The following is a 115343-nucleotide window of genomic DNA, read 5'->3' as shown; positions in this document are numbered from 1 at the left end:
ACGGCTTTGCCATAGTTGTTCGTCCACGCAAACGGGAAAATGACATCATTAATTTTAAAATAAAGTGTTTTCCCGACAAAGTTAGGCCGCTGCCGGGTATCCAGTGCCGCAAAATCCTTACGGGATAGACACTCAGCATTATTGTTATTCGGACAAACCATCACCGAGCCTAGACGGATGCTTTTGTTCATGGCAAGAAAGCGTGAAAAGTATTCCTGAATATCGTGTGCCCATGAACGTGTCCAACCATCTACCGTATTAGGCCAAAAAAAGTCACGCCAGTTTTGCTCATCGATAGCGTGAATATCGATGAGATATCGAGTGTTACTTCGAAGCGTCGTTGTGACCTTTGTGAATTCTCTTGCGCCGTCAAACTCGACACTTTCGAGAACATAGGTGGCACTTACCGATGAACTAAACACCGAGATCCATATCAAGACGCCGATTTTTAGAGCTGACCTAACGTTATTCATCCATACACCTCCAATGCACAGTGATTGCTAAAAAAACGCATATTGCGTCGCTTCACCAAGCAACTCTAGTTACCCAAAAGGAAATGCAGTGCGTTGCATTTGCGAAAACACACCTTCAATTTCAAAATGCATCACATCTCATAAGGGATAACTACCTAAATCTCAATTACATACAAAGCATACTCATGTCATCCTTTGACAAATTTTCATCGATTCATTTTCTTTCTGACGCATAAATACTGTACAGATATCAAGACATTTGGAGTTATTTGCCCAAGGAGTAAACAATGACTATCGCGGTAAACGGAAAGAAACGAAAAGTCTGTCTGGTATTACAAGGCGGCGGTGCACTGGGTGCCTATCAGATTGGCGTTTATAAAGCCTACAGGAAGAGATACTTCAGAATGAAGATTTTCACGGTGTTGATTGGTTTGCTGGCATTTCAATTGGTGCGATCAACGCAACGCTGCTCGCCGCTAACAAAGAATCTGATCGCCTGACCACTTTGGAAACGTTTTGGGACAGAATCTCCTACCCGATGACAGACCCTCAGGATAATTTTACAAGCAGTAATTCTAACCTTCAGTGGATGAACTGGGGACAAGGCGTTAACTCAACGTTCGCCAATAACGATACTGATGCTTTGCTGAAATCCATGGAAGCATTCTGGCAGTTTAACCCTTTCATGAAGCAGCTCGTCGAAGCAACAATAAAAAGCACGCCAGCTTACAATCAATCGTTATGGCCGACGCCTTTCACCACCAATGACAAATTGGGTGACATGGGGTATCTGTTCAACTGGATGAATGTAGGCGCATCGCTGATGTTCGGGCAACCTGACTTCTTTACACCGCGGCTGCCATGGGTTGTTGGGCCGCTGACGTCAGCGCCTGGTACGGATGCTGCCACCAGCTTCTATGACACGACGCCTTTGAGAAATACATTGGGCGAGATGTGTGATTTTGATTTGCTGAAAACCAACGAATCAGAACAAGGTAAAGCACGGCTCACTGTCGGCGCAACACGTGTGACTGACGGTGTATTAAAATTCTTCGACAGCGAAGAAGAACTGCTTCCAATGGGACCAGAGCATGCTGTTGCAAGTGGCTCTCTGCCTCCTGCCTTCCCAGCAACGAAAATCGGTGATTACTATTACTGGGATGGTGGTGTCGTCTCTAACACCCCACTTAACGGTATTCTGGATCGTGCAGAGAGAGATGAAGACCTTCTTATTTTTATGGTCGATTTATGGAATCCGAACGGCGAACGCCCGAAGAACTTGTCTGATGTTGAATGGCGACAAAAAGAGATTCAGTATGCCAGTCGTTCTAAAGCCCAAATTGACGCTGTCGTTGCACAACACAATTTCAGGCATTTACAGAGTGTTGTGAAGAGTGGTCAATTAAGTGAAGCCGAGTATGAGAAGGTACATGGTAGAAATATCGACATTGTTCATATTACGTTCGAACCCTTCTCTGACCACACCTGGCTCAGCGACACCGAGTTTTCCCGACGTTCAATCCGAAGAAGAAGCGAGACGGGTTACTCGGATATGAAAGAAGCATTGGCCCACTCTCCGTGGAAAGCGGCACGAAGCAAGAAGCCTCACGAGCACGAGCCAGTTCGCTTCCATACGCGCCTCGATAACGGTGCATGGGGATGTCAGGGTGTTCTGAGCACACCAGAAGAGGCAATCTCTGAAGAACCTGTTTGGCAGCCTGAAGCGGCAACAAAGCCAACAGCTTCAAAGACCAAATCGGCCACCGCATCAAAACCTAAAGCCGCTACAAAAACAGCGACTACAGCAAGAAAGTCTGCAGCAGATAAACCGAAAGCAGCGGCAACCACTAAACCCGCGCAAAAAGCGACATCAACTACCGCGCGTCGCACCACAGCAAAAAAGCCCACCAAGGCTAGCTGATGAAAACAAAAAAACCGCCCGTAGCTGGGCGGTTTTATTTCTTGGCCTTAATTATATCAACAACTTGAGTCATTGGCATCCACCAATTTCGGGCTGGTGCTCTTTGAGCTAACCCCGCCGCATTAACAAAAAACATCGCCCTATTCGGGGGTTAAATCAGCAATATTAGCGCTCCCATCTCTTATGCAGGAGCTCAACACCCATTATGAAAACAACGTTTTCTTTATTGTCCTATATCTTCCGCATGCTCTTTTCAGCTTCGCCAGTTATTGCACTGCTTTTTTTGGTGTTAATGGTTATTCAAGGTTTAATGCCAGCCATCAATATTAAAATCAGTATGATGCTGGGTGACGCCTTTCAGAACGGGGATATACCCCAATGGCTACCCTTGTTATGGGCCGCCACATTTGCTCTACCCATTATTCTTCAACCTCTGATAAACCTCTTTCAACTACTGCTCAATGATAAACTGACACGCAAAGCACAGGTACAAATCATGAAATCTGCTTCGGCAATTCCTGATTTGGCAACACTCGAAAAAACAGAGATCCATGACACTATTGAGGTAATGGCTCGCGAGTCGGCTCATCGACCTTTGGGGATGGTCGTCAATGCGTTTACGCTTCTCCGGGTAGTATTAGTTAGCGTATCCTTGATGGTGGTTCTTGCATCATTGGGGTGGTGGCTGCCAGTGGCACTGATGTTACCGCTATTGCCTCTCAGTTGGTCGACAATTTCCGCTAAACATAAGTTGTTCCTATTCATACTCCGGCACGGTAAGGAGCCTCGTCGCTTCAAGTACTTCCTTCAAACTATTCTGGACCCCAAAAAAGCAGAAGAAACTCGCCTGTTTAAACTTGCACCCTTTTTTATAGAAAAATACCAGCAAAGTTATGACAAATATCTGAAAAGTATTGCCAGTGCCAGAGTTCAAACAGCGATCTCACCACAAAAATGGAGCCTCCTCTATGTCATCAGCCTCGGTATCACCTTCTACTACCTGACCCCAATGATGACCAGTTCAACGTTTAGCGTCGGCGATCTGATGGGTCTGGTACAGTCTCTGGCTTTGTTTTCCGTCAATAGTAGTGTCTTGGCCGTGGTCCTCGGCTCTTTTGGCGACAGCCTGCCGTTTTTCAAAAAAATGAAGGAACTTGAGGATATCGAGCCAGAGATTACGTTCAAATATTACGGTTTACCTTTGCCGGAAGATAAAACTATTCGTTTCCATAACGTCAGTTTTTCTTACCCGGACGGTCGTCCTGCGTTGAAAAATATTTCACTAACGATCAATGACGGTGAGCACATTGCGTTAGTGGGAGAAAATGGCGCTGGGAAAAGTACGCTTATCAAGCTGCTTTGCCGCTTCTACGACCCAACAGAGGGATATATCTCGATTGGCGGTATTGACATTAGAGATCTTGATCTTGACAGCTGGCGCGAATACCTCGGTGCTGTATTCCAGAACTTTGGTCGCTACGACCTGACCATTGAAGAGAACATTGCCCTTGGCAGCACCGCCAGTATGAATAAACCCGAAGTGCTGGCACAGGCGGCACACGATGCAAAATTCCCATTGTCGGATACGCTTTCACTCGATGCACAACTCGGGAAAGAATTTGATGGTACCGATCTCTCCGGCGGGCAGTGGCAGCGTCTTGCATTGGCGCGCTCTTTGGTACGTGAGTGCGGATTGATCATGCTTGATGAGCCGACCAGCGCCATGGACCCAAGGGTGGAAACTGAATTGTTTAAACAATTTGCTGCACTCATGCAGGGAAGAACGGCGCTGATGGTCACACACAGGTTGGGATCAGTGAACATGCTGAACCGGGTTATTGTGCTGAAGCAGGGCGAAATAACGGAAGATGGCAGCCCAGAAGCGCTAAAACAAAGCAACGGAGAATATGCCGAACTTTGGAAACTGCAGGCCGAACAGTACGAAGCCAAAGAATCGTCTGACCAGACCGCACTGGAAGTACCCGCTTAATATCGACTCACTCAATTCATTGGCAGCTCCATGTGGGCTGCCTTTTTATCATCGGCTCAGCCTTTACTTTTCGTCTCGGTATTGCCAGCAACACTCTTGACGCTGTTCAACGCTACCACATCGGCCCGTAAAACAGACTGATCAACCACCAGCCCGTGTATTTGCTCGCGACTTTTCAGGTAATGCGCAGTCTGTTTATGTTCCGCTAGCGCTTCCTGATCGCGATAGACCTCATAGAGATAAAAGGTACTCTCCTCGTCTCTTGCGGCGACAACATCAAACGTCAGACATCCCGGCTCGTCACGAACAGATGCCTCCGCGTTTTCCAACATCGCCTTGAGATAAGCATCTTCTTCACCTGTCACAATCTGGTTTTTCACCACGATGCAGTACATCCCTTTATTCATGACCTGATCCTCACTTTCGTTACATCTTTTCAACAGCCCTCAGGTTAAATTGTATACAATTTTATTTAAATATTGTTCTCAAAAGAGGAAGGTATGGAAAACCCAGTTACTTTACACGGACTCCGGCACCTTGCACTTAAAGTGCAGAACCTGGAGGAATGCGAAGCTTTCTACACCAAAATATTGGGTATGAAGGTATTGAGACGCGCAAGCGACAATCTGGTGTACCTGACACTTGGCAATGACAATCTCTCGCTGGGGAGAGCCCAGAATGAAACCAACAATACGGGTTCAGCGCTCGATCATTTTGGTTTTATTGTCCAGTCTGTCGACGACCTACAAACACTCTACGACTACTTTGTTGCTGAGGACGTACCACTGTTAGATAAACCCCACAAACACACCGATGGCGCTTGGTCATTTCACTGTAAAGACCCTGCTGGCAATGTCATACAACCGATTTATCACCCCGACGTACACTAAGCTGACGTCACTGCCAGCAATAAAAAAGGAGGCCAAAATGGCCTCCCATAGGTTTGTTCTGTTTTGATGTTGTGCGTTTTACGCTCTCGCTTTGCGCTGGAAAAGCTCAACGTCGACAGTACGGCTCAGCCACAAGCTGCTTGCAAGGCCACCTGCTGCCAACACAACGTACAAAACCATATTGTAAGCGGTGAAACCCAGCGGTACAGTTTGGTCACCATAGACATTCCAGAAGATCTGAGTCGACAACATGAACATAGACTCAAGGATCAGACCTCCCACCTCGATGTCGAGAAACAGCATACTCAGTAAGTCAATCACTATGAAGCCAATAACCAACACCAGAACCGGATGACGGAATAGTTGCGACATTGTCATCAGGACGACAGCCGCAGGGAGCAGCAATACACCAGACAGCGCCAGAGAAAACGCATACACAGGGAAGTTAAGCATCATTCCCACAAACGTCAGCTCCTGAGGCCAAAATTCGTCAGGTGTGCCAAGCACCATCGCGAACAACCATAGCCCCAGCGAGATAGCCAACATGATAAGAGAACACATTAACGGTATCCCAATCAATCCAAATACCAGTTTAACTGCATGATCTTTGGTTGAGCTGACTGGCATTCCGGCCCAGAACATCGCACTGCCGTCACTTCGGGCTTTCCTGAACGAGAGGCTGAAGTACTGGATAATCAAAACAACAGCAATGATGGCAGGAACAAATACCGCAAAGCCGAGGCCACAGGTTAAGGCGCCCCCCTTCACATCACCAATGGTACACACTCCTTCGGTCTGAATAAACTCAGACAAAGTCAGGCTTCGTTTTGCCGCCGTTTCTTCGTCTAACATCTCTGGAAACAGTCTGGCGTTGTTGTCAGCATTCCAAACAAGCGCAGCGGTTGAAATAAGTACTAAAGCGAGGAAAAACACCACGACGTTGCTGATAAATTTCTTTTCCAGCCATTCTCTTCTAAACATTTGAATCAGGGCTTGCATCAGGCTTCCTCCCCTTGCAGCGCGAGAAACAGGTTGGCCAACTGAACAGGTTTGTGTGTACCCAGCTCTCTGACCGCATCAATGTGTTTGGCATCCAGCATCCATTCGCAGGTGCCCAGCCCTTTACGGCTGAAGATAGGAGCAAGCGGCGCAACTTTGTCGCCTGCAGTCTGGCTGGCTTCTAACATGAAGTACTTCGACGACATATCTTCCATCGAGCCGTGATACACCGTCTTACCTTTCTTGAGGATCAATACATCTGTCAGCAGATGTTCAATTTCCGCCACTTCATGGCTGGCGATGATCATTGAACGCTGACCATCCTCAAACCACTCAATCAAGTGGCGGTAGAAAACGTCGCGATACATTAAATCGAGACCAAGCGTGGGTTCATCGAGAATCAACACCTTGGTATCGGTAGCCACCACAATAGCCAGATGCACCTGTACCTTCATGCCTTTTGATAAGGTTTTGATCTTTTTATCTTCAGTCACATCCGTGCTGTTAAGAATTGCGCGGGCTTTCTCGAGGTTAAAGCTTGGGTGAACGCCATCGACATATTTCAGCAGATCGCCAACCTTCATCCATCCCGGTAGAACGTTCACATCAGAGATATATGACAAGGACTTCATGACCTCTGTGCGATCAGCAATAGGGTCTGAGCCATTAATCTTGATGGTGCCATCGGCTTTGTGACTGCCAAGAAGGGCTTTAATCAAGGTCGATTTGCCCGCACCATTGTGCCCCAAGAGCCCCATTATTTGCCCCGGATGTAGGGTGAAGCTGACATCAGACAATGCTTCCCCATTCGTTTTTCGCCAACTGCCGTATTGTTTGGAAACCTTCTTCACTTCAACAAGGGGTGCCATTATTTTTCTCCCATGCAAGCTTTAAGCTTTGCGACAAATTCATCCAACGAGATCCCTGTCTGAGTCAGCACAGCCGCTATCGCTGGAATTTGTTGTTCAATGAATTGTTGCTGTTGTTCTTCACGCAATGCACTCATCGCACCCTCTGCGACAAACATACCCTGACCACGCTTTTTCTCAATCAATCCTTCGTCAACCATGAGCTGATATCCTTTCATCACCGTTAGATGGTTAATTTTCATGTCTGCAGCCACTACCCTCACCGACGGAAGTGCCTCCCCTTCCTGCCACATACCTTGCAAAATCTGTTGCCTGATAGTGTCTGCCAGTTGGCGGTAAATTGGCTGGTTTTCATTCCATTCCGACATACGCGTGCCCTTTCTTTATTTTTGAGTCTTGATGTAACACTCAATGATTTCCTCTGTATTGCGAAACGGTATCGTCAGCATGATGTCTACTCTGACTTCACATAATTGATGTTTATATTAATTATTTTAAGAATGCTGATTTTGAACGAGAAGCGAAAAGCCGATAGCGCTTTTCCCGCACTTTGTCGAAATCCACCCTCGCTGCTTACCACATTCTCTACCTCAATAGGTGAAGCCATGATTTTCTCCATACCGATTCATGCACGTTCCATTGCCACGTGTTGCCTGGCCGTAACTTTCTCTACAGATATGCATTGTTCGCTTCAGTGCTATATCTGTGTATAACACTATATCGATATATCAGAGTTGGCGAATGAATAATCAATGGGTTGCGATTTACGGCTCAATTCTATGAAACTGATAAATAACGCTTTTTCTTTAGGACTATTTGTAAGGTACTTTGAAAGATGAAAGAAACATGACCAGATGGCATTAATTGGCCGACATCCCAGCATGGACAGCAAATTCCGTTATCCTGTATAAAGGAGAATTCAAATTTTTTGGTGTTCGTGCTACTCTGCGCGCCCTTTAACCTCACAGTGATCTGAACCATGAGCCAAGGTACGCTTTATATCGTTTCTGCACCGAGCGGTGCGGGTAAGTCGAGTCTTATTTCTGCTCTGCTTAAAGATAACCCTCGCTACGACATGAAAGTGTCCGTTTCTCACACCACCCGCGCGATGCGTCCCGGTGAAGAAAATGGCGTGCACTATCACTTTGTCGCGGTTGATGAGTTCAAAGCACTGATTGAGCAAGAAGCATTTCTCGAGCACGCTGAAGTATTCGGCAATTTTTATGGCACATCACGCCTGTGGATCGAGGAAATGTTGGCAAACGGCGTAGACATCTTTTTGGATATTGACTGGCAAGGTGCTCAACAGATCCGCAAGATGATGCCGCAAGCAAAAAGTATCTTTATTCTGCCACCGAGCCGTGAGGAGCTGGAACGTCGCCTGAACGCTCGGGGGCAAGATTCAGAAGAGGTGATCGCCAAACGTATGGAAGAAGCCTGTTCTGAAATCTCTCATTACAATGAGTATAATTATTTGATTGTTAACGACGATTTTGACGTCGCGTTGATGGATCTTAAAGCTATAATTCGCGCAGAGCGGATGAAAGAAGGAAAGCAGGCTGCCAAATATCACGATATGCTTGAGAGATTACTGGCACAATAACCCTCGCTTTTGTATAATTTTCGGTCATTTTGATTTAATTACTTACTGGAGTTCTTCATGGCACGCGTAACCGTTCAAGACGCCGTTGAAAAAATTGGCAACCGTTTCGATCTCGTACTGGTCGCCGCACGACGCGCACGTCAAATGCAAACAGGTGGTAAAGACGCACTGGTTCAGGAAGAAAACGATAAGACAACCGTTATCGCTCTTCGTGAAATCGAAGAAAGCCTGATCACTAAAGAAGTGCTTGATGCACGTGAGCGTCAGGAGCAGCAGGAGCAAGAAGCAGCTGAGATGGCTGCAGTCAGCACCATTTCTGGACAACTTCGCTAAGTAACAGAGCAACTGTCTTCAGTTGCTCTGACTGTAACTAAAGGAAACAGGCCGTTTGTATCTTTTTGATAGCCTGCAAGAAGTCGCAGTACAATACCTGCCGGAAGACCAACTTGAAGTGCTCCGGCAGGCATATTTAGTTGCCCGCGACGCCCATGAAGGGCAATCCCGCTCCAGTGGCGAACCCTACATTATCCATCCCATTGCTGTCGCCCGTATCCTAGGAGATGCGACTCGATCACGAAACCCTGATGGCAGCCCTGCTGCACGATGTGATTGAAGATACTGAAGTCACCAAAGAAGATTTGGAACAACGCTTCGGTACCACAGTGGCTGATTTGGTTGATGGGGTCTCCAAGCTCGACAAACTCAAGTTTCGCGACCGTGAAGAAGCGCAGGCAGAAAACTTCCGTAAAATGATCATGCCATGGCCAAGGACATTCGGGTTATTCTGATCAAACTGGCTGACCGCACACACAATATGCGAACGCTGGGCTCGTTGCGCCCGGAAAAGAAACGCCGTATTGCCCGCGAAACACTGGAAATCTTCTCGCCACTTGCCCACCGCCTCGGTATTCACAACATCAAAAGTGAACTGGAGGATCTGGGCTTTGAAGCGCTACATCCTATGCGCTATCGGGTACTTCACGCTGTGGTGGCAAAAGCCCTCGGTAATCGCAAAGCGATGATCGACAAAATACACAGTGACATTGAAAACCGCCTGCAAGAATCTGGCATCAATGCACGGGTGTTTGGTCGCGAGAAGCATGTTTACTCCATCTACAAGAAGATGAAGAGTAAAGAGCACCGTTTCCACACCATTATGGATCTCTCGGCGTTCAGGATTGTCGTCGACGACCTCGATACCTGTTATCGGGTACTGGGGCAGATTCATAACCTTTACAAGCCCCGCCCGGGCCGGGTGAAAGACTATATTGCAGTTCCGAAAGCCAACGGCTATCAGTCACTGCATACTTCACTGATTGGCCCGCACGGTGTGTCTGTCGAAATTCAGATCCGTACTGAAGATATGGATCAGATGGCAGACAAAGGCGTTGCCGCCCACTGGGCATATAAAGACAAATCAGACGGTATTGTCGGCACCACAGCGCAGGTTCGTGCGCAGCGTTGGATGCAAAACTTGCTGGAGCTTCAGCAAAGCGCAGGCAGTTCCTTCGAGTTCATCGAAAACGTTAAATCCGACTTCTTCCCGGATGAGCTCTTTGTCTTTTCACCCAAAGGGCGAATTGTCGAACTGCCCGTCGGTGCCACCGCGGTTGATTTCGCCTACGCCGTGCATACTGATGTGGGTAATGCCTGCGTCGGTGCAAGAGTTGACCGTCAGTCCTATCCGCTGAGTCAGCCGCTGACCAATGGCCAGACCGTTGAGATCATTACCTCACCGGGAGCCCGACCGAACGCAGCATGGCTCAACTATGTGGTGACAGCACGTGCACGCTCTAAAATCCGCCAGGTGCTGAAAACCATGCGCCGTGAAGAATCAATTCTTCTTGGCCGTCGCCTGCTGAATCACGCACTCGGCGAAAGCGTCGGCATTGCTGATGTTGATGAAGGCAATATGCAGCATGTGCTGCAAGATCTGAAACTGGAAACAGTCGAAGACATGCTCGCAGGCATTGGTCTTGGTGAGCTGATGAGTGTGGTCGTCGCGAAACGCTTACTCGGCGATGCTGACAGCCTGTACGAGCACACCAATGACATGCCAATACGTGGTGCTGATGGCATCTTGCTGACCTATGCCAACTGCTGTCTGCCTATACCCGGCGACCCAGTGGTAGCTCATTTGAGCCCGGGCAAAGGCCTAGTACTGCACCGCGAAGAGTGTTCAAACATTCGAGGCTATCGTCAGGAGCCTGATAAGTACATGCCGGTTCAGTGGGGTGAAGACTTCAATCAGGAGTTCACAACAGCCCTTAGAATAGACATGCACAACCATCAGGGCGCATTGGCAGACTTGACCAACATCATTGCCTCAACGGGCTCAAACATTCAAAAACTGAGCACGGAAGAGAAGGACGGTCGCCTGTACAGTATCCATGTCAGGCTGACGACCAAAGACCGGATACATCTGGCCAATATTATGCGCCGGATCCGGGTGATGAAAAACGTGGTCAAAGTCAGCAGGATCAGGCGTAACCGCCAAGCTGATATTCAGCAAACCGCCCGCTTTTCTGCGGGCGTTTTTTTTAGCTCAAAGAATACAAACTGCTTCGTTCACACGTAAAACAGAACATGTGACAAGCAGGAAAAAAGAGTAAGAGAAACAACAATGACACCAGAACGTTTTGAACGGATACAGGAAGTGCTCGCCACCCGCCAGCCCGACCTTACCGTGTGCATGGAAGAAGTCCATAAACCCAATAACATCTCCGCGATTATCCGAACGGCCGACGCCGTCGGCGTACACCAGATCCACGCGGTGTGGCCAAAAGACAGTAAAATGCGAGTGCTGGGCGGTACATCAGCAGGCGCACGTAACTGGATAGACGTTGTTACTCACGACAATACTGTTGACGCCTTTGCCGCGATGAAAGCCAAAGGCATGCAAATACTGGTGACCAACCTGTCTGAACGTGCTGTCGATTTTCGAGAAATTGATTACACCGAGCCAACCGCTGTGGTACTAGGTCAGGAAAAGCATGGCATTAGCAACAAGCGCTTGAAATGGCAGATAAAGACATCATTATCCCTATGGTGGGTATGGTACAGTCACTCAATGTCTCCGTTGCCAGCGCGCTCATCTTGTATGAAGCGCAGCGCCAGCGGCAAAACGCGGGCATGTATGACAGGACCCAAACGCTGATACCCGTCGACGAAGTCAGCCGAATCCTCTTCGAGCGCGGCCATCCGGTATTGGCGAAAGTGGCAAGACGTAAAGGCCTGCCCTATCCCACCATCGACGATCAGGGTCAGGTTGTTGCCGATGAGCAATGGTGGGCCACCATGCAGGCAGCCAAATAAAGATATACTCGAAAATAAAAGAACACACGGAGAAAAAAGAACCGCATGCGATCCTCAATGCTAGACGCAGTCCCCGTCAGCTCTCTTAAGGGTGTTGGCGCTAAAATGGCCGAGAAGTGCGAAAAGCTTGGTCTGTTCACTGTGCAGGATCTGCTGTTTCATCTCCCGTATCGTTACGAAGACCGAACCCGTGTATGGCCGATTGCCAGCCTGATGCCCGGACAACACGCCACCGTTGAGGGCGAGATAGTCAATAACGATACCGTGTTCGGCCGCCGTAAGATGTTGACGGTCAAAATCACCGACGGCAACGGCTCCATGACCCTGCGCTTTTTCAATTTCAACGCAGCAATGAAAAACAGCCTTGGACAGGGAAAACGCGTCAAGGCGTTTGGTGAAATCAAGCGCGGCAAAGCCGGGCTTGAAATCATTCACCCGGAATACTCTGTGTTTTCAGAGCAGACCGACATCAAGGTTGAGGAAACCCTGACGCCCGTTTATCACGCAACGGAAGGGTTAAAACAAATCACGCTACGCAACCTGACCGACCAAGCCCTCGCACTGCTTGATGGTGCTGCCGTAAAAGAATTGCTGCCTGAAGGCTTGCTCGACACCCCGTTAACACTGAGTGACGCGATCAAAACCCTGCATAGGCCAACACCCGATATTTCGGTGGAATCACTGGAAAACGGACAACACCCTGCGCAAAGCAGACTGATCATGGAAGAGCTGCTGGCCCACAACCTTTCGATGCTCGCGGTGCGCGCCAAGCTGCAACAAGACCCGACATATACGCTCCCGCCATCATCGATGCTTAAAGAGAAATTACTCGAGGCACTGCCCTTTACCCCTACGGGTGCCCAGCAACGTGTCGTCGCCGATATAGAGCGGGACATGGCAGACAGCAAACCCATGATGCGTCTGGTTCAGGGTGACGTTGGCTCAGGCAAAACACTGGTTGCAGCACTGGCAGCCCTTCAGGCTATCGAACAAGGTCATCAGGTCGCCATGATGGCACCAACCGAACTCTTGGCAGAGCAACATGCGCTGAACTTTGCCGGATGGCTTGAACCACTGGGTATCAGCGTCGGCTGGCTGGCTGGCAAGTTAACGGGTAAGGCGCGTGAAAAAGAGCTGACCGCTATCGCCAGTGGCGAAGCAAAAATGATTGTTGGCACCCATGCGCTATTCCAAAAGCAGGTCGAATTCCACCAGCTTGCATTGGTGATCATTGATGAGCAGCACCGTTTTGGTGTCCACCAGCGCCTTGAACTGCGTGAGAAAGGTCTGAAAGCGGGTATTCATCCTCACCAACTGATCATGACAGCGACACCGATTCCCCGGACGTTGGCGATGACAGCCTATGCCGATCTCGATACATCTATCATTGATGAGCTTCCTCCCGGGCGAACACCAATACAAACCGTTGCAGTACCTGATACCCGACGGATTGATATCGTCAATCGCGTTCGCGCAGCTTGCCTTGAGGAAGGACGACAAGCTTACTGGGTTTGCACCCTGATTGATGAGTCCGAAGTATTGGAAGCGCAGGCTGCCGCAGACACCGCTGATGATTTGTCACGCGCCCTGCCCGACTTGAATATTGGCTTGGTGCATGGACGAATGAAAGCCGCCGAGAAGCAAGCCGTGATGCAAGCTTTCAAAGACGGCGACCTTCATCTTTTGGTGGCCACCACAGTGATTGAAGTCGGCGTGGATGTCCCCAATGCAAGCCTTATGATCATTGAAAACCCAGAGCGGCTTGGTCTTGCGCAGCTTCACCAGCTTCGCGGGCGTGTTGGCCGTGGCTCGGTCGCCAGTCATTGTGTGTTGCTCTATCACGCTCCTCTCTCCAAAACCGCCACCAAGCGTCTCGGTGTATTAAGGGAAAGCAGCGATGGCTTCGTGATTGCACAGCGCGATCTCGAAATTCGTGGACCCGGTGAATTACTGGGCACCAAACAGACGGGCATGGTGGATTTCAAAATAGCCGACTTGGTTCGCGACCAACGCCTGATCCCCGACGTTCAGCACCTTGCACACACCTTGCACCATCAATATCCGGAAAATGCACAAGCGATCATTGAGCGCTGGTTGGGTAACCGAGAAAAATACACCAACGCGTGATTTGCCAGTTGCCATTGAATACTGAATGATAAATCGACGGACTGAGGTGAAGGTTAGTCTTCTTCACCCCAGTTTTGCATGATGAGCATCATCAGTTCAGAGCGACTGTAACCAATCTCGCGGGCGTCAGTGATAAGCGCCCGCAAGGGCGATTCAATCAGGCTGAACCTGTCCATCATTTTCTCTTTGAGGTTAGCTGACGCTGCCACCACCATGCCGACACCACGCTGACGTTCAAGCCAGCCCTCCTGTTCAAGCATCTGATAACAGCGCGAAATGGTCATTGGGTTAATGTCCAGTTCGACAGCCAATTTACGGACAGAAATCAGTCGCTGTCCGGGTCGCAGGTGACCACCCACGATCAGACGCCGCAGTTGGTCAGTAAGCTGACGGAACTTAGGTGTCGGATCATCTGGGTCGAGCACAATTTTCATTGCGTGCGGCACTCTGCTGTATGGAGTTGTTATTACAGTAATAGCAGATGATTCACAATTGAGACGATTGTATCGCCATTATTTGACCCTGATCCTTGTCGCAGGGTGAGGAGAGTTACCTTACCTCACGTCTCTGACAGGAAGTTTAATTTCGGCCCGAAGGCCCCCTTCAGCGCTGCTTGGCAGCAACTGCAGTTCGCCACCATGCTGAGTGACAATACGTTTGACGATAGCCAGGCCGAGCCCTGTGCCTTCACTGCCACGGGCAGTATCACCGCGCGTAAACGGCTCAAGTAGCGACGGTACCTGCGATGGTTCAATACCCGGCCCATTATCATCCACCGCGATAATAAACGCCCGGTTATCCGCCGACAGACATGTTGTCAGGCGAATCAAACCACCGCCATAACGAATCGAGTTGGTGACCAAATTGCTGATCGCTCGCTTTATCGCGACCTCGTTAGCGACGATATCAACATTAATCTCACCAAGACGGGTTTCAATCTCGATGCCAGCGCAGCGATTTGCTGATGCAACGTCATACACCAGTTTATTTAGCTCAAACGGTGCCATATCTTGTTGGCGTACCGAGCGCAGATAATCCATAAACTGATTGATGATCTCGTTACACTCTTCGGTATCTTTGTTGATGCTGTCAGCAAGGTAACTGTCCTCCGGTGACATCATCTCAGTCGCAAGCCGAATACGTGTCAGCGGCGTACGAATATCATGACTGACCCCGGCCATCAGCAAGGCGCGGTCTTCTTCAAGCTTGCGTATGCCATCACTCATTCGGTTAAACGAACGCGTCACCGCGCGAATATCAGACGAGCCTGTTTCGCGAATTGGCCCCGGATAGCGGCCTTTACCCACTTCAAGCGCTGCTTTTTCAAGTATCGCCAGAGGGCGGTTATTGATCTTGATGAATAGCCATCCGCCCCCCATCACCGCAAAGGCAATCAACATGCTGAAATAAAACAGCGGCAGAAAATCCTCGACCTGCAATTCGGTCAAAGGAATGCGCATCAGATACCCTTTAAAGGCATCGCTGCGCAGCCACATCACATAGCTTTCAGAGCCCAGACGAATTCTCACTTCCGTCCACGCGCCTAATTGCGCGCTCATATTCTCACTGAGCAAATCAATAGATGTCGCAGAATCGTAGTCGCGACGGACTCGCGGATCGGTGTCGTCGTAGAGCGTCACACCAAGTTTTTCGAGAAGGCGCACCTTGAACTCTTCATCAAGGTGGTAAGGGTGGCCGTTCAACTCTTCGTCATCATCATCGAGAATAAAACGGATTTCGTAAGCCAGGATCTTATTGAACTGCTGGATGCTTGGCATCAAAGCGTAATGCATCACAGTGACATAAGAGAAGACCTGGCTGGCAATCAAAAGGCCAGCCAGAACGAAAAAGGTACGGGTAACGTGACTGCGCGGCTTAAAGCGCATTACTCTTCCCCGTCAGGAATAAAGACGTAACCAAGCCCCCACACCGTCTGGATATATCTTGGCTTACCCGGATCCACTTCAACCATGCGGCGCAGTCGTGATACCTGAACATCAATCGCACGCTCCATCGCTGAGTATTCACGGCCTCGTGCCATGTTCATCAACTTATCGCGAGACAGGGGTTCACGGGCGTGGGTGACAAGTGCTTTCAGCACAGCAAACTCACCTGACGTCAGAGTCAGTAGCTCGTCGCCTTTGAACATTTCACGGGTACCAAGGTTGAGCCTGAACTCACCGAAGGTCACTATCTTGTCTTCCGCACTCGGTGCGCCCGGCAGTTCTTTGGTCTGACGGCGAAGCACAGCACGCAGGCGAGCCAGCAACTCGCGCGGGTTAAAGGGTTTAGGCAAGTAATCATCCGCGCCCATTTCAAGCCCAATAATGCGGTCAACCTCATCGCCTTTCGCTGTCAGCATCAAAATAGGCATGGTGTTGTTCGCCTGACGCAGACGGCGGCAGACAGACAGGCCATCCTCTCCCGGCAACATCAGGTCGAGAACCATAAGATGGAAGCTCTCGCGAGCCAGCACCCGATCCATTTGATCAGCATTGGCCACACTACGCACCTGAAAGCCCTGCTCAGACAGATACCTGTCCAGTAATGCTCTCAGTCGCATGTCATCATCAACAACCAGAATCTTATACGTCTCTTGCATCATTCACCTACTTCACTGACAAATGAAAATCCTAAATTAACGCCAGCAGTGTACACCGATTGAACGATACACAATAGAAACACTCGACGCACAGCACAGAATTTATGTTTCGAATTATTGCTGAATACATTATGAAATAAATGAAAATTCGCCCCGTCTATGGCTTTTTGATTGGTACCAACAGACGGTACGACCAACGAAAAGACTGAAAAAACATCACAAAACAAATATCAATCGCCTGCAACCACGCTAAAAGGTGAAACCTGACAATAAACATGCGAAATATCCTGCAATTAGACGGCAAAGAATTTGACCAAATATCTAGTCAGGCGAGATATTGACCAAATTAAAGCTGACTCTAATTGGCACTGTCTTGCTCTCACTCTTTGCCAGATGCCTTTGAGTCATTCCTTCACAAAAATATTGTTGGCCATAGATGTTGAAATTTAATACCTCCGTTATTCTCTCGATTTTTCTTGTCCTACTTTTCGGCTGTAACCAAAAACAGTTTGATTTTAGTCCTGAAGAGCTGACTAAGCGGCTTGAACATGACCTTGATTTAAAATCAGGTATGTTGCCAAACGGCCTGAGATACTATTTTGTAGAAACGACAAACACCCACACAACCCTGCAACTTAATGTTAATGTAGGCTCTGCCGATGAAGATGAGGATGAACGCGGTCTTGCACACTTAGTTGAACACATGGCATTTCAGGGAACTGAGCAATTTTCATTTGAAGCCCTCCAAACGCTTTATCGCGATGTGGGCATGTCTCTTGGTCCAGATATCAATGCGACGACCAGCCTCTACAAAACTCAATATGTCGCGACCGTACCCAATAATGAAGGTAATGACGAACACTTTTATCGACTTGCTGACTGGATGGCAGACATCAGTAAGGGGAAGTTTCGATTTGATGAGAGACAACTAGCAACAGAGAAAACGGTTGTTAATAATGAGAGGCTTACCAAAGATAAAGAGAGTTATGCCTATCAAAGTACGTTGGCATTTCTCAAGCAATCAGACCTGTTAAATCGCTTGCCAATAGGGGATAAAGCGACAGTAGCGAATGCGACAGAACAGCAACTGGCGTCTTTTGTGAGTAAGCATTACCACCCAAGTAGCAATTCACTTGTTATTGTAGGAAATATCAGTAAAGAGCGCTTGGCCCATATCAAATCAGTCTTTGGCGGTAATGAAAAACCCAGAAAAATCGTTGAGCGCCAGCCTCTAGTCTCAAGCTTTGATACGTTTATTTATCAAGCAAAAGATGCCAGTTCATTCTCGCATGCGCTAATTATTCACGGTAACCCTCAAATCAGATCTAGGCAGTCAATCATTGAATACTATATGGCCGAAAGCTTTCGAGATATTTTATTTGAGCGGTTGAAACAATCAAACGACCTCCATGAAAACTTCACCTTTGACATTGAGGTAACCCCCTACTTCCTATTCGACTTCAAGGCTACCTCAATTGTTTTCGATCATGACTCAAAATCTTATCCCGCCGCTATTCAGACTCTGACTCAGGAGCTCACTCGTCTTAGGGTGCATGGCCTGACTGAGGCGGAGTACAAAACATTTGTTGATAAATGGCAAGATTATGAGGTAAGCACGAAAAATGAATACACATCATTCTCTACAGCAAACAAAATTAATGCTCGCCTCGATAATGGCGGCGTTTATCGTGATGTGAAATGGGAACAGGAATTAGCAAAAGCGTATCTCAGCGATATTGGTAAAATAGCACTTGAAAAACATCTCACAGACTTGCTATCAAAACCTGTTCGTTGGGGTTTCTCCGGGACGAAGCTGGACAGCCAAGCGATCAATAATCAAATCGCTGTAGCTTCTCGTATTCAAGTTGCTCCACCAACAGAACAATCCCTTCCCTTGGTGCCGGTTCCTGACTTAAAACCTGCGCAAATAATCAAAGAAAGTAAACGAGATAAAATCATAGAGTGGCACCTCTCAAACGGTGTAAAAGTAATACTCGAACCGAGAGACTACAGCGACCGAATTTCCTACTTGATGGTAAAAGACGGCGGATTAAATGGGTTGCAAACCATTGAAGACTACGATGCCGCGTCTATCGCGCCTTCCGTTTTTGCAATGAGCGGCCAAAACTGGATTAAACCCGCTCAAATGGAGGCACTGCTTCGTACTCATAAAATGAGTTTGAACCCCGTACTTAACGACATCTACCATGGCATCGAAATTCAGTCAGAAGCAAAAGACAGTACACTTGCTTTCTCAATTCTTTACAACGCAATGCAGAATGCAGTCATTAATGAGAAGGTTTTTAAGCACGTTAAAAATACTCGTCTGGAAGATCTCAAGTTAACCTCTGCCAGTGAAACGTTTCACGCTCAATTAAACCTGAGCAGAAGCGGTGAAGAAGCCACCAGAGCGAAAATGACTCCAGAACGCATGCAAAAAGTGAGTCTGAAAAATGTTAAGAGGATTTACAATCAGCTGTTCCAGCAAGTCGATGGTTATACATTGGTGATTGTTGGAAAGTTTACGCCAGAAGCTATCCGTGACGATGTATTAACGTTTGTCGGTGGTTTACCGCAAGGGGAGAGCTATACGAATAGAGAGCGACCTCCCTATTCTCTGCCGTCATCAAAAAAGATTGAGGCAAACGGGAATGAAAAAGGTAAGAGTCACTTTCACTTTGGGTACCAGTCACCCGTCACTAGAAAAGCTTCAATCAAAGAGCGCATAGCATTTTTAATTGTGGCAAACACGCTGCAGCAACGCCTATTTGACGTGCTCCGTGAAGAAAAAGGCTGGGTATACAATGTATCTGTTCGCCGATCCTACAATAATGCGTCACAGCCTCTAACCTACTTGATGCAGATGTCATGGTCGACCCCAAGTTTCAAAGCCAAGCAATCAATGAGGTCGCAAAACAATTTGATTTGCTGTTGAAGCAAGGCCTGTCGCAAGAAGAATTAGACAGATTTAAGCCGCTTATTGAAGGAAGCTTTAATGCAGCATTGTCTGACGATCTAACGACTACCCATGTATACGGCAGTAACGAACTTGCAGGCTTAGATATTCAGGATGTAATTCATTTCCAACGAACGTTTGAACAAATCACGCTAGAGTATACAAACAGTTTGCTACCAAGCTGGCTTCCAGAAAGTGGCGTTAGCATTGGGACGTTTACCCAATAAGTTCTTCATCGGGTAACAGGAAACGCGACAAGAAACGTGCCTTCACCAAGGCCAAAAGCAGAAAAGAAGCACCGATAAACGTTTAACGGTGCTTCTTTTTTCCCTCTTCAGAATACGACTCTCCAAAGCCTTCCTTTAATCGACGCACAGCACAGAATTTATGTTTCGAATTATTACTGTATGTAGCGATTCATTGATCGGGCCGACATGTCGGTAAATGTGAGCACGATTAATGTTTCCATCAAGATTTCATCGGTTGGCAGCCCACCAGACTTCTCTATTCTCAATAAAGGCGATATAAAGACAGCAGCCTGCTTCAGTCAGGGGGAAATGTGTCAGCACGACTACAAAGACACCTCATTGCCCCCCTCCTGACAAAAAAGCTGCCAGCAAGAAGGATTGTGATGAAGAAAACCGATTTGGTTACCCGAGAGGGTTACAACAAACTCAAACAAGAACTCGACTATCTTTGGAAAGAGCGCCGTCCCGAGATCACTAAAATTGTCTCATGGGCAGCGAGTCTCGGAGATCGCAGTGAGAACGCAGATTACACTTATAACAAAAGGCTACTTCGAGAAATTGACCGCCGTGTCAGATACTTACGTAAGCGACTCGAAATTCTTAGGGTCATAGATTACAACCCTCAACAGGATGGCAAAGTGTTCTTTGGTGCTTGGGTTGAAGTTGAAAACGAAGACGGCGACACCAAATCATTCCGCATTGTTGGCCCGGATGAGATTTATGGCGAGAAGCAATATATCTCTATCGACAGCCCCATGGCCCGCGCATTAATCAAAAAAGAAGTGGACGAAGAAGCTATCGTCCAGACCCCCGAAGGCCCTAAGACCTGGTACGTGAATTCAATTCGTTACCAGCAGGACTCAGAATAAATCTCCCGTCATACCCCGGGAAGATACTTCGCAAGGACTATCATGACTAATTCTATTACCCGACAAATTGCCAATGAGCTGAGCGTGAATGAAGCGCAGGTCAATGCCGCTGTTACGCTGCTTGATGACGGCAATACTGTCCCTTTTATCGCTCGCTACCGTAAAGAAGTCACACAAGGACTGGACGACACCCAGCTTCGTAACCTTGAATCACGCCTTGGTTATTTACGTGAGCTGGAAGACCGTCGTCAGGTGATCCTGAAATCTATCGATGAGCAGGGCAAATTAGACGGTACACTGAAAAATGCAATTCTTGGTGCCGACAGCAAGACCAGCCTTGAAGATTTATACCTGCCCTACAAGCCGAAACGACGCACCAAAGGTCAAATAGCGATAGAAGCAGGCCTGGAGACTCTTGCAGACTTGTTGTGGGCAGAGCCTGAGCATGATCCGGAAACTGAATCATCGAAGTACATCAGCGCTGAAAAAGGCGTTGCAGATACAAAAGCGGCACTTGATGGCGCCCGTGCTATTTTGATGGAGCGTTTTGCTGAAGATGCAGCACTGTTAGCGAAAGTTCGCCGCCATTTACAACATAATGCGGAGCTGTCTTCTCGTATGGTTGACGGCAAGGAGCAGGAAGGTGCGAAGTTTAAAGACTACTTTGCGCATGATGAAGCACTGAGCAAGGTACCCTCTCACCGTGCACTGGCGATGTTCCGTGGCCGAAATGAGGGCGTATTGCAGTTAACACTCAATGCCGACCCGGGACAGGACGAAAAATCCACGGGCTCTTACTGCGAAAATATTATCATCGACCACTACGGTGTAAATATTGGCAATCAGCCTGCTGACCGCTGGCGCAAGCAGGTGATTAGCTTTGCATGGCGAATAAAAATTTCGATGCACATGGAAACAGAGCTGATGAGCGGCCTGCGTGACATGGCGGAAACAGGTGCGATTCAGGTCTTTGCCGACAACCTAAAAGACTTATTGATGGCCGCTCCTGCTGGCCCGCGTTGCACGCTGGGCATCGACCCGGGGCTGCGCACAGGGTGCAAAGTGGCGGTAATCGACAATACGGGTAAGTTACTTGATACCGCGACCATCTACCCGACCCCGCCACAAAACAAGATTGCCGAGTCGGCCAAAGTGGTGCTTGGTTTCATCAAAAAGCATCAGGTCGATTTAATTGCTATCGGCAACGGCACCGCCTCCCGTGAAACCGATGCCTTTGTCAGCAAGATGCTGAAGGATGCCGAGCTGAAAATTCAGAGCGTGATGGTGAGCGAGGCAGGTGCATCAGTCTATTCGGCAAGTGAGCTTGCTGCATCTGAATTCCCAAGCCTTGATGTCTCGCTGCGCGGTGCGGTTTCTATTGCACGTCGCCTTCAGGACCCCCTTGCCGAGCTGGTGAAAATCGACCCGAAATCGATTGGTGTGGGTCAGTATCAACATGATGTCAGCCAAAGCCAGTTAGCCAAACGTCTCGATACGGTTGTCGAGGACTGTGTAAACGCCGTTGGTGTTGATGTTAATAGTGCATCGCCTGCACTTCTCAACCGTGTTGCGGGCCTGAGCAGTACCATTGCACAGAATATCGTGGCATTTCGCGATGAAAATGGCCGCTTTGCAGATCGAAAAACATTGCTGAAAGTGCCACGCTTGGGCCAAAAGCCTATGAGCAGTGTGCAGGTTTCCTTAGAGTGATGAAAGGAAAGAACCCGCTCGACAGCTCTTCCGTTCACCCTGAGGCTTATCCAGTGGTTCAGCGCATCGCTAAACAAACGGGCAAAGCGGTTGATGCCATGATTGGCAATCACGACTTCCTTCGCAGTGTCAATGCCAATGACTATGTCGACGACACCTTTGGTCTGCCGACGGTGACCGATATTCTCGCTGAGCTGACGAAGCCGGGACGCGACCCTCGCCCTGAATTCAAAACAGCGACGTTTGCAGATGGCGTGAACGAGGTCAAAGACCTGATCCCGGGTATGGTGCTGGAAGGGGTGATCACCAACGTGACTAACTTCGGCGCGTTTGTCGATGTCGGTGTGCATCAAGATGGTCTCGTCCATATCTCGGCGCTTTCAGACAAGTTTGTTTCTGACCCACGAGAAGTGGTCAAAGCCGGTGATGTGGTCAAAGTGAAAGTGATGGAAGTTGACCTTGGCCGCAAGCGCATTGCGCTTTCTATGCGTCTCAATGACCAGCCGGGCGAGAACAACAAGCCGACTCGTCAAAACAGACAGGAAAATCGCAACACGGGTAACCGCTCAGCGCCTCAGCATAACAAACAGCGTGGACAGAACAATGCCAGTGGAAATGCCATGGGCGGTGCGTTTGCCGATGCGTTTGCAAAGGCTAAAAGGAAATAGCATCAGGCTTGAATATCACGCAATACCGCAATCAAACCAAAAACAGCGTCGAAAGACGCTGTTTTTATATCACAATCAATATTTCCGACGGCCGATTGGGAATAGCTGTCTGCTGGTAGCGTACCGCCACCACCGCACGTGTTTTTTCAAATTTTTCCATCTCTTGCAGCTTTTCGGTCAGTGACTCCGGCAAACTGAAGCGCATGGTATAGCCATGGCTGGAGGTGAAAGAGTCCCCGGAAACAAAACTCCCGCCCAGTAAATATTCGGAATAAGGAAACGCATGGCTATAAGGAGACTCGTTGTCAGTGTCTGGTAGCCCATAGTCCTGATGCTCAGCGGGGTCCCAAGACGGCTTTTTACGTTGCTTTTCGGCAAGATTGGCAGGCTTTTCTGCCATGCTCTCGGTGAGCTGGCGAGGGGGTATGATTTTTTCACGCAGCAAGTTATCCCGCGCAACCTGCTCGGTCGGCGGGTTAACTGACGGAACGACAGCAGGTATGCTGACGTTTGCCGGTGAAATGTTCATGCCAATGCCTTCTCCTAAACATTGGCCAAAGACGTTGCGCCGACTCAGTGGGCGCAGCGGCTAACGAATCAAATCAGAATCGACAGCACTGCACCTATAGTACCCAGCGCGGATAACGCCTGTCCTGCACTGTACGCAGAGTCGTCGTTACTTTTCACAGTTTCGGGATGGTCCATCCCCAATGCACCGTAAGCAAACGACTCAACAGAACCAGCATCCTTTTCCTTGCCATTGGCTCTGTTGTTGCTTTCACTCCATTGCCTTGTTGAACACCCGAGACATTTTGCTCCGGTGTCAACGGGGTTTTCTCCGCAGTTTTCGCCTGATGCTGACAGCAGTTGTGTTTTACTGGCTGCTGATAGACCGGAGAATATCCGCCGTTACTAATATTCATTATGGTCTCTCCTTTTCCCTTCGCAAGTGACCCGATTAATTTATCGGCATTTGAGGGGCAAAATTTAGCCAGTACATCAGACCCGTCTCACATTTTTCTAATGCATCGGCAAAAATTGGCCACAAAACGTTTTCAGTGATTCAACAAATGATGCGGGCTCCGATATAAACGGGGCATGGGACGCTTTGGCGAAGACAGTTTGCGTTGAAGTCGGTGCCAGCGCACTGACGTCATCCGCAACCTTTATGGGCACCAATCCATCAAGCCTTCCATACATTCGCAGCATCGGCACCGACAACAAACGCAACTGCGAGCGCAAGTCAGCCTGCCCAAGAATATCCAGCCCTTGAGATAAAGCTGCTTTGTCGGGTAAAGGCCGCGATAGCACAGCGTCTTTCAGCCACTTGATGTCCTGCCTTGCTGTTGGGCTTCCCATGGCTTGCAACGCCATAAAGCGTTCAATGGTGACTTTAAAGTCGTTCTCAAGCTGCGCGGAAAAGGCTTCAAGGACCGCAGGTTTAATGCCTCGCCATCCGTCTTGTTCCGCAAAACAAGGGCTGCTTGCAACAGTCACTAACCCTTTCATTTTATTTGGGTTAATTAAAGCTGCTTGCGTTGCCACCAATCCGCCCAGCGACCAGCCAAGCCATATCGCATCATCTGGTGATTCTCTAAGCAAGAGCTGCGCCATCTCTTCAAGACTGTAAGTGCCTGCCTGATGACTGAGACCAAAGCCCGGCAGGTCAACAGTATGAATGCGAAACTGATCTTTAAGGCGCGGCATCACTTGTTCCCACACCGCGGCGTTCATTCCCCACCCGTGAATGAGAATCAGGTCTAAGCCCTCGCCTTCCGAGTGCCAATGGAGCTTTTTTGTCATTACACTTTCCGTTGTTTGCTTGCATGTTGGTGATTATGATTCGTTCTATCCTACGTGCGTTACCGTCACGTTGTCAGCTCTGTCATCAAAGGCTGGATGAAGATCCGGGTCCTTGGTGTCGCGTTTGCCGCGATTGCTTACCCAATAGTTCGCGATGTGAGTGCTGCGGCCTGACTTGTGGCGCAGATACAGACATCTGTGGTGCATGTTTAAATGACAAGCCCGAATGGGATAAGCTCTTCTGCGCCGCCGACTACGATTTTCCGATGAACACGCTGCTGCATGATTTCAAATATCGAGGCAAATTTTGGCTCGCCGAGCCGCTCACATCGCTACTCAGTGAAAAAATCACCCAGCCCGCTGACTTGTTGCTTCCCGTTCCTATGCACTGGCAACGTCGTTTCTTCCGTGGTTATAACCAAAGCGCGCTGTTAACCCGTTCGTTGGCGAAAATGCTAAAGACCAAATGGTGTCCTGATGTGATTAAGCGAATCAAGGCAACCCCGGCGCAACGTGGACTTAAACGGTCTCAACGTTTATCAAACCTCGCTTCAGCGTTTGAAGTCAGAAATGATGTACTTCCCCCTCATATAGCAATTGTTGATGATGTCGTCACAACAGGCAGCACAGTCAGTATCTTGTGCCAGCTTCTGCGCCAGCAAGGAGCACAACGCATTGATGTTTATTGTTTATGCAGAACAGCCAAATACCGTGACATATAGTGTGGGTGAATGCATACAGCTAAAACCTTTCGGCTTATGGGGTGATACTGAGACAAAACAGGAGTAAACTGAACGAAGGATAATCAGAAAATCAGGTAATTTGCAGTGTCGAATATTACAATTTCAGAAAACGCACAAAGCCACTTCGTTAAACTGCTTGAGCAGCAGCCGGAGGGAACCAATATCCGTGTATTCGTTGTAAATCCGGGTACACAAAATGCGGAGTGTGGCGTTTCTTACTGCCCTCAAGATGCCATTGAGGCCAGCGACACACATTTAGAATTCAGTGGCTTTTCAGCCTACGTGGACGAACTCAGCCTGCCATTTTTGGACGATGCAGAGATTGATTTCGTCACCGATAAAATGGGCTCGCAACTGACGCTGAAGGCACCAAACGCCAAGATGCGTAAAGTGGGTGACGACGCACCATTGATGGAGCGTGTTGAATACATGATCCAGACACAAATTAACCCGCAGCTTGCAGGCCATGGCGGCCACATCAGTCTGGTTGAAATCACAGATGAAGGTACTGCCGTTATCCAGTTTGGTGGTGGCTGTAACGGTTGCTCAATGGTTGACGTCACGCTGAAAGACGGCATTGAGAAGCAACTAATGGCTGAATTCAGTGACGAGCTGAAAGCAGTGCGTGATGTTACCGAGCACGCTCACGGCGACCATTCTTACTACTAAACACATCGTGTGAGTATGAGAATCGAAACAGGCGCATTAGCGCCTGTTTTTAATTTGATAAAGCCAGTATGGCCTACCCTAAACTATCAGTGCTCGGGTAAAAATTGTTCTTTGCGCCACTGATAAAACATCACCACTGCAAGCAAGCCACCACGCAGCCCCATAAATGTCAGCATTGCCGCCCAAAGGGCGTGGTTACCGAAATCATTCAATGCCCACCAGACAAAGAAAAAGCCCAGCATAGCCAGTAGCATAGTATTCCTCATGTCTTTACCTCGGGTTGCCCCGATGAATATTCCATCAAGCAAGAAACACCACATAGAAATTACGGGCATCACAATCAACCAAGGCAAGTATATCGATGCCTCAGATCTCACCGCATCGATATCAGAAATAATGGCGACAATCTGCGCGCCAAAGACACCAAAGACCACCGTCAATAGTACTGCACCGATCCCACCCCAGAATGTTGTCACTGACAAGGTGATAGTCAACTGCTGGCGGTCTTTCGCACCAATCGCTTTTCCCACCATAGATTCCATGGCGTAAGCGAAACCATCCATTGCATAAGAGATAAGCATCAAGAAACTCATCAAAACGGCGTTGGCGGCGATTATATTGTCACCCAACGTAGCGCCTTGAAACGTCATGAAACTAAAGACCAATTGCAGAGAAAGACTGCGTAAAAAGATATCCCTATTGAGGCGGACAAACCTTCCGATACCTTGCCTGATAGACGCAAAGGGCTTTGCGAATGTACCCAGTTGTAGCTGTCGGCTGCGCCTGATGACAAACCAGATTCCGAGTACTAACCCTGCGTAATCAGCCAAGACACTCGCCGCCGCCGCACCCTGAACTTTCCAATCAAAGCCAACAACAAACAGAATATCGAGGCCGATATTGAAGATATTCACGACAATCGAGAGCACCATCGGCAGCCGTGCGTTCTGTGTGCCAAGTAACCACCCCATTATCACCATGTTGGTCAGCGTGGCAGGTGCACTCCAAATCCTGACGCTGAAATATTCTTCTGCGTAAAAACGCACTTCATCACTGGCATCACTGAGGCCAAGCACGACTCGCTCGATAAGGGGGTGTATCAGCAATATCACCAGCGCAGCCAGCAAAGACATCAATACACCCTGTGCTAAAACTCGCACCAACGCTTGTTTATCATTGGCACCCAGAGCCTGCGCTGTCAGGCCAGTCGTCGACATCCGCAGAAAGCCCAACAAAAAGAAAAGCACGGTGATCATTGTGCTTCCCATCGCTACGCCACCTAAATAAAAGGCATGTTCGAGGTGGCCAATGACTGCGGTGTCGACAAGACCAAGCAGAGGCACGGTGATATTGGACAAGACCATTGGGAACGCGAGAGCGAACACAGCTTTATGTGTTTGGAGGTTTTTAAACACAGAGATAGTCATAACGATTGAGAATCAAGGAACAATAACGCGGGAGTGTAACACCAGAACAATGAAAATCAGCTACAGCAAAGAGTAAAGGGCCGTTATTTTGGCCCTTTTAGCATTAGGTCATCGCATACCAGGCATGGTCTGCAAGAAGCACCACAAAAAGGCCGAGAATGTGCCAGATTGAAAACTTGAAGGTGTCCCACGCAAGGCCTTTTTGGTCCGAAAACTTCAATCGCCATGCATATGCGACAAAGCCGAGGTTCAACGCCAAGCTGCCAATGAGATAGATATGGCCACTCATTCCTGACAGCCAAGCAATAAGCCAACCACCACCTGAAGCAAGGTGTACAACAGGACCATAGTTTTGGTGAAATCAATGCCATGCGTGACGGGCAGCATTGGCACGCCCGCTTTGGCGTAATCTTTCTTGCGGTGAATGGCCAACGCCCAGAAGTGCGGCGGTGTCCATGTGAAAATCAGCATCACCAACAACAGCGCATGAGGGTGAACTTCTCCGGTAACCGCGACCCAACCCAGCAGTGGTGGCATTGCTCCCGCCAGTCCACCAATCACAATATTTTGTGGCGTGGCATGCTTGAGCCAAACGGTATACACAAGCGCATAACCAATCAGACTGGCGAACGTCAACCATGCCACCAATGCATTGAGAGCGTAAAGAAGGGCAAAACCCATCACCATCAACGCTACACCAAACGCCAACGCATTGAACATAGTCACACGGCCTTTGGCCATAGGACGTTTAAATGTCCGTTGCATCTGACGGTCAATGCGTTGATCGAGAACATGATTAAAAACCGCAGCAGCAGAAGACTGCATGCCAATACCTAGCAGACCCACTATCACGGCGGTTGCCGGCGGTAACGTAGGCACAGCCAGACACATTCCGACCAATGCGGTGAGCAACAGCATCGCTACCACTTTTGGTTTGGTCATTTCCAGATAATCTCGCCACCCCGGGGATGCTTCAAGTTCAGGTTCTAACGCGATGTTTGCCTGCTCTTGTGTTGGAGACACCTTATCCATGGCTTAATCCTCTTGCATCCCTTCTTTTCGCAAGGACTGATAGTGAGCCAGTCCAGTAAAATAACTGCATGTTGATATTAACCACAGCCAATAGCAGAGCCAAACCACCGAGGTTATGTGCGACAGCCACGGGCAGCGGCAACAACGCCACGACATTTGTCACACCCAAAATTATCTGGACCGAAAGCAAACCCACTAACAGATAGCTTTGTCTTGCTCCGAGTAGGCGATAGACGGCAGCAGCCAGCAAAAGAACCAGACCAGAGACTATGATGGCGCCGATACGGTGCGTGGCATGTATGGTGACCCGCTGGTCAAAATTAAGCACACCGTATTGGTAGGTATCGTGCTCAGGAACAACAAGGTTGAATGCTGACGTGTCATATTTTTCGACCCAGTCCACCTCGCAGATTGGAAGTTGCGTACATACTGTCGCCGCATAGTTGGCCGATGTCCATCCACCCAAGACAATCTGCAATACCACAGCGAAAAATGCACCCACTGCCAATGCTTTAGTTTTGCCATCAATGGGTGAGAGTTTCAGACGTCGATGATGAATACCTTCTGACTTTTTCTGACGTTGCCTCTCAAGATACTGCCGCCGGGCAAGCACCCCCAGCAAAGTCACGGTACAAAAGCCTCCCATCAAGTGACCCATCACAACGATAGGCATGAGGTTCATCGTGACTGTCCACATCCCGAGGACAGCCTGAAACACAACGACACCAAGTAGCGCCGCTGGGACAATTCTTGGTCTGCCTTTAACCTGCCACGACATACACGCAATAGCTGCAATCATTAACCCGAGACCACCAGCGATATAGCGATGAATCATTTCATTCCATGCTTTCTCAATTTCAACAGGTGCGCCGGGAAAAGCCTTCTCGGCTTTCGTGATCTGTATTTCTGTCTGAGGCACAGTCAAAAGGCCATAACACCCTGGCCAGTCTGGGCAACCAAGCCCTGCCTCTGTAAGCCGAGTGTATGCCCCCATCGCAACAACCATCAGGGACCACACAAGCGTAACGTAGATAAATATCCGATAAGTTCTGTCTTTATCCATGGTTAACCCACCTTTGACAGTTTCATCAATTTGCGAAGATCAGTAAGCAGCCCTTTTCCTTGTGCAATTCTCTCAGAATCATCAGCAGGTATTGGATAAGCCATGATGACGTTGCCAAGCGGATCGGCAAGATATAGGACCTCACCGTCGTGGCTAATTGGAAGTGCTTCAATCTGACGTGCGATTTCTGCATCAATTTGCTGTACCAGAAATTCTTTTTGTCCTGACAGTTGCGCAGTCACCTGATTAACGTTTTCCTGCCCCGCATCCGTCAGGATAATACTCGCAAACCTGTCACGATTTGGGCCGACAGCCGTGGGCATTTGGCCAAGCTGGAACAGAGCATATTTACAGGCTTCACCACAATCATCGGGCATTGGGTAAACCACCCGCCACATACCTTGTTGCTCAAGCCACTTGGCATCCAACATATCTTTTTCGGCAAACAAGTGTCCGTTGTTCGTCGAACCGCCCTGATATAACCCCATTTCTAAAACCAGTTTTGCAGCGGCTATTGGCAGAATGAATACTGCTGCCACTATCAGCAATGCTTTCTTCCCTTTCACTGACTACTCCTTCGCCACCATATGACGGTTCCGATTACGACAACTAAGGCCAGACCAAACCACTGCAATGCGTAGGCATAATGTTTTTCTGGTTTCATAACGACAGGTTCCCAGACGTGAGTCACGCCAAGAGCGGGTAAAATATCGTTGGTATTTCCTGTTTGAGATATCGAATCCACCTGACAAGCCAAGGCAAAACCGACTCTCCTATTTCTTTTTCAAATCTCTCCACACTGACTGTCTGCACCCTGAAAGGCCATGTCGCCTCTTGCTCTGCCTCGGCCAAGGTGACGCGTTTTGATGGCATATCTGCCACACCTGATACCAGATAATCCCCGGCTAGACTGGGTAATGCTGGTAATTCGCTGCGGTAATAGGGTGCTGCCACCCAACCAAGCTCCAACAAAACGACACCGTAGCCTGTGAAAAGTGGTGCAAACCAGCGATAACCCTGCTGACCATTGTGTGTCTGGTTATCAAGCAACAAGCTGTTTCGCGAATCAATCCGCCCATTAAGGGCCACCATGGTGCCGCGCACGTCTCCGATCACGTCTAATGGAGAAGTCACAGTATGTTGTTGGCGTTGCACTATCGTATTCAGTAGCTCAGCTTTTTCGATACCACGCCCTATCTGCCAAAATCCAAGCTTGACCAGAATCAGGGTTGCCGCCAAAGTGAACAACAAGAATCCGAAACGCCTTAGTCGGCGTACTGGAAAGGATGACTTCTCATTATTGCCTGCTGGAGGCGACATGCTGCTCAAAGGAATTCTCGTTTGCCTGCTGATATTTATTTTATTCAACCTGTTTCGTGCATTGCCGATACTGGTCAAAGGTCAGTCTGATGTTCCGATGTCGCGCTATCTTGGTCGTCGGGTGTTCTTTTCGGTTATTGTCTTTGTCATTCTTCTTGTTGCTCTGGCAACAGGGGCGATAGAGCCAAACTCACGCCCCTTCTGAATATCGTCAAATGATGTAAACGAAGACGAAAAGACAGAGCCAGACGACATCAACGAAGTGCCAATACCAAGCACCTGCTTGGAAGGCGAAATGGCTCTGTGACGTCATATGCCCCCTGAGTATCCGAAGCCAAACAACGAAGAGTATTATCGTCCCGAGTGTTACATGCAGCCCGTGGAACCCGGTGAGTAAGAAGAAGGTATTTCCATACACACCAGAATCTAAACGCAAGTCCAGGTCACGGTAAGCGTGAATGTACTCTTCTACTTGAAAGAACAAGAACACCCAGCCGAGAACAATGGTCGCAAGTAAAAACCAAGTGAGTTGCGAGCGCTTGTCTTTTTCCAGACCAACGTGCGCAAAGTGGATTGTAATTGACGATGTAAGCAGCAGAAGTGTGTTGTACAAAGGGAGCCCCATCGCTGGCATTGCCTGTGTTTCTGTACCACCCGGAGTTTTAAGCAATGGCCACTGAGCTACAAAATCAGGCCAAAGCACAGCCGCGGTCATGGCATTGTTGCTAGCACCACCCAGCCAAGGCACTGCAATTAATCTTGCGTAGAAGAGTGCACCGAAGAACGCGCCAAAGAACATTACTTCAGAAAAGATGAACCAACTCATGCCCTGACGGAATGATCGGTCCATCTGCGCAGAATAAAGGCCGCCCATAGATTCGTTGATGACATCTCTAAACCAGCCAGTCAGCATGAAGAGAATCAGTCCCACTCCGATGAGAAGCATCCATGGGCCATTGCCACCAAATAGATCAGCGACCGTAGCACCCGCCCCCATTGCGATGAAGAAAAGCGCTATCGCACCAACAATAGGCCAAATGCTCTGTGCTGGTACGTAATAGTTTTCGTAGTCCGTTGCCAGATCTGAACCAGATTCAGTCGTAGCCATAGTAACCTCGTAGCGATTATTGTGTTGCTGACTTGGGTTCTTTTTTTGCGTCGAACAGGGTGTAAGCCAGCGTCATTGTATTGATGTCGTCCGGTATATTCGGGTCGACATAAAACACCAAAGGCAATTCCGCACGCGCTCCTGCGGCCAGAGGTTGCCTGTTGAAACAAAAGCATTCGATTTTATTTAGGTACTGTGCAGCGAGACCGGGGCTGACCGAGGGTACGGCCTGCCCGACAGCGTCCCAAAGCGAACGGTTTTCTGCCATGTACGATATCGTTTTGGTTTCACCTGGATGCACGGTGATCCGCTTGATTTCAGGTTTGAACGACCAATTCATCCCGGGACGGGTGTAGGCGATAAACTCAACCGTAACGGTGCGGGAGAAATCGACCTGATTAATCTCTTGCGCCGCTTCATTGCTGGTTTTGCCGTTTATACCCGTGATATCGCAAAACACGTCATACAGAGGTACCAACGCGAAGGCGAATCCAAACATCAGCAACGCCATAACGGCCAGCTTTACCGCTGACTTGTTATTAGCTTTTTCGTTGTTTTGTTCTGAATTCATATTGCCTCCGACCTAATCGATTTTTGGTGGCGTTGAGAACGTGTGGTAAGGCGCTGGTGATGGTACTTCCCACTCAAGACCTTCAGCACCATCCCATGGTTTAGCCGGTGCTTTCTCTCCACCTCTTGCACATTTAACAATCAGAGCAAGGAAAATAAGCTGAGATAAGCCAAAGGCGAAACCACCAATACTCACTATCGCGTTGATGTCTGCAAATTGAAGCGCGTAATCAGGAATACGGCGAGGCATGCCCGCAAGACCTAAGAAGTGCATAGGGAAGAAAAGTACGTTGACTGAAATCAACGAACACCAGAAGTGCCACGACGCCAGCTTGGTGTCATACATATGGCCTGTCCATTTCGGCAACCAGTAGTAAGCGGCCGCCATGATGGAGAATATCGCGCCACTGACAAGTACGTAGTGGAAGTGCGCCACGACGAAATAGGTGTCGTGATACTGGAAGTCAACCGGTGTGATAGCCAGCATCAGCCCGGAGAACCCACCTATCGTAAACAGAACGATAAAGGCGAGCGCGAATAACATCGGCGTCTCAAAGGTCATCGACCCTCGCCACATCGTCGCCACCCAGTTAAAGACTTTCACGCCGGTGGGCACCGATATCAACATGGTACAGAACATGAAGAAGAGCTCGGCAAAGACTGGCATACCCGTGGTAAACATGTGGTGAGCCCAAACGATAAAGCTCAAGCCCGCAATTGATGCGGTTGCGTAAACCATAGATGCATAACCGAACAGTTTTTTACGCGAAAACGCAGGCACGATGGCCGAGATGATCCCGAAGCTCGGCAGGATCATGATGTAGACCTCAGGGTGACCAAAGAACCAGAAGATATGCTGGAACATTACTGGGTCACCACCCCCGGCGGCATCAAAGAACGATGTACCAAAGTATTTATCGGTCAAGACCATGGTGACCGCCCCCGCGAGTACAGGCATCACCGCAATCAGCAAGAATGCGGTGATAAACCATGTCCACACAAACAGAGGCATTTTCATGTAGGTCATGCCAGGCGCACGAAGGTTCATGATGGTCACAATCACGTTGATCGCGCCCATGATTGAACTGATACCCATGATGTGGATAGCAAACACGAACAAGGCCGTACTGTCTGGAGAGTAGGTGGTGGAAAGCGGCGCATAGAAGGTCCAACCGAAGTTCGGACCGCCCCCTTCCATAAACAGTGACATTAACAGCATCGCGAATGCAAAAGGCAGGATCCAGAAGCTCCAGTTATTCATTCGCGGTAACGCCATGTCTGGCGCGCCTATCATCATCGGTACCATCCAGTTAGCCAGCCCGGTAAATGCCGGCATAACGGCACCAAAAACCATAATCAGGCCGTGAACAGTCGTCATCTGGTTGAAGAAGTTAGGCTCTACCAGTTGCAGTCCGGGTTGAAATAGCTCGGCACGGATGACCATTGCCATCGCACCGCCCGTCAAAAACATCGCAAAACTGAACACCAAATACATGGTGCCGATGTCTTTGTGGTTAGTAGTGAGTACCCAACGCATTATGCCTGATGGCTTGTGGTCGTGATCATGATGGTCTGTTCCCACCTGATCCGGCGTCATATCAGTCATCTGAATCTCTCCTTAAAGCTCTTGGCCATTGAGCACAGCATTAATCTGAGCAGCTTGAACCGCTTCGCCCGTGTTGTTACCCCAAGCATTACGCTGATAGGTAATAACGGCTGCGAGTTCTTTGAGGCTGAGTTGATTACCAAATGCCTGCATTGCCGTACCTTTTCGCCCGTTGACAACGGTGTCTACGTGCTCGAGCTTGCGACTTGGATTCACCGCAATATCCGCTTTGGCAACGGCGGGGAAAACCCCAGGTATACCCTGTCCGTTTGCCATGTGGCAGGCAGCACAACGTGCGACATAGACCTCTTCGCCCAGCGTCATCAGCTCATCCATTGGCATCTTCATATCGAGGAGTTTTTGTTCTTCCGCTTTCGCTGCAGCTGAGTCGATGCTGTTTGTTGGATCCATGCTTCAAACTCGTCGACGGGTTTAGCGATAACCACAACAGGCATGAAGCCGTGGTCCTTACCACACAGCTCTGTGCACTGGCCGCGGTAGATACCCGGCTTGTCGATTTTGGTCCACGCTTCGTTGATAAAGCCCGGATTTGCATCTTTCTTAACTGCAAAATCAGGCACCCACCAAGAGTGGATGACATCTTCGGAGGTGATGAGGAACCTCACCTTTTTCCCGATAGGCAAAACCAATGGGCGATCTACCTCAAGAAGGTAAGCTTCTCGCTTTGGTGCTTCATTTGCGATCTGAGCCGGAGAAGAGGCGAGTAACGAGAAGTATTCGACTTCATGATCGAAATAACGGTAGTGCCATTTCCATTGTGAACCCGTGACTTGAACCGTAATGTCAGGCTCACTGGCGTCTTCCATCGCCAGCAATACGCGTGTTGCGGGTATTGCCATACCAATGAGAATTAAAAGCGGGACAACAGTCCAGGCAACCTCCACCTTGGTACTCTCATGGAACGTTGCCGGCACCGCGCCTTTAGACTTACGGTGGTGAAGAATAGACCAGAACATCACGCCAAAAACGATGACGCCGATGATGATACATATGTACAGAATCGTCATATGCAGTCCGTACACTTGCTCACTAATATCAGTAACACCACGGGTTAGATTCAGCGTGTATTGATCTGAATCAGCCCAAACTGAAAAAGCAGGCACGAGCATGGAAAACACGAACAGTAGACGGGTTATCACAAGATCCCTCCTAAGTTTCACAAAGCATCCAAAAAACGCCTGATTTTAAAATAAGGCAATTATAGTTAATGTGTCGTTAAGAGATTGTTACTCATAAAGGTTAGGTAAGGAAAGTGCACAGGACAAAAAACACACAATTAATTGCCCTGAAACTTGAAGGCTTCCACGAAATTTCGAGATGAGGACATGTGTTGCAAGAACTGAATCAAGGATATCCCCAACATTTACGCTATTCAGATTAGTTGGTTGATATAGCCATGATTTTACGTTTTTTAACGACAGTGATTTGGTTTTTCACGCAAAAGAAGAGTTTCTTTTGCCAGTGGTGCAAGGGCTTTTTTTGAAATGCTTTGAGAGGAAAAATAGCTAACTTTACTAGACAGCAAAGCTTTTTGTCGCCAAGCTGTCATATTGGACGATATGTTGCAAAAATGTAACCAGCCTACATCCAGTTGTTATTTCGAATAACACCGACTGCAATACCCTCAATCGTCAGGCTTTGTTGTGTCAGGTCCACAGCGATTGGTGAGAACTCTTCGTTTTCGGCATGTAATAGAACTTCGGTGCCATTGCGCTCGAGACGTTTTACCGTTACGTCATCTTCGACACGCGCCACGACAACCTGTCCGTTTCGCACATCTTGTGTTCTATGTACCGCCAACAGGTCACCATCAATGATACCGATGTCTCTCATACTCATCCCATTAACACGGAGCAGAAAGTCAGCAGATGGCTTGAACAGGCTCGGATCAACATTGTAATGCGTCTCAACATGCTCCTGCGCTAAAATGGGCTCGCCTGCGGCAACCCTTCCTATGAGAGGTAAACCCGTCTCATCATTGGCTGCATCATTATTGACTAATAACCTGATACCGCGAGAAGCACCGGGAATAATTTCCAATACCCCTTTGCGAGCGAGGGCTTTCAAGTGTTCTTCTGCGGCGTTGGCAGACCGGAAACCAAGTTCACGAGCAATCTCCGCTCTTGTCGGTGGCATTCCTGTTTCAACGATTTTTGCTTTGATTAAATCAAATACTTCTTGTTGTCTTGACGTTAGCGGCTTCATGGCATGACCTGTCTTTTTATACAGTTAACTGTGAGTATATCCAGTGTTTAAGCCATTGAAAAGCGGATTAGTCATTATTTCGCCATTTGTGTGTTCTCACCACGATTGAATTTTTAGAGAATTCGTTTCGAAGATAATCTGTCATGTTTAAATCATGAAAAGATTGCCAATTAGCAAACCCAGACAGCAGTCCAATCAAATATTTTCTGATATGCTTGCCGCGCACTAAACCTATGAGGCTTCGATGTCATGTCTGCGCGGCAATCCCTTTACCATAAGTTGTTGAATGTTCCAGTATCGATGCTGGTTAAAGCTATTAGCATTCCTTCTGAACCCGTCAGTCAACTTGAGTTAGATCTTGCAAGACCTGTTGTTTATGTCCTGCCTTTTCACTCTCATACTGATTTATTGACACTGAGAACCAGTTGCTTAAAACACCAGCTTCCGGATCCTCTTGAGCCCTTGAACATCAATGGTAAAACGATTTGTCGGTATGTATTTATCTCTGAAGGGAATCGTCTTTTTAGCAGAAGCGATGAAATACCTGCGACCTCATTAAAGCTGTTCAGCGAACTCTTGGCACTTCACAAGCAAGACAGCGAACTGGACATCCAGCTTGTGCCAGCTTCCGTGGTATGGGATCGCTCAGCAGTCAATGAAAAGCGAGCGGCAGGGCCAGCATTAAAGCCGATGAATGGTTTTCAGAAAGCATGGGCGATCATGAATCTTGGCCGTGATGGGATGGTGCGCTTCAGCCGGGCCGTGTCAGTGCGCTACATGGCAGACCAGCATGGCACCGACGACAGTATTGCACAAAAACTTGCCCGGGTAGCCAAAATTCACTTTTCTCGTCAAAAGCTGGCAGCGTCGGGCCCCAATTTACCTGACCGACAAGCACTCTTTAAACGCCTTCTGAACTCGAAAGCGATAGATAAAGTTGTTCAGGAAGAGGCGAAAAGCCGAAATGTTCCTGTAGACAAAGTGCGTAAAGAAGCCGTCGATATGATGGAAGAAGTCGCAGCGAACTTCTCACCTAACATCATTCGCTTGTTTGATAGAGTACTCACATACATCTGGAACAAGATTTATCAGGGGATTGAAGTCAGCAACTCAGAGCGAATCAGACAACTTGCTCAGGATGGACATGAAATCGTTTATGTTCCCTGTCATCGCTCCCATATGGATTACCTGCTTCTCTCATACGTATTGTATAAAGAAGGCCTTGTGCCCCCGCACATCGCCGCAGGGGTCAACCTGAACTTCTTCCCAGCGGGTGCCATTTTCCGTCGAAGTGGCGCTTTCTTCATCCGCCGATCGTTCAAAGGGAATCGCCTCTATTCAACGGTATTTCGCGAATACCTGGCAGAGCTGTTTGCGCGTGGCTACTCCGTTGAATACTTCTCTGAAGGTGGACGTTCGCGCACCGGTCGGCTTCTTTCCGCGAAGACAGGTATGGTTGCCATGACATTGCAAGCCATGCTGCGTGGTCTTAAAAGGCCTGTCACCTTAGTCCCCGTCTATATTGGCTACGAACATGTCATGGAAGTGGCTACGTATTCGAAAGAACTCCAGGGCAAGCGCAAAGAAAAGGAAAGCGTCGGGCAAGTGCTGGGTATCTGGCGCAAACTGCGTAACTTCGGTAAAGGCTACGTTAACTTTGGCGAGCCAATCTCGATTAACCAACACCTAAACGACCATGTGCCCCATTGGCACGAGTCCATTGACCCTGTCGAGCCGCAGCGCCCTGAGTGGCTGATACCAACCGTCAATCAGCTTGCTGATAAAATGATGACAGGTATAAACAATGCAGCAGCAGCAAATGCGTTAACGCTTTGTGCGACCGCATTGCTGGCATCACGCCAACGCGCACTCAGTCGTGATGCCCTTGAGGGTCAGATAGCCCTGTATCTCGACTTGCTCCGTCAGGCTCCATATTCAGAAATGAATACCACTCCTGAAGAATCTGCAAAAGAGATGGTTGAACACGCGCTGTCACTGGATAAATTTCTTGTGGAACGAGACTCTCTGGGCGAAATCATTTCGCTCGACCGTCAACAGTCTCTACTGATGACCTACTACCGAAACAACATCATTCACCTGTTTATGATGCCATCGCTGATTGCACAGGTATTGGTTTACCAAAAGTCAGTGAGCTATGACGCGCTGTGTCAAACAGTCAAAACACTTTACCCCTTCTTCAAAGCTGAGCTCTACATGCGTAATGAAGAAGAATACCTGTCCGATTATATCGATCAGATCCTGGCGGTAATGGCAGAGAAATCTTTGCTGCTGCGCGAAGGCGACATCCTGTCGCTCAACCCTGCAAATTTGAGTCAAACACAGTTGTTGGGTAGAACCATCACCGAGACTCTGCAGCGCTACGCCATTACTCTGACACTGCTCAATCACCACCAGCCCGGTAAAGCGGAATTGGAAAAACAAAGCCAGATGATGGCACAGCGTTTGTCTCGCTTGCACGGTATCAACGCCCCAGAATTTTTCGATAAGGGTGTTTTCAGCACCTTGATGACGACACTGAAAAAGCAGGGCTATACGGATGAGGAATGTACGATACTCGCAGTGAAAGAGTGAATCATCTGATGAAAGAAATCACCAATCTGATTTCACCCGAAGTAAAGCTCACTATTCAAGCAATAATGAATCAGCCAATAGAATCAGAAAAGACCGATGAATAGCCTATTGAACGAAAAACCGGCGATTAGCCGGTTTTTTTTATTTCTGATGAGTCACAGGACTTAACCCAGCAAACTGGCAGCAATACCAATGAAAATCACCATGCCGACCTGATTATTGTTTAGAAAAGCCCAGAAACACGCATCACGTTCACGATCTCTAATCACTATTTGCTGGCGGATCAACAACACAGATGCAATCGCCAAACTCGCATAGTATGGCCAGGTCAGTGACGATAGCATGCCAACGACTGCCATCATCGCGATAAACGACAACTGCAGTAAGCCAACAATCGCTTTATCATTGCGACCAAAGAGAATCGCTGATGATTTCACACCAATTTTTAAATCATCGTCTCTGTCGACCATGGCATAAAGCGTGTCATAGGCCACGGTCCACACAACATTAGCCACAAATAGCAGCCATGCAATAAACGGTAACTCTCCGGACTGTGCGGCATATGCCATCGGGATTGCCCAGCCAAATGCCATACCAAGAACCAGCTGTGGCATGTGCGTATATCGCTTCATGAACGGATAAATAGAGGCAAGCAGCAAACCAACAACGGAAAGACTGACAGTAAACCAATCAAGCGTAAGCACGAGCGCAAAAGAGACCAAAATAAGCACAGAGAAGAGCAGTAAGGCTTCTTTAGTGCTCACTAGCCCTGACGGTAAAGGTCGGTTTTTCGTCCTTTTGACATGACCATCGACCTTACGGTCAGCAAAATCGTTGATCACACATCCTGCTGCTCGCATGAATACGACGCCTGCGATAAACACCAGCAAAATTTGAGGATCAGGAAAACCACCCGCCGCGATGAACAGCGCCCATAGTGTCGGCCATAGCAACAGCAAGGTACCGATAGGCCTATCCATCCTGGTCAGTTGCCAAAAGGCCTGCGTTTTAGTGAGTTCCATCAAGCGCACCTTCAACGTTATAAATAGGAGCATCGCGCAAGAAAATCTCGGAAACCAGCATTGGCTTCTCATTGAGCCAAAGCCTTGAACGTCGCGCATCAAGCTGTTGATTTTCTATCGTCAGGCTGGTCACTTCGATGGCATCACGTCTTGCTGTGGCATGGGTAAATACACGTTGTCCCAACGGCACTGAGCCAAGCTCGGCGATATCCTGCTCCTGATCTGTCAGTGTCGAAAGCGGCATGAGCGTTCTCGCACAGACCCAAGGGACGCCATCCCCAGCCAGCACGACATCTCTCACCACACATGCCTCGTCATTTAGCAGGGCCTTTTCGGCCTCAGTTAAATCATCACGCTCACACTGAGAAATACCGAGAACAGTGACGCTAAGCTCTTTACAATGGTGCTTGAGTCTTTCTGTCATTGACCCATGTTCCAGAAGCCACGCTCCTTTTTCTGTATTCTCAAATACAGACTTGTCAGGATGCTTCCATTGCGCCAACCGCAGCGCTGATAAATATAATGACTTGAATTCTGTCATGTTATCCTGATATGAAATGACAAAAACGACGTACAAATTGCCGAGATGGTCAATAATGATCTTTAACGTAATGCCGCATTGTACACTGCGGTTCGTCATACAGCGAAACTCAAACGGGAATCAGACCTGCTCTGACTGAATGTTATGATAAAAATACTCCGCCCACTGATCTTTTCACTTGTGGCTACCACGACATGCGCTCTGCCCGTTTATGCCGAAGAAGGGGGTATGGCACCCTCTTTTGTGTATTACACGATGCAGCCTGAGATCACGACAAATTACATTACCCCCGGTAAAAAAGTTGGCTTTATTAACATAAAAGTCCAGCTAATGCTCGAAGACCCGACATTGGAAGCTACTGTTGCTTATCATCAGGGTCTTCTGCGTGACGCTCTTATCGATATCATCAGTAAAGAGCCAGAGGCAACCATCAAATCCATGTCAGGCCGGCAGGCAATTCGGGAAAAATGTTTGGCGAGACTCAATGAACTTTTGGAAGCAGAGACGCAACAGGTCATCATCAAAGACCTTCTTTTTACCAAATACCTTTATCAATAATACTGTTTCATAAAGGTTTAGAGCTGAACTGACTAGCTAAACAGTCGGTTTAGCTATATTCCTAGCCATAACTCACTAATAATGGAACAAGACTTCATCTGAACACACTCACTGAGAGTCAACGCTGTCTGTTGGCACGTTTTACGTTCAGGAGAGGCAAGTTATGTCAGATTTAACAGGTGCAATTCCTTCACGGGCTGCCTACAACGCTCATGTCGGCGTCCAAACACCAACAAATATGCCATTAGATACAACAGGTACTGGAGATGGCATAGCGACAGGCTCAGACACCAACGCAGGTGATGATGCAAAACAGCAAACGCCGAGAGCTGTGCTATCGGAAGAAGTCGGCAGAATGCCAATGGACACGCAAAGCGCTCGGATCATGAACCGCATCAGTAACCTTCAGGCAAAAACGCCCGAACAGAATGCTGATAAAGTGCAAGAAAATAAAAAAGCACAAGAAGCGCAGGAAGCACAAGCGCTTGAACAACAGTTCATGGAACAGGAAGAAGAACTCATCGCGGCGGCCATGGCGCAAAAAAGCCAAGAAGAGTCTCTAGAACAGCTGGCAACGAACATGATTATGGCCCTGATATCGAACGCAAAGGACGCGAAATCGGTTGAGCAGATCATCGCTAGCTTAGCAAGCTTGATTAAATCAGGCGGTGGCCTCGCAGTCCAAACTGCACTGGCACAAGTCTTCAAGGACGCAGTGAAGTCTGATTCGCTGAAGAACCCTGAATTCCAAAAAGCGATCAACGAACTCGCTAAAGACCCTGACATTCAACCCGTACTCATGAATGCTGTTGAGGAAGCTAAGGGGGGCGAAAAAGCAAAAAATACGCCTTCACCGACCAACATGCTTTAAATAATTTAAAACACCTCTTCTGAACAGGGCGGCATTATTGTCGCCCACCCTCGTTCATACGCTAAGCCTTCACTTTTGCCGCATACCATCCCATCATGCAGCCAGATATTAGGCCTGCCAAGTGCGCAATATTGGCAATTTGCATTCCTAGGGGCTCGAAAAAGCCAATCACCAGCCAAGCAAGCATGAAACCTACGTACGCGCGCTCTATCTGAATGCCCTTTTCTGGCGCAAAGTAACCGAGAAACCACACGTATCCGAGCAGAGCGTAGACGACACCAGACAGCCCGCCAAAGTTGGGGCCCGCTGACAGGTACTGGGCGAGACCAGAAAATGCCGCAGATATCAGAAATACCTGCAATAGCCGATAAGCTCCCTGCTTTTGTTCTATGCGCCCGCCTAACACCCACCACCAGATAAGATTAAAGACCAGGTGAAGCGTCGAAAAATGGAGCAACCCATGGCTGAACCAGCGCCAAACTTGCCAAGATTCATCAATGCTTTCAGGAAAGTGCAACAGATCAAAAATGGGAACAATGAAGCCGAGCCAGCTGAATATATACACGACCGCACAAGTCACCATCAGTGACAACGTTAACGGGCCAGCTTGCTGTTTGAGTAAGGTTAAAAGACCCGTTGAGCCGTAGCTAAATGTCGCCGTACGGGTTTCAGCGACTTTCCATGATGATTCGAAGTATTTACCGGCAGTAGGATCAGTTAAAAAGTCTGCCAGTTCCTTTTCGGCGATCTCTTGGTTGATGTCATTAATCAGCCACAATCCAACTCGGCCACCGTCCTCCGGCCCAAGCTTAACGTCAATGTCCATTGCAGCCATGTAGTCGACAAAAGCCTGCGCCATTCTTGGGTTATCCAACACGCCGAGTTTGATCATATTGTTCTCTATTTGCCCGAAGAAACAGGTAACTCGGCCCGATGCCAAGCTTCAAAGCCACCATCGACGCTATACACTTCCTCGAAACCTTGGTTGATAAGATACTGCGCAGCTCCCTGACTACTGACACCGTGATAACACATCACCAACACAGGCTGATCAAAGTCCACTTCCTGCATAAAGGACACGATCGTATCGTTTGTCAGGTGAAGGGCACTCTCAGCATGCGCTAGTTGGAACGATTGAGGATCCCGTATATCAACCATCACACCGGTTGATCCTCTTTTTTCAACATCGACCACGCCTCAGCTACCGAGATATGCGCAAAATTTTCCATAGGTTGTTCCACTCCAAACAAGGGTTTACTCATAACAGCCCCATACTACCTAGAGCAAAGGGCAAGCATTATCCCTTATTCTACATGAGTTTTTCTCTTGCCAATACGTAAGCGAGATTCACAGCAGTACAAAATCCATCCAGCTGTGGAAAATCCTGTGAATTGCGTTGATAAGGTAGGATCTCCACATTGGATCCACTATATCTAGTGTTGATCCATTGATAACCTGTGAATAACTATCAATAATCTATGTATATTCTTGGATCACAGGCACAAAAAAACCGGCTGAGCGCCGGTTTTTTTCACTATGCTAAACAGTCTCAGAGGTCATCACCTACTGCTTCTTTTAGCTTTTTCATCGCGTTCTTTTCAAGTTGACGAATACGTTCAGCAGAGACCTGATAGTGCTCGGCAAGCTCCTGTAGCGTCGATTTGTTTTCATCCAACCAACGCGAACGAACAATATGCTGACTTCTCTCGTCAAGGCCTGCTATCGCTTGGGCAAGGCGCTGGTTAGCATGCGCTTCCCAGTTTTGCGCTTCTACATTATCTGCCAAGTCAGACGATTTGTCTTCGAGATAAAAGACCGGAGCAGTCGGCCCGCTGTCTTTATCGTCATCGTCGCCATAGCCATCAAAACCTGCATCATGAGCGGCCAGCCTTGATTCCATCTCACGGACTTCAGACGCCTCAACACCCAGTTGCTCAGCAACCATGTTAACTTCTTCGGCGTTGAACCAACCAAGACGCTTCTTCGCTTTGCGAAGATTAAAGAACAACTTGCGTTGTGCTTTTGTGGTCGCGACCTTTACGATGCGCCAATTACGCAGCACATACTCGTGAATTTCAGCCTTGATCCAATGTACAGCGAAAGACACCAGTCTTACGCCAACTTCAGGGTTGAAGCGTTTGACTGCTTTCATCAGGCCGATGTTGCCTTCCTGAATAAGATCAGACACGGGTAAGCCGTAGCCTGAATAGCCACGTGCAATATGAACAACAAATCGCAGGTGTGACAGGATCAAGCCTTTCGCAGCCTCCAGGTCACCCTCGTAATGCAGACGCTCAGCCAGTTCACGCTCTTCTTCCGCTGACAGCATGGAGTAGCTGTTCACGTTCTGCAAATAGCTGTCGTAGCTATCCTGAGAGATCGGGGCCAGTGCGTACATTTCTGTTGTCATCTTCACCTCGTTAATTTGCGATCCTTAGGATCGGGGAAAACGTCCACTGTGATCCGATATATTGTACTTTTCGCGTACAGAATACAAGCCCATTCATTTCTCTATGAGCCCGAATTCTCGTGCAATCCGCTATTATATCGGTTCCATGTTTCTAAGATGTTTCGCGGTTGCCAGTCTTGCTGCTAGGAGTCCTATGAGACTCGCAGACAATATCAGGATAAGAAATTCATCAATCCGAAGTCCTGCCAACTCAAAACTGCTGTCATACAACGCAGCCAATGTAGCAACGGCCCTATCAAGCATGAATGTGACAATCATAGTCACAAACCATGCCAGTACAGCGCCTGCTAAACCAAACCATGCCCCTTTATAGAGGTAAGGTCTCAGTATGAAACTGTCAGTCGCGCCGACCAGCTTCATCACCTGAATTTCTTCTTTGTGGCTGAGCACTGTTAGCCTCAATGTGTTACCTATTATAAGGAAGACACCCACCAGCATCAGCAAAGAAAAAGTCATCGTCAGGGCTAGAATTACTTTCTCTAGCGCCTGAAGCCTCTCAAGCCAGTCGCGATCAAGTCTAACTTCATCAACCTGTTTCAATAATCCCAGAGAAGACGCTAATGCAGAGACGCGATCTGGTGATAGCCCTTCATCAGGGATAACAACAATGACCGACGGTAACGGATTTTCTTCCAGAAGACTTATCGCTTGTTCAAAACCGGAGTTTTTTCGAAGTTGGGCTAAGCCCGAGTCAGGGCTGACAAGCTCAGTCTTTGCCACGCCTTCTTTATTAGTGATCTCCGAAGCCAGATTAGTTCCCTGCTTTTGAGAAATACCCGGCGAGAGGTATAAGGTCATCTGCGTTGGGTCTTGCCATTGCTCCTTTACGACCAGTAAGTTTTTCGATAACAAAAATAGGGTAGTTGGAAGACTCAATGCCACGGCCAAGACCAGAACCGTAAGAAGATTACTGCTCGGATTCGAAAAAAGATCACGAAAGGCCTGCGTGCTTTGCTCGATGTGCGTTCGAAGAAACTTAGCCATGCAGTCTTCCCTGTTGTAACTCTAAGCGGCGGATTTCCGGGTAGCTACCCAGCAGAGAAGTATCATGTGTGGCCATCAGCACGGTCACGCCAATACGATTGAATTGCTTGAATAGTGACATAATCTGCTTGGATAAGTCCGCATCAAGGTTACCTGTCGGTTCATCGGCAATCAGCACTAGCGGGCGGTTAACGACAGCACGGGCAATACCAACACGCTGCTGCTCGCCGCCAGAGAGCTGAATCGGTAGACACAGCGCTTTATCAAGCAGGTCAACTTTGTCGAGAGCTGCGGAGACCCGCTTTTTGACTTCACTCTCGTCTGCCAAGTTTATACGCAGTGGCAGTGCAACATTGTCGAAGACAGTGCGATCCATCAACAGCTTATGGTCTTGAAAAATCATCCCAATCCTGCGGCGCAGGAAGGGGATGTCTTTACCGGGGAGTCGTGAGATATCATGACCATTAAACAAAATTGTGCCATCGCTAGGACGTTCAATGGCACAAAGCAGCTTCAACAACGTACTCTTACCCGCACCTGAGTGCCCTGTCAGAAACGCCATCTCTCCTTTTTCGAGCTGGAAGCTGACTTTCTGCAATGCCTGCTTTCCGCCCTGATAGGCCTTACTGACTTGCTGAAACTGGATCAAGCTGCTATTCCTCCCTGCTGAATAACGCCTCAATAAATTCTTCTGATGCGAATGGACGAAGGTCATCAATACCCTCTCCCACCCCGATAAAACGAAGTGGAATTTTAAATTGATCCGCAACAGCAAAAATAACACCACCCTTCGCCGTACCGTCCAATTTGGTCAGGCTGATACCTGTCAGTGGCGCAATATCATTGAATAAACGTGCCTGACTGATGGCATTCTGTCCAGTACCAGCATCAATCGTCAGCATGATTTCATGCGGCGCTTCAGGGTCGAGTTTCTTCATTACGCGGACAATTTTGCGTAATTCTTCCATCAGGTTAGCTTTGTTTTGCAAACGACCCGCAGTATCTGCAATGACTACATCAACGTTTCGCGCTTTTGCGGCCTCAATTGTGTCGTAGATCACTGACGCACTGTCCGCTCCTGTATGTTGAGCCACAACAGGGACATTGTTTCGCTCACCCCATACCTGCAGCTGTTCAACAGCAGCCGCACGGAAAGTATCCCCTGCTGCCAGCATGACGGATTTACCCTGTTGCTGGAATTGCTTGGCGAGTTTACCGATAGTGGTCGTTTTACCTACACCGTTCACACCCACCATCAGGATTACAAACGGGCCGTCAGACGTTTCAACATTGAGCGGCTTTTCAACTTCAGAAAGGATGTCTGCCATTTCCTGCTTTAATAGTCCATAAAGGCTTCGCCATCTTTCAGCTCGCGACGACTTGCTTTGTCGGTCAGACTGTCGATGATCTTGGTCGTGGTATCCATGCCCACGTCCGCAATTAACAGTTGCTCTTCGAGTTCTTCGAAGAGTTCATCATCTATTTTCTTGCCACTGAACAGGCCAAAAAAGCCTGCACCTAGATTGGCTTTGGTCTTTTGTAGACCACGTTTAAGACGTGCAAAGAAACCTTCACGTTTCGGCTTCTCTTTTTCAGCATTTTCAGCTTTTTGACGTTCTGCTTCTTCCTCAGAGGCAAGTGCTTGCGCTTCAGCTTCTGCTTGTAAACGAGCCTCTTCCTCGGCAAGAGCTTTTGCCTCTGCTTCTGCTTGCAGACGAGCCTCTTCCTCGGCGCGGGCTTTGGCTTCAGCTTCCGCTTTCAAACGTGCTTCTTCCTCAGCGCGAGCTTTGGCTTCAGCCTCCGCTTTCAAACGTGCTTCTTCCTCAGCGCGAGCTTGGCTTCAGCTTCCGCTTTCAAACGTGCTTCTTCCTCAGCGCGGGCTTTGGCTTCGGCCTCCGCTTTCAGACGCGCCTCTTCCTCAGCGCGGGCTTCGGCTTCTTTGCGAGCTTCTTCCTGCTCGCGAAGTGCAGCGGCTTCAGCCTCAATGCGGGCTTGCTCCTGCGCTAACGCTTCTGCCTGCTGAGAAGTATCTGTGTCAGGGGTACTGGTTTCGACGGTATTGGTTTCAACGTCGACCGCCGTTTCCTGCTCTGTGCTTTGCGTTTCCGGTTCTTGTTCTTTCTTGCGGCCAAAGCCCAGCCAGGACATAAATCCGCGTTTCTTTTTTTCTGCCATTGGCAAATCCTAAAGCTTGATTGGTACAATCAGCGTTAAATACATTAACTGTTCAAATGACGTGCGAGCGGCAAAAAAGCCGTCGTGCCGATGCTCTGTGTTTACCTGCCGTTACAATTAGCCCGTGGCAAAGCCAGCGGGACCATGCAAAATGCAGGCTTCGAGGTACGGAAAACACCATGAGATAACCTGAGCGGCTTATTCTATCACCTTCTTTGCGGTCGAAAAATCTATGACGAGACGTAGCTCAAAAAACACCAATCCAAAACGCCAAATATCGGCAAACAAACGCGGAGGTATCAGCGCTGGTACACCGGGTTTTGTGAGGATTATTGGTGGCCGCTGGCGTGGTAGAAAGCTTCCGGTCAAAAATGTGGAGGGATTACGCCCCACAACGGACAGAATCAAGGAAACCGTGTTCAACTGGCTCAACGCTGACATTTATCAGGCTAAATGCTTAGATGTGTTTGCTGGTAGCGGCGGACTTGGCCTTGAAGCCTGTCACGACAAGCTGCTTTCGTCACCTTAATAGAGAAGGATGCTGGAGCCGCTGCCCAGATCTCACAAAATCTTGCCACCTTGCAAACCGATCAGGCTAAAGTGCTGAATCAGGATGCACTCTCGGTGCTGGAGCAACAAGGTGAACCGCAGGATCTGGTGTTTGTTGACCCGCCGTTTAGGAAAGACCTGCTTCAGGATGTCTTCCAGCGCCTTGAACAAAATGGCTGGCTCGCCGAAGGTAGCCTAATTTACGTCGAGTCTGAAAAAGAACTCGCCGAGATCCCTGCACCAGACAACTGGTCAATGATTAAGGAAAAAACAGCGGGTCAGGTTAACTTCCGGCTGTATTTGAGAGAGGAATAAATGAAAGCTTTACTGTTAATCGCGAAACTGGCGCTCGGATTTGTGTGGTTTGTACTGTTTGCCAACGTGTTTTATCCCTTCCCAGGCAATGCTGCTATTACGCTTTACATTCTGGCGGCCTTCCTGTTTATGATGCACGGCCTACAAATGCTGATGTTCATTGGTGCCTACGGCGAAAAAATTAACGCCAGCCGGTGGGAGAAGTTCTCCATTCTGGCCTTCGGTGTCTTCGCCATGCTCGATCTTCGCCGCAAGTACATGCAGTAAGACTACGAAATTACGAAAAAGCCTCTCGGGGCTTTTTCTTAACCTAACAACCCATCTTTCATCTCTGACACCAGCTCACATTGCCCTTCCTTCTGGACAAATAATTTTCGATGCGACTCTAAGAAGCGAAGACTCCTCTTTATCTATCAACGCCGTCAGATACTCTTTTGTCACGCTCACCAGAACAAAACAGCTTCTAAATAATCCAATAAATAGAGTGATATGCATGGCTTTAGGTGACTTTTTTACGGCGTTACTTTCATTCCCAATCAGTATCTTCTTTGTCCCATTTACTGTATTGGCCTTATTAATGATCATTGACCAGCTATTTAACGTGGTCGATGGCCTTACCTCAGATCTTGACCTGTTTGATTTTGACCAAATTCCGGGTACAGGCTTATTGCTGCCCCCCATACTGTCAAAAGTCCCTTTGACTGTCGCACTTTGCGTCTCCTTCTTTCTGGCAACCGTGCTGTCTTTTTATCTCTCCCAGTTCACTGGATCAGCTTTATCAGGGTCACTGAAACTGGTGCTAGATATCGCCATGATCCCCGTTATCGCTTACGTATCCCTTGCCTTAGCGGCGTGGCTACTTAAGCCATTAGCGCCTCTATTTGATAAACAAAAAGCATTTGCCAACGTCGACTTTATTGGCCTCAGAGCCCGTGTACACAGCAGTAAAGTATGCGATGAGGCAGGCGAAGTCGTGGTCTTGCATGAGGGCAACGAGTTTTTACTTGATGCCGCGCGCCAAGGTGATACCCAACTTGAATACGGCGATGAAGTCATCATCGTCTCTAAAGACTCAACAACCTCCCGATACTGGGTGGCTAAAGCATAATTAATTTTTCGTCAGGAGCTAATCATGGAAATGGATATTTCACCGGGCCTCATCTTTACAGGTGTCGCAGTGGTTGTCGTTCTTCTTGTCCTTATATACATCACCTCACGTTATAAAAAAGTACGTGGCGAGGGTGATGCGCTGATTGTTAACGGCTTACACCGTACTCGCGCCTCACTGACTGGTACTTTCGTCTGGCCTATCATCAACCAGCACGAGTACATGGATATCACCCGCAAGAAAATTTCGGTGATCCGCAGCGGACAAAAAGATCAGGAAGGTGAAGAGTATGAAGGTCTGCACTGCAGCGATAACATTCGCGCCGACCTCAAAGTAGACTTCTATATCGGTGTTAATCACGAAGAAGACGACATCATCCGTGTTGCCAAGCTCTTCACTGCACACGAAGCGTCAAACCTTGACCGCCTGAAAGAGCACTTCCAGCCGAAGTTCTCAGAGGCACTGAAAACTGCCGTTAAGCAATTCGAATTTGAAGAACTGCTAACAAACCGCCGCGCATTCCGAGATGCGGTTGTCAGTGTCATCGGCAGCGAAATGGACGGATTCAAAATTTACGACGTGGTTATCGACAAGATTGATCAGACCTCGCTCGACGCACACAAAGCGGACAACATCCTTGATGTGGAAGGCATCCGCAAAATCTCCGCTATTACTGCGCAGAAGAACACGGAAACCAATGCTATCCGTCAGGATGAGCGCACTACGATCAAGAAAAAGAACGTAGAAGCAGAAGCGAACCGACTCCAGCTCGATAAGCAAGAGCAGGAAAGCATCGCACGCACCAAGCGTGAAATTGACATCATCAAAGCACAAGAAGACGCCCTGTCGGCAGAAAAACGCGAGGAATACCAGCGCGTGACTCAGCTAGCAGAACTGGAGACCGAAGAAGAAGTCTCCAAGAAGCGAGAAAGTGTTCAGATGGAAGTGGAAATGACGCGCATTGCTAACCAGCGTCAGGTTGCCATTCAGGAAGAAGAACTTAATCGTTCTGTGGAAACCGAGAAAGTCAGAACCGCATCGGAAGTGGCCGAGCGTGAAATGCAAAAAGAAACCACGGTCGAAGAAGCCTCAAAGCCGTGTCTGAAACCCGCTCTCAACGTGTTGAAATTGAGCGTAAGATTGCCCGCGAAGAAGAAGAGACCGAGAACCTGCGTGTTAACGAGCGCGTTAACCGTGATAAACGCGTCAAGCTGGTTGAGGCAGAAGCCGCAGCAGAAGCCGCACAACTTGAGTTACTGGTCGCAGCCCGCGCCGAAAAAGATGCAGCCCGCGAACGTTCTGAGCGTCTGCTGATTGAGAATGAAGCAGAGCTGAAAGTGAAAACGCGCAGCGCTGAAAACGATCTGGCGGTGAAGACCCGTCAGGCAGAAGCCGATCAGGTGGTGATGACCAAACTTGCTGAAGCTGAATACGTCACTAAAGACCGTGAAGCCGCGGCCAAAGAGCGTATGGCACAGGCTGAGAGAGAGCTCATCAGCGCGACGGGCCTTGCTGAAGTGGAAGTTGAACGCGAACGTGCGCAAGCTATTAAAGAAACTGGCGAAGCGCATGCATTCACCCTGCAAAGTGCGGGTGAAGCAGAAGCTCAAGCGCTGCGTGCAAAAGGGCTTGCTGAAGCAGAATCTCAAACTGCTCGCTTTGAAGCCGCGCAGCAGTATGATGAGCATACCCGTGAACACGACAAGTGGGTTATGCAGCTGCAGCAACACAAAGAGTTGGAACTGGCACGTATTACTGCACAGACATCTGTGGTCAGTGAAAATGCCAAAGCGCTTGCGGAAGCACTGGGCAAAGCGGACATCAAACTGTTTGGTGGTGAAGGCATGGAGCAGCTGCGTCGCACGGTACTGGATGCCGCCGCCATGGACACCAAGTTCCAAGAGTCTGATGTGCTGAACCCACTGGTTTCTGAATACATGGACGGCAATCGAAGCCTGCCAGCCGACATAAAAGAAATCCTTGAGAATACTGACCTGAAAAGCAGCGACCTGAGTAATGTCGCGTTGGCCAGCCTACTCAACACACAAGGCGGCGCTACTGAACTTCTCAAGAAGATTCAAAGTTCAATGTCTGGAGCACCACAAACGGACGCCTAACCACACCTCTCTTTTTGCACCCCGCCTCATCGGAGGCGGGGTAAACAGGAATAAATATGTCAGACACAACGCAACAAGCTGTGGCTGAGGGTGGCGCTTATGAGGTTCTTAAATCACGCCTCACACATCAGGGCGAACACCTAAAATCCCTCTCCCAGACATTCAATCAAACACGTCAGCAGGTATTCGGCGGTCAGGAACTCTCTCTGGTCGGCAAAGCCAATGTGCAAACCGACGCCCGCTGCATTCCCATCGATATGGCGCAGGTGAATCAGCAACTGCTGTTTGGCTACCATGTTCAGGTGGGCATGAAAGCTGCGCCCAGCCTCAACGACGTATTCGGCCTTTATCAACTGCACGAGAATGACGGCACCTTCCGGGTTGAGCCGGTAGCCATTGAAAGCAGCTTTCTCAGTGACAACCGTTTTGTTCACGAATTCACCGAGCTATTCACCTACTACCGTGACGCTAAATTACTGCAGATCTCTCGACAGGAAAGCATTCTCTATATTGCCTTCCAGATAGGGATGCGGCCGGAAGACCGCAAAGTCTTCCGCTTTCAGCTCAACGCGGACTCTGTGGAGTATCTCGATTCGTTCGGTCATGCTTCACTTGAGAACACGGTGCAGCAAGACATTGAGTGGACCCCAACCACCCGTGATGACCATGTGCTGGGCGATCACCCGCACGTCTCAATCCGCGACAAGTTGTTTATCGAATGCGTGGGTGGCGATCTGACCATCAAGGTCGAAGATAACACCACAGACGGCAAAGGTATTTACCGTGAAGAGGTGGAAGATCCGCACCAAAGTCTTGCCGACGCTCACATCGACTATGCCTTTATCGGCGATTTAATTGCGCTGCGCGTAAAGCCTAACCGCGAAAAGCACAGCCGCTATTTTGTTTACAATCCGCTGAACCAATCGGTTGTCCGCGCCGATGCGTTGGGCCAGAGCCTCAAAGCTTTGCCCGAAGAACATGGTCTGCTGTATGCCAATGGTTATGTCCTTGCCAACGGTGAACACAAACGCTTTGATTTTCCGACTGAGCACCTGAAGTTTTTCCAGAAAATCATTTCTCCGAACGGCGAAGACATACTGTTTTTCTTTTTCGATGCGGAAAATGGCTACTACATTTCTTACGCCTACAACCTCATCGAAAAGCGCTTTGAAGCGCCGATGGAGAGCCACGGCTACAGCCTCTACCCTGATGGCCGGATGCTGGTTTTCCAACTGTCGGAGAATGCTGAAGCCTCAACCATTCATCCGCTGCGCATCTGGGATACGCCCTTCTCGACGCCAGAGCACTATGCCAAGGTTAATGCGATGTCAGATGGCGGAAGCCGCTGTTCAACTTAGGCAATACTGAGCTGGTGCGCGCCCTGTCATCTGTGCTGACAATCTGCCATTTGGCACAGACCGACGATGTCACTCAGGCCGCTTTCGAAACGTTACTTAAGCAATGTCAGTCGACACTCGACCATTACACATGGCTGGCACATGAGTATGCGCTGGGCATGGGGGATGCCATCAATCAGTTGATGGAAACCGCCGACAAGATCATTGATGAATTTGCCAAGGTGCAGCAACTGCAATCACACGCAGCCGCAAGCCTTGTCGCGCAGTCAGACTTAGTGGCAGAACTCGTCGGCAGAATAAAACTGGCACCGAAAGATCAAGCCAACACCCTGCTGAGCCTGCTTGCAGACGTCAAACGTCAGGTTGGTGCAGTGATGGCGTTGCGGCAGCAGCATTACATCGATACCAATCAGGTCGAGCAACTACTGAACACTTTGCAGGCCGAGCGTGAAAACCTCAATGTTCGGCTTCTAAAACTGCTTCAGGATGAAAAGGCCTATCAGCCGTTCAAACAGCAGATACATCAGATTGAAGAAACGCTGCAATCTCTAACGAAAACCAGTGAAATTCAGAAGCTGCAGGAAGCTGTCGACACCCTCAGAGGCGAGCTTCAGTTGGTGACCGAAGAAGTCACCGACATAGAAACCGATGACCCGACGCAGTCAACGCGTATTCTTGACCTCACGACCGAAGTTTCTTCACTGCTCAATACCGTCTCTGCCAAACTACGTGGCAAAGCCAAAGGCTTGCAAAGCGACGAAGCTCAGGCGGAATTCAGTGCGCAATTTAAACTGCTCGGTCAGTCAGTTAGCAGCGCTATGGAGCAAGCCACGACGCCAGATGAGTGTGACAATCAGCTGGCAAAACTGATTGGTCAGCTGGATAAACTGGAATCCCGCTTTGCTGATTTTGATCAGTTCCTTGCCGAAATTTATGCCAAGCGCGATGAAATTCAGTCCACGCTGGATAACCACAAACAGCAGCTCATTTCCGCTCAGCAGCGACGCGTACAAAACCTGATGCAAGCAGCCAAGGTCACTATGGCCAGTATCGAAAAACGTGTTGAGCGTTTTGACGATGTGGCGGCGCTAAACAGCTACTTTGCCACCGACGCCATGGTGCTGAAGCTGCATCAGCTGTCTAAGACGATTCGTGAATTGGACGACAGCGTGAAAGCCGACAGCCTTGATGCCAAGCTCAAGTCACTGCAAGACCAATCGCTGCGCTCACTTCGCGATAATCAGGATATCTTTGAGCAAGGCGGAAAAGTCCTTCGCCTCGGCAAACACAAGTTCAGTGTTAACCAGCAAACCCTTGATGTGTCGCTGGTCGAACACGATAATACTTTGTGTTCACACATCTCGGGAACAGATTTTTATCAGCCTGTTGATGATACTGAATTTCTTGAACTTCAGGCCATGGCGCACCTCGATGTCGCCTCAGAGACAGAAGCGCTTTATCGCAGTGAATACCTCGCCTACCTGATTTTACAAGGCGCGCAGCAAAACAGCGGCGACGAAACCATTGAAAGCCTGCTGGCCGCCAATGAACAAGGACAGTTATCTGATATCGTTCAACGATTTGCCGCGCCGAGATACAAAGAGGGGTACGTAAAAGGGATTCATGACAATGATGCCACCCGCATCCTTGCTGCACTTTTGCCTGTTTACCAGCAAGCGGGGTTACTGCGTTTCAGCCAAACAGCAAGGGCTGAGGCCTTGCTCTGGCTGTTATCTGTCAGCAATGAGCAACGCAACGGTTTCCAAACGGAGGCCAAAAATGCGCAGCTGCTTAGAGAGCATCTCAACGCCAGTAACGCCTACCTGACTTTGCAACAGCAACTGGCTGACAGCCTGAACGGCACCTATGGTCTGGAAAGCGCCGATTATCTGATTCAGGTTTTGTCTGCTGCCGATGAATCATTGCGTATTACGGTCAGTAAAGATGCAAAGGCACTTTGTAACGATTACCTTCAATTCCGCCAAAGCCTTGGTTGGCAGGCAGACACTCGCTCACCAGACAGTGCGTTTGCCGATCACAAGCAATGGCTTGCGGCGTATACGGCGCAGAAAGACTACGGCAGTGAATTCATCACCGAAGCTGCCGTTGTCGCCGTCCTGAAAACACATGCTGAATTTCCGCTCGATAGCGCAGACTTCTCGCTCGCTTTTGAGGTGAAAGAGCTACTGGGTGAGCACAACCGTATTCAAAAAGGCGGGCTGTCACTGGTCCTTGATGACTTTTTGCAGCGGGCAGAATTCCACCGCAGCGTCACTGTGCCTGCGCTCGAGCGCTACCTGACACAACGGACCGCCTTGCTGCAATCGGCCAAAGAGTCACTGCGGCTGAGTGAATTCAAGCCACGTCCGCTGACATCGTTTGTCCGTAACAAGCTCATCAGTGAAAGTTACCTGCCTTTGATTGGTGATAACTTTGCCAAACAGATGGGAACACTGGGTGACAAAAAACGCACCGATCTCATGGGTATGCTGCTGCTGATTTCACCGCCGGGCTACGGAAAAACCACCTTGATTGAATACGTGGCCCACAAGCTTGGGCTGGTGTTTATGAAAATAAACGGGCCGTCTATTGGGCATCAGGCAACATCGCTCGACCCGTCAGAAGCCCCTGACCAGAACGCCGCCCGTGAAATTGAGAAAATTAACCTCGCCTTCGAGATGGGCAACAATGTTCTGCTCTATCTCGATGATATTCAGCACACTCACCCGGAGTTCCTGCAAAAATTCATCTCTCTTTGTGACGGTACCCGTCGTATTGAAGGCACCTGGCAGGGCAAAACCAAAACCTACGACATGCGCGGCAAGAAGTTCGCCGTGGTGATGGCTGGCAACCCCTATACCGAGACTGGTGAGGCTTTCCGTATCCCTGACATGCTGTCAAACCGTGCGGATATCTATAACCTCGGTGACATGCTGTCCGACCAGAAGCAGGCGTTTGAGCTGAGCTTTATCGAGAACTCCTTAACCTCGAACAGCGTACTTGCCCCGCTCGCGACCCGCGACCTTAATGACCTTTATCGGTTCGTCCAAATGGCGCAAGGCGAAAGTATTGCGCTAAGCGAAATGTCGCACGCTTACTCCTCAACGGAAGCCAATGAAATTGTCACAACGCTGCAAAAACTCGCCAAAGCGCAGCAAATCGTGCTCAAGGTGAACCAGCAGTACATCAAATCGGCCGCCACCGCAGACCAATATCGCGTTGAACCACCGTTCAAACTGCAAGGCTCATACCGCAACATGAACAAGCTGTCAGAGAAAATCTCTGCTGTCATGACCGATGACGAGCTGAACACCATGCTGCAAGACCATTATCAGGGCGAAGCCCAGACACTGGCGGCGGGCACAGAGGAAAACCTGCTCAAACTGGCGCAGCTGCGCGGCAATATGACCGCCGAGCAACAAGCACGCTGGCAGGAAATCAAAGAAGGGTATCAGCGTCAGCAAATGATGGGTGACACCGATGACAGAGCAGGACAAGTCGTCCAACAGCTGGTCACGCTTAACCAACATATCGCCCGTTTTGGCGAGCCGTCGTCAGGGAGAGAGTAACAATGAATAGACAAAAATGGACCAACTGGCTTGAGGCCTCGCTGGAAGATGCGCGGCTTGACGATCAGGAAAAAAGAGAGCTTCAGGCAGAGCTGACAGAAGCCACGTTGTCTGAGGAAGACAGAGCGTATCTGCGCAATGTCAGCTTCAAAATGGCACAAAAGGCCGTGTCTGATAACGCCGATGCTGGCCAGACATTACGCTGGCTTGAGCGGGTCGTTAAGGTGCTGGATAACGTCAGAAGCGCCGCTGTCTCTGATACCGCGACCAGCTGGTTCTCCCCCGGGAGAGCCTGTATTGCCGGGATCACCGAGCAGCTGAAACTGGCGCGTCAATCAATTGATATTTGTGTGTTCACCATTGCCGATAACGACCTGACAAAGCAAATTCTTGATGCTCACAAGCGAGGCGTTGCTGTCAGGATCATTACCGACAACGATAAAATGGACGACAAGGGCAGCGACATTGAATACCTCGCAGAACAAGGTATTGCGGTAAAGATTGATACCACGCCGTATCACATGCACCACAAGTTCGCGATATTCGACAACAAGCGTCTGATTAATGGCAGCTTCAACTGGACACGAAGCGCGACCAAATATAATCAGGAAGACATTACGCTAACCGATGATCGCCGTTTCGTGGATGCCTTCTCGAGACAATTCGACAAGTTGTGGCAGAAATTTCCCTGCCATCAACCTTCGCAACGATAGGGACAAGGTATGACTGAACTGACGAAAACCCAAACCACGCTCACGCCTTTGGCCGAAGCCGATATCACGCCGCGCATTATTGATATAGCTGAGCAGTTTGACCCATTCGATACGGTTGCCACTATCACCTTCGGTAAAGAAGCGCTGGAGCAAATTACCGCTTTTTCCGATGACGTGCTCGGTCAAATCCGAGTCCGTGACAGCGGTGAGGCCGGCGGTATCCTTCAATCTATGGTCTCATCAATGGACAGTGCGGAGTTTGATCAACTGGGTAAAGACAGTCTGCTGTCAAAACTCCCGTTAATTGGTGAAATGTTCAACTCGTTCAAGACATTCTCCGCGAGCTTCGATTCGGTGAAGGCACAGCTTGACGGACTCTCATCTCAACTCGAAGCGCAAGAAGTTAAGCTCGCCCACGACATCAACCAGCTGGATGCGCTTTATGACCACAATCTCGCGCTATTAAAAGGGTTGGACGAGTTTATCGCCGCCGGTAAATACAAACTTAACGCGTTAAACCAGACAGTACTTCCTGAACTTCTCAGCCTGTCAGAGAGCAGCGGTGATGCCTTGGATGCACAAAAATACCGCGATGCAACACAAGCTGTCGCCAGATTAGAAAAGCGTATTCATAACCTTGAACTGACAAGGCTGGCGGCCATTCAGACTGCGCCACAAATCCGCTTGTCGCAGGAGGGCAATAAGATGTTGATGGAAGACATTCAGGACATCGTTCACAACACCTTCCCGCTATGGAAACGTCAGTTCCTGATTGCTATCTCCAACTATGAGAAAGAGAAAGCTCTGAAGGTCACCCGAGCGGTGAAAGACTACACCAATAAGCAATATGTGCAGAATGCGGAGAAGCTTAAGGTACTGGAAGAGCAGATCGCCGAGAACTATCAGCGCGGTATTCTTGATTTGGAATCGCTGCAAACCGTTAACCAGCTGACCATCGAGACCCTCAACAACACGCTATCACGTGTGAAAGAAGGCCGAGGCCAGCGTGAAGCCGCGCAACTGGTGATAGAGAAAGCCGAGCAGGAGCTGAAAGCCGCCCTGCAACAAACGCTCTAAACCGCGAAGCACAGGCCAACAACGTAAACACCTGCCCGCTCCCCATAGCGGGCTTTTCTTATCCCACCGTTATGCTTATTGATGGCAAAATCTGACAGCGAGCCATGTTTTCACATTTGGTTCATGCGATTTTGAATATCGAATTGTATCCACCCCTGAAATCACGTTGAATGGAATCTTTGTTTACTTAGCCTTTTGTAAGGGATACCACGCATGGATATGGTTTCAGCCGCAGTAATGCTGTTTCTTATCATGGACCCCATGGGAAACCTTCCCATCTTTTCATCGATTCTCCGGCATATAGAGAAAAAACGTCGCCGAAAAATACTGATCAGAGAATTACTCATTGCCCTAGCGGTGATGATGCTGTTTCTCTATGCCGGACAGGTCATTCTGAATTTTCTCTCGCTTCAGCGCGAGGCGATTTCTATTTCTGGTTCTATCATCCTATTCCTCATTGCGCTGAAAATGATCTTTCCCTCTCATGAGAGCTCCACCAGCCTTGCTGCAGGCGAAGAGCCGCTGATTGTGCCGCTGGCCATTCCTATGCTGGCAGGCCCGTCAATACTCGCCACCCTGATCCTGATTGCGCACCAGTCACCGGATAAAATGCTGGACTGGACATTAGCGCTGCTGATAGCGTGGGGCGCGTCGGCGTTTATTCTGATGTTCGGTGAGCTGTTCGAAAAGCTGGTCGGCGATCGAGGCCTTGCAGCGATAGAGCGCTTGATGGGCATGTTACTGATGATGATTTCAGTGCAGATGTTCTTGAACGGACTGGTCAGCTACTTTGAGCACATTAAGAGCGGCTACTAGTGCCAGACAAAACAGCACAGACGCAAACAAAAAAGGTGGGGTAAACCCACCTTTTTACTTTTCAACACGCTCGGCAGAGCAATTCCAACACACCTCGAAATTACCGCCATTTTCTTCATGGCATTGTTGGCATAGCCAGCTTTCGTGTCGCTGGTTTTCGTATTTAAACAGCACTTTTCGGGCTTTGTCTTCCAAACGACTTTCGACCCACAATGTCACCGCAACAACGTCAGCAGGTAATTCACCTGCCGCAGAAGACAAGCTTTCTCCTTTGAGGTGCGACTCTATTCCCTCAGCCTCCAGCATCCCTTTAAGGCTATGGGCTTCGAGAGAGTTTCCCGCTTTATAGACTTCTACCCATTGGCTCATGCCTTTCCTCCCTGATACGGATTAACACTTATAACACCGACGCAGTGATCAGAGCCTGTGCCAGAAAATAACTCCCCATCACCATAAGGGTCGAGGAGCGAAATGGTCCTTTGAATTTATTGAATGCCAAAAATGCATCGGAAAAGACAAAGAGCAACGCCCCCGAGAATGCCAAACCTGCTGCTTCTGTCTGCGAGCCGAGCCATACCTGTCCCGATGCCCAAGCCATTTGTGAAATAACGGCGATATACAAACCAATGGGGACCAATAGCTTGCCAAGGTTAGGCAACAAAAGTAAAAAAATAATGATGGCTACAGCGGCAATCAGGAAAGGAAGCCAGAGCATAATCGCAGCGTCGTTTTGCTGCCAAAACGCAAGACTGTAGGAAAGGTGAGCCAGGAGAAAGCTGAACAATCCGCCAACGAACTTTTCGTTGGGCAACATGAGGCAAACATCGCCCAGTAGCGAAAAGGCCAAACCGGCCAAAATTAGATTTCGATATTCTCCGGCTCGCCGAGAAAAAAGGCAATGGCTATTAGGCACAAGATAGTCAAGGGTTTGAAAAGGTAATACTGCCATCTGGGGCCGCGATATGCCGCATTGATATGCAGTATCCCCGAGCAGCAGACTGCTAACCAGCTCAACATCAATTTCTCCCTAAACGTGATACTCCACCATACCTATGGCAGATGTTCTGCAAACCATGCAGAAAGTCCTGAACCCAAACATCATACAATACTGTTTGTCACAACTGGATACCCCGTCAGCAATCCTCGGTCACAGAATCAACCATGGTTTAATTTTTCATCTTCATGATAAAAACCAGATTTTTATAACAAAAATCACGACATAGTAAGCAATAAACACGGAAAGAAATAAAAAAACAAAACCACTAAGTTTAATATTATCAATAGCATGCATTTGCAACCTTTCCTTTTTGTCGCAAACACAACAAGTACGCGCTGGTATTCCCCCAAAGACAAGCTGTGATAGCGATATCTTTTCTACAAACTCACTATTGATGACTATTCAGCCGCACACTCTGTTAGTAGGTATCTAAATACTTTTCGAACAGTACTTTTTCAACCAATGCATGAATTACCGAAAATAAGCACCGAAAAAAGTAATACTCAATGACCAAACCAGAAAAGCCAATAATTAACAGATACTTAAAAATCAATCCAAGTCTAACTTAAATATTTAAAATATAGAAAAGAGCTTTAAACCGTCAAAAAACACAAACAAACATACATTTAAACAACTTTTAGACACATTTCTTATTGAAGAGCCTAAAAAAACAAATTAGGATTACAAAAAAGAGCGCATATAGAGGAGTGACGACAATGAGTAGTGGGCAGAAGCAAGGTCTGATGATAATCGCAGTTGTCGTCAGCTTAATGAGCCTTCCTATCCTTTATTGACGGATAAACGCTAGGAAAACCGACAAAAAAGCCCCTTATCAGGTGCTTTTTTAGTTTTCGATGAATAATCCCCAGTGGAATATGTAGAACGCCATCGCAAAGCCTGTCATTGCCACGATGAGACTCACCACCAGCCACCAGATACGTTTGGTTGCTCGGGGCACCAACTGCTTCTCCAACTTGATACAGGTGCGTTCGTAACCCCGAATATCATCGACTTCATAACCATCCTGATGAACGGCTTTATTTCTCACTGTCGCCACAAATCGTAATTGCTTGATGGAATCATGAGGCAACCGCTGCTCACAGCTTGTCACCAGTTGATGGAGGCCTTTTCCCTCTGCGTGGTAGTGCTCTTTTAGTAGCCGCTCCAGCCGTCTGCTATATCTAACTACGCGTCCAATGTCGTCCATGTTATCCCCTAAAATGTCATCCATCGCCTAACATGGTTACCTGCGACGTTTCCTTTTCTCCAGAATCTTCGCCCTGCTCTTTCTAGCCTAACTGACCTCAAGCTTATGAATAGTGGGACAGATCACGAAAATTCCTCAACTCGTCTTTATCCGCCTCCCCACGTTACGTACACTCAGGAAAGAGACAAACAAGGAAGGCCATTGACTATGCCCATAATTCTGATCGTTTTGATCACAGCACTGATTGCAGTATCCGCCACGTATTTTTTTATGACCTTCAAAAAGCACACCTTGGGCGAGGGCGCGACGTCTAAAACCATTGATATCAAAATCCTTGATAAACAGGTGGTCAGCAAAACATTCGCTGCTGAGCATGAAGAACAGGAAGAATACTGGATTTATGTTGAGCCCATGGAGGGTGGTCCAAAACGCGAGTTTCAGGTCGGCGTGCATTACTACCATGCTCTGTCTCCCGGCGACTGCGGCACACTGACCTATAAAGGCAATCAATTCATGCACTTTGCTAAGTTACAACGTTTCTAAAATTCGAGTTCCGGTTTTTTTGACCTTTGAACGTCTAGGGAACAAGCCAGTTCAGACGACACTTGGCCGCCAACAGCCAAGTCAGTCCCAGCGATAAACCAAACGCCACCAGACTTAATATAGGTATGACCAACCATGCATGCGGTGGTGTTGGGTCAATTTGATGAAAAAAAGACAAAAACAGAGGGTGCACCAAATAAATGCCCAAGCTGTAACGGCTGATAACCTGTATGGCATGTGACGCTCTGCCTTTATCATCAATTACCAGCTTACTGGCTGACATAAAGACAGCAGCAGAAACCAGTACCGTATTTAGTGTTTGGTAAGACAGCCAGTTACCCGGTTGATAGCTTCCCTCAGGCAAGCTCGCGGTGACCACCTGATAATACGTCAATAATCCTGAAAGTGCCCCAGCCAGTAACCAAAGCGGCAGACCATACGCGTAACGCTTGAGGGTATACCCCAATACCAAGTAACCGGAATAGTAAATCAGGTCGGTCAGTATGCCGAGGTCAAAGCCATTGATGCGTAATCCACAAAGCAATAGCCAACAGGCATTGAGCGCGAGCAGCGACTGTGTATCACTTCTTTGCACCAGTGGGCGCAAAAAAGGGATAACGAAGTAAAGTGGCAAAAAATAGTAAAAAAAACCGAGGTGGTAGTAGGTCTCCGTATTCGCAGAAGCTGCAAGCTTTTCCCTGATAACATCGACGTTAACCCCGTCAGCATGTACACCAGAAAATATCGCATACAATAGGGACCAAACCACAAACGGCACGAGTACCTTCCCTGCACGTTTGACAAAAAACACGGTCGGCTCAAACGGGCGAGTATCAGAAAGCATTAGCGCACCGGTGATCATAATAAATATAGGCACGCCCCATCGATTAAGGCTGTTGAACAGTACCGCGGCTAACCAGTCTGCATCAGGCACCACTCCCAACGCCTCGCGGTATGGCCACAAAGCATGGACCATCACCACGGAGAACGCCGCCACACAACGCAAAACGTCCAAATGCATGTCTCGTTTAAAGGTATTCTCAATCACAGCCTGACGACCTCCCTTATTCTGATTTCCTTCTCATTTCTTTGTGCATCAAAACCGTTCAACAAGGTGTCAAACACAGACACCCCGAAAAAGAAAAAAACACTGGTCAAATCATTAAAACCCTTTATGAAATCAAAAATATGCACAACTATTCGGTATTTTACTTTGCATTTAGCAAGTTATAATGACTAATATCGCCGCCCTACAAAATGAAAAAATGATAAATAAGTCCAAAAAAAGGAGAAAATGCATGCAATCATCGGTATCGCATCATTCGTCCGCGCCACCGGGGAAAAAGTCCCCTTTTACCCGCTTTCTGGATACGGTGGAGTGGCTGGGCAACCTGCTTCCTCACCCTGTCACCCTTTTCGCCTCACTCTGCCTCGCACTTTTTGTCGCTTCCGGTATTGCAGGGTACTTTGAACTTTCGGTCGCAGATCCTCGGCCAGAAGGTGCTGCAGGACGCGCAGCCGACGGCATTATCGCTGTAAACAGCCTGGTGAACGCAGAAGGTGTTCAGTTGATTGTGACCCAGATGGTGAAAAACTTCACCGGGTTCGCGCCACTGGGAACCGTACTGGTCGCGATGATGGGTGTAGCCGTTGCTGAGCACTCTGGGCTCCTCTCTGCGGTAATGCGTTCACTGGTACTGGGCGCGTCAAAGCGTCTGGTCACCATGACCATTGTGTTTGCCGCTATCGTATCTAACACCGCCTCGGAACTTGGCTATGTGGTGCTTATCCCTCTGGCCGCGATGATATTCCACTCGCTGGGTCGTCACCCACTCGCCGGACTCGCTGCTGCATTTGCTGGTGTGTCGGGTGGCTATTCCGCCAATATTCTCTTGGGCACCGTCGACCCTCTGCTTTCAGGGATCACCCAGACCGCTGCACAGATGATTGACCCACACTATCAGGTTGGTCCGGAAGCTAACTGGTACTTCATGGCCGCTTCGACCTTAATCGTCACCCTGCTGGGGACACTGGTGACGGAAAAAATCGTCGAGCCGAAATTGGGGCCATACAACCCGGAAGATGCGTCAGCAGATTTCGTTCCGGAAGAAGCTCAGGCGGTCACCGAGCTTGAGCGCAAAGGGATGCGCAACGCAGGGGTAGCGGCACTGGTTGTCTGCGCTGTCCTGGCACTGACTATCGTGCCGGAATGGGGCATTCTCCGTCACCCGGAAACCGGCGCAGTATCGGGTTCGCCCTTTCTGAAAGGCATTGTGGCGATGATTGTGGTGTTCTTTGCCATTCCTGGCTTTGTGTACGGCAAAACCGTCGGCACCATGAAAAACGACCGCGATGTGATTGATGCGATGGCAAAGTCCATCGGCTCACTCGGGCTTTACATCGTTCTGGTTTTCTTTGCGGCTCAATTTGTCGCACTGTTTAAGTGGACTAACTTTGGTCAGGTGATTGCCGTTAGCGGCGCGGATATGCTGCAAAGCATTGGTCTGACGGGCCCGATGTTGTTTTTCGCCTTTATTGTCATTTGCGGCATTATTAACCTGTCGTTGGGCTCAGCCTCGGCACAGTGGGCTGTCACCGCACCGATTTTTGTTCCTATGCTGATGCTGGTCGGCTATGCCCCGGAAACCATTCAGGCGGCCTACCGCATTGGTGACTCTGTGACTAACCTCATCACGCCAATGATGAGCTATTTCGGACTCATCATGGCTGTAGCCACCAAATACAAAAGAGACCTTGGTATCGGTACCTTGATTGCGACCATGTTGCCTTACACCCTCGTCTTTCTGGTGGGTTGGAGCCTGTTTTTCTTTGTCTGGGTATTTGGCCTTGGTTTTCCTGTTGGTCCAGGATCAGCAACTTACTTCGAAATGTTGCCTTAGCGCCCTTATCCGCGCAGCCTCAGAGCAGGCTGCGCATTCATTTTTCGCTGCAAATCCCACCTTTCTGCTGTCATTTCATTGGTATCCCACCTAAAATTGCACCGACTCGCGCGCGAGTGCCTGCTGCGTGATATGCTTTTTAAGAGTAACCACTGGGATCACCATGACAACGTCTCCACAACCACTTTTCACGTCCGAAGCGGATTTCCTGTCAACCATGGCCTCGTCGATTGAGTCATTCTGGCATCAACGCGACAAAGGCTTCTTTACAGGAAAAGACGGACTGCGTATTCACTGGTGCTCAATGACCGATCCCAGCCACACGCAGGCAGTGATCATCGTTAACGGCCGGGCAGAGAGCACGGTAAAGTATCAGGAACTGATGTTTGACCTTTTCCGTCAAGGTTATGATGTGTATAGCCACGATCATCGCGGGCAAGGGCACAGTGAACGTCTGCTACTCAAAAGCGATGCCGGGCACATCGACAGATTCGATGACTATGTCGACGATCTGGATACCTTCATCAATAACATCGTTTCCGCCAAAGACTATTCACACCGTTTTCTGCTGAGTCACTCAATGGGTGGCGCTGTTGCGACGCTTTACGGCATCCGAAAACCTGCCCATATCGATGCGATTGTATTGAGCGCACCCATGTTTGGTATCCAAATTCCGGCACCAACTCGCTGGATTGCCCAACCCGCGGCATGGCTTCACAGCTCTCTTCAACACCCACCAAGCTATGCTTTAGGTCAGGGGCCTTACGACAACAAGTCGTTCACCGACAATGTGCTGACCCATTCTGAAGTGCGTTATCACTGGTTTCGTGAGTTGTATGAAGTAGACAGTTCACTCAAAGTCGGCGGACCGACACCCCGCTGGGTGTGGCAATCGCTGGAAGCATGCAGACGCTGCCAAAAAGCGGCGGAGGAAGTCAGCCTGCCGATGCTCTTGCTACAGGCAATGTCGGACTCTATCGTGTCTAACGATGCGATCAGTCGTTTCGTTACCCGTCGTCAAAATGCCGGATTCCAGATAGACGTTGCCCCCATGGCGGGCTCACGCCATGAAATCCTGTTCGAAGTCGACCCAATACGTCAGGATGCGTTATCGGCAACACTGGCATTTTTCAAACGTCACGCTGAGCTTTAATGCCTGCAAAATAAGGAAGTCTGGCGGTAACAAGTTTACCCTTTTATTTCCTGATAAAGACCATAGACTGTAAGCCTGAACATAGCGCCACCTGAGCAAGCAGCGTGGTCGTTTCACGTAAAAGAGGTATGCATGTTTAAAATTGTCGCATCAGATCTGGATGGCACACTGTTAACTCCTGATCACCAGATAGCCCCCTACACCCGCGATGTCCTTCAACGCCTTCACGCTAAAGGCGAGCATTTTGTTTTTGCGACTGGCCGTCACCATGTTGATGTCGCTGGAATTCGTGAGAACGTCGGGATCCCAGCCTTCATGATCACCTCCAACGGTGCCCGTGTGCATGATGCCGACGACAATCTGGTCTTCAGTGCCAATGTTGAACCCGAACTGGTTTCTCAAATTATTGCGCTGGTCAAAGACGATACGACGCTAACCTGCCATATGTACCGTGACCACGACTGGCTGCTCAGTCGTGTTGATGAAGAGCTTGAGAAGTTCCATACCGAATCAGGCTTCAGTTTTGCGCACTTTGATCTTGATACCCCCCCTGTCGAGAACGTCGCAAAGGTGTTTTTTATCAGACACGACCACGAATACCTCACCCGCTACGAGAAGCTGTTCAAAGAGACCTTTGGTGATCGCATCAGTGTGGCTTTCTCGACCCCTTTCTGTCTCGAAGTAATGGGCGCGGGTGTATCAAAAGGCATAGCACTTGAAGCGGTAGCAAAGATGAAAGGCTACACGCTGGATGATTGTGTGGCGTTCGGTGATGGCATGAATGATGTCGAAATGCTGGAAGCCGCCGGGAAAGGGCTGGTGATGGCAACCGCACAAGATAGAGTAAAAGCGGCACTGCCAGACCATGAAGTTATTGGTAGTAATGCAGACGAGTCTGTAGCCAAATACCTTGACCAACACCTGCTCAAATAACCTTGCGCGTAAACCTGAGGAGAAGATACTTCTCCTCTGTTTTTCATCGTTACCTTTCAAGACTCATAAGATCTCACAGGCTCTCTTCCTGCCATCGCAAGTACCGTATCCCATTCGTGCTCAGTCACTGGCATGATACTGAGGCGGTTACCCTTTTTTACCAAAGGCATGTTTTCTAATTCGGGACGGGCTTTTATTTTTGCCAATGGCACTAAGGGCAAGTGCTCTCGATAAGCCACATCGACCATTATCCATCGCGGATTATCAGGGTCGCTTTTAGGGTCAAAATAGTGACTCTCCGGATCAAACTGGAAATGATCAGGGTACGCTTCATTCACCACCTCAGCGATACCGACTACACCGACTTTCTTGCAAGACGAATGGTAAATCAGTACCAGATCACCGTTTTTCATCTGATCACGCATCATATTCCGCGCCTGATAATTACGGACACCTTCCCAGCACGACACGTCCATCTCTTTTAGTGTATCGATGGAAAAAGTGTCAGGTTCGGTTTTCATTAGCCAATACGCCATGATCTCCTCTTTTCATGTAAACTGGTCGTCAAATTTATTACTGATAAAATAATCAGAAATTAGCGCAAAAGAGAGAGTCCCATTGAGCCAAAGTAATAAGCCTTCACTCATTCTGTCAGCCGCAGCACTCTGTCTTCTGGCGGGGTGTAGCAGCATTAATTTTGATGTCTTTTCATCAGACCCGGTTGAGCTTGGCGATAGTAACACGGCCTTGGCATCTCTACCTCAGCCAACCAGCGAACCCTATGTGCTTCGGGGCGAGATTCAGCAAATTGCTGACTATATCGCGCTGGTTCCTTGCGACACTGACAACCCGATCGCCCTCTATCTAGATGAAAACACCAAGCAAACATTCACCGGGGAGCCCTCTGAACCCGTCTACGCTGAACTATCAGGCTACATGACCGAGGCAAATTCAGGTCAGCAATCTCGCTACGCTTTTGCCGTCACGGGTGTTAACGTTCGCAGCAATAACCTCAAACAGTGCCGCATCGATACGATGAAACTCACTGCCGCGGGTCACGAGCCCTACTGGTATGCGCGTGTTTCTGATGACTACCTGGTGCTCCGCCACTCTGAATCATTTGATCGCCGCGAAAAAATCGACCTTTCAGCCATCGCCGATCGTCAGCAATCATATCAAACTCAGGATTACAGCCTGTCCGTTAACAAGGCGAGCTGTAAAGACAGTGTGAGTAACGCCAAATTTGGCTGGACAGCCACGCTGGTTCTCGGTGATGAGGAATTCAGCGGCTGCGCTGCGATGCCCAATAACGACATCGACTCTGAATGGGTGGGACGGTACCAAGGTGAGATAGAGGAAAACAAAGATACCTTGACCACGGAGATGACCCTCTACCCCGATCACAGGGTGGTCACCCGCTATATTCGAAAATATCAGCCAGCCACAGAAGAAACGGGGATTTGGCAGGCCATGAAAGATGGCAAAGTAAAAGTGATTGTGATGAAAAGCCGCGCCGCGCCGTTCGATAGCAAACGCGTATTTCGCCGTGAAGGTGACCTGCTGGTTGCTGATACCGAAGAGTTGAATGGTCAGCCCTTACCGCTGGCTGGCGGTGGACTGCAGCTGCGATTGGTCAACCAAAGCCTCATCAATCTATGACACCGCAGAGCTATCGAAAAAGCGCATGACTATCATCAAACCGCCCGCCTGCAAAGGTTGTGGTTTTCATTACAACTGCCTTTGCGCACATGTACCGACGTTGAATACGTCGGTACGCATTGATCTGCTGATGCACGAAACAGAAGTTGATAAAGCCAGTAATACGGGAAAATTACTGCGGGAGACTTTCCCCCATTGTCATCAGCATGTTTGGCGACGAACAGAGCCACCCAGAGATTTACTGGCTGTTATCGCAGACCCAGAGATAAAGAGCTGGCTGTTGTTTCCTGACGAAAATGCCACAGACGTAAAATGTCTGCCTGAGGGCCATAACGACGACCGAAAGGCGCACTTCATCATGATTGATGCCACCTGGCAGCAAGCCAAAAAGATGGTCCGAAAAAGCCCATGGTTACAGAGTCTGGGCACAGCAACGTTCAGCTCTCTGCCGCCCTCACAGTACACCCTCAGGCGAAACCAGCAACCGGGCAACCTCTGTACCTGTGAGGCCGGCATCGCCCTGTTAAGCGCAATGGGTGAATCAGAAAACGCTGAATTATTGTCTCAGTACTTTCTGCAATTTATGACAACCTTTGATGCCGACCGTCAACACATGTCACTGCCTGCCACATAAGTCTGATAAATCTCTCTTGCCGCCCCAAAAATCGCGCCATATTGTATAGGTGTGCCTTGTCTCAAGGAGGGGTAAGAAAATATGACTGTTGTTTCACTCGCTACTCGCATTCCCGTTGCCCAGCAGCTTAAAGTGCTGGAGAGAAAGTTTTCAACGTTAAGTGACGCTTTTGACAGCCAGCCTCTGCGCGGTTACAAACAAAGGCAGAATGACCTAAAGCGCCTGCATCAATCTATTCTGCCTATCGACAACATTTGATTACCGCACTGTCGCAGGACTATGGCTACCGCTCAAGCTACGAAACCTTGCTGGCGGACATCCTGCCAAGCCTTCGGGCCATCAAGCACGCAAAGCGCCACCTCAAACGCTGGATGAAACCTCTAAAAGGCCCTTCTTTCCTCCCTTCATCAAGCAACGTTGAGATTCAGTACCAACCCCTTGGAGTGATAGGCATCATGGTGCCCTGGAACTTCCCCATCTCTTTAAGTTTAGTGCCGCTCATTACCGCGTTAGCCGCCGGAAACCGGGTGATGATTAAGGCCAGTGAGCAAACACCACGCACCAATGAAGCGCTCAAGAACATGCTCTCGGAGACGTTTCCTGATGATCAGGTGTGTCTGGTGGAAGGCGATCGGGCATTGGCCACCGCGTTTTGTGAACTTCCGTTTGCCCATCTTCAATTTACAGGTACAGGTGAAGCGGGTAAGCAGGTGATGCGCGCCGCGTCGCAGTCGCTGACGCCCGTTTCCCTCGACTTCGGCGGTCGCTCGCCTGCGGTGATAACACCTGATATGCCACCCGAGCAAGCAGCACAGCGATTGCTGTTCGGGAAAAGCCTCAACAGTGGGCAGCTTTGTGTAGCGCCCGACCTTTGTTATGCACATGAGTCCAGTGTAGAAAACCTGATAGAAGCGCTGGCGATGGGGTGGAATAAAGCCTATCCCGGAGGGCTATCAAACAGAGATTGGACATCGGTTAACGGCGAACAGCACTATCAACGGCTGATTGCCATGATTGATGATGCCAGACGCAGAGGCGCTAAAATTGTGCCCGTTACTGAACCCGCCGTTAACCCAAAGCAGCAGCGTCTCGCCCTTCATTTGATTATCAATCCGCCCGTTGACGCACTGGTAATGCAAGAAGAAGTGTTTGGCCCCATATTGCCAATAAAAACCTATGACGAACTGGATACCGTCATTGACGAATTGCGCACTCAACAACTCAGGGTTCTATATCTAATGAGCCAGAAAGAGCTGACGATTAAGCGCATCGTTTCCCAAACACAATCACAGGCGATGGTCGTTAACGACACGTTGGCACAGTTTGCGATTGATGATGCCTTGTTCGGCGGTATTGGTGCGTCTGGTGTTGCGCATTATCATGGCAAGCAGGGCTTTAAAACACTCAGCCAGAAGCGAACCATATTTCGTCGAAAAGGGTTCAATCTGGGTCAGTTGATGCAGCCCCCCTATCGGCGATGGTGGCAGCGTCTAATTCTGGGAATATTACTTCGTTAACCGTACGGTATGTTTCATATAAAACATACCGTCAGCCTCACTTACGACTGGCAAACTCTTTGCAAATTGGCATTTCGAATAGGGCACTCGGGTCGTTATTGCGATCTGAAAAACGACAAAGCCTGATACGGTTCTTGCCTGCCGTCTTTGCATCATACAATAAGCTGTCAGCTTGCTCGAAAACCTCACGGTAGCTAACAGACTGCCCCGGCGAGACACACACCGCGCCGACAGAAATCGTCACTGTACCCATCTGACGGGCATGAGGAAGGTTTCTGTTTGCAACATGATTTCTTACTCTCTCTGCCAATCGATGCACCTCGTCGCAGTGGCAACAGGAGGCCATCACCACAAACTCTTCACCACCAATTCGAAACGCCAACTCATCGCCCAGCAAGGCGGAATTAATGGCATCAGCGACAATTTTCAGCACCTCGTCGCCCCGGCTATGGCCGAAGTTGTCATTGAACAGCTTGAAGTTGTCGATGTCACAAATGATCAGGCCAAAATAACGCTTACTGGCCATCGTATGACGGTAAAACACCTCAGCTGAGGTGTTATAGCTGTGTCTACCGCCAAGTCCCGTTAGCGCATCGGTATCTGACTTATGTCTGAGTTCTTTCAGTTGCGCCTGTACCTTTTCCGCTAGCATCTTCAGCATTCTGGCCAGTGACCCGATTTCATCCCGTCTATCTAACTCCGGCAACGTCGAGAAGTTCATCTTCTCGATATCCTGACTCATATAACTGGCCATACGGCGAATAGGTTTAACTATCCAATACGTCACCGACAAGATGATCAATATCGATACCAATATTGCGACAACAGCTTCAACGGCCAAAGAGCGGACAATGTCACTTCGCAGTTGATACAGTGCACTGGCATCAAACACCGCAAACAGGCTACCACCACTTTTATTAACAAGAGGAATATGAATCTGCAGGCTTTGGGTCTTGGGTACCAACACAAAAGGATGATCGTCGTCTGAGGCCAGACGTACCTCGAAACGCGTTTCGTTCTTCAGCACCATACTTCGTTCCAGCATACGCAGGTCTTCGCTGGATTTATTGAACAGGTATTGCAGCTTGACCCGTTTATCACCCGATGAGTCAACCAGAGACTGGCTCAGTCCATGCAGGGTTTGCTTGGCCCGAATAATGTCCTCGGCGCTGACGTCAGTGCGCCAAATAATATCCTCATCATGAGAAAAACGGACACCCACGGGCAAACCACTGTAGTCCGACTGCCCTCTGATCTCCATAAACAGAAGGTTCTCAATGCCTTGAAGGTGATTCAACTGACTGGGCATGGTCAATTTCGTGTAGTTACGGCCAGCTACCGATAAAGAAATATCATTGATCATTGAAGACAGAGATTGCTGCGCAATCAGGCCTGCACTTTCAACCCGTGTATTCCACTCACTTTCATACCGGGAAAAACTCATCCCGATAATGATAACCATCACCAAAAACAGATGAGAAAAAAAGAGCATTTGGTTAACAGACAATAATTTCGACGCAAATTTATTCATCGTTTGTTTGCTGTTTGCCCCCCGACGACGAATAGCTTTTCATCACCAAATCAGTGCAGGTACCGTTTCGGCATATCTCCTGATAAGTCTGGTGGCACTTATCGCAAAAGTCCGGGTCAAGGCTCGGGTGAGTGTGGCTGATATCATTGCCTTGCCTATCGTAGGTGCCATAGACAGGAAACCCTGATAAATGCTCGGTTACCCAAATCATACCGGGGATCTCTGATACAGCGACGGCCGTTGGGCCATCGCTATAAGGGCCATGGGTTTTGTATTCCTCGATTTTTTTCGGATTAACCCTGATGGTTAGCGGTGATCCCTCGCCATTATTTATCCATGAATAAGCCTCTACGGCTTCTTGGATAAACAAAGAGGCATCAGGGGGTAAAACCGTGTCTGCAGGTAAGGTCTCTGAGAGTTTAACGACAGGCCATGTTTCCCACCCTTTGGGAAAACTCGCAATGGACTCGGCAACAGCAGAAAAAGAGAACCCTGCCACCAAAAAGTAAAGACGGGACATCCACGCTTGCTTCACTTTCCCTACCATCATTAATTTCAGACCTCAAAGATAAATTTCAAACTAATAGATGCTTATCAAATGTTTTTTCCCGAAACAATTAAACCCCGATAGGTTAAAAATTGGCAACAGGTCACCTTTTATTGATATTGCTATCAGCATATTCATCATGACTAATATCTGCACCATAAATACAAACGCAGAAATATGCATTATTTATCATTAACTTATATTTACAGTGATTCATTAAAACTTAAAAAAGAAGGGCTAAACGCCGATCCTCAAAGGCCTAAAAGACGTCAGCGCAGACTCTTTTCGCCGTTAAATTTTTTATATGCCTATATTTCAATTCACTATTTAGGTCGTAAGTAAATAAGGCGAAAGGGAGAAATACGCTATTTCAGTGGCCTCAGGAAAGTGCTCACTTATTATTTAATTCAGGCATGTCAAAATAACCATACGTTTAATTAAGGCCATCACTCTCTTGTAAAGAAACACCCATCATTTAAAAATCAAATATAGAACATCGTCACTCATCACTTATTGAAATAGATAACTTGCACTGATTAGTCACACAAAGATAGGTTGATAGACCAAACCTTTTTTAACCAAGCAGTGTTGAGAACATCAAAATGACAACCAGAAAAATTGCGACCATTGCTATCCACGGAGGCAACCAACAGGACAAGGGGAATAATGCCATTTTCCCGCCCATCACCACTGCGAGCTCGTTTGTCCAACCCAATCTTGGTGAAGGGGGTGATTTCAGTTACTCGCGCTGCGACAACCCCACCCGGCAGGCTTACGAATCTGCCCTCGCTGCGCTGGAAGACGGCATTTATGCGACTGCAACCGCATCCGGCATGGCAGCCACATCGCTCGTGCTTGAACTTCTGCCCAAAGACGCGCACCTAATTGTGATGTCGAGTGTCTACGGCGGCACCTATCGCCTGTTTGAAGACCTTCGCACCCGCACATCCGGCCTCACGTTCACTTATGTCAATCTCAACGATACACAAGCCGTTATCTCCGCCATTCAGAGCAATACCGCCATGATTTGGATTGAGACACCGACCAACCCACTGCTTGAACTGGTCGACATGTCAGCCATCTGCAACGTCGCCAAAGACAACAACCTTCTGACCTGTGTCGATAACACCTTTTCAACGGCGTGGAATCAGCGTCCGCTCTCCCATGGCGCAGATATCGTGATGCTCTCCACCAGCAAATATATAGGCGGGCATTCAGATTTGATTGGCGGTGCACTGATCACCGCACGCGACGATTTGGCCATCTCACTCGATAAGCTCAAAACCACTGTTGGTGCGATAGCTTCTCCGTTTGATGCCTATCTGGCGCTCCGAGGGCTGAAGACACTGGATGTCAGAATGGAACGTCAGTGTGCCAATGCCCTTAAGATTGCAGAATATCTATCAAGCCACAGTGAAATTTTAGAAGTCCATTACCCGGGGCTTCCTTCACATCCCCAACATGCGTTATGCAAAAGCCAGATGCGCGCAGGCGGTGCCGTGGTCACCATACGCCTTAAAGGCAATGAAGACACAGTAAAACGCTTCATCGGCCGATTAGAGCTGTTTGTGCTTGCGGAATCGCTCGGTGGCGTGGAAAGTATGGTCAACCATACTGCCAGTATGTCTCATGGCTCTGTCCCTCAAAAAGAGCGCGAAGCGATGGGGATTTATTTCGAAACCCTTCGCCTATCGATTGGTATTGAGGACGGCGATGATTTGATGGATGACCTCAAACACGCACTGGCACCCTAAAACAAAAAAGCCTGCGAAAATGCAGGCTTTTTTTAGTTGTTAACGGACCATCTTTATTGTCTCAAAACGCTTTTACGGGCAAACTTTATTGTTCCAAAACACCACTAGACGTGCTGACCAGCCACCCAGCCAGAGCTCCAGGCCCATTGAAAGTTGTAGCCTCCCAACCAACCGGACACATCCATCACTTCACCGATGAAATAAAGACCGGGTACAGATTTGGTTTCCATCGTTTTGGATGACAGCTCGTCGGTATCGACACCACCAAGAGTAACTTCCGCTGTACGGTAACCCTCTGTGCCATTTGGCGCGATAGTCCACGCATGGAAATAGTCAGACAGTGCTTGCAGCTCTTTCGGCGTAAACTGTTTTAGCGGCTTGTCGGTGATGTCACCGCGCTCAATTAAGGCTTCAACAAAGCGTTTGGGTAACAAGCGCGAAAGGCTATTTTTCAGGCTTTGACCCGGGTGTTTATCGGCCATGGTCACTAAGGTATCAAGCAACGTCAGATCTGGCAGTAAATCGACAGTGACTTTCTGGCCCGGTGTCCAGTAAGAGCTAATTTGTAGAACAACCGGCCCTGATAAGCCACGGTGGGTAAACAGCAGGTTTTCTTTAAATCGGGTACCGTCCTCAGCATCAATGGTTACCGGAATCGCAATACCTGATAGGTCAGCAAAGGCTTCTTTGTCGCTATTGTGCAAGGTAAAGGGAACCAACCCCGCTCTCGTTGGAACACGCTTTAAGCCAAACTGCTCGGCAACCTGATAACCATAAGGCGTCGCGCCGAGTTTCGGCATTGAAAGACCGCCCGTGGCGACAACCAGTGACTGGCAAGTGACCGTATCGGTGTCGAGCTTGAGCGTGAAGCCTTGTTCTGTCTTTTCGATATCATGCACATCGCAGCGGTAACGCTGGCTGATGGTGGGCTGGTCGCATTCTTTCAGCAATAAGTTAACAATATCTTTGGCTGAGTCGAGACAAAACAATTGGCCGTGGTCCCGCTCTTCAAAGTCGATACCGTATTCTGACACCAGAGAGATAAAATCCCAGTGGGTATACTGCGCCAATGCAGATTCGCGAAATGAGGGTTGTTACAAACGAAGTTTGCTGCCGTGACATCATAGTTGGTGAAGTTACAACGCCCGCCGCCTGAGATCAGGATTTTCCGGCCAGGCTTTTTGCCGTTGTCGACCACCAGCACTGAGCGTCCGCGCTTTCCTGCTTGCGCTGCGCACATCAGCCTGCGGCTCCCGCACCTATAACGATTACATCAAACTGGGTCATTTCTCTGCACTACTCCGACTTCACACGCCCAATAACAAAAACGGGCGGCATTGTAGCCGCCCTTTGCTGGATGAGCCAGTATTTATGATTGTAGCGGTAGATCTGCACCATCAAGTCCATCCATGTCTCTTGGTGCTTCGGACGCTCCACTTTCCATCATTAGCGTTCGGGTCGGGAAAGCGAAGTCAGCGCCATGTTGATGAACAATCTCAACAATTTTTAGCATGACGTCCTGCTTAATTTCATGGAAATGAATCCAGTTGACGGTTTTGGTGAAGGTGTAGATAAAGAAGTTGAGTGACGAGTCGCCAAAGTGATCGAAATTCACAATCAGTGTCTGTCGATTATCAATTTCAGGGTGAGATGCCAGCATTGACCTGACATCTTCAATGATCACCTGCATTTTTCCGGCATCTTCATAGCGAATCCCCATGCTTTCCTTTATCTGTCGGTTTGACATCCGGGAAGGGTTCTCAACAACTATGTTACTGAATACTGAGTTGGGGACATAAAGAGGGCGCTTATCAAAGGTGCGGATAATAGTCACGCGGAGCCCTATTTTCTCTACTGTGCCCTCGATTTTTCTATCTGGTGAGCGGATCCAGTCACCGACTTTGAACGGGCGGTCGAAGTAAATCATCATTCCGCCGAAGAAGTTTGACAGCAAATCTTTCGCGGCGAGACCGACGATCAGGCCACCGACACCACCGAAGGTAAGCAGACCGGTCAGGCTTATCCCGAGTTCCTGCAATACTGACAGGACGACAAAGACAGTGATCACCATGCGTAGCAGGTTGGATATTGCCGCAACAGTGGTTTTATCGCGCTTTTCTGAGGTAAGCAGCTCTTCTTCGCCGCGGTTAATCAGGCGCAAAACAAACCAGACAAAAATGGCCAGCGCAGCAAACTCTCGCAGTTGGCCAACCCAATGTGGGTCGTTCCCTGTCAGAGCTTTAAATATGTCTGCGATGGCAATGGTAAACGGAAAGACCCAGATAATAACGCTGATCGGCGTGCTTGCAGCAGAGACAAGAATCTCATCCCATGCTGTGCGGGTTTTGACCACTACTGCCTCGAGCTTTTTCAATACCACTCGCCAAATGGCCCACACTATGGTTGAAAGAAGCAGTAAATAAAGACATGTCTCCAGCCAAACCAAATCGTATTCCACCATCAATTTGTGGATACTGGCCAAAAATTGCTGCATAACGATCCTCACGCGAAATCAACACTTGAATATGTCGGCAGAGTAACAAAAAAAACACCAGCCGTAGCCAGTGTTTTAGGGATTTAACAGGATTTGCTCACATGCCAGAAAACGCGACAAAAAAGAGGGTGGCAACGAGAGCGGCACTGAGACCAACAGAGAGCACGAACAAGTGGCGAACTTTGTTGCACTTGGCAATAAAGGCTTCATCGTGATGGTGAAGGTATTCTTGGCTGCGTATGTAATGGTAGAGACGTTTTTGTTTGCTGATATCACCTTGTGGCGCAAAGAAGTTGTTTCCTCTGGCGACTTGCTGGTACAGCAAAGGGTTGGCTTCGCGCATCATGCACAGGAGCACGCGCAACGAACTGAAATAGCGCAAGATGTTTACTGATAGTACAAAGAAAATTGCAACAATTATCGCGTCTCCGCTCATAGTTTGTCCTCCCAGTTACCTCGGGAAGCCAGCGCGAAGACGCAGGTTACATATATGGCGTTACGCGGCTGGCGTATCCATCACAGAGGTCGATTCTTGTTTGGCCATCGCTGCCAAATCTTTATCGATAAAGAACAATGCTTTACCGTCTTCCCCTACAAGTTCGATCTTATCAAGTACACTCTTGAACAGTTTTTCTTCTTCATGCTGTTCTGCGACATACCATTGCAGGAAGTTGAACGTCGAGTAATCCTGCGTGGTAAACGCGACATGAGCGAGCTCATTGATTTTTTTGGTTATAAACTGTTCGTGCTTGTACGTTTCGCGAAACACTTCACCCAAGGTTTCAAACTCGTGTTGTGGTGCTTCGATGGTGCCAAGGATAGGCAACGCACCTGTCTCGCTCACGTAAGTAAATAGTTTTTGCATGTGCTCCATTTCTTCTTGTGCGTGGGCACGAAGAAACTCAGCGGCACCTTCGAAACCTTTGTCTTCACACCAAGCACTCATTTGTAAGTATAGGTTTGATGAGAAAAACTCCAAGTTTATCTGCTCATTAAGCTGAGCAACCATGGTTTCGGCTAACATTCTAAAATTCCTTATTTCATTAAAGTTGGGACATTTTGTCTGGCTAGCCTGCTATTTTCAACTTTTACTACAAAGTGGTGTTTGATTACGATCGTAATCAGTACGAACCTAACGATGTTCTTGTCAATGAGACAATGCTAACCTGAAAGGATATACGTTGATGGAGCCGTTTATGATCTATAAACACATCCTTGTTGCTGTTGACCTGTCAAAAGAAAGTAATGTTTTGTTGGCGAAGGGTGCTTCACTCGCGCAAGCAATGGATACAAAACTTTCACTCATTCATATCGACGCCAGTTATGTCGGGCTTTACACAGGGATGCTCGACATCAATATCGCAGAAGCCCACCACAGAATAGTCGAAGAAGCGCAACATCAGCTTATTCAACTGCACACAAAGCAGGTGTTGAGGTCACGCATAGCTTTGTCGGCGGGGGAAGCATGGCGCAGGAGGTTGTTGATACGATCGCCGAGTGCGACATTGATTTGGTGGTTCTTGGCCATCATCAGGATTTCTGGCGTAGTCTTTTATCCTCCGTCAACCAGTTAATCAATAAAGCGCCAATCGATATACTGCTGATACCATTGGATAAATAGCTCCATTCATCACCCAGTTTCTTTGTATTCCTGACTGTTTTGGGCGAGCTTTTATCTAAATCTGACTATCGGATACTTTCGCCCTGCCCCTTCAAAGTATCAATACGTCCCGCCGTGGTAAGGTAGAAAGTCTACGCAATCATTGCGCCCTTAACGTAATAGAGATTAATCGGACACATTAATTGTTTTACAAAATAAGATTTTGCGTATCACACGACGTAAAAACAACGAATACTGATATTAGTAACTGTAAATAAGCTGGGTTGGGAATTATTCTACAACTCATGAGGTGCAACCAGAGGTTGTATAAAAAACTGGATTATTGAAATAAATTGGGATAATACACTTAATACATAAGATGTGATTTGTTTTCAGAAACCAGATGTAATCGATTTCAGGTTGTAGAGAGAAGCGAGTAACTAGGCTTTATACAACTGAAAACACCGCGAGGTTCGCGGTGTTTTTTATTAGGAAGCGCTTTTTTACAGGAAGGCGAACGCATCTGCGTACATGCTGCTGCGAGAAGCACCACGCTCAGTGCTGAATAACTCTCTGGCAGCACCTGCCATTTCGAATCGGCCTGCGATGTAGATATCGTAGGTAGACAGGGAAATAAAGTCTTCCATCACCGCGTCTAAAACCGTACCTGTCTTACCCGCCCAGCCTTCAACAGCGTCCTGAACCACGGTACATAGGTCAAATTTGCGTGCTTGAGTGCCAGCGCTTCAAGCTCTTCATTCGCGTAAAGCTGCTCTATACCACGACCACCCCAGTAAAGGAAAATCGGTACGTCGACATTTTGGCTCAGACAATGGTCAAGCATGCTGCGGACATACGAAAAGCCTGTACCACCAGCAATCAATACCAATGGACGCTGTGTTTCCTCACGAAGCCATGCATTACCTTCAGGGCCTTCAATCAGAAAAGACGCATCGCCTTTTTCAAACGCCGCTTTCGCTGCTTCGACCACTTGCATCGCGTAAGGATTTTCTTCCGCTGCGCCAATGTGCAGCTCCAGTTCATGACCATTTTGGCGACATGGGCTGCTGGCAATAGAAAATGGACGCTTATCTTTCTCGCCCATCACGGCCAGAAGGTATTGACCAGCCTTGTACGTCACAGCATGTTCCGGTTTTAGTAGTATCCGGTATGTATTGGTGGTCAGTGCGGTTACTGACGTCACTTCACAATTGATTGGCATTGTTTTCCTCTAATCTAACTGCAGCACAAGATCCGTTTTTGGGTAAGCCTGACAAGTAAATACCCATCCCTGTGCTTTCTCTTCTGCCGTCATAACCGGATCGAGACGGTATTGAACCTCTCCCTCAATCATCTGACACAGACAGGTCGCGCAAGCACCAATCTGACAGCGGTTAGGAAACCGGACACCTGCTTCAAGCGCAGCAGCAAGAATGGTCTGATGTTCTGAGACCATAAACTGTTCATCACTTGGCATCAGGTGCACGGTAAACAACATTAAATCCCTAATTTATCCCACATTGCGTCAACACGAGACACAGTGTCGGGATCTTTGGTGATGGGCGTTCCCCATTCACGCTGTGTTTCACCCGGCCATTTATTTGTGGCATCTAAGCCCATTTTAGACCCGGGACGCAGAGCCTGCGGATCACCGCTCTGCTCGTTTTCGCGCAACAGGGTATCACGAGCCGGATCCATTCGGGTGGTTATTGCCCAAATTACATCGTTCCAATCGCGGATGTTGACGTCTTCATCATCAAAGAGCATCACAAATTTCACATCAGCGACCTTATCCAGCGTTGACCAAATCGCTTCTATCAGGCGAGGGCCATCACCAGCCGATTGCTTATTAATGGTAGCCATCACCATGCCATGTTGGTGGGCTTCTGGCGGAAGATAAATATCAGCAAACTCGGGGTGATTCGCTTTAAGTACCGCCACGCAATCATCGATTTCTGACTGATTGGTAACGCGCGCTGCATCATTGGCATACCCAGCCAGCTCAGCTTCCCACTTTTTCGTCACATCCAGCCCCATTTTGGAGCCCAAGCCGACGACTGGCGAAGCAAAATCAAGCGAATCTATTGGTGTATGCTCGATAAGCAAGGTATCTCTTACCGGATCCATGCGCGTCGTCATGGCGTTAACGACACTCGCCCAATCGCGGGCATCCACGTCTTCATCACAGACAATAACGTATTTGGTGTACATGAACTGGCGAAGGAACGACCATACCCCCATCATCACCCGCTTGGCATGACCCGGGTATTGTTTCTTCATGGTTACTACCGCCGCGCGGTATGAACACCCCTCAGGCGGAAGATAAAAATCGACAATCTCTGGAAACTGCTTTTGCAGTATCGGCACAAACACTTCGTTAAGCGCAACGCCGAGTACGGCAGGCTCATCGGGCGGACGACCCGTGTAAGTGCTGTGATAAATCGGTTTCTGACGCATGCTGACATGGGTAATGGTGAAAACATGATGGCGCTCTACCTCGTTGTAGTAGAGTATGGTCGCCGTATGGCCCTTCATCAGCGTATTCACTCGGGTCGATATAGCCTTCCATGACGATTTCGGCACTTGCCGGCACATCTAACCCGTTGCTGAGGCTTTTCACCACCTCCGTCTTACTGCCACGCAACAGGCCTGCAAACGCATACTCAGATAGCGTATCCGGCACAGGGGTCACAGCTCCCAAAATGGTTGCGGGATCAGCGCCGTAGGCGACAGAGATCGGGAATGGTTCACCAGGGTGGGTTTCCATCCAATCTCGCAAATCCAATGCACCGCCACGGTGAGCGAGCCAACGCATGATGACTTTGTTCTTACCAATTTTTTGCTGTCGGTAAATACCAATGTTCTGGCGTTTTTTCGAGGGCCCTTTCGTAATGGTCAGGCCCCATGTCAGCAGCGGTGCGACGTCACCGGGCCAGCACCCATCACAGGGATTTTATCAAGGTCGACCTCATCTCCCTGCCAGACAATCTCTTGGCACGGCGCTTTTCGAAGCCGTTTCACTGGCATGTTCAATACTTGTCTGAATACGGGCAGCTTATCCAGTGCATCCCGGAATCCCTGTGGGGGCTCAGGCTCTTTCAGGTAAGCCATCAGCTTACCGACATCACGCAGCTCCAAAACATCACTGCGCCCCATACCAATGGCAACACGTTTGGGTGTACCGAATAGGTTTGCCAGCACGGGTATGTCGTACCCCACCGGATTTTCGAACAGTAGCGCCGGACCACCAGCGCGCAGCACACGATCACTGATTTCTGTCATCTCCTGATGTGGATCGACAGGATGGGTAATGCGCTTGAGTTCACCGATGGACTCAAGGTATTCAATAAAATCACGTAAATCGGAAAATTTCATAGCCTGCTCAGGTTTTTCAGGATGTGCCGATTATAACGGCAACAAAGATGATTAGCAGCGCCGACTCTGATGAGCGGGACTGACCAGCATCACAGCTTATTGTGAAAGTGACTTGGCTTTCACGACGTTTCTTTGGGCTATTGCATTGGCTTTCGCCGCAATGTCGTCAAGGAGTGCAACATTGCCCTCCTCTATCATCAGCTTTGCAATTTCTTCGCCCTTCCAGCGTCGGCTCAGCTCTTTAGCCAGATAGTTACGCACTATGTCTGGCATTGGATTTACACCAGCCAGTATTTCAAGCGCATGGCTGCGAAGCGTCGAATTGGCAGTCGCATCAATCAGCATCTGCGCGGCAAACTCAGAGAGCTCAGGTTTATCAAATTGTTCCAGCGCTTCGAGACTGTAATTGTCTGACTTGCTACTCCAAAGCTGATGCATCAGTTTAGCATCCTGAAGTCTGACGGCCAGCGCAGCCAATACCGCATTATCAGGCGACCACATCATCCCCTCATCATCAATAAACAGTGCTTTCAGCACCTGAACCTTCTCAATACTTTGATTTTCAATCAAAGAAACGATCGCTGCGCGGCGAAGCGTGTAGTCCTTACCACCAAAAGACATCCATTTCGACAAAATGAGATTATCGTAAAGCAGTTGGGTGGCGGCCTCGTCAGCGAGCAATTTGATTTGCCAGCGATTGAGTATCCAGCGGGCGCTACCGGAATAATTGAAGACAGGTTTCGTGACCCAATAAGTACCAATACTTTCTTTCACCAAATAGGTAGGCTGAAGATGACTGAGCTTGACCAAAAACGTCTCACGCTCCGGTGTCATTGTCGACAGGTCGGTTGTCTGACGACATAGAAAGTCAAAAACAGCTTCTTGAGTAAGAAGAGGCAACTCGGCAAGGTATAAATCCAACTGCTTGAAGTTGTTGGCATGAAAAAGGGAAGCCGCGTTTTGCGTTGCGGTCTTGTAATGATAACTGGCTAGCTCAGCGTTAACGGCATCTACATTCAGCGTTGTCGCCGTTACATAGGGGCTTACCCACATTGTGGCCAGTAAAAGTGCTACTTGAAGATACTTCATCCTCATTGTGTATCCCTGAACATCCTGTAGTTTTTAAACGTCTGACACGAAAAAGCACCGCCAGAGGCAGTGCTTTTATGATAACGCAGGCTTACGTCAAACTACGATTTTTGGCGACGCATCGCTTCAAAGAAGTCGTCGTTCGTTTTCGACATGGCCAGCTTATCAATCAGGAACTCCATGCCTTCGATTTCACCCATAGGATGTACAATCTTACGCAGGATCCACATTTTCTGAAGCTCGTCCGCTTTAGTCAATAGTTCCTCGCGACGAGTACCTGAACGGGTAAAGTCGATAGCTGGGAAGACGCGCTTCTCAGCAATCTTACGAGACAGGTGCAGTTCCATATTACCTGTACCCTTGAATTCTTCGTAGATAACTTCGTCCATCTTAGAGCCAGTATCAACCAGCGCTGTTGCAATGATGGTCAGGCTTCCGCCCTCTTCTACGTTACGCGCAGCACCGAAGAAACGCTTAGGGCGATGCAGTGCATTGGCGTCAACACCACCGGTCAGGACTTTACCTGAACTTGGCACCACGGTGTTGTATGCACGGGCCAGACGCGTGATCGAGTCCAGCAGGATAACCACGTCTTTTTTGTGCTCAACCAGACGTTTTGCCTTTTCGATAACCATTTCAGCTACCTGAACGTGACGGCTTGCTGGCTCATCGAACGTTGAGGCAACCACTTCGCCTTTCACCAGACGTTGCATTTCGGTAACTTCTTCCGGACGTTCGTCAATCAGAAGTACCATCAGCTCACACTCTGGGTGATTGTGGGCAATGCTCTGTGCAATGTTTTGCAGCAGCAAAGTTTTACCCGCTTTTGGCGGTGCCACGATAAGACCGCGCTGGCCTTTACCGATTGGCGATGCCAAATCCAGTACACGCGCCGTGATGTCTTCGGTTGAACCATTACCACGTTCCATGACCATACGTTCGTTGGCATGAAGTGGGGTAAGGTTTTCGAAGAGGATTTTGTTGCGGGCGTTGTCAGGTTTGTCGTGGTTTACTTCGTTAACTTTCAGCAGGGCAAAATAGCGTTCGCCGTCTTTCGGTGGGCGAATTTTGCCGGAAATCGTATCACCCGTTCGCAGGTTAAAGCGACGAATTTGGCTTGGTGAGACATAAATGTCGTCCGGTCCTGCCAAATACGAGCTGTCCGCACTCCGCAAGAAACCGAAACCATCCTGAAGAATTTCAAGGACACCATTGCCGAATATATCTTCGCCACCTTTCGCGTGTTGCTTGAGGATAGCAAAAATAATGTCTTGTTTTCTCAGGCGAGCAAGGTTTTCGAGGCCCATACTTTCGCCCAGGGAAACCAGGGTAGAAACTGCCTGATTCTTCAGTTCGGTAAGATTCATAGTGGTGAGTGTCTTGTCTGTCAAAGTTGAGGTCTGATTAAAAGTTAGGAGCCATTGAGCTGGTCAGTGGTCAGAAGTGGATATGAACAATCTACGTGCATTAAGGTAGCACTAGATCTTCTGACTGTCTAGGAAATGGATAAAGATTGAGCCGCGTGCAAATTTGTACGCGACTCATCATCACACTTACAGGTTCGCGTCCAGGAATTCTTTCAGCTGAGTCTTTGACAAAGCGCCTACCTTGGTCGCAGCAACAGAGCCATCCTTGAACAGCAGCAGCGTTGGAATACCACGAATACCAAATTTTGGTGGCGTTCCTGCGTTCTGATCGATGTTCAGCTTACCGATGGTCACTTTGCCTTCGTACTCGTCGGCAATTTCGTCCAGAATCGGTGCAATCATCTTACAAGGGCCACACCATTCTGCCCAAAAGTCTACCAGTACAGGGCCAGCAGCACCGATCACATCAGTATCAAAACTGTCGTCGCTCAGCTGCAAAATCTTGTCGCTCATCTTCCACTCCAATGATAATTTTCGTCGCTGGTTAATAACCAACCAGCAAAACATCGCACTATTTGAATGTATTCACTATCGTATTGCAAGTCTAAGCTGATATTCTATGCGAATGAAAATGACTCATATCACAGAGCAGAAATTTGCCGAACTCGGTCTTCACGCCGATGTTTTGAAGGGATTGGATGAAAAAGGGTTTCATAATTGTACCCCTATCCAAGCTCAGGCATTGCCGGTCCTGCTCACCGGCCGAGACATCGCAGGACAGGCCCAGACAGGCACAGGAAAGACCCTGGCATTCTTGACTGCAACTTTTAATCACCTTCTAACCACTGAGGCACCTGAGGGCAGACGTCAGAACCACCCACGGGCCATTATCATGGCGCCAACCCGTGAACTGGCGATTCAGATTTACAATGATGCAGCACCTATGCTGGCATCAACGTCGATCACCGCAGGCCTTGCCTATGGTGGTGAAGCGTATGAAAAGCAACAGAAGAAGCTTGAAGACGGCGTTGATATCCTGATCGGTACCACAGGCCGTATTATTGATTTCTACAAACAGCGCGTTTTGGACTTCAAATCGATTCAGGTTGTTGTATTGGATGAAGCCGACCGTATGTTCGACCTTGGTTTCATTAAAGATATCCGTTTCCTATTCCGCAGAATGCCAGCACCGGCGGAACGCCTGAACATGCTGTTTTCTGCGACCTTGTCGTACCGTGTTCAGGAGCTGGCTTTCGAGCACATGACAAGCCCAGAACATGTTGTTGTTGAACCTGAACAAAAAACAGGTCACCGCATTCAGGAAGAATTGTTCTATCCATCGAACAGCGACAAAATGCGTTTACTGCAAACGCTGGTTGAAGAAGATTGGCCTGAGCGCGCAATTATTTTTGCTAACACCAAGCACCGCTGTGAAAACATTTGGGGACATCTTGCTGCCGACGGACACCGTGTTGGGCTTCTGACAGGTGATGTACCGCAGAAGAAACGTGTGAGGATCCTCGAAGAATTCACAAAAGGTCAGGTCGACATTCTGGTCGCAACCGATGTTGCCGCGCGTGGCTTACATATCCCTCAGGTAACACACGTCTTCAACTACGATCTTCCTGACGATTCTGAAGATTATGTTCACCGTATCGGCCGTACAGGTCGTGCTGGTGCAAGTGGTCACTCCATCAGCTTCGCCTGTGAAGAGTACGCCATTAACTTGCCATCTATTGAAGAGTACATTCAGCACGCTATCCCTGTGTCTGATTACGACGCAACAGCACTGCTTGATGACCTACCACCGCCAATCCGCGTTCAAAAGCCACGTCAAGTTAACAGTCGACGTAATACAGGCTCGTCTAACCGACAATCTTCCGGTCAGCAACGTGGCCGTGGTCGCCGTCGTCCGGCAAACAAAGCCTAAGCATCTCAGGGGTAACACAGCATGGAACACTCGCCGTCGCCCCTGTATGCCGCCATTGACCTTGGCTCGAACAGCTTTCACATGTTGGTTGTTCGAGAGGTTGCTGGCAGTGTACAAATACTGGCAAAAATTAAACGTAAAGTTCGCCTCGCAGCAGGTCTTGATGACAAGCTGAATCTCAGTGAAGAGGCCATGCAGCGCGGTTGGGATTGCCTGTCGCTGTTTGCCGAACGACTGCAAGATATCGACCCAAACAACATCCGTATCGTCGCTACTGCTGCACTTCGCAGCGCAAAAAACGCCGATCATTTTATTCATAAAGCCGACGCCATACTCGGCCATAACGTTGATGTCATCAGCGGTCAGGAAGAAGCACGCACGATTTACCAAGGTGTCGCGCACACCTCGGGCGGCACAGGAAAGCGTCTTGTTGTTGATATTGGTGGTGCAAGCACTGAGCTAATCATCGGTGAAGGCTTTAATGCTGCTGCGCTTAATAGTCTGAATATGGGCTGTGTCACCTGGCTTGAAAACCATTTTAAAGATCGCGCACTGACTAAACAAAGTTTCGACAATGCCATCGCAGGCGCGAAGCAGGTTTTATCTCCTATCCTTTCGCAATATAAGCAACTTGGCTGGGATGTGTGCGTGGGTGCCAGCGGCACTGTGCAGGCATTACAGGAAATTATGGTTGCGCAGGGCATGGATGAAGTCATTACACTGGAAAAGCTTCATCGACTCCGCAAGCAAGCCATTGGCTGTGGTCAGCTTGAAGAGCTGGATATAGAAGGCCTTACCCTTGAGCGAGCGCTGGTTTTCCCAAGTGGCTTGTCAATTCTGATTGCTATCTTTGAAGCATTTGATATCGATGAAATGACACTGGCAGGTGGCGCGCTGCGTGAAGGCATGGTGTATGAAATGATGGATACAATGCGTCAGCAAGATATCCGTAGCCGTACGATTCAAAGCATACGCACCCGTTTTTCGCTTGATGAAATTCATGCCCAATCCGTATCTGACGTCGCCAGTAGATTGCTATCGCAAACACAAAATGAATGGATGACAGAAAATGTTAGTGATGAGATGCTCAAATGTGCTGCACAGTTGCATGAAGTAGGCCTCACCTTAAGCTTCAAACAAGACGGTGAGCACGCGGCTTATATTCTGCAGCACTCCGATTTACCGGGCTTCACACGAGCGCAGAAAAAACTGCTTTGCGAGCTGGTCCGTCGCTATCGAGATACTTTATCGTCAGTGAGTAACCAGAACGCGGTCTCATCGGTCAGTGCTGATCGCCTGCTTCGTCTGCTTCGCCTTGCTGTCATTCTGTGCCATCGAAGGCAATCAGAGGCAGTACCAATGTTCTCGTTGGAGTCTGATGAAGATGCATTGTCGTTAACGTTGGAAGCCGGCTGGTAGATAAAAATCCACTCATGGCAGTTGAACTCGCACAGGAAGCACAAAAACAATCCGATATGGGCTGGCCAACGACCATCAGTTAACCCAGATCACCTAACGAAAAACGCGGTGTTCAACACCGCGTTCTTTTTTAAAACGTCATCAAAAATTGCGCGGAAACAGCCAGGTCGCGCTCCGATTGATACTGAACACCGAGATCGACACCCACAGCACCGAAAGGCGTAAAACCAATCCCTGCAGAGTACTGGCTCAGTTCTTCTTCGCCTGACACATTCATGGTGTAGCCACCCCGAAACTGTGCCCAATCCCACGCGTTCACTTCGGCGCCCAGCTTCAACTCACGACCCTCAGGCTCAAATTCTTTAAACTGTCTTGTCTCATTGATATCTAAATCAGCACTCAGTAATAGCCAATGATTATCAAACGCGATACCCACGTTGTAATCTGGCTCAACGAGATAGGTAACCTGTACGCCTTTTGAGGTATGACTCTTAAGTTCATGAGAAATAACGTTTTGGACAACAAAGCCAACTGTCACAAATTGAGAGGGTTTATAGCTCATCCCCATGTCCGCATTAAATACCGATGCAGATTGATAATCACTTGGGATCTGATACTTGTCATCCTCAAACGCATCCAAGGTTTCTTTGGCGTTGTGGACAGCAAGCTGCTGCACTTTAGGTGTCAGGCCTACAGAAAACACATAGTCCCGATACGGCAAAGTGAACGCATGTGCCATTGCTAAACCAAATTCAACCGTCGCACCGGATACGGCATGCACGTAGGATTTTAAAGGTTGTGTGCCAAAAAAATCCTCGGGAGCCACAGAGGCTTCTATTCGCGATACCGCAGTCGTTTTTGAGTAGGCATTTATCGGGAGAAAGTCGTTGGGGACAGCCACAGCAAAACCGAGGGACGCACTGACATCAACATGGCCCGTCCCGACTTCCAGCAACTTAGCTCTCCGATTCAGCCCTTTTACAACATTTGTTTGATCTTCACGCCACGCACGGTCAGCTGCCTGAAAAGCCTTAATTTTTCCAAACAAGTCCTCTTCGTCGTTTGCTCCAAGCGTGACCGAAGGTAACAGTGACCCAAAATCATCACTGCCGACATGGTTGGTTAACTGAGCGGGGTTATAAAACGGCGCGGTAAGGTAAGACGCAGAGGCAACCCCTGTACCAGCCATTGCGACAGAGCGCGCATCACTGCCTGACAAAGCCATTGCGGGTGCCGCCACTAAAAAAGGGATAGAGATAAAAGTGATTCTTAATGAAGACATATGACTTTTTCCTGAGAAAATATATTTCTGCATTTTTCATCAGGAAATAAAATTAATCACTACTACTTTTTTTCACTATGGTAGAAGGTCTCGTTTTATCGGTATTGAGACACTCAGTAGCAGACGATCAGTCTTAGTTGCATAAGGGGAGACACTCATTTTTACTATGAGCGACCTAAAGTGCACCCAACGTTAGGTGCACTTCAAGAAATTGTTACAGTGAAAGCCTCAGCTCAGCAGCAACATGAAACTCGTTGTCTCCGGCCACTTGAGTTGCCACATCAACACCCAGTACACCAAATGGCGAAAAACCTACACCAAGCGTTACCAAGTCCTCAGAACCATCTACCATGCTAATGCTATAACCCGCTCTCAGTTGCGCCCAATTGAGTGCATCGAACTCAACACCCAATCTCGCGTATTGCTCGCCCTTGGTGACATCTTTAAACAAACGCTTTTCAGTCAGATCAATATCAGCAGCCGCAAGCAGCCAGCCGTTATCATAAGCCGCACCCGCCGTAACAGAAGGCTCAACCCTAAACGTTGCCACAGAGCCATTATCATTCAGTGAGTCTAACTCCTGAGGAATGAGGTTAGTTGCTGATAATGCGACCGTTACAGGCGTGATAGGGCGATAGCTGGCACCAAAATCGACATTAAAAGTAGTCTTTTGCTGATATTCGCTCGACAACTCGTAAGAATCGTTATCGAACGTATCGAGATTTTCAAAAGCATTATAAACCGTCAGGCGTTGAATTTTTGGCGAGAAGCCTAAAGAGATTGTCTCATTCACATAGGGAACTAAGACATCTCTGGCAACGGAAACGCCAATATCTGACACCGAGCCTGCGACTAACTGAACGTTAGAGGTACCCGCATCAAGTTGATCGTCATCTTTATCGAGTTGTTCGGTGTCTATATCAATCAAAAACTCGGTATGAACATCATTCTTGCTAAACACATTGACGGGCATCAGGCTGTTAGGGATAGCAACCGCAAAATTCACCCCGAGGCCCATAGAAAAACCGCTATTATCTAGGCCTTTAAGCTTTACCTTCCAGTTATCGGCAGCCGCTTCCAATCTCGCAGCATTAGGCACGGCAGCTTGTTGAGCACTCTTTAGCTCCTTGTTCGCTAATTGGAATTGATCAATTTTACTGTCTAAATCTTCTGTCGTATTAGCGCCGACGAAAGCCGAGGGCAGAAGGAGTCCAAAGTCATCATTTGCCTCGAACTTCTTCATTTGAGCAGGGTTGTAAAAAGGTGCCGTAATGTGATCAGCTGAGGCAACACCCGTTCCCCCCATTCCTGCAGATCGAGCATCAGTACCCACCATAGCGAGTGTGGGTAGCGAGATTGCAGACAGCGATAACGCGGCCGCTAATTGAGTTTTTTTCATTGTTAAATTCCCCCATGCAAGTCATTGGCGCAATTGTGACCGCTTTGAGGGACTAACAGATTTATCGACGTAACTTTTTCGAGTCAAATCAAGGCTTTTTTAATAGATACAAAATAAAAACGCACCTTTCGGTGCGTTTTTATTTTTACACTTGCTGAATAATTAGCCAGCAATACCACTGTGACGCAAGAGCGCATCTGGTGATGGCTCGCGGCCACGGAAGCGTTTGAACAGTTCCATCGGCTCTTCACTGCCGCCTCGCTCAAGAATGTTCTCAAGAAACGACGCGCCTGTATCTGTATTAAAGATACCTTCTTCTTCAAAGCGACTGAAAGCATCTGATGACAGTACTTCGGCCCACAGGTAACTGTAGTAACCCGCGCTGTAGCCGCCAGCAAAGATATGGCTGAATGCATGTGGGAAGCGGTTCCACTCTGGAGATGGCACAACCGACACACGGCTTTTCACTTCAGCCAAGGTGTCCAGTACTTTTGGTCCTTCTTCAGGATCAAAGCGGGTAAATAGCGTGAAATCGAATAGTCCGAATTCCAGCTGACGGAGGATAAACATCGCCGACTGGAAGTTTTTCGCCGCCAGCATCTTGTCAAGCATCGCTTTCGGCAGTGGCTCGCCAGTTTCGAAATGGCCGGAGATGAATGCCAGCGCGTCTTCCTGCCAGCACCAGTTCTCAAGGAACTGACTTGGCAGTTCAACCGCATCCCACGGCACACCGTTGATACCGGAGACGGCAGGCGCTTCAACCTGTGTCAGCATATGGTGGATACCATGACCAAACTCATGGAACAACGTAACCACTTCGTTATGGGTAAACAGTGCAGGCTTATCACCAACCGGCTTGTTGAAGTTACACGTCAGGTAGGCCACTGGCGTTTGTAGGTCACCGTTTTCTGTTACACGCCGCACGCGGCACTCGTCCATCCACGCACCGCCACGCTTGTTCTCGCGGGCATACAGGTCGAGATAGAAGCTACCACGCAAGTCACCTTTGGCATCAAAGATGTCGTAGAAAGACACAGACTCGTGCCAAACGTCGACGTCATCGCGCTGCTTAACGGTCATACCAAACACTCGGTTCAGTACCTCAAACAGACCAGATACCGCCTTGCTCTCTGGGAAGTAAGGGCGAAGTTCTTCGTCAGAAATACTGTACTGATGTTGTTTCAGTTTTTCGCCGTAGTAACCGACATCCCATGGCTCAAGCTTGTCGATGCCGTATGTCTCTTTGGCAAACGCCTGCAGGTTTTCAAACTCTTTTTGACCCTGCGGATGTGCCTTCTCCGCAAGCTCGTTGAGGAAAGTCATTACCTGTTCGGTACTTTCCGCCATCTTGGTAGCAAGTGAGCGCTCACTGTAGCTATTGAAGCCAAGCAGTCTTGAGATTTCATGCTTCAGCTGCAACGTTTCGTGGATAAGGTCTGTATTGTCCCACTCACCTGCACCCGGTCCGCGGTCAGACGCGCGGGTTGAAAATGCTTCATAAAGCTCAGCACGCAGTTCACGGTTGTCGCAATAAGTGATAACCGGAATGTAAGACGGCATTTCCAGCGTCAGCAGATACCCTTTTTCACCCTTCGCTTCAGCAGCAGCTTTGGCGCCCGCCAGCGCAGATTCAGGTAAACCCGCTAGGTCTGCCTCATCTTCCACCAGCTTGCTCCAACCCATGGTGGCATCAAGCACGTTATTGGAGAACTTCGAAGACAACTCAGAAAGACGTTTGCTGATCTCACCAAAGCGGTGCTGGTCTTTACTGTTGAGCGCAATGCCAGAGAGTTCGAATTCTCTCAGTGCATCGGTAATAGTTTTTTGTTGCGCCTGTGTCAGCGTGCCGAATTCATCGCTGGCTTTGATCGCCTTGTAAGCGTCGTAAAGCGGCTTGTGTTGACCAACCCAGGTCGAGTAATCAGACAACAAAGGAAGGCAAGCTTCATAAGCTTCACGCAGCTCCTGACTGTTAACGACAGAGTTCATATGGCCAATCGGCGACCAGATACGATTCAGTCTGTCGTCGGTTTCTGCCAAGGGTGCAACGATGGTTGCCCAGCTTGGCGCTGCATCGTTCTCCAGCACAGTCTCAACCGCCTTGCGACAATCGGCCAATGCCTGCTCAACCGCAGGTTGAACGTGCTCAGGTTTGATCGCCGAAAATGGCGGTAGATCGGTAAATGTCAGTAGTGGGTTAGCCATCAGCCAATTCCTTTCTTGTTAATGCTTGTCTTTTTATGGAGTCACATCTCACCCTTTTCAATTGGGCTATCGGTCATTCATGCTGCATCAAACCCAACAATCAGCGATAATGCGAGCCATATAACTAATTACGTAGTGGATACCCAAGATGCTCAGTTACCGCCACAGCTTCCATGCCGGCAACCATGCCGATGTGCTTAAACACATCGTCCAGTCCCTTATCATTGAAGCTCTGAAGGAAAAAGAAAAGCCTTTTGTGTATCACGATACGCACAGCGGCGCTGGCCGCTATGACCTGCATGACGAGTGGTCAGAAAAGACAGGCGAATATAAAGATGGCATTGCCCAGCTGTGGCAACGTGATGATATTCCTGATGCTCTGGCGCCCTACATTGATGTTATTCGCTCTTTGAATGACACCGAACAACTGCGTTTTTATCCCGGCTCCCCCAAAATGGGGCGGACGTTACTTCGTGAACAAGACAGAGCCGTACTGACAGAACTTCACCCCAGCGATTTCCCGCTGTTATTGCAGGAATTTCGTGGTGACCGTCAGGTGAAAATGTTTAAAGAGGATGGCTTTGGGCGCCTTAAAGCCAGTCTTCCTCCGAAAGAACGCCGTGGTATGGTACTGATTGACCCGCCCTACGAGTTAAAACATGAATATCAGGACGTAGTTGATGCCATTGGTGCAAGTATTAAACGCTGGGCGACGGGTACCTATGCAATCTGGTATCCCGTCGTCTATCGTCAAAATATCGATCTGATCACTCAGGGGCTTGAACAGCTTGGGATCAGAAAGGTATTGCAGATTGAGCTTGGCGTCGACCCAGACTCACAGGAACGCGGCATGACAGCATCCGGGATGATAGTGATCAACCCGCCTTGGAAGCTCGAGAGCCATATGCAATCAATACTGCCATGGCTGCAACGTGTCATCGCTCCTGAGACAGGTCATCATTTTGTTAAGTGGGTTGTTCCTGAGTAGCCCTTGTAGGCTTCACATCTGTCCCCCATATACATAGAGTGAAATACAACAGTTTGCCAAATAGGCGGCCCTTTAAAACGGAGAACAAAAATGGCCAAGCATTTCGATTATATCTGTATCGGTGGTGGTAGCGGTGGTATCGCATCTGCTAACCGAGCAGCCATGCACGGTGCAAAAGTCGCACTGATTGAAGCGAAACACATGGGTGGTACCTGCGTAAACGTGGGTTGCGTGCCGAAGAAAGTCATGTGGTACGGCGCACAGGTGCTGAGGCCATTAAGCAATATGGTCCGTCATATGGTTTCGACACAACGCTCAACAAATTCGACTGGAGCAAGCTGATCGAGAACCGTTCGGCCTACATCGGCCGCATTCATCAGTCATACGACAACGTGCTGGGTAAAAATCAGGTCGAAGTGATCAATGGCTACGCGACGTTTGTTGATGCTAAAACCGTTGAGGTCATGGGTGAACAGTATACCGCTGACCACATCCTTATCGCCGTTGGCGGTGGACCTATCGTTCCAAACTTGCCTGGTGCAGAATACGGTATCGACTCAGACGGTTTCTTCGACTTGCCAGAGCAGCCAAAGCGTGCAGCCGTCATTGGCGCAGGCTACATTGCCGTTGAGATTGCAGGCGTACTGAACGCCTTAGGTACCGACACTCACCTGTTCGTACGCAAAGGTAAGCCACTTCGCAGCTTCGATCCAACCATTGTCGATACGCTGGTCGACATCATGGATAACGAAGGTCTCACACTGCACAACGAGTGCGTGCCAAAAGAAGTGGTGAAAGAAGACGATGGCAGCCTGACCATTCACTTTGAAAATGGCCACACCCACAACACAGACACGATTGTCTGGGCTGTTGGACGCAGACCTGCAACCGGAAGCCTGAACCTTGAAGCGGCAGGCGTTAAAACAGACGAGCGCGGTTACATCATCGTTGATGAATATCAGACCACGTCGACACCAAACATCTACAGTGTTGGCGACATCATTCAGGGCGGCATCGAGCTCACGCCTGTGGCGGTAAAAGCGGGTCGCTTCCTTTCAGAGCGTTTGTTTAACAACAAGCCTGACGCCAAGATGGATTACAGCCTGGTACCAACCGTGGTCTTCAGCCACCCTGCTATCGGCACCATTGGCTTGACTGAACCTGAAGCGATTGAGAAATATGGCGAAGATAACGTGAAGGTCTACTCTTCCGGTTTCACCGCCATGTACACTGCGGTAACTGAGCATCGTCAGCCTTGTAAGATGAAGCTGGTATGTGCAGGCCCTGACGAGAAAGTGGTCGGTCTGCATGGTATTGGTTACGGTGTTGATGAAATGATCCAAGGCTTCGGTGTCGCCATGAAGATGGGTGCCACCAAAGAAGACTTCGACAGCGTGGTCGCAATTCACCCAACGGGCTCAGAGGAGTTCGTTACTATGAGGTAACGAACAAGAAAAGGGCTTCAAAACGAAGCCCTTTTTATTCGCCTCTGATCACAATCTTGTCAATCACATTTCCCTGCGTCATTTTCTTTCCCTAACAGAAAAATCGTAACCGACAGATATATATACGCTTTTATAAATCTTACACATAAAAGTCATATTTCGTGTAATCCCACGTAATAGAAGCAATATGCCATTCCTTTTACCGTGAGTTGTACTTATTGGCAGTCATTTAGCCGTAAGCACTGCTTCTACCCCCTTACAAAGCAACTGGATAGTCGTATATCCCATTATTTGTAAAATAACTGAGGAGAATAAGACGTGTTCACTACTTTCCCTGACGCATTGCAATCAGCAACTTCGCACCCTCAGCCGATCCATTTACCGGATAACATTATTCTGGGCTCGTCATCAGCGATTCAGAAGCTTTACGAGACAGTACTTCATATTGCTCCCAAGCAATATTCTGTTCACGTTTCAGGACCAACTGGCGCAGGAAAAGAGTGGGTAGCGAATCTTCTTCACAGCGCGGGGCAACACCCCACTGCTGAGTTTTTCGATGTGAATTGCAGCACAATTTCTGCAGATCTCATTGAGTCAATCCTCTTCGGTCATGAGAAAGGGGCATTTACAGGTGCTGTGCATGCGCAAGAGGGTTACTTCAGCCTTGTTAAAGACGGCACACTGTTTCTCGATGAGATTGGTGAGTTACCCCTAAGCCTGCAACCCAAACTCCTCAGGGTACTGGAGACGGGGCAATTCAGACCATTGGGCTCAAGCCAGTCAAAAGCATTTCATGGACGAATCGTCACGGCATCTCATCGCAATTTGGAAAAAATGGTCGCCGACGGCACATTCCGACAAGACCTCTTCCATCGAATCAATGTGATCACGCTGAACGTGCCATCGTTAGCAGAGAGAAGAGAAGACATTCCAGCGCTTGTTGCACACTTTGCAAAAGAGCAAAACAAAGTGTTTTCAGATGACGCTGTCAGGCTGTTAAAAAACAGAGACTGGCCGGGCAATATCCGGGAGCTTAGGAACACCGTTTTCAAACTTTCGGCTTTCTCGAACCACGACGTCATTGATGCAAGTTTTGTTCAACAGTCAACAGACACTGCCCCCTCTTCTCATGAGGAGAAAGTCAGAGTGATCGCTAAAGAGCTGCTTTCACTGGGCTCAGAGAACATCATGTCCCTTGTTGAGCATGTTCTGGCAACCGAGGCCTTTGCTGAAAACAACAGTAATAAGCAGGCTGCCGCAAAAGTCTTGGGGATCCACAGGAAGAGCCTCGAAAGACGGCTGAAAGCGTTTAATGACCAATCAGCAACAGTCGTTGATTTACTGTCAGAAGCAGATCAGTTCATCCTTGCCAACCAATACAAAAAAGCGATTCATACCTTGTCAGAAGCTAAGGAGGCAGTCCTCAAAATGCCGCCTACTGACGAGGTGCAGCAACTCAATTACAGCATCAGCATTAAACTGGCGGCTAATACCAGCAAGATAGAAGGGTGGTCTTCAAGCAAAACGCACGAAGCCTTGAACGAAGCGGCAAAGCTTATCTGTGAGAAAAGTGAGCCCACACATCATGCTCACCTATTGTTGGGTAAGTGGTGGGTTGCCCTGTCGACATCCGATTTGGTCCATGCTGCGCAGCTTGCACAGGCGTTGTATCTATTGGGCACGAAATCAAATAACGACGACATTATCGCTCTTGGATTAATGGCGACGGCAAGAACAGCTTTTTTACGGGGCGACGTAGAGAAAACAAGCGGCGCTATTGAGGAGTATTTCTATTTTCGTGGTTACCAGTCTAAGTATTCCCCCATAATAGATTTCGACCCCTACCCTTACTGTCTTGAAGTGAAATGTTTGCTGGAGATCTCGCTCGGTACACTGAAGCAGGCAAGTTTGACGAAGTCAGCACTCAATGGATTTACAAACCGCACAAGTAGCGATTTTGCGAAATCAGCAGGGTTACATGCTTTGATCTGGACAAGCCATTTGCTGGCCGATAAGTCAGGGCTGACAAGCGCGATTTCTAGCCTGAAGGCATTGAGCGAACAACATGGATTTTCGGACTACTTCAGTGTGGCGCGATTATTTGAAGCAGAACAACGCTATCTGCTCGATAACAATCAAATCAGCTTTAATACCGCCATGGAGCATTTCGCCGCGGAATTCCAACCCGCCAACGCATTGCGCTTGAGCGCGTATCTTTGCCTTTTGGCTGGAAATACCGAGATCCCTGAGAAAGCCAGTCCTCTGATGTTAGCAACGATTGATCATGCCCTTAACCTGATTGAAAGTAACGGGGAAACTTTGTTCACGCCGCTAGCTCTTGAGTTAAACGCAAGGGCTCTTTCGCATCAGGGCCTCGATGACGAAGCGAATAAACAGCTTGATAGGGCCTGGCGTCTGGCAAAAAGTAATAACTTTCGCCTAATGTTGGTAAAAATTGGCACGCAGTACCTTCAGCAACATCAAGCAATCTCAGAATCTAAACTCGCTGAGTTTGAGGTCCTTAAAAGGCACTTTCATGATGACTCTGAGCATCCAAGAGTCAACGCGTTTCTCAATGCTCTCAATCACCATACTGAAGTTATCGCTTAATACAGTCTTTACCCTACACCATGCAATGGGGCTGATCATTTCAGTCCCTTTTCTTTGCAATCAACCAATGCCATCAAACAAAGCGTTGCTCCTAGCACCAACGCATTCCTTTCGATAGGCCTTTTCAGTGATTGAGTGTTTACCAGCCTAGAGACTGTATTCGAAGAGAGACTGAGAATAGTGAGGACTTGGTGAATTAGATAAACAGACTGAGTGGGTCACATCAGGCGCAAGTTTCGAGAGGATAATCTGCCATCAACAACAAACATCTGATCTTGTTGATGGCATGGGTTGGCCGTCACCAGCGAGAAGAGTTTTACGGCTTTTCTCTGGGTCTTCAAGAATATTCTGCGCCAACTGGAGATGAAGAAGGCCATCAAGTGTCATTTCCTCTTTTCCAGACAGGCTATCGAGAGACAAGGAAAGAAGCCGGGCCGCACTGAAGTTAATCACCCGGTTCAAAAGCGTTTTAACATGCAAAGAACCTATCTTGCCTTGCTGCAGGTAAGAGAGACAAAACGAGCGCATTTGCTGGGTAATATGCTCGCTCTTTTTTCGGTAGGTCACTGCACTGTTGTTAAGCTCTTTACCGGTATAGGAGTCGTTAACATTACCGAGAGAAAGAATGCTCAAAAAGCCTGCCATCACACCAGCAATATCCCACGCGACATCGCCGGTCTGAAAACTCTCCCAGTCAAGAAAGGTGACATTTTTAGGTTTACTGTTTGAACTCGACTCCAATTGCAACATACAGTTTTCCAGCCGTAGATCACTGTGAATGAAGCCGTTTACTGTCCACATATCTTGAAGAGACTCCAGCGCCTGGCACATCTCGTTATTGTTGACAATTAAGTCATTCATCTCTTGTTGGGCCGGACTGAACGACGAGGCAGTATCAAGTTTATAGGGGTCGAAAGTAGGTACTTTCGCATCGCGAGCCATGAGATCATTACTCATGAAACGGATGTTGGAGGTCAAGAGTTGATGGCAAACTGCTAACTGTTGGCCCGTCAAAGACGCCGCCATATTGCAAAATTTCTGATGCTCTCTGTAATATTGTGCGAGGCTGACACTTAAGCGGCCAGGATGTGAATCAAATAAGCTCTCTTTGAATGTATGCTGAAAATCCATTTCACCGTCTCCCAGTTTCTGTTTCTCGGGTAATACTGTTTACCCGCCGGAAAAGGCTCGCCATATCCCCACCACCAGAGAGCCGCCCCCGTAACCATCTAGTATATAAGCAAAAATAGCGCCAAGAGCGTTAATGAAGTTTTTATCGCAAAAAATGGTGAGTGAACAGAGAAATAACAAAAAAATTGCGACCGAAGTTGGCCACCTTGGTGTGATTTAAAGAAGTAGACGGACAGTTTTGGCCATCAAAACTGAAGAGTGATGAACAAAAAAGCCGCCCAAAGGCGGCTTACTTTTTAAGGTCAAAAATCAGTTCAGGCCAAGCGCCTTTATCATCTTCTGTCCGACCTCAACATGGTGTTGCATGGTAGAGAACTGCTCGGTTAAACCTGCTGGGCCAAACGCATAGACAGGTACAGGTGCAGCCGTGTGCGTTCCGGTACCCCAAACAACGTTCTGATCCGCTGCGAGTGCACGACCAATTTTCGCAGTATGATCCTCATCCGCATAAACATAAAACTCTTTAAAGTCATCAAACTGAGGTACTACCTTCGCGCTCTGGTATTTGTGGTCAGCTTGATAGTAAGTATTCTCTTCACGCTCACCCACAGACGCAGCCTGATCGAGAGTAACTTTGTAGTCACTGAACTGGTTGATGGCTTCCTGCCAGTCTTTCGCTGACGCTTCATCAAAATTCCAGTCTGGGCTTGCTGCATTCAGCATGTCATAGAAGGTACCACTTTGGTTATAAAGTCTGTCCAGATGCGCCAGATCACCAAAGTTGAAATTAGGCTTATAATCGTTGCCTTTCATACCCGCACCCGGAAGGGTCTTGGCCGTTGGTGTATTTTTGCGAGAGTAACTGAAACCGAAACTTCCGGTTTCATGGTCAGCAGTCACAATCACCAATGTGTCATTGCGCTCTTTCACCCACTCATAGACCGCATCAACAGCTTCATCGAATTTCAGCAGTTCATGCAGCATCCAACCTGCATCGTTTGCATGACCCGCCCAGTCAATCTGGCCACCCTCAATCATCAGGAAGAAGCCGTCTTCATCTTTCGACAAAACATCCAGCGCTTTAAGCGTCATTTCACGCAGTGATGGTTGAGTACATGAGTCATCTCTCTTACACGCCGAGTATGCGATACCGTCGTCCATACCCGAGTTAGCGAATAAGCCGAGCAGCTTGTCGCTTGATGCCGCATTTAGCTGCGTCTTGTCAAAGGCCAGCGCGTAACCGTGCTGACTTTTCGCTTCAACCACCAGATTGCGATCATCTTTACGCTTTGACTTTTTGTAGACCGACTTCGGTGCGCCCAAATCTGCCATTACTTGCTGATCAGCACTGTCCTTTTTGATGTCTGAAGGCAGGAAAACACGTGCGCCGCCAGAAAGCATGACGTCAACGTTGCCGCTTTCAATCAGCTCTGCAGCAATATTGGCTTCAAAAGAACGATGAGGCTGATGCGAAGCAAAAGCGGCTGGTGTTGCGTGCGTAATACGAGTATCTGATACCAGACCCGTTGCTTTACCCGCTTTCTTAGCTTTCTCCAGAATGGTTTCAACAACATTACCTTGATAATCAAGACCAATCATTTCTGAGCCCGCTGCCACACCTGTTGCCAACTGTGTTGCCGAACAAGCAGAATCAACCACCAACTTGCCATGTGGTCCATGAGGGGCATTTAACGACAGTCCAAGGCGACCTTCATTGGCCAATTTTGACAGTGCTGTTTGTCTTTCAAGTTCAGACTGCGGTGCACGACGAACGTACTCTTCAAGCAAACCCACTTGTTGTGGGCCCATGCCATCACCAATCATCAGAATAACGTTTTTAACCTGTGTATTCTGAGCTGACGCTACAGTGTCGTCTGCCGAGTTGTTTGCACAACCCGCAAGTACAGCAGAAGATACAGCGACTGCCATCAGCGTTTTTTTCATCGTTCTTTCCCTAAAATACGTCGAAATAAAATCGCCGCAAGGTTAGGTAAGATATATTAATGTTTCATTTCCGATACTTTACATTTCAATTACAGTCAAACAGTTATTGGTGAAAGGTCGCAACTTCAATGTGACAGGTAGGAAAATTAATGACTGGCAAAACGGTTAGAAAATAGCAAATAAAGACAGGGAAATAAGAAATACCTAAAATGACAGCGAGGAGAGCTGTTACAAATCACCATCATATAAAAAGAAGACGCACAACTACAGCATTAACGTTCTGCTTCAGTTTTGCGTCGACTTCATGACAATGACTTAAGGTTAGCTATCGAGTTTGACTTAGTAGCGTTCCTTCATTTGTCGCTGGGCCTTTTTCCGGCTCAGCAGATTCTTGCTCTGTGCGTAACTGACGAATGAACGACGTTTCTGACCATGGATGGAGCTGCCTCAATCTGTCTCGTGAATCCATCGCAAGCCTAAAATCATCAAACGGCCCCACCAGACAACGATACAACTCAGATTCTTTTCGTAAGAAAAGCGGTGAATTATCGAGTGATATGCGCAATAACTGGGCAAACCAAGGAGGTGGCACGCGATCAGTCATACTACATTGGACCCAAAACTGCTCTGCATCTTTTGACGGTGTGCGCCCCCAAAGCCCCTCACCCACATCACAATCGCTGGATAGCATCAACCAACCAGACTCACCTTCGCTAGCCTGACATGATGGTGACGCATTTACTGAAAACGAAAAGCCTAATAATGCAATAGTTAAAAAGATAACCCGAAACAAAGCTTACGCCTCTGTGCTTAACATACCTAGGTAAGCTTATGACTAAATGGGCAATACTAACAAGTCTTGACGTGTCTCAGATGCTATAGAAAGCAGAAAATTCAGCGAGATTCGGTTGAAATAGGCCCCAGAGCGGCGAAAAGATGAGTCAGGTGTCACCCAAAAAACAAAAAGCAGCATATGCCGCTTTTTGTTTTTAGACGTTTACCCTTTATAGACTTTCGGGTTGAAGACATCCCGCAACCAGTCACCCAGTAAATTAATGACCAGAACTAAAAGCACTAACACAATACCCGGGAAGGCACTCATCCACCAAGATCCGGAGAATATGTAATCAAATCCTATACTTATTAACGACCCCAGTGAAGGTTTATCAACTGGCATTCCCAAGCCGAGGAATGAAAGCGCTGCCTCTGACATAATGGCATTGGCCACCTGAACGGTCGAAATGACCAATATCGGCGACAGGCAATTTGGCAAAATATGCCTGAACATGATACGCGGAGACTTAAAGCCCATCACCTGTGCCGCTTCGACATACTCTTTCTTTTTCTCAGCCAACACAGAAGCGCGAACGGTTCTTGCGTATTGCGGCCATTCAGCCACCCCGATAATCACCACCAACATCAAAATCGCATACTGACTGTAAAAGTCACTGCCAAAACTGGCTTTAAAGATAGCCGATACAATGATTGCGACCATCATGGTCGAAAAGGACAACTGAACGTCAGCAATCCGCATCAGGAAGCTGTCGATACGGCCTCCATAGTAGCCGGCTGCCAATCCAATGACGATACCTATCAACAGCTGCAAAGCGACCGCGCCAAGGCCAATAATCAATGAGATACGAAGGCCATACATCATGGTAGAGACAATATCTCGTCCCTGATTGTCTGTCCCCAGCAGAAAGCGCGTCTCGCCGTCATCAAGCCACGCAGGAGGTAACTCAGAATCCATCAAATCGATAGAAGCAAGATCATAGGGGTTTGTAGGCGATAACACTGGCGCAAAAACAGCGGCTAAAACAAAGAGGACAAAAACAATAAAGCTACTTATTGCCACCTTGTCGCGTTTAAAAAAGTAGAAAAAATCTGATTCCAAAAAACGCTGCCAGCGAGAAGGAGTCGTTGCGGTTGTATCATTCATCCTCAAGCTCCTTTGCCTGTAAGGTTTACAGTGGGGTTGATCACACCATACAAAAGGTCAACCAAGGTATTGGTCACCACAAATATCAAGCCAACAAAGATGACATAGGCGGTAATCAGAGGGGTATCTACACGGTTTATCGCCTCAAGGAAAATAAAGCCCATACCCGGCCACTGAAATACTCTTTCAGTCAATATTGTGTAGGCAACCATGGTACCTATCTGCACACCACCGACTGTGACCACAGGTAACATAGTGTTTTTCAAAGCATGCTGATAATAAACCTGCTTATCCGGCAAACCCTTTGCACGAGCAAACTTTACGTATTCAGTGCTTAGCGCCTCAAGCATTTCAGAACGCACAAGGCGGATAAACAGCGGCAGCATGATGGACGAAAGGGCAATACTCGGCAGTATAAGGTGCGAAAGCCCATCTAAAGTGAAAAAGCCAGACTCCCAGCCGAGCACATTAGCAGTGTCACCCCGGCCGTATGACGGCAGCCAGTTAAGTTCGATGGAGAAGACATACATCAACATGATGGCGGTCAGAAATACAGGTATCGAAATACCCACAATACTGAAACCCATAATCACTTTTGTCAGCCTGCTATTTGGATTAATTGCTGAGTACACACCAAGAGGAATAGATACCACAATGATGATGAGCGTAGCCGCCACAACGAGCTCTAATGTCGCTATCAACTTATCTAAAATGACATCAACAACCGGGCGCTTATAGAAATAAGAAGTCCCCAAATCACCCTGTACGGCGTCTTTGATGAATCGTCCATATTTGACCAAAAACGGGTCATTCAAGCCCATCTGCTCACGAAGAACATTTCGTTCTGCCTCAGAAACAGACTGCCCTACAAGCTCACGAAGGGGATCGCCCAAGTTATCCTGTATAGAAAACGCGACCAGACTGATCACAAACATTACAATCAACGCCTGATAAACACGTTTTCCAAGAAACGTAATCATGCATACCTCACTAAAACCCTAAGGCTACAACAACAAAACAACGCGGGTACCAGATTGTTTCTGGTACCCGCGAACAACCTTAGTTAACGACCAGATCGCCGAAGTAAGGGAAATTCATACCATTGATAATTGGCTGAATATTAACGCTTTTCTTAGCTGCCCAGGATGGGTCTTGCCAGTGAAGAGGAACAAACGCAGCGTCGTTGTAAAGCATCGCTTCAACATCACGTAGCATTTGATTACGTTTGTTCAGGTCTGTTTCACCGTTTGCTGCTTCAACCAGCTTGTCAACTTCGGTATTTGAGTAGTGACCACAGTTATATTGGCCTTTACCCGTATCAGAGTTACGCGTCATCGCCAAAAACTCAGTGAAGTTCGCTGAATCTTCAGTATCCGGGTGCCAACCAATCATCTGCATGCCTGATTCACACTTATCAAACTCAGGCCAGTATTGCGCTTTTGGCATGGTCTGTAGGTCTACTTTGATTTGAATTTTAGCCAGCATCGCCGCAACAGCCTGTGCAATCTTCTCATCATTCACATAACGGTTATTTGGCGCAATCATGGTCAGCGTAAAGCCATTCTCATAACCCGCTTCTTTCATCAGTGCTTTAGCTTTATTCAGATCATAACGTGGAGATAGATCGGCATTGTATCCAGCATATCCTACCGGGCTCTGTTGACCTGCTGCGGTACCCGAGCCTTTCATAATCTTCTTGGCAATACCTTCATTGTTTACAGCATGCACGATCGCTTGGCGAACTTTCACGTTTTGCAGAGGCTCAGACACTTTCTGGTTGAGCTGGAACGTAATGATTCGAGTACCTGGCATGGTGTAAAGATCAAGCTTGTCATTACCTTTGATACGCTTGTAATCATTCGGTGATACCGGAGCAATCATATCAACATCGCCAGAAAGCAGCGCAGCAACGCGGGTGGCATCTTCTTTGATTGGTACCAGCGTTAACTTGTCGACATTACCTTTCGATGATTTATCCCAGTAATCTGCAAAGCGCTCAAACTCAACCTTCACGCCTTGTTCGCGATCAGCAATTTTGAACGCACCAGTACCTGAAAGGTTCGTTGAAGCGAACGTTGAACCATTTTTCTTCAGCTCAGCTTTGTCTTTACCGTCAGCTGTCGTGCCTGAATAGTACTTACTGTCCATTGCAAAGATATAAGTCGCAACATTTTCCACCAATGGATACAAACCATCAGTCACAATATCAACAGTATGAGAATCAACTTTATTCAACGCTGTAAGCGGCGTGAAGATGCCTTTGAAGTCAGGAGAAGACTTGAGTCGGTCGAAGGTCCACACAACATCATCAGCGGTAAAATCATTACCTGAGTGGAATTTCACACCTTTACGGAGATGGAAACGGACAGTCGTGTCATTCAGTCTCTCCCACTTTTCAGCAAGGCGAGGCTCAAACTCCATGTTCTGGTTAAAGCGGATAAGTGGATCAAACACCATATGAGAGAGCTGAAGTGTACCGCCAGAAAGCTGCTCATGTGGGTCAAGCGAAACAGGGTCTGCATCGTAAGCAACAGTGATGTCTGCAGCCGCGGCTGAAAAGCTCAGCCCAGCAGCAAACAATGCCAGGGCCAGTTTCGATTTAACGGTTTTCATTTGCATTACTCCTTATGCAGGGAGAAACTCCCGACGTTGTTGTGTTTTGGCATAGAAGCCACCCGGCACAACCTGTCTCCGGACGGATTAACTCGTTACAGTTGATTGTTTCGTCAGATCCACACCCTTAAACTCAGGCATTAATGAGATAAGCTGACGGCTATATTCATGACTGGCTGACTTGAACAGCTCTTCAGTCGGTGCCACCTCAAGCAGTTTTCCTTTTTGCATCACGCCAATGCGATCACACATTTGTCGAATCACGGGCAAGTCATGGCTGATGAACAGCATGGTCAGGTTCAATTCCTGCTGAAGGTCTTTCAAAAGGTTAAGAATTTGTGCCTGAACAGAGACATCGAGCGCTGATGTCGGTTCATCACAAATCAGCAAACGTGGGCGTGTCGCCAGCGCTCTGGCAATTGAAATACGTTGGCGCTGACCGCCGGAAAATTCGTGGGGATACTTCACTCCAGATGCGCGGCCTAAGCAACATGGTCGAGAAGGTCGTTAACTATCGACGTTGTCTGTTGTTCATTTTCAGCAAGTTTGTGGAATCGGATAGGCTCAGCAATAATGTCTTTGACTCTCATCCGAGGGTTCATCGACGAATAGGGGTTTTGGAACACCATCTGCATTTGACGTCGAAGCGGTCTTCGTTCAGCTTCACTTTTGAGTGCCGTAAGGTCAATGCCCTCAAAAGTGACTTTCCCTGAGTTAGGCGGATAAAGCCCAGTGATCACGCGGGCAATGGTTGATTTGCCCGAACCGGACTCACCAACAAGGCCAAACGTCTCCCCTTCATGAATTTCAAAGCTCACATCTTCATTTGCCTGAACATATTCACGGCGACTTTCAAAAAACGAATCACGAGTGACAAAGCGCAGATGTACATTTTCAACGTTCAGCAGCGGGCCCTCATAATCTCGCTGATCTTCACTCTGTCCAAGCCAATGATTTTTCACATCGAGAGGCTTCATTTCTGTGGCTTCTTCGATGTAGCTAACGAGTGGGAAGCGATCCAGTTTGATATCAGAGCGGGGCACCGCAGATATCAAGCTTTGCGTGTAGGCATGCTCGGGTGTCCCGAGTACTTTCGCTGTGGGTCCAAACTCAACCAAATCACCCCGGTACATCACCGCCACCTTGTCTGTGACGTTAGAAACCACACCCATATCGTGAGTCACCAACATACAGCCCACGTTTTTCTTCACGCAAAGCTCACGGATGAGGTTTAGGATTTGATCTTGAATAGACACATCCAGCGCCGTGGTGGGTTCATCGGCGATAATGAGGTCAGGCTCACCAGCAAGTGCAATCGCAATGACCACACGCTGACGCATACCACCGGAAAATTGATGAGGGTATTGCTTCAAGCGATTTTCTGGCTGCGGAATACCGACCTGCTCCATCAGTTGGAGAGCACGGGCTTTTGCATCCGTATCATTAAGGCCAAGATTGATTTGAATCGCTTCGACCAACTGATGTTCGACAGTAAAAAGAGGGTTCAACGAGGTCATAGGGTCTTGGAAAATAAACCCAATTTTTGCGCCTCTCACCTTTCTCATTTCGTCACGAGGAAGACTGGAAATTTTCTCACCATCAAGAAAGACATCACCACTGGCAATTCTTCCTGGCGGGCTCAACAAATCAATAACCGCATTACCGACTGTAGATTTTCCCGCACCTGACTCTCCGACAACCCCCACTATTTCGCCCCGCGAAATAGTGAATGACAGCGACTTAACGGCTGCATGTACACCATGCCGTGAAGGATATTCAATTCTCAGGTTTTTTACTTCCAGCAAAGCCATTAATTCTACCTCTGTCTTCCTTCGTAGTTTTTCTATACAACTTAGTCAGTTAAGTCACATTATTTCGTCTTTCTGATACGGGATTGCCAATACAAACGGTGGTTGGAAGGCTAATCTGTCAAACAATTAACAAAAGATCAACATAGTGCTCTGAAGAGGCGATCGGGCCCACACCACATGCTATTTCATTCACTAAAAACAAAATAAAATTCACAAAACATGGCATTAAAATTAATAAAACTTATAAATTTCATAATCTTAAAAATTAAAGCAACTTTGCAGATAATATTTTTAGTCAGTTAGATAATTATTCAATTATCTGAGCTATTTAGACCAATGAAAAACACAATAGCGATATAAAGTACTAATTTCCATTTTCCATCCAACACTTTTAACGGGAAATAATACATAACACACCATATGCTAAAGTTATTTTTTTTGAGAAAATATGTAAAAAATTTGCTCTTAAATGCAGGAAATGGGTAAAAGCGTGAACCCTTGCGCAAAAATACTCGGCGAAGTTTTACCCAATAGGATTCATTAAGGAATCGCAGCCATGCCTTTATCCCAAGCTCGCTACTGCGCATACCAAACTTGCTTGTCACATCTTGATTTGTTTTCATCTTCGCCATACCGTTGAGAAAACTTTTACTTAGTGAGGCTGTTTTGGAGAAAATTGTATTAGATAACGTTGATAAGGCTCTCCTTGCAAAATTGCAAGAGGATGCCAGCTTGTCTCTTTCTGACCTTGCTGAGGCTGTCAATCTCACCACAACACCATGCTGGAAAAGGCTAAAACGGTTGGAGGAGTGTGGCGTATTACGTAAACGCGTTGCCCTTCTCGACCCGGCGGCAATCGGGCTCTCTTTTACGGCGTTTGTACACATAAAAACCGCCGATCATAGTGAAGACTGGTATCAGCGCTTTGTTTATGCGGAAAAACCCTTTGACGAGGTCATGGAGTGTTATCGAATGGCGGGAGAATATGATTACATGATGAAAGTTCAGGTGGCAGACATGCCTGCTTTCGATCACTTTTATAAAAAACTGGTCAATAGCATTGATGGCCTAACCAACGTCACGTCAACATTTGCTATGGAGCCACTTAAATATACTACCGCATTACCGCTTCGGTAGTTTGATGGTTGAATGGCGTCGAAGAGCAAAGCCTAAATACGAGGTGTTTTTAGTTGGCTGACATCTTTTATTCGAACTTCAGTTTTCCTGAAAACAGATGCGAAAAAGCCCGCTCATTGAGCGGGCTTTTTCTGAAAGTGGTCGGTGAAGAGGGATTCGAACCCCCGACCCTCTGGTCCCAAACCAGATGCGCTACCAAACTGCGCTATTCACCGAGTGGGGTGGCTAACGGGACTTGAACCCGCGACAACTGGAATCACAATCCAGGGCTCTACCAACTGAGCTATAGCCACCACTGATTTTTTTTGCCAACAATTCCGATTTTGCTTGGACCTTCTGGCGCGCCCGACAGGATTCGAACCTGTGACCTTTGGCTCCGGAGGCCAACGCTCTATCCAGCTGAGCTACGGGCGCTTGCCCCTGTCGGCGGAGTCGCATATTACGGATATGGGCCCCTGCCGTCTAGTCTTTTTTTCAATTTTTTTTCTGACCGCTCCGTTTTTGAACAATCGGGACAAAATCACAGCACAGACCTGCAATCATAACGGTTTCTCGCAACAATCTAAAGCGTTATACTCACCGTATGTTTACATATCATTAACAATGATAAGTTGCGGTAGGCCAAAGTTAGCCACTACATTTTATGGCATTATGCTTAAAAATAGCTATTAGCTGGTTTTATCACCGCAAAAACAGACTAAATATATAAAAACAGACGTCAAATCTATTGATGCCAACACAAACTGGGAGTTTAACAGTGAGCGCAAAGGGAAGTTCTTTTCGACGCATAGCAATATCTGCCATTGCTGCCATGTCATTAGTCGGTGTTGCACAAGCCACCGATATGTCTGACGACGCAATTGCCAAACGCATCGCACCAGTCGGGAGCGTGTACAAAGATGGTGAGGCCCCCGTTAAAACAGCGGCAGCGCCATCAGGCCCGCGTACAGGAGATGCGGTTTACAACACTTTCTGTCTGGCATGCCACTCTACAGGCGCCGCTGGTGCACCTAAAACGGGTGATGCAGCAGCCTGGGAGCCGAGACTAGCACAAGGTAAGGAAACACTTTACAAGCATGCAATCCAAGGCTTTAACGGCATGCCTGCAAAAGGCACCTGTATGGATTGCTCGGATGATGAAATTATTGCTGCCATTGAGCATATGCTCACCCAATAACTATCATCCTCGCATGAAAAAAGGCTACCAAAGGGTAGCCTTTACTTTATTCGTCTTTATTCAGCATTGCTCTTAAGTTTGCGATTGCAGCTTGGCCCTTTTCCATTCGCTCCTGCTGGCTTTGCGGTTTCTTTTTCTCTTCCCATTCAAGGTCATCCTGGGGTAGTCTTCGAGGAATCGGCTCGGCAATGGTTTAATTAGCTCGCCGTATTGGCGTCGCTCTTTACAAAGAGTAAACGTCATTTCTCTTTGCGCACGGGTGATCCCCACATAGGCCAGACGGCGCTCTTCCTCTACGTTATCTTCATCAATACTGGATTGATGAGGAAGGAGTCCCTCTTCCATACCAATGAGAAATACATAGGGAAATTCGAGACCTTTCGAGGCGTGAAGTGTCATCAGTTGTACCTGATCGGCATCTTCATCGTTTTCACCACGCTCCATCATGTCTCTGAGCGTCAATCTCTGTACCACTTCTCTCAGCGTTTTGGGCTCATTATCGTAGTTGTCACCTTCCAGATCAGCCACAATCCAGCCATAAAGGTCTGAGACATTCTTCATCCTCATTTCAGCCGCTTTCGGGCTGGGAGAGGTCTCATAAAGCCAATCCTCATAGTGAGAGTCTCTGACAAGCGACCTAACGGCTTCTACAGTGTCTTCTCGCTCAAATCTATCCGATAGCTCGACTATCCAACGTGTGAAGCCTTGCAGGGCTTCCAGTCCTCTTCCTGTTAAGGTCTGCTGAAGACCCAGCTCGAAACTTGCAGCAAAAAGGCTCTTCCCACGCATATTGGCGTAGCTACCGAGCTTCTCAAGTGTCACAGGACCTATTTCACGCCTTGGCGTGTTTACAATACGCAGAAACGCGTTGTCGTCATCCTGATTAGTCAGGAGCCGAAGGTACGCCATGATGTCTTTAATTTCCGCTCGGGCAAAGAAAGACGTGCCGCCAGAGATTTTGTAGGGGATGCGGTTTTGCATCAGGGCTTTTTCAAATAATCTCGACTGGTGATTGCCCCGATATAGAATCGAATAGTCTTTGTAATCAGTACGATTCATAAAGCGATGGGCAATAATTTCCCCCACTACGCGCTCTGCTTCATGCTCTTCATTATTTGCTTTCAGCACTTTCAACATTTCGCCATCAGGCAGCGCAGAGAATAAGGTCTTCTCAAACACATGGGGGTTATTAGCAATCAGGATATTGGCCGAGCGCAAAATGCGGCTGGTTGAGCGATAGTTCTGCTCAAGCTTGATCACTTTCAAAGAGGGAAAGTCCTGATTGAGCAGTGCAAGGTTCTTGGGTTGTGCGCCACGCCAGCTATATATGGACTGATCGTCGTCCCCCACAACTGTAAACCTCGCCCTTTCGCCAACCAGTAACTTAACCAATTGATACTGGCTGGTATTGGTATCCTGATACTCATCAACCAGCAAATAGCGAATAAGACTTTGCCAACGCTGTCTGACCTCTTCGTTGGTCTTAAGCAGCAGGACGGGCATCAAGATTAGGTCGTCAAAGTCCAGCGCATTGTAGGCTTTCATTTGTTTCTGGTACGCAGCATAACACTGCGCAAACAGCTTATCTCGGTCTCCCATCGCCGCGGACTCGGCCTGCATCGGCGTCAACATGTCATTTTTCCAGTTGGAAATGGTATGCAGTAACTGACTCAGCAGATCTTTGTCGCCATCAAGCTGTTCTTCAGTCAGCTCTTTCAAAAGCGCCATCTGGTCTTGATCATCAAACAGCGAAAACCCAGCTTTAAGGCCCAAGACCTTATATTCCCGGCGAATAATATTGAGGCCCAAGGTATGAAACGTCGACACCATCAGGCCTCTTGCTTCCTGCTTACCCATGGTCTGGCCGACCCGCTCTTTCATTTCACGCGCAGCTTTGTTGGTAAAAGTCACTGCGGCGATATTTCGGGCTTTGTAGCCGCACTGCTGGACTAGATAAGCAATTTTGTTGGTGATCACCCGGGTTTTACCTGAGCCCGCGCCCGCAAGCACCAGACAAGGTCCGGAGACATGGCGGACTGCGTCATTCTGGGCAGGATTCAGTTTCATTTGGGCCTCTTTGGATAATCGCGCGTAGTGAACAAAGCATTGTAGAAGGAAACTCAGTGATGTCTATCTCTCCCCGAGCAAGCCATATGGTAAAGCGCAGAATTGAGTCGACACTTTCAAGCGTTTTCTCAGTGATTCTTCGACAAAATTTCGAGGATTGAATAGAATAGCGTCAGTTACCTAAGGAGTTTTACATGTTTGATCCCAAGAAGCTTGATAAGGTTGTCCGCCAAATTCAGGACTCGATGCCTAAGCCCGTCAAAGAGCTCGGTGCAGATGTCGAAAAGAAAGTCCGTGAAGTCATCCAGTCTCAGCTGGAAAAGCTGGACGTCGTCAGCCGTGAAGAGTTTGATGTGCAGACTCAGGTACTGCTGCGTACCCGCCAAAAGCTGACAGAGATGGAACAGAAAATGGAAGCACTGGAGAAGAAGTTCAGTGCAGCAGAAGAAGACAGCAAAGACTGAGACAAAAAAACCCGGCAAACGCCGGGTTTTTCTTTCAATGTTTCGGTGATTAATCACCAACAGCAATACGTTTCATGTCAGTCATGTAGCCACGCAGCTCCTGACCAATCCACTCAACCGGGTGAGTGCGCAATGCTTCGTTAACCGCAATCAAGGTCGCGTTATCAACTTGGTTGCTTTCTTCATTGATACCACGACCAATTACGTCAGTCTCAACACCCGGCATGAACTTCTCACGCAGCAGTGGCGTTGCAACGTTTGCGAACAGGTAGTTACCGTATTCCGCAGTATCAGAAATAACGACGTTCATTTCATACAGGCGCTTACGGGCAATCGTGTTAGCGATCAGTGGCAGCTCGTGCAGTGATTCATAGTATGCAGACTCATCAATGATGCCAGACGCTGTCATTGCTTCAAAGGCAAGCTCAACACCTGCACGAACCATAGCAACCATCAGAATGCCGTTATCAAAATATTCCTGTTCGCTGATCTTAGCGTCAGAGTCTGGGTAGTTTTCAAATGCAGTTTCAGCGGTTTCAGCACGCCAACCCAACAGGTTAACATCATCGTTCGCCCAGTCTGCCATCATGGTTGATGAGAAGTGACCAGAGATGATGTCGTCCATGTGCTTGTTGTAAAGCGGGCGCATCAGGTCTTTCAGATCTTCAGACAGCTCGAATGCTTTTACTTTTGCTGGGTTAGACAGACGATCCATCATATGAGTGATACCGCCAAACTTCAGCGCTTCAGTAATGGTTTCCCAACCAAACTGCAGCAGTTTACCTGCGTAACTTGCATCAACACCGTCAGCAATCATCTTCTCATAACAAACGATAGAACCAGCCTGCAGCATGCCACAAAGGATCGTTTGCTCACCCATCAGGTCAGATTTCACTTCGGCAACGAAAGAAGATTCCAGAACACCGGCGCGATGACCACCCGTTGCAGCAGCCCATGCTTTCGCGATCTCATGGCCTTCACCTTTTGGATCGTTCTCTGGGTGAACCGCCATCAGTGTCGGAACACCAAATCCACGCTTATATTCTTCGCGAACTTCCGTACCTGGACACTTAGGTGCAACCATGACTACAGTGATGTCAGAACGGATTTGCATGCCTTCTTCAACGATGTTGAAGCCATGTGAGTAACCCAGAGCTGCGCCTTCTTTCATCAAAGGCATAACTGCATTAACGACAGAGGTATGCTGCTTGTCTGGGGTCAGGTTAACAACCAAGTCAGCCTGAGGGATCAAGTTTTCATAATTGTCGACGTTAAAACCATTCTCAGACGCATTTTTGAATGACTGACGTTTCTCGTCGATGGCAGCTTGACGGAGGGCATAAGAGACATCTAACCCGGAATCACGCATGTTAAGACCCTGGTTCAGGCCTTGAGCACCACAACCAACGATAACCACTTTCTTACCTTTCAGGTAATCGGCTTCAGACGCAAATTCGTCTCTGTCCATAAAGCGGCAAACGCCTAGTTGCGCCAGTTGCTCGCGTAAATTTAATGTATTGAAGTAGTTAGACATCTCAGGCTCCATTATTTGTCATTATCCTGTGTCGCAGGTATATAAAGGTGTTCCTGCGAATTGGGTTCATCATAGAACAGGCAGCAAATTGCTCAAAGTGATATATTAACAACAATACATTGCAGAAAACGCAACATGGGCGACAGCATGCACATAAAAAACCTTCAATACTTCTTACACCTCTGTGACAGCCAGTCGTTCAGCAAAACGGCCACATCGATGCATATCTCCCCGTCGGCGCTAAGCCGCATTATTCAGAGACTGGAAGAAGATGTAGGCCAGCAATTACTCATCAGGACAAACCGACATGTCAGCCTGACAGCGGCAGGAAAACAACTTGCACCTGTGGCCATGCAAATTGTGACCGAGTGGCAAACCGCGGTTAGTGCTATTCGAGAAGAAGACCCGAGCCTTAAAGGTAAACTCACGGTATTTTGCTCCGTCACCGCAAGCTATAGCCACTTACCCGATCTATTGAATCGCTTCCGTCAGAACTACCCTCAGATTGAAATCCAGCTACAAACCGGTGACCCTGCGCAGAGTATCAGCCATATCATGGATGACACGGCAGACATTGCCATCAGTGCAAAACCCGGCCAACTGCCTGCCGACCTGTATTTTAAAGTGTGGGATAAAGTCAGTATGTCCGTGATTGCACCAAGTATCGGAAGTAATGTGCCGGGATTCAGCCGAGCGGGAGTCGAATGGGATACAGTGCCGTTGATCTTACCCGAATCAGGAAGGGCCAGAGAGAATGCCAATAACTGGTTAAAAGGCCATACCAGAAAACCAAACATTTACGCTCAAATCGCAGGCCATGAAGGTATCGTCAGTATGGTAGCACTCGGGTGTGGTATCGGCATTGCGCCCGATGTGGTGATCGACAACAGCCCGGTCAAAGATAAAGTGGAGAAGCTAAATGTTCCTGTTGTTGAGGCATTAGAGCTTGGCCTTTGCTGTCGAAAAAGCCGTTCAGGGGAGCCGCTCTTGGCTGCAATGATGGAGTTACTCAACTAACGTCAATCAATGGCTCAAGGCAAAATATAAAGTTATTAAAAAGAGTGTGCCTAAAGCACTTTTCAGGCGTGCAAATAGCAAAAAACCTCAGCATGTTTGCTGAGGTTTCTCGAAGAAGTGGCGGAGCGGACGGGACTCGAACCCGCGACCCCCGGCGTGACAGGCCGGTATTCTAACCAACTGAACTACCGCTCCACTCAAATTAACGTCTGTTCAAAACGCTAACTTAAATTTGAAGCCTGGCGATGTCCTACTCTCACATGGGGAAGCCCCACACTACCATCGGCGC

At 48.3% G+C, this 115343-nt stretch carries 88 protein-coding genes, 4 tRNA genes and 19 pseudogenes (1 of these 111 running past the window's edge); 46 read left to right on the top strand and 65 right to left on the bottom strand.

Annotated elements, in window-relative coordinates; all coding sequences use genetic code 11:
- On the bottom strand, positions 1-473 hold the 5' portion of the coding sequence (locus CS022_RS12245; protein ID WP_129122505.1) for a hypothetical protein. It extends 22 nt beyond the left edge of the window; 473 of the gene's 495 nt are visible here — the first part of the coding sequence; it begins with the start codon at positions 471-473; its stop codon lies off the left edge, out of view.
- 287 nt (positions 474-760) lie between these two features.
- On the opposite strand from CS022_RS12245, the gene CS022_RS12240 reads away from it, so the two are divergent.
- The 3 genes from CS022_RS12240 (at position 761) to CS022_RS12230 (ending at position 4384) form a co-directional block, all read left to right on the top strand.
- Complete coding sequence (locus CS022_RS12240; protein ID WP_129122504.1) at positions 761-973, top strand: hypothetical protein; 213 nt, start codon at positions 761-763, stop codon at positions 971-973.
- Positions 913-2394, top strand: coding sequence for a patatin-like phospholipase family protein (locus CS022_RS12235; protein WP_328590353.1), 1482 nt, complete (start codon positions 913-915; stop codon positions 2392-2394). Before CS022_RS12240 ends, CS022_RS12235 begins: the two co-directional genes overlap by 61 nt.
- Positions 2395-2599: 205 nt before the next feature.
- A complete protein-coding gene (locus CS022_RS12230; RefSeq protein ID WP_129122502.1) occupies positions 2600-4384 on the top strand; it encodes an ABC transporter ATP-binding protein in 1785 nt (594 codons plus the stop codon).
- A 56-nt stretch (positions 4385-4440) separates the two neighbouring features.
- Here the strand turns inward: CS022_RS12230 and CS022_RS12225 are convergent, their stop codons facing one another.
- On the bottom strand, positions 4441-4791 hold the full coding sequence (locus CS022_RS12225; RefSeq protein WP_235869484.1) for a putative quinol monooxygenase: 351 nt from the start codon (positions 4789-4791) through the stop codon (positions 4441-4443).
- A gap of 93 nt (positions 4792-4884) precedes the next feature.
- On the opposite strand from CS022_RS12225, the gene CS022_RS12220 reads away from it, so the two are divergent.
- Entirely contained in the window at positions 4885-5274 is a 390-nt protein-coding gene (locus tag CS022_RS12220; protein WP_129122501.1) for a VOC family protein, read from the top strand.
- A 78-nt stretch (positions 5275-5352) separates the two neighbouring features.
- Here the strand turns inward: CS022_RS12220 and CS022_RS12215 are convergent, their stop codons facing one another.
- The 4 genes from CS022_RS12215 to CS022_RS24875 all read right to left on the bottom strand — a co-directional run bounded on the left by CS022_RS12215 (position 5353) and on the right by CS022_RS24875 (position 7749).
- Entirely contained in the window at positions 5353-6273 is a 921-nt protein-coding gene (locus CS022_RS12215; protein WP_129122500.1) for a hypothetical protein, read from the bottom strand.
- Complete coding sequence (locus tag CS022_RS12210) at positions 6273-7142, bottom strand: ABC transporter ATP-binding protein (protein WP_129122499.1); 870 nt, start codon at positions 7140-7142, stop codon at positions 6273-6275. The genes CS022_RS12215 and CS022_RS12210 overlap by 1 nt, the downstream gene beginning before the upstream one ends.
- A complete protein-coding gene (locus CS022_RS12205) occupies positions 7142-7510 on the bottom strand; it encodes a GntR family transcriptional regulator (protein ID WP_129122498.1) in 369 nt (122 codons plus the stop codon). The genes CS022_RS12210 and CS022_RS12205 overlap by 1 nt, the downstream gene beginning before the upstream one ends.
- Positions 7511-7596: 86 nt before the next feature.
- Positions 7597-7749, bottom strand: a complete 153-nt coding sequence (locus tag CS022_RS24875) for a hypothetical protein (protein WP_161569620.1) — start codon at positions 7747-7749, stop codon at positions 7597-7599.
- Between the two features lie 372 nt (positions 7750-8121).
- Between CS022_RS24875 and gmk the strand changes: the two genes are divergently transcribed.
- From gmk to recG, 5 genes and pseudogenes are all read left to right on the top strand, one after another.
- Positions 8122-8745 carry a guanylate kinase gene (gene gmk, locus CS022_RS12200; protein WP_129122497.1) on the top strand — a complete coding sequence of 208 codons (624 nt, stop codon included), beginning with the start codon at positions 8122-8124 and terminating at the stop codon, positions 8743-8745.
- Between the two features lie 57 nt (positions 8746-8802).
- Positions 8803-9078: a DNA-directed RNA polymerase subunit omega gene (gene rpoZ, locus CS022_RS12195; protein WP_129122496.1), complete on the top strand. Its 276-nt coding sequence runs from the start codon at positions 8803-8805 to the stop codon at positions 9076-9078.
- A gap of 55 nt (positions 9079-9133) precedes the next feature.
- Positions 9134-11236 (top strand): annotated as a pseudogene (gene spoT / locus CS022_RS12190) (bifunctional GTP diphosphokinase/guanosine-3',5'-bis pyrophosphate 3'-pyrophosphohydrolase); the annotation flags it as partial.
- 132 nt (positions 11237-11368) lie between these two features.
- Positions 11369-12060 (top strand): annotated as a pseudogene (trmH, locus tag CS022_RS12185) (tRNA (guanosine(18)-2'-O)-methyltransferase TrmH).
- A 45-nt stretch (positions 12061-12105) separates the two neighbouring features.
- Positions 12106-14187, top strand: a complete 2082-nt coding sequence (gene recG, locus CS022_RS12180) for an ATP-dependent DNA helicase RecG (protein ID WP_129122495.1) — start codon at positions 12106-12108, stop codon at positions 14185-14187.
- 53 nt (positions 14188-14240) lie between these two features.
- Here recG and CS022_RS12175 read toward each other — a convergent pair whose 3' ends face one another.
- The 3 genes from CS022_RS12175 to ompR form a co-directional block, all read right to left on the bottom strand.
- Positions 14241-14621 (bottom strand): GntR family transcriptional regulator, encoded by a 381-nt coding sequence (locus tag CS022_RS12175; RefSeq protein ID WP_129122494.1) that lies wholly within the window; start codon positions 14619-14621, stop codon positions 14241-14243.
- Between the two features lie 120 nt (positions 14622-14741).
- A complete protein-coding gene (envZ, locus tag CS022_RS12170; RefSeq protein ID WP_129122493.1) occupies positions 14742-16073 on the bottom strand; it encodes a two-component system sensor histidine kinase EnvZ in 1332 nt (443 codons plus the stop codon).
- Complete coding sequence (ompR, locus tag CS022_RS12165) at positions 16073-16792, bottom strand: osmolarity response regulator transcription factor OmpR (protein WP_145964511.1); 720 nt, start codon at positions 16790-16792, stop codon at positions 16073-16075. The genes envZ and ompR overlap by 1 nt, the downstream gene beginning before the upstream one ends.
- A gap of 433 nt (positions 16793-17225) precedes the next feature.
- Here ompR and CS022_RS12160 point away from each other — a divergent pair, with 433 nt between their 5' ends.
- The 4 genes and pseudogenes from CS022_RS12160 (at position 17226) to CS022_RS12145 (ending at position 23240) form a co-directional block, all read left to right on the top strand.
- Complete coding sequence (locus tag CS022_RS12160) at positions 17226-19724, top strand: M16 family metallopeptidase (RefSeq protein WP_129122492.1); 2499 nt, start codon at positions 17226-17228, stop codon at positions 19722-19724.
- A complete protein-coding gene (locus CS022_RS12155) occupies positions 19721-19972 on the top strand; it encodes a hypothetical protein (RefSeq protein ID WP_161569619.1) in 252 nt (83 codons plus the stop codon). The genes CS022_RS12160 and CS022_RS12155 overlap by 4 nt, the downstream gene beginning before the upstream one ends.
- A gap of 404 nt (positions 19973-20376) precedes the next feature.
- Complete coding sequence (gene greB / locus CS022_RS12150; RefSeq protein ID WP_129122522.1) at positions 20377-20862, top strand: transcription elongation factor GreB; 486 nt, start codon at positions 20377-20379, stop codon at positions 20860-20862.
- 42 nt (positions 20863-20904) lie between these two features.
- Positions 20905-23240 (top strand): annotated as a pseudogene (locus tag CS022_RS12145) (Tex family protein).
- A 64-nt stretch (positions 23241-23304) separates the two neighbouring features.
- On the opposite strand, the gene CS022_RS12140 reads toward CS022_RS12145, so the two are convergent.
- From CS022_RS12140 to bioH, 3 genes and pseudogenes are all read right to left on the bottom strand, one after another.
- Positions 23305-23769, bottom strand: a complete 465-nt coding sequence (locus CS022_RS12140) for an ATP-dependent Lon protease (RefSeq protein WP_129122490.1) — start codon at positions 23767-23769, stop codon at positions 23305-23307.
- 68 nt (positions 23770-23837) lie between these two features.
- Positions 23838-24163, bottom strand: a pseudogene (locus CS022_RS12135) (hypothetical protein).
- A gap of 97 nt (positions 24164-24260) precedes the next feature.
- Positions 24261-25043, bottom strand: coding sequence for a pimeloyl-ACP methyl ester esterase BioH (gene bioH, locus CS022_RS12130; protein WP_129122488.1), 783 nt, complete (start codon positions 25041-25043; stop codon positions 24261-24263).
- A gap of 35 nt (positions 25044-25078) precedes the next feature.
- Between bioH and CS022_RS12125 the strand changes: the two genes are divergently transcribed.
- Both CS022_RS12125 and nfuA read left to right on the top strand, forming a co-directional pair.
- Complete coding sequence (locus CS022_RS12125; RefSeq protein WP_235869483.1) at positions 25079-25765, top strand: ComF family protein; 687 nt, start codon at positions 25079-25081, stop codon at positions 25763-25765.
- Positions 25766-25870: 105 nt separating this feature from the next.
- Positions 25871-26455: a Fe-S biogenesis protein NfuA gene (gene nfuA, locus CS022_RS12120; RefSeq protein ID WP_129122487.1), complete on the top strand. Its 585-nt coding sequence runs from the start codon at positions 25871-25873 to the stop codon at positions 26453-26455.
- Between the two features lie 86 nt (positions 26456-26541).
- Here nfuA and dinF read toward each other — a convergent pair whose 3' ends face one another.
- From dinF to CS022_RS12095, 6 genes and pseudogenes are all read right to left on the bottom strand, one after another.
- Positions 26542-27882 (bottom strand): MATE family efflux transporter DinF, encoded by a 1341-nt coding sequence (gene dinF / locus CS022_RS12115; protein ID WP_129122486.1) that lies wholly within the window; start codon positions 27880-27882, stop codon positions 26542-26544.
- A 103-nt stretch (positions 27883-27985) separates the two neighbouring features.
- A pseudogene (gene cyoE, locus CS022_RS12110) lies at positions 27986-28914 on the bottom strand (heme o synthase).
- Positions 28907-29977 carry a COX15/CtaA family protein gene (locus CS022_RS12105; protein WP_129122485.1) on the bottom strand — a complete coding sequence of 357 codons (1071 nt, stop codon included), beginning with the start codon at positions 29975-29977 and terminating at the stop codon, positions 28907-28909. Before CS022_RS12105 ends, cyoE begins: the two are co-directional and overlap by 8 nt.
- Before the next feature lie 2 nt (positions 29978-29979).
- Positions 29980-30543 carry a hypothetical protein gene (locus CS022_RS12100; protein ID WP_129122484.1) on the bottom strand — a complete coding sequence of 188 codons (564 nt, stop codon included), beginning with the start codon at positions 30541-30543 and terminating at the stop codon, positions 29980-29982.
- Positions 30540-30668, bottom strand: a complete 129-nt coding sequence (locus CS022_RS27325) for an SURF1 family cytochrome oxidase biogenesis protein (RefSeq protein WP_268967898.1) — start codon at positions 30666-30668, stop codon at positions 30540-30542. Before CS022_RS27325 ends, CS022_RS12100 begins: the two co-directional genes overlap by 4 nt.
- Positions 30665-31228 (bottom strand): SURF1 family protein, encoded by a 564-nt coding sequence (locus tag CS022_RS12095; protein ID WP_268967897.1) that lies wholly within the window; start codon positions 31226-31228, stop codon positions 30665-30667. Before CS022_RS12095 ends, CS022_RS27325 begins: the two co-directional genes overlap by 4 nt.
- Before the next feature lie 67 nt (positions 31229-31295).
- Between CS022_RS12095 and CS022_RS12090 the strand changes: the two genes are divergently transcribed.
- On the top strand, positions 31296-31502 hold the full coding sequence (locus CS022_RS12090) for a DUF2909 domain-containing protein (protein ID WP_129122483.1): 207 nt from the start codon (positions 31296-31298) through the stop codon (positions 31500-31502).
- Positions 31503-31508: 6 nt separating this feature from the next.
- Here CS022_RS12090 and CS022_RS12085 read toward each other — a convergent pair whose 3' ends face one another.
- The 5 genes and pseudogenes from CS022_RS12085 to lexA form a co-directional block, all read right to left on the bottom strand.
- Positions 31509-32405 (bottom strand): cytochrome c oxidase subunit 3, encoded by an 897-nt coding sequence (locus CS022_RS12085; RefSeq protein ID WP_129122482.1) that lies wholly within the window; start codon positions 32403-32405, stop codon positions 31509-31511.
- A gap of 16 nt (positions 32406-32421) precedes the next feature.
- Entirely contained in the window at positions 32422-32976 is a 555-nt protein-coding gene (locus CS022_RS12080) for a cytochrome c oxidase assembly protein (protein WP_129122481.1), read from the bottom strand.
- A 12-nt stretch (positions 32977-32988) separates the two neighbouring features.
- The gene (ctaD, locus tag CS022_RS12075) at positions 32989-34581 is read right to left on the bottom strand and encodes a cytochrome c oxidase subunit I (protein WP_129122480.1); all 1593 of its coding nucleotides are present in this window, start codon (positions 34579-34581) and stop codon (positions 32989-32991) included.
- Between the two features lie 12 nt (positions 34582-34593).
- Positions 34594-35711, bottom strand: a pseudogene (coxB, locus tag CS022_RS12070) (cytochrome c oxidase subunit II).
- Positions 35712-36183: 472 nt separating this feature from the next.
- A complete protein-coding gene (gene lexA, locus CS022_RS12065) occupies positions 36184-36807 on the bottom strand; it encodes a transcriptional repressor LexA (protein ID WP_129122479.1) in 624 nt (207 codons plus the stop codon).
- Positions 36808-37056: 249 nt separating this feature from the next.
- Between lexA and plsB the strand changes: the two are divergent.
- Positions 37057-39503: pseudogene (gene plsB, locus CS022_RS12060) on the top strand (glycerol-3-phosphate 1-O-acyltransferase PlsB).
- Positions 39504-39563: 60 nt separating this feature from the next.
- On the opposite strand, the gene ubiA reads toward plsB, so the two are convergent.
- Positions 39564-40421 carry a 4-hydroxybenzoate octaprenyltransferase gene (gene ubiA, locus CS022_RS12055; RefSeq protein ID WP_129122478.1) on the bottom strand — a complete coding sequence of 286 codons (858 nt, stop codon included), beginning with the start codon at positions 40419-40421 and terminating at the stop codon, positions 39564-39566.
- A complete protein-coding gene (locus CS022_RS12050; RefSeq protein WP_129122520.1) occupies positions 40408-40962 on the bottom strand; it encodes a chorismate--pyruvate lyase family protein in 555 nt (184 codons plus the stop codon). Before CS022_RS12050 ends, ubiA begins: the two co-directional genes overlap by 14 nt.
- Before the next feature lie 228 nt (positions 40963-41190).
- Between CS022_RS12050 and CS022_RS12045 the strand changes: the two genes are divergently transcribed.
- Both CS022_RS12045 and CS022_RS12040 read left to right on the top strand, forming a co-directional pair.
- The gene (locus CS022_RS12045; RefSeq protein ID WP_268967896.1) at positions 41191-41520 is read left to right on the top strand and encodes a flagellar basal body-associated FliL family protein; all 330 of its coding nucleotides are present in this window, start codon (positions 41191-41193) and stop codon (positions 41518-41520) included.
- Positions 41521-41683: 163 nt separating this feature from the next.
- Positions 41684-42391, top strand: coding sequence for a hypothetical protein (locus tag CS022_RS12040; RefSeq protein WP_129122476.1), 708 nt, complete (start codon positions 41684-41686; stop codon positions 42389-42391).
- 61 nt (positions 42392-42452) lie between these two features.
- On the opposite strand, the gene glpG is transcribed toward CS022_RS12040, so the two are convergent.
- From glpG to ftsY, 6 genes and pseudogenes are all read right to left on the bottom strand, one after another.
- The gene (gene glpG / locus CS022_RS12035) at positions 42453-43283 is read right to left on the bottom strand and encodes a rhomboid family intramembrane serine protease GlpG (protein ID WP_129122475.1); all 831 of its coding nucleotides are present in this window, start codon (positions 43281-43283) and stop codon (positions 42453-42455) included.
- A gap of 8 nt (positions 43284-43291) precedes the next feature.
- Positions 43292-43620 (bottom strand): annotated as a pseudogene (gene glpE / locus CS022_RS12030) (thiosulfate sulfurtransferase GlpE).
- A gap of 320 nt (positions 43621-43940) precedes the next feature.
- Complete coding sequence (rpoH, locus tag CS022_RS12025; protein ID WP_129122474.1) at positions 43941-44801, bottom strand: RNA polymerase sigma factor RpoH; 861 nt, start codon at positions 44799-44801, stop codon at positions 43941-43943.
- A gap of 132 nt (positions 44802-44933) precedes the next feature.
- Positions 44934-45845 carry a permease-like cell division protein FtsX gene (gene ftsX / locus CS022_RS12020; protein ID WP_129122473.1) on the bottom strand — a complete coding sequence of 304 codons (912 nt, stop codon included), beginning with the start codon at positions 45843-45845 and terminating at the stop codon, positions 44934-44936.
- Positions 45838-46494, bottom strand: a complete 657-nt coding sequence (ftsE, locus tag CS022_RS12015; RefSeq protein ID WP_129122472.1) for a cell division ATP-binding protein FtsE — start codon at positions 46492-46494, stop codon at positions 45838-45840. Before ftsE ends, ftsX begins: the two co-directional genes overlap by 8 nt.
- Positions 46495-46498: 4 nt before the next feature.
- A pseudogene (gene ftsY, locus CS022_RS12010) lies at positions 46499-48020 on the bottom strand (signal recognition particle-docking protein FtsY).
- A gap of 232 nt (positions 48021-48252) precedes the next feature.
- Between ftsY and rsmD the strand changes: the two are divergent.
- The 8 genes and pseudogenes from rsmD (at position 48253) to CS022_RS11970 (ending at position 59642) form a co-directional block, all read left to right on the top strand.
- Positions 48253-48884: pseudogene (gene rsmD / locus CS022_RS12005) on the top strand (16S rRNA (guanine(966)-N(2))-methyltransferase RsmD).
- Entirely contained in the window at positions 48885-49151 is a 267-nt protein-coding gene (locus CS022_RS12000; RefSeq protein ID WP_129122471.1) for a DUF1145 domain-containing protein, read from the top strand.
- 226 nt (positions 49152-49377) lie between these two features.
- Entirely contained in the window at positions 49378-49992 is a 615-nt protein-coding gene (locus CS022_RS11995) for a DUF1449 family protein (protein ID WP_129122470.1), read from the top strand.
- Between the two features lie 24 nt (positions 49993-50016).
- Positions 50017-51306, top strand: a complete 1290-nt coding sequence (locus tag CS022_RS26360) for a flotillin family protein (RefSeq protein ID WP_235869482.1) — start codon at positions 50017-50019, stop codon at positions 51304-51306.
- A gap of 859 nt (positions 51307-52165) precedes the next feature.
- Positions 52166-57036: pseudogene (locus CS022_RS27320) on the top strand (DNA repair ATPase).
- A 2-nt stretch (positions 57037-57038) separates the two neighbouring features.
- Positions 57039-57749 carry a phospholipase D-like domain-containing protein gene (locus CS022_RS11980; protein ID WP_129122469.1) on the top strand — a complete coding sequence of 237 codons (711 nt, stop codon included), beginning with the start codon at positions 57039-57041 and terminating at the stop codon, positions 57747-57749.
- A gap of 9 nt (positions 57750-57758) precedes the next feature.
- Entirely contained in the window at positions 57759-58826 is a 1068-nt protein-coding gene (locus CS022_RS11975; protein ID WP_129122468.1) for a toxic anion resistance protein, read from the top strand.
- A 213-nt stretch (positions 58827-59039) separates the two neighbouring features.
- The gene (locus CS022_RS11970; protein ID WP_129122467.1) at positions 59040-59642 is read left to right on the top strand and encodes a YhgN family NAAT transporter; all 603 of its coding nucleotides are present in this window, start codon (positions 59040-59042) and stop codon (positions 59640-59642) included.
- A 54-nt stretch (positions 59643-59696) separates the two neighbouring features.
- On the opposite strand, the gene CS022_RS11965 is transcribed toward CS022_RS11970, so the two are convergent.
- The 3 genes from CS022_RS11965 to CS022_RS11955 form a co-directional block, all read right to left on the bottom strand.
- On the bottom strand, positions 59697-60011 hold the full coding sequence (locus CS022_RS11965) for a putative signal transducing protein (protein ID WP_129122466.1): 315 nt from the start codon (positions 60009-60011) through the stop codon (positions 59697-59699).
- Between the two features lie 28 nt (positions 60012-60039).
- Positions 60040-60591 (bottom strand): lysoplasmalogenase, encoded by a 552-nt coding sequence (locus CS022_RS11960; RefSeq protein ID WP_328590351.1) that lies wholly within the window; start codon positions 60589-60591, stop codon positions 60040-60042.
- 892 nt (positions 60592-61483) lie between these two features.
- Complete coding sequence (locus CS022_RS11955; protein ID WP_129122465.1) at positions 61484-61846, bottom strand: DUF4145 domain-containing protein; 363 nt, start codon at positions 61844-61846, stop codon at positions 61484-61486.
- A 207-nt stretch (positions 61847-62053) separates the two neighbouring features.
- On the opposite strand from CS022_RS11955, the gene CS022_RS11950 reads away from it, so the two are divergent.
- Positions 62054-62389 (top strand): DUF2500 domain-containing protein, encoded by a 336-nt coding sequence (locus CS022_RS11950; RefSeq protein WP_129122464.1) that lies wholly within the window; start codon positions 62054-62056, stop codon positions 62387-62389.
- 34 nt (positions 62390-62423) lie between these two features.
- Here CS022_RS11950 and CS022_RS11945 read toward each other — a convergent pair whose 3' ends face one another.
- Positions 62424-63437 carry an acyltransferase gene (locus CS022_RS11945; protein ID WP_129122463.1) on the bottom strand — a complete coding sequence of 338 codons (1014 nt, stop codon included), beginning with the start codon at positions 63435-63437 and terminating at the stop codon, positions 62424-62426.
- 250 nt (positions 63438-63687) lie between these two features.
- Here CS022_RS11945 and CS022_RS11940 point away from each other — a divergent pair, with 250 nt between their 5' ends.
- The 3 genes from CS022_RS11940 (at position 63688) to CS022_RS11930 (ending at position 67375) form a co-directional block, all read left to right on the top strand.
- Positions 63688-65289, top strand: a complete 1602-nt coding sequence (locus CS022_RS11940) for an AbgT family transporter (protein ID WP_129122462.1) — start codon at positions 63688-63690, stop codon at positions 65287-65289.
- Positions 65290-65452: 163 nt separating this feature from the next.
- Positions 65453-66442: an alpha/beta fold hydrolase gene (locus CS022_RS11935; protein WP_129122461.1), complete on the top strand. Its 990-nt coding sequence runs from the start codon at positions 65453-65455 to the stop codon at positions 66440-66442.
- A gap of 132 nt (positions 66443-66574) precedes the next feature.
- Positions 66575-67375 carry a Cof-type HAD-IIB family hydrolase gene (locus CS022_RS11930; protein WP_129122460.1) on the top strand — a complete coding sequence of 267 codons (801 nt, stop codon included), beginning with the start codon at positions 66575-66577 and terminating at the stop codon, positions 67373-67375.
- Between the two features lie 56 nt (positions 67376-67431).
- Here the strand turns inward: CS022_RS11930 and CS022_RS11925 are convergent, their stop codons facing one another.
- Positions 67432-67911, bottom strand: coding sequence for an EVE domain-containing protein (locus CS022_RS11925; protein ID WP_129122459.1), 480 nt, complete (start codon positions 67909-67911; stop codon positions 67432-67434).
- Between the two features lie 82 nt (positions 67912-67993).
- Here CS022_RS11925 and CS022_RS11920 point away from each other — a divergent pair, with 82 nt between their 5' ends.
- From CS022_RS11920 to CS022_RS11910, 4 genes are all read left to right on the top strand, one after another.
- A complete protein-coding gene (locus CS022_RS11920; RefSeq protein ID WP_129122458.1) occupies positions 67994-69034 on the top strand; it encodes a hypothetical protein in 1041 nt (346 codons plus the stop codon).
- Entirely contained in the window at positions 68961-69668 is a 708-nt protein-coding gene (locus CS022_RS11915; RefSeq protein WP_235869481.1) for a tRNA-uridine aminocarboxypropyltransferase, read from the top strand. The genes CS022_RS11920 and CS022_RS11915 overlap by 74 nt, the downstream gene beginning before the upstream one ends.
- Positions 69669-69749: 81 nt before the next feature.
- Positions 69750-69926, top strand: coding sequence for a hypothetical protein (locus CS022_RS24870; RefSeq protein ID WP_161569618.1), 177 nt, complete (start codon positions 69750-69752; stop codon positions 69924-69926).
- Positions 69923-71185 (top strand): aldehyde dehydrogenase family protein, encoded by a 1263-nt coding sequence (locus tag CS022_RS11910; protein WP_161569617.1) that lies wholly within the window; start codon positions 69923-69925, stop codon positions 71183-71185. The genes CS022_RS24870 and CS022_RS11910 overlap by 4 nt, the downstream gene beginning before the upstream one ends.
- 37 nt (positions 71186-71222) lie before the next feature.
- Here the strand turns inward: CS022_RS11910 and CS022_RS11905 are convergent, their stop codons facing one another.
- Both CS022_RS11905 and CS022_RS11900 read right to left on the bottom strand, forming a co-directional pair.
- Complete coding sequence (locus CS022_RS11905; protein WP_129122456.1) at positions 71223-72716, bottom strand: GGDEF domain-containing protein; 1494 nt, start codon at positions 72714-72716, stop codon at positions 71223-71225.
- Positions 72709-73236, bottom strand: a complete 528-nt coding sequence (locus CS022_RS11900; RefSeq protein WP_129122518.1) for a hypothetical protein — start codon at positions 73234-73236, stop codon at positions 72709-72711. The genes CS022_RS11905 and CS022_RS11900 overlap by 8 nt, the downstream gene beginning before the upstream one ends.
- A 629-nt stretch (positions 73237-73865) precedes the next feature.
- On the opposite strand from CS022_RS11900, the gene CS022_RS11895 reads away from it, so the two are divergent.
- Positions 73866-75017, top strand: coding sequence for a trans-sulfuration enzyme family protein (locus CS022_RS11895; RefSeq protein ID WP_129122455.1), 1152 nt, complete (start codon positions 73866-73868; stop codon positions 75015-75017).
- Between the two features lie 104 nt (positions 75018-75121).
- Here the strand turns inward: CS022_RS11895 and CS022_RS11890 are convergent.
- From CS022_RS11890 to ftnA, 4 genes and pseudogenes are all read right to left on the bottom strand, one after another.
- Positions 75122-76304 (bottom strand): annotated as a pseudogene (locus CS022_RS11890) (NAD(P)/FAD-dependent oxidoreductase).
- 82 nt (positions 76305-76386) lie between these two features.
- Positions 76387-77511, bottom strand: a complete 1125-nt coding sequence (locus CS022_RS11885; RefSeq protein ID WP_129122454.1) for a mechanosensitive ion channel family protein — start codon at positions 77509-77511, stop codon at positions 76387-76389.
- A gap of 97 nt (positions 77512-77608) precedes the next feature.
- Entirely contained in the window at positions 77609-77947 is a 339-nt protein-coding gene (gene uspB / locus CS022_RS11880) for a universal stress protein UspB (RefSeq protein WP_129122453.1), read from the bottom strand.
- A gap of 60 nt (positions 77948-78007) precedes the next feature.
- The gene (ftnA, locus tag CS022_RS11875) at positions 78008-78535 is read right to left on the bottom strand and encodes a non-heme ferritin (RefSeq protein ID WP_129122452.1); all 528 of its coding nucleotides are present in this window, start codon (positions 78533-78535) and stop codon (positions 78008-78010) included.
- A gap of 172 nt (positions 78536-78707) precedes the next feature.
- Here ftnA and CS022_RS11870 point away from each other — a divergent pair.
- Positions 78708-79132 (top strand): annotated as a pseudogene (locus CS022_RS11870) (universal stress protein).
- Between the two features lie 482 nt (positions 79133-79614).
- On the opposite strand, the pseudogene CS022_RS26345 reads toward CS022_RS11870, so the two are convergent.
- The 7 genes and pseudogenes from CS022_RS26345 to trxA form a co-directional block, all read right to left on the bottom strand.
- A pseudogene (locus CS022_RS26345) lies at positions 79615-79955 on the bottom strand (hypothetical protein).
- Between the two features lie 387 nt (positions 79956-80342).
- Complete coding sequence (locus CS022_RS11860; protein WP_201746267.1) at positions 80343-80609, bottom strand: 2Fe-2S iron-sulfur cluster-binding protein; 267 nt, start codon at positions 80607-80609, stop codon at positions 80343-80345.
- A pseudogene (locus tag CS022_RS28080) lies at positions 80609-81037 on the bottom strand (4-hydroxy-3-polyprenylbenzoate decarboxylase); the annotation flags it as partial. The gene CS022_RS11860 and the pseudogene CS022_RS28080, both read right to left, overlap by 1 nt.
- A gap of 66 nt (positions 81038-81103) precedes the next feature.
- Positions 81104-82486: pseudogene (gene ubiD, locus CS022_RS11855) on the bottom strand (4-hydroxy-3-polyprenylbenzoate decarboxylase); the annotation flags it as partial.
- A 96-nt stretch (positions 82487-82582) separates the two neighbouring features.
- The gene (locus CS022_RS11850; RefSeq protein ID WP_129122451.1) at positions 82583-83581 is read right to left on the bottom strand and encodes a hypothetical protein; all 999 of its coding nucleotides are present in this window, start codon (positions 83579-83581) and stop codon (positions 82583-82585) included.
- A gap of 95 nt (positions 83582-83676) precedes the next feature.
- Positions 83677-84942: a transcription termination factor Rho gene (rho, locus tag CS022_RS11845; protein WP_129122450.1), complete on the bottom strand. Its 1266-nt coding sequence runs from the start codon at positions 84940-84942 to the stop codon at positions 83677-83679.
- A 186-nt stretch (positions 84943-85128) separates the two neighbouring features.
- Positions 85129-85455 (bottom strand): thioredoxin TrxA, encoded by a 327-nt coding sequence (trxA, locus tag CS022_RS11840; RefSeq protein WP_129122449.1) that lies wholly within the window; start codon positions 85453-85455, stop codon positions 85129-85131.
- Positions 85456-85567: 112 nt separating this feature from the next.
- Between trxA and rhlB the strand changes: the two genes are divergently transcribed.
- Positions 85568-86872 (top strand): ATP-dependent RNA helicase RhlB, encoded by a 1305-nt coding sequence (rhlB, locus tag CS022_RS11835; RefSeq protein WP_129122516.1) that lies wholly within the window; start codon positions 85568-85570, stop codon positions 86870-86872.
- A 21-nt stretch (positions 86873-86893) separates the two neighbouring features.
- Positions 86894-88374, top strand: a pseudogene (gppA, locus tag CS022_RS11830) (guanosine-5'-triphosphate,3'-diphosphate diphosphatase).
- 47 nt (positions 88375-88421) lie between these two features.
- Here gppA and traF (CS022_RS11825) read toward each other — a convergent pair.
- The 3 genes from traF (CS022_RS11825) to prlC all read right to left on the bottom strand — a co-directional run bounded on the left by traF (CS022_RS11825) (position 88422) and on the right by prlC (position 93177).
- A complete protein-coding gene (traF, locus tag CS022_RS11825) occupies positions 88422-89573 on the bottom strand; it encodes a conjugal transfer protein TraF (protein ID WP_161569616.1) in 1152 nt (383 codons plus the stop codon).
- A gap of 214 nt (positions 89574-89787) precedes the next feature.
- Complete coding sequence (traF, locus tag CS022_RS11820) at positions 89788-90972, bottom strand: conjugal transfer protein TraF (protein WP_129122447.1); 1185 nt, start codon at positions 90970-90972, stop codon at positions 89788-89790.
- Between the two features lie 162 nt (positions 90973-91134).
- Positions 91135-93177: an oligopeptidase A gene (gene prlC / locus CS022_RS11815; protein WP_129122446.1), complete on the bottom strand. Its 2043-nt coding sequence runs from the start codon at positions 93175-93177 to the stop codon at positions 91135-91137.
- Between the two features lie 148 nt (positions 93178-93325).
- Here prlC and CS022_RS11810 point away from each other — a divergent pair, with 148 nt between their 5' ends.
- The 3 genes and pseudogenes from CS022_RS11810 to CS022_RS11800 all read left to right on the top strand — a co-directional run bounded on the left by CS022_RS11810 (position 93326) and on the right by CS022_RS11800 (position 98220).
- A complete protein-coding gene (locus tag CS022_RS11810) occupies positions 93326-94165 on the top strand; it encodes a 23S rRNA (adenine(2030)-N(6))-methyltransferase RlmJ (RefSeq protein ID WP_129122445.1) in 840 nt (279 codons plus the stop codon).
- 90 nt (positions 94166-94255) lie between these two features.
- A pseudogene (gene gorA / locus CS022_RS11805) lies at positions 94256-95610 on the top strand (glutathione-disulfide reductase).
- Between the two features lie 318 nt (positions 95611-95928).
- Positions 95929-98220, top strand: a complete 2292-nt coding sequence (locus CS022_RS11800) for a sigma 54-interacting transcriptional regulator (protein WP_129122444.1) — start codon at positions 95929-95931, stop codon at positions 98218-98220.
- A gap of 255 nt (positions 98221-98475) precedes the next feature.
- Here the strand turns inward: CS022_RS11800 and CS022_RS11795 are convergent, their stop codons facing one another.
- The 7 genes and pseudogenes from CS022_RS11795 to CS022_RS11765 form a co-directional block, all read right to left on the bottom strand.
- A complete protein-coding gene (locus CS022_RS11795) occupies positions 98476-99351 on the bottom strand; it encodes a phosphotransferase family protein (protein ID WP_129122443.1) in 876 nt (291 codons plus the stop codon).
- A gap of 309 nt (positions 99352-99660) precedes the next feature.
- Positions 99661-101295: an alkaline phosphatase gene (locus CS022_RS11790; protein WP_129122442.1), complete on the bottom strand. Its 1635-nt coding sequence runs from the start codon at positions 101293-101295 to the stop codon at positions 99661-99663.
- A gap of 325 nt (positions 101296-101620) precedes the next feature.
- Positions 101621-102088, bottom strand: a complete 468-nt coding sequence (locus CS022_RS11785) for a hypothetical protein (protein ID WP_129122441.1) — start codon at positions 102086-102088, stop codon at positions 101621-101623.
- A 204-nt stretch (positions 102089-102292) separates the two neighbouring features.
- Positions 102293-103234: an ABC transporter permease gene (locus CS022_RS11780; RefSeq protein WP_129122440.1), complete on the bottom strand. Its 942-nt coding sequence runs from the start codon at positions 103232-103234 to the stop codon at positions 102293-102295.
- A 2-nt stretch (positions 103235-103236) separates the two neighbouring features.
- Complete coding sequence (locus CS022_RS11775) at positions 103237-104214, bottom strand: ABC transporter permease (protein ID WP_129122439.1); 978 nt, start codon at positions 104212-104214, stop codon at positions 103237-103239.
- A 79-nt stretch (positions 104215-104293) separates the two neighbouring features.
- Positions 104294-105847, bottom strand: a complete 1554-nt coding sequence (locus CS022_RS11770) for an ABC transporter substrate-binding protein (RefSeq protein ID WP_129122438.1) — start codon at positions 105845-105847, stop codon at positions 104294-104296.
- An 87-nt stretch (positions 105848-105934) separates the two neighbouring features.
- Positions 105935-107658 (bottom strand): annotated as a pseudogene (locus CS022_RS11765) (dipeptide ABC transporter ATP-binding protein).
- A 675-nt stretch (positions 107659-108333) separates the two neighbouring features.
- Between CS022_RS11765 and CS022_RS11760 the strand changes: the two are divergent.
- Positions 108334-108795 carry an Lrp/AsnC family transcriptional regulator gene (locus CS022_RS11760; protein WP_129122515.1) on the top strand — a complete coding sequence of 154 codons (462 nt, stop codon included), beginning with the start codon at positions 108334-108336 and terminating at the stop codon, positions 108793-108795.
- Between the two features lie 138 nt (positions 108796-108933).
- On the opposite strand, the gene CS022_RS11755 is transcribed toward CS022_RS11760, so the two are convergent.
- The 3 genes from CS022_RS11755 to CS022_RS11745 form a co-directional block, all read right to left on the bottom strand.
- A tRNA-Pro gene (locus CS022_RS11755) sits at positions 108934-109010 on the bottom strand.
- Between the two features lie 2 nt (positions 109011-109012).
- Positions 109013-109088 (bottom strand) — tRNA-His (locus CS022_RS11750).
- A gap of 44 nt (positions 109089-109132) precedes the next feature.
- Positions 109133-109209 (bottom strand) — tRNA-Arg (locus CS022_RS11745).
- A gap of 343 nt (positions 109210-109552) precedes the next feature.
- Between CS022_RS11745 and CS022_RS11740 the strand changes: the two genes are divergently transcribed.
- A complete protein-coding gene (locus CS022_RS11740) occupies positions 109553-109972 on the top strand; it encodes a c-type cytochrome (protein WP_129122437.1) in 420 nt (139 codons plus the stop codon).
- 72 nt (positions 109973-110044) lie between these two features.
- Here the strand turns inward: CS022_RS11740 and rep are convergent, their stop codons facing one another.
- Positions 110045-112039, bottom strand: a complete 1995-nt coding sequence (gene rep, locus CS022_RS11735) for a DNA helicase Rep (protein ID WP_235869480.1) — start codon at positions 112037-112039, stop codon at positions 110045-110047.
- Between the two features lie 194 nt (positions 112040-112233).
- On the opposite strand from rep, the gene ubiK reads away from it, so the two are divergent.
- Complete coding sequence (gene ubiK, locus CS022_RS11730; protein ID WP_129122436.1) at positions 112234-112503, top strand: ubiquinone biosynthesis accessory factor UbiK; 270 nt, start codon at positions 112234-112236, stop codon at positions 112501-112503.
- Between the two features lie 49 nt (positions 112504-112552).
- Here ubiK and ilvC read toward each other — a convergent pair whose 3' ends face one another.
- Positions 112553-114037 (bottom strand): ketol-acid reductoisomerase, encoded by a 1485-nt coding sequence (gene ilvC / locus CS022_RS11725; RefSeq protein ID WP_129122435.1) that lies wholly within the window; start codon positions 114035-114037, stop codon positions 112553-112555.
- Between the two features lie 147 nt (positions 114038-114184).
- Here ilvC and ilvY point away from each other — a divergent pair, with 147 nt between their 5' ends.
- A complete protein-coding gene (ilvY, locus tag CS022_RS11720) occupies positions 114185-115054 on the top strand; it encodes an HTH-type transcriptional activator IlvY (RefSeq protein ID WP_129122434.1) in 870 nt (289 codons plus the stop codon).
- 118 nt (positions 115055-115172) lie between these two features.
- Here the strand turns inward: ilvY and CS022_RS11715 are convergent.
- A tRNA-Asp gene (locus tag CS022_RS11715) sits at positions 115173-115249 on the bottom strand.
- Positions 115250-115343 lie beyond the last annotated feature (94 nt).

The organism is Veronia nyctiphanis (assembly GCF_004116385.1).
GTDB lineage: Bacteria > Pseudomonadota > Gammaproteobacteria > Enterobacterales > Vibrionaceae > Veronia > Veronia nyctiphanis.
Note: the sequence above shows the minus strand (reverse complement) of the source record. Positions and strands in the feature narration are given on the sequence as shown.

Bases quoted from the DNA above. Each gene is read 5' to 3' on its own strand.
- CS022_RS12240 (WP_129122504.1), top strand. From the start codon at position 761: ATGACTATCGCGGTAAACGGAAAGAAACGAAAAGTCTGTCTGGTATTA.
- CS022_RS12230 (WP_129122502.1), top strand. From the start codon at position 2,600: ATGAAAACAACGTTTTCTTTATTGTCCTATATCTTCCGCATGCTCTTT.
- CS022_RS12225 (WP_235869484.1), bottom strand. From the start codon at position 4,791: ATGAATAAAGGGATGTACTGCATCGTGGTGAAAAACCAGATTGTGACA.
- CS022_RS12220 (WP_129122501.1), top strand. From the start codon at position 4,885: ATGGAAAACCCAGTTACTTTACACGGACTCCGGCACCTTGCACTTAAA.
- CS022_RS12215 (WP_129122500.1), bottom strand. From the start codon at position 6,273: ATGCAAGCCCTGATTCAAATGTTTAGAAGAGAATGGCTGGAAAAGAAA.
- CS022_RS12210 (WP_129122499.1), bottom strand. From the start codon at position 7,142: ATGGCACCCCTTGTTGAAGTGAAGAAGGTTTCCAAACAATACGGCAGT.
- CS022_RS12205 (WP_129122498.1), bottom strand. From the start codon at position 7,510: ATGTCGGAATGGAATGAAAACCAGCCAATTTACCGCCAACTGGCAGAC.
- CS022_RS24875 (WP_161569620.1), bottom strand. From the start codon at position 7,749: ATGGCTTCACCTATTGAGGTAGAGAATGTGGTAAGCAGCGAGGGTGGA.
- gmk (WP_129122497.1), top strand. From the start codon at position 8,122: ATGAGCCAAGGTACGCTTTATATCGTTTCTGCACCGAGCGGTGCGGGT.
- rpoZ (WP_129122496.1), top strand. From the start codon at position 8,803: ATGGCACGCGTAACCGTTCAAGACGCCGTTGAAAAAATTGGCAACCGT.
- recG (WP_129122495.1), top strand. From the start codon at position 12,106: ATGCGATCCTCAATGCTAGACGCAGTCCCCGTCAGCTCTCTTAAGGGT.
- CS022_RS12175 (WP_129122494.1), bottom strand. From the start codon at position 14,621: ATGAAAATTGTGCTCGACCCAGATGATCCGACACCTAAGTTCCGTCAG.
- envZ (WP_129122493.1), bottom strand. From the start codon at position 16,073: ATGCGCTTTAAGCCGCGCAGTCACGTTACCCGTACCTTTTTCGTTCTG.
- ompR (WP_145964511.1), bottom strand. From the start codon at position 16,792: ATGATGCAAGAGACGTATAAGATTCTGGTTGTTGATGATGACATGCGA.
- CS022_RS12160 (WP_129122492.1), top strand. From the start codon at position 17,226: ATGTTGAAATTTAATACCTCCGTTATTCTCTCGATTTTTCTTGTCCTA.
- greB (WP_129122522.1), top strand. From the start codon at position 20,377: ATGAAGAAAACCGATTTGGTTACCCGAGAGGGTTACAACAAACTCAAA.
- CS022_RS12140 (WP_129122490.1), bottom strand. From the start codon at position 23,769: ATGAACATTTCACCGGCAAACGTCAGCATACCTGCTGTCGTTCCGTCA.
- bioH (WP_129122488.1), bottom strand. From the start codon at position 25,043: ATGACAAAAAAGCTCCATTGGCACTCGGAAGGCGAGGGCTTAGACCTG.
- CS022_RS12125 (WP_235869483.1), top strand. From the start codon at position 25,079: ATGATTCGTTCTATCCTACGTGCGTTACCGTCACGTTGTCAGCTCTGT.
- dinF (WP_129122486.1), bottom strand. From the start codon at position 27,882: ATGACTATCTCTGTGTTTAAAAACCTCCAAACACATAAAGCTGTGTTC.
- CS022_RS12105 (WP_129122485.1), bottom strand. From the start codon at position 29,977: ATGGATAAAGACAGAACTTATCGGATATTTATCTACGTTACGCTTGTG.
- CS022_RS12090 (WP_129122483.1), top strand. From the start codon at position 31,296: ATGCTGCTCAAAGGAATTCTCGTTTGCCTGCTGATATTTATTTTATTC.
- CS022_RS12085 (WP_129122482.1), bottom strand. From the start codon at position 32,405: ATGGCTACGACTGAATCTGGTTCAGATCTGGCAACGGACTACGAAAAC.
- CS022_RS12080 (WP_129122481.1), bottom strand. From the start codon at position 32,976: ATGAATTCAGAACAAAACAACGAAAAAGCTAATAACAAGTCAGCGGTA.
- ctaD (WP_129122480.1), bottom strand. From the start codon at position 34,581: ATGACTGATATGACGCCGGATCAGGTGGGAACAGACCATCATGATCAC.
- lexA (WP_129122479.1), bottom strand. From the start codon at position 36,807: ATGAAGCCGCTAACGTCAAGACAACAAGAAGTATTTGATTTAATCAAA.
- ubiA (WP_129122478.1), bottom strand. From the start codon at position 40,421: ATGGAACTCACTAAAACGCAGGCCTTTTGGCAACTGACCAGGATGGAT.
- CS022_RS12050 (WP_129122520.1), bottom strand. From the start codon at position 40,962: ATGACAGAATTCAAGTCATTATATTTATCAGCGCTGCGGTTGGCGCAA.
- CS022_RS12045 (WP_268967896.1), top strand. From the start codon at position 41,191: ATGGCACCCTCTTTTGTGTATTACACGATGCAGCCTGAGATCACGACA.
- CS022_RS12040 (WP_129122476.1), top strand. From the start codon at position 41,684: ATGTCAGATTTAACAGGTGCAATTCCTTCACGGGCTGCCTACAACGCT.
- glpG (WP_129122475.1), bottom strand. From the start codon at position 43,283: ATGATCAAACTCGGCGTGTTGGATAACCCAAGAATGGCGCAGGCTTTT.
- rpoH (WP_129122474.1), bottom strand. From the start codon at position 44,801: ATGACAACAGAAATGTACGCACTGGCCCCGATCTCTCAGGATAGCTAC.
- ftsX (WP_129122473.1), bottom strand. From the start codon at position 45,845: ATGGCTAAGTTTCTTCGAACGCACATCGAGCAAAGCACGCAGGCCTTT.
- CS022_RS12000 (WP_129122471.1), top strand. From the start codon at position 48,885: ATGAAAGCTTTACTGTTAATCGCGAAACTGGCGCTCGGATTTGTGTGG.
- CS022_RS11995 (WP_129122470.1), top strand. From the start codon at position 49,378: ATGGCTTTAGGTGACTTTTTTACGGCGTTACTTTCATTCCCAATCAGT.
- CS022_RS26360 (WP_235869482.1), top strand. From the start codon at position 50,017: ATGGAAATGGATATTTCACCGGGCCTCATCTTTACAGGTGTCGCAGTG.
- CS022_RS11980 (WP_129122469.1), top strand. From the start codon at position 57,039: ATGAATAGACAAAAATGGACCAACTGGCTTGAGGCCTCGCTGGAAGAT.
- CS022_RS11975 (WP_129122468.1), top strand. From the start codon at position 57,759: ATGACTGAACTGACGAAAACCCAAACCACGCTCACGCCTTTGGCCGAA.
- CS022_RS11970 (WP_129122467.1), top strand. From the start codon at position 59,040: ATGGATATGGTTTCAGCCGCAGTAATGCTGTTTCTTATCATGGACCCC.
- CS022_RS11965 (WP_129122466.1), bottom strand. From the start codon at position 60,011: ATGAGCCAATGGGTAGAAGTCTATAAAGCGGGAAACTCTCTCGAAGCC.
- CS022_RS11960 (WP_328590351.1), bottom strand. From the start codon at position 60,591: ATGGCAGTATTACCTTTTCAAACCCTTGACTATCTTGTGCCTAATAGC.
- CS022_RS11955 (WP_129122465.1), bottom strand. From the start codon at position 61,846: ATGGACGACATTGGACGCGTAGTTAGATATAGCAGACGGCTGGAGCGG.
- CS022_RS11950 (WP_129122464.1), top strand. From the start codon at position 62,054: ATGCCCATAATTCTGATCGTTTTGATCACAGCACTGATTGCAGTATCC.
- CS022_RS11940 (WP_129122462.1), top strand. From the start codon at position 63,688: ATGCAATCATCGGTATCGCATCATTCGTCCGCGCCACCGGGGAAAAAG.
- CS022_RS11935 (WP_129122461.1), top strand. From the start codon at position 65,453: ATGACAACGTCTCCACAACCACTTTTCACGTCCGAAGCGGATTTCCTG.
- CS022_RS11930 (WP_129122460.1), top strand. From the start codon at position 66,575: ATGTTTAAAATTGTCGCATCAGATCTGGATGGCACACTGTTAACTCCT.
- CS022_RS11925 (WP_129122459.1), bottom strand. From the start codon at position 67,911: ATGGCGTATTGGCTAATGAAAACCGAACCTGACACTTTTTCCATCGAT.
- CS022_RS11915 (WP_235869481.1), top strand. From the start codon at position 68,961: ATGGTCAGCCCTTACCGCTGGCTGGCGGTGGACTGCAGCTGCGATTGG.
- CS022_RS24870 (WP_161569618.1), top strand. From the start codon at position 69,750: ATGACTGTTGTTTCACTCGCTACTCGCATTCCCGTTGCCCAGCAGCTT.
- CS022_RS11905 (WP_129122456.1), bottom strand. From the start codon at position 72,716: ATGAATAAATTTGCGTCGAAATTATTGTCTGTTAACCAAATGCTCTTT.
- CS022_RS11900 (WP_129122518.1), bottom strand. From the start codon at position 73,236: ATGTCCCGTCTTTACTTTTTGGTGGCAGGGTTCTCTTTTTCTGCTGTT.
- CS022_RS11895 (WP_129122455.1), top strand. From the start codon at position 73,866: ATGACAACCAGAAAAATTGCGACCATTGCTATCCACGGAGGCAACCAA.
- CS022_RS11885 (WP_129122454.1), bottom strand. From the start codon at position 77,511: ATGCAGCAATTTTTGGCCAGTATCCACAAATTGATGGTGGAATACGAT.
- uspB (WP_129122453.1), bottom strand. From the start codon at position 77,947: ATGAGCGGAGACGCGATAATTGTTGCAATTTTCTTTGTACTATCAGTA.
- ftnA (WP_129122452.1), bottom strand. From the start codon at position 78,535: ATGTTAGCCGAAACCATGGTTGCTCAGCTTAATGAGCAGATAAACTTG.
- CS022_RS11860 (WP_201746267.1), bottom strand. From the start codon at position 80,609: ATGTTGTTTACCGTGCACCTGATGCCAAGTGATGAACAGTTTATGGTC.
- CS022_RS11850 (WP_129122451.1), bottom strand. From the start codon at position 83,581: ATGAGGATGAAGTATCTTCAAGTAGCACTTTTACTGGCCACAATGTGG.
- rho (WP_129122450.1), bottom strand. From the start codon at position 84,942: ATGAATCTTACCGAACTGAAGAATCAGGCAGTTTCTACCCTGGTTTCC.
- trxA (WP_129122449.1), bottom strand. From the start codon at position 85,455: ATGAGCGACAAGATTTTGCAGCTGAGCGACGACAGTTTTGATACTGAT.
- rhlB (WP_129122516.1), top strand. From the start codon at position 85,568: ATGAAAATGACTCATATCACAGAGCAGAAATTTGCCGAACTCGGTCTT.
- traF (WP_161569616.1), bottom strand. From the start codon at position 89,573: ATGTCTTCATTAAGAATCACTTTTATCTCTATCCCTTTTTTAGTGGCG.
- traF (WP_129122447.1), bottom strand. From the start codon at position 90,972: ATGAAAAAAACTCAATTAGCGGCCGCGTTATCGCTGTCTGCAATCTCG.
- prlC (WP_129122446.1), bottom strand. From the start codon at position 93,177: ATGGCTAACCCACTACTGACATTTACCGATCTACCGCCATTTTCGGCG.
- CS022_RS11810 (WP_129122445.1), top strand. From the start codon at position 93,326: ATGCTCAGTTACCGCCACAGCTTCCATGCCGGCAACCATGCCGATGTG.
- CS022_RS11795 (WP_129122443.1), bottom strand. From the start codon at position 99,351: ATGGATTTTCAGCATACATTCAAAGAGAGCTTATTTGATTCACATCCT.
- CS022_RS11790 (WP_129122442.1), bottom strand. From the start codon at position 101,295: ATGAAAAAAACGCTGATGGCAGTCGCTGTATCTTCTGCTGTACTTGCG.
- CS022_RS11780 (WP_129122440.1), bottom strand. From the start codon at position 103,234: ATGAATGATACAACCGCAACGACTCCTTCTCGCTGGCAGCGTTTTTTG.
- CS022_RS11775 (WP_129122439.1), bottom strand. From the start codon at position 104,214: ATGATTACGTTTCTTGGAAAACGTGTTTATCAGGCGTTGATTGTAATG.
- CS022_RS11770 (WP_129122438.1), bottom strand. From the start codon at position 105,847: ATGAAAACCGTTAAATCGAAACTGGCCCTGGCATTGTTTGCTGCTGGG.
- rep (WP_235869480.1), bottom strand. From the start codon at position 112,039: ATGAAACTGAATCCTGCCCAGAATGACGCAGTCCGCCATGTCTCCGGA.
- ubiK (WP_129122436.1), top strand. From the start codon at position 112,234: ATGTTTGATCCCAAGAAGCTTGATAAGGTTGTCCGCCAAATTCAGGAC.
- ilvC (WP_129122435.1), bottom strand. From the start codon at position 114,037: ATGTCTAACTACTTCAATACATTAAATTTACGCGAGCAACTGGCGCAA.
- ilvY (WP_129122434.1), top strand. From the start codon at position 114,185: ATGCACATAAAAAACCTTCAATACTTCTTACACCTCTGTGACAGCCAG.